The organism is Rhizobium indicum (assembly GCF_005862305.2).
Taxonomy (GTDB): Bacteria; Pseudomonadota; Alphaproteobacteria; order Rhizobiales; family Rhizobiaceae; genus Rhizobium; species Rhizobium indicum.
This window is the reverse complement of sequence record NZ_CP054026.1, coordinates 113,313-227,818: the sequence shown is the minus strand read 5'-3', so window position 1 is coordinate 227,818 and position 114,506 is coordinate 113,313. Positions and strand designations below refer to the sequence as shown.

Below are 114,506 nucleotides of genomic sequence, written 5' to 3'. Positions count from 1 at the left end.
GGTATCCAGGTCGAAGACCGATACCTTATGCCCGGTTTCGATCAATCGGGTGACGATCGCCGTTCCCATGATGCCGGCACCGATGACGGCGACATCTGCTCTGTAGTCATCCTGCATGATAATCTCCTCCCTTGACGGCCATGCCGCTCAGTCCCTTGCAAGCCAGTGCCACGATATCATCCAACGCATTGTCGATCGCCACCGTCACGACATTAGCTTCACCGGTCGGCGGCTCCAGCGTCTGCAACTGGCTGTCGAGCAAAGTCGCGGGCATGAAATGGCCCTGGCGGGCCTGCATCCGCGACAGCAACAGGTCGCGGGATCCTTCGAGGAAAACAAAGGCCAGACGCCCGTCCGCCGCCTGCCTCAGCCTGTCCCGATAGCTTCTCTTCAGCGCCGAACAGGAAATCACTAGCCCTCGCGATGCTTTTTGCGCGGTCCTTATTTCCTCCCCGATCCGGTCGAGCCAGGGCAGGCGGTCGTCGTCGGTCAGCGGTATACCCTGCGCCATCTTCTCAACATTGCCAGCGGGGTGGAGTTGGTCGCCCTCCTGAAACAACAGGCCGTTTCGAGCGGCAAGATGCTCTCCAACCGAAGATTTTCCGCAGCCGCTGACGCCCATGACGACGACGGCCAGAGGTGGCGCCTTTTTCTCGAAATCCATGGTCTCGTCTCTATCAGAGGCAGGTCGTGATGCCGCCGTCGACATAGAGCGTGTGCCCGTTGATGAAGGACGAGCCCCGGCCCGACAGGAAAACGGCGGCGCCGACCAGTTCCTCGACATTGCCCCAGCGTCCGGCCGGCGTTCGCTTCTCGAGCCAGGACGAGAACTCGGGATTGTCGACAAGCGCCTGATTGAGCGGCGTCTTGAAATAGCCCGGCGCAATCGCGTTGATCTGCAGGCCGTACTTGGCCCAGTCGGCGCACATGCCGCGGGTCAGATTGCGCACCGCGCCCTTGGTCGCGGTGTAGGGAGCAATGCCAGGGCGCGCCAGTTCGCTTTGAACGGAGGCGATGTTGATGATCTTGCCCTGTCCGCGGGCGATCATGGGTTTGGCCGCGGCCTGGCCGACATAAAATACGCTCGAAATATTGGTGGTCAGCAGCAGTTCCCATTTGTCCGCCGGGAAATCTTCCAGCGGCGTGCGAAACTGCATGCCGGCATTGTTGATCAGGATGTCGAGCGGCCCGATATCGGCTTCGATTGCGTCGATACCCGCTTTGGCAGCGTCCTTGCTGGTCACGTCGAAGATCGCCGCATGGGCAGACAGGCCTTGATCCTTGAGGCTCTCGACCGCGCGGTTGACGCTTTCGGGCGTGCGGCCGTTGATGATGACTTCGGCGCCATACTGCGCCAGGCCTTCGGCCAGCGCATAGCCGATCCCCTGGCTCGAGCCGGTGATCAGGGCACGCCGTCCGGTAAGATCGAACAAGTTCTTCATGCAAATCACTCCTCCGGTTTCGCCGCGGGTGACGGCTTCAACTGCCGCTGACGGTGAAACTCACTTGACATCCCTCTTCCGAATTATATGTTATCGATAACATAATCAACTGTCAAAATGCGGGATGGAAACGGAATGCCTAAAGAAGAAATCTTGATGACCGGAGCTTATCCGGAATGGGACATGGTGGATCTGGAGGCGAACTACCGCGTCCATCGCTTGTGGGAAGCGGCAGACCGACAGGAGCTGATATCAAGGGTCGGCAAGGATATCCGCGCCATAGCGACCCGTGGCGAACTCGGAGCCTCCGCAGAGTTGATGGCGCAATTGCCGAAACTGGAAATCGTCTCCTGTTATGGCGTCGGCACCGACGCCATCGACTTGTCCTATGCCCGCGCGAACGGCATTCGCGTCACCAACACGCCTGATGTGCTCACCGAAGATGTCGCCGATATCGCCATCGGACTGCTGCTTGCGACGGCAAGGCAGGTCCCGCAGGCAGATGTTCTCGTCCGCTCCGGCCAGTGGGGCAGTGTCGCCATGCCGCTGGTGACACGCGTCTCGGGCAAGAAGGTGGGGATCGCCGGCATGGGGCGGATCGGCAAGGCGATCGCCAAGAGGGCTGCCGCTTTCGGCTGCGACATCTCCTATTTCGCCCGCCATGATCACCAGGATGTTGCCTACACCTACGAGCCAGACCTGATCGCGCTTGCCGGTTGGGCCGATTTTCTGATCGTCATCGTCCCCGGTGGGGAGGCGACCATGAAGATCATCAACGCTGAAGTGCTTGAAGCACTCGGGCCAAACGGCATCTTGATCAATGTCTCGCGCGGAACGACCGTAGACGAAGAGGCGCTGATCGCAGCCCTTCAAAACCGCACGATTCAGGCTGCGGGCCTTGATGTCTTCCTGAACGAACCCCGGATCGATGCGCGTTTCCTGACCCTCCAAAATGTCGTGTTGCAGCCCCATCACGGCTCTGGCACTGTCGAGACCCGCAAGGCCATGGGCCAACTGGTCAGAGACAATCTCGCTGCGCATTTTGCAGGTAGCTTGCTTCCAACTCCCGTCGTGTGAGGGTCCCGATATGAAAGCCATCGTCATTCATGCCGCCAAGGATCTCAGGATCGAAGAGCGCGAGCCGGAGGTTGCCGGTGCCGGGCAGGTGGAGATTGCCATCGAAGCCGGCGGCATCTGCGGTTCCGACCTGCATTATTACAATGATGGCGGTTTCGGCACCGTTCGCCTGCGCGAACCAATGATCCTCGGCCATGAGATCGCCGGCACGGTCAAGGCGCTCGGTTCCGGCGTCGCCGACCTTACTGTGGGAGACCGTGTTGCGGTTTCTCCGAGCCGGCCGTGCAACCATTGCCAATATTGCCTGAAGGGGCAGCAAAACCACTGCCTCAACATGCGGTTTTACGGCAGCGCCATGCCGATGCCGCACATTCAGGGTGGCTTTCGCCAGCGGCTGGTGGCGGAGCGTTGGCAATGCCACAAGGTCGCGGACGGCATTTCCATTCACGAGGCCGCCTTTGCCGAACCCTTTGCGGTGACGCTGCATGCGGCAAACCGCGCCGGATCGCTGCTCGGCAAACGGGTGCTGGTCACCGGTTGTGGCCCCATTGGGATGTTGGCGATCGTCGCGGCGCGCGTCCTCGGCGCCCGTGAGATCGTCGCGACCGACGTGACCGACAGCGTTCTGGCGATTGCCCGCACCAGCGGCGCCGACCGAACGATCAATGTTGCCACGCATGCTTCCGACCTCGCGGCCTACAGTGCCGAAAAGGGATATTTCGATGTCATGTTCGAAGCGTCGGGAAATGAGCGGGCGGTGCGCGCCGGCTTGGAGACGCTTAAGCCCCGCGCTGTTCTCGTGCAGCTCGGCCTTGGCGGCGATGTTTCCATTCCGCAGAACATGATCGTTGCGAAGGAAATCGAGATGCGCGGCACATTCCGTTTTCACGAGGAATTTGCGCTCGCCGTTGAACTGATCAACGCGCGTCGCGTCGATCTGAAGCCACTGCTGACAGGTGTCTTTGGGATCGAAGAGGCCGTCGCCGCCTTCGAGCTGGCGGGCGATCGCAGCAAGTCCATGAAAGTCCAGATCGCCTTTTGACCGACTGTATAATTCCTTAAATCGGAATCGATTTGAGGATAAAATTATCCAGACATTCAAAACGTTACAGCGCCGCGCATCCGAAAAGACGCGCGGCGCTTTAGTCTCAAGCGGTCGGCGCGCCGTTTCGGTCCGTGCTTTCGCGCAAGACAACCTTGTAGCCGGTCAATGTGATCTCATCGCCGGTCGCCTCGCCGGTATGGAGGGTATCCAGCAGGCGGGCGGCCGCCTGGCGACCGATGCCATAACAGTCGACATTGATGGTGGTGATGCGCGGATGACAGATGGACGAGATCTCATAGTCGCCGAAACCGGCAACAGCGATGTCCCGCGGAACCTTCATTCCCCTGCGCGTGCATTCCATGATGGCGCCGAAGGCGGAAAGGTCGGAAACGCAGAGAACCACTTCCGTGTCCGGCCAGCGCTCCAGCAGGCTGACGATTGCCTGGCCACCCTGTTCCATGGTGATGGGCGGGACGCCGAAGGAAATCATCCGTCCCGGTCCCAGGCCGAGTTCTTCAACCGTCTTCTGGAAACCGCTACGCCGCTGGCTGCCGCGCGTATCGCGCGCCGTCGTTCCCCCGATATAGCCGAACTTCCGATATCCCTGACTGGCAAGCGTCCGCACCAGCAGGGCCATCGCCTCGCTGTTGGAAAAGCCGACGACCTGATTGATCGGATTTTCCGGAAGCTCCCAGGTCTCGACAACGGGAATGCCGGCTTTTGCCAGCATGCGCCGCGCGCGCGCCGTGTGCGAACCACCGGTCAAGATGATGCCTTCCGGGCGGCGGCGCAGCATCGCCTCGATCAGCTCTTCTTCCTTCTCCGCCGAATAGTCGGTATAGCCGAGAAGGAGCTGAAGGCCGGTATTCTGCAGCGCATCGGTCATGCCCCGTGCGGTGTCGGAAAAATTCGAATTGTTGATCGAGGGCACCAGCGCAGCGATGAAGCCGCTCCGCCTCGACGAGAGACTGCCGGCAGACAGGTCGAGCACATAGCCGAGTGCGTCGACGGCCTCCATGATGCGCTTCCGGGTCTCCTCGGAAACGCTCGCATCCTGGCGAAAGGCACGCGACACGGTCATGGCAGATACGCCGACATATTTGGCGACCTCCGCCATCGTCAGCTTTTGAGCCTCTCCCGGCTTGAGACGCTTGTCTTTCGGCTCATCCTCGTTTTTCACTGATCTCCGCTTTCACAAAGCTTCCGAATTGGGTAGTCCAAGACACAATAAAGTTATCGCTATCATCGTACAATCGATATTATTGCAGGAATGCACCATTCCAACGTCCAAAAATCAAGATTCCCTGGGCATTTTCGCAAAGGTGGGCAGATCGGTATCTGTACCGAGCCCCCAAAACACGACAGTATGATATCGATAACAATTGATGATACGGAGGAGCACCATGTTCGGGCAAATTGACGGTACAGGGTTTGAGGTTCTCGACCCTCGCTTTGAAAGCTGCTTCGTCGGTCACGCTCGCGTTGAGCGACTTTGGACGGGTGGCCGCTGGCTGGAGGGACCGGCCTGGTTTGCCGCCGGGCGGTATCTGGTTTTCTCGGATATCCCCAACAACCGGATGATGCGCTACGACGACACCAGCGGGCATACATCAGTCTTCCGCTCGCCCAGCAACAATTCGAATGGCAACACCGTCGACAATCAGGGTCGGCTGATCACCTGCGAGCATCTGACGCGCCGTGTCACGCGCACGGATTTCGACGGCAGGATCACCGTTCTGGCCGATCGAATTGCAGGCAAACGCCTCAATTCTCCAAATGACGTCACCGTCAAATCCGATGGGACCGTCTGGTTTACCGACCCGAGCTACGGCATCCTTCACGACTACGAGGGCGACTATGGCGAAGCGGAAGTCGGCGGATGCCACGTCTATCGGCATGATCCGGCAAAAGGCACGACCGATCAGGTGACCTCCGATTTCGTCAAGCCGAACGGGCTGGCTTTCTCCCCGGATGAGACGGTGCTCTACATTGCCGACACCGGCGCAACGCACCTGCCCGGCGGTCCGCGTCATATCAGAAAGCTCGCGGTCTCGAATGAGGGAAGGCTGACCGATCTCGGCGTTTTCGCAGAATGTACTGCAGGTCTGTTCGATGGTTTTCGCGTCGATCGCAAGGGCAGGATATGGACGAGCGCCGGCGACGGTGTGCACGCCTACGATCCGGATGGTACCTTGATCGGCAAGATCCATATTCCTGAGGGCGTCTCCAACGTCACTTTCGGCGGCGAGAAACTGAACCGTCTCTTCATCACCGCGAGCACGTCTCTCTATGCTGTTTATCTCACGGCCAACGGATCGAGACTCGGATAATCGTTGAAGAGCCGAGGCCGCCCTTTTAGGACGGCCTCTCATTTTGTGCCTCTTGCCTCACCGTTGACTGAGGCCGTCCGCCAGCCGAACGAGGCTGAGGAAATCCGACCTGTAGCCGAAGGCATCCGTTCCTCGCGATGCCGCGGCGAGAGCGGCAATCGCCTGGTAGGAATAGGAATCGACGGCCGCGACATGGCTGAGTTTCTGGCCGAAGGCTGCAACGGCCACCGAGAAGCGGACATCTTGCGGCGCGGCATCGACGGTGGCGACTGCGTTGCTATCGTCGACAGGCGTGGTGATGAGGACGCTCTTGTCCTCGCCCGGCCGCTTGTAGCGCATCTTGACGAAGGCAAGTTCGCCGTGATGGGCGCTGTCGGCCGCCGCGGCGGCCGCCTTATTGGCTGCGCCATAGCGCAGGTCATCATTCATCACCGCGGGGCTTCCCTTGGGCGTAATCTCGTAAATCGCCGTGACGCTGTGGCCGGAGCCGATATCGCCGGCATCGACACGGTCATTGTTGAAATCCTCGCGCTTCAGCGCCCGCGTCTCGTAACCGATCAAGCGGTATTCGGCGATCCGTTCCGGGTTGAACTCGACCTGAAACTTAACGTCGCTGGCGATCGGAAACAGCGTCGATCCGGCCTCTTCGACCAGCGTCTTTTGCGCCTCGGCCAAGGTGTCGATATAGGCAGCACTGCCGTTGCCGTTCTGCGCCAGCGTCTGCATCAGAGAATCGTTGAGATTGCCCCGCCCGAAGCCGAGAACGGTGAGGAAGATGCCGTCCTTGCGTCTCTCCTCGATGATGCGCTTCAGGTCCTCATCGCTCGACGGGCCGACATTGAAGTCGCCATCGGTCGCCAGCATCACCCGGTTGACGCCGTCCTTGACGAAGGCCTGCTTGGCAAGATCGTAAGCCGCCTCGATGCCTTCGGCGCCGCCGGTCGAACCTCCGGGCTCCAGCCTGTCGATCGCCGACAGGATCTTCGATTTCTCCGCCACCCGTGTCGGCGAGAGCACGGTGCCGGCATTGCCGGCATAGGTGACGATCGAGACGGTGTCGTCGGCCTTCAGCTTGTTGACCAGAAGCCGGAAGGCGCTCTTGAGAAGCGGCAGTTTGTCCGGCTCGTCCATCGAGCCGGACACGTCGATCAGGAAGACCAGATTGGCATGCGGCGTGGTCGCCGGCGCGATGTCATAGCCCTTGATCGCCACATGCATCAATTCCGTGTCGTGGTTCCACGGGGTCGGCATCACGGTCACTGTCGCCTTGAAAGGCTGATCGGCATTGTCAGGGCCCGGCCAGTCATAGGGGAAATAATTGATCATCTCTTCGACGCGGACCGATTGCGGGTCGGGCAGTGCCCCGCCGGTCAACGACCGGCGGACGAAGGCATAGGACGCGCTGTCGACATCCGCGGAGAAGGTCGAGACCGGATCCGTCGCCACGCTCTTGATCGGATTTGCCGCAGCATTGGCAAACCGCTCGCGATTGGAATCGAGCTGAATCTGGGCATCCCCCTCCGCAGGCGGAGTAGGCGAAGGGGCGATGGCAGCCATCGGTTCGGCAAGCTGCCGCTGGGGGACGATGCCGGGAGCGGCCGGCACAGCGCGTTTGGCCGCCCCGAGTGCCGCGGCAGAACCCTCCGGCTTGTTCGTGAGAGCGGCGAAGTCGTTGGCATCGAATTCGGATGTCCGCGACGAATCGGGTTTCGCGAGTGCCGGCGCCTCCTTGTCCTGCGGGGCTTGCGCGACAGCGACAGATTGCTCATCCAGGCTGTTGTTCCCGGCCGGTGTTTGCGGCGCGACCGTGACCGGCTGACCGGCAGTTGCGGCCCGTTGTTTCGACGCCTCACTTTTCGAAAGGTTGCCGGCGATCTCTGTCTGATCGACGATCGGCGATCCGTTGCGGGTCAGCTCGATCGCCAGGTAACCGGCGGCCGGAATGACGAGCAGCGTCGCTAGGGCTGAACCGGCGAGGAATTTCTTGTTCATGGCAGGGCTCCATATCCAGTTGATGATGGAGCTTTGACGCCAGCCTTTCGCATTTCCTTGGGCGGCCGGCGCATTATTTTCTGCGGTATCGAAGGCCTGCATCGCGGCAGTAAGCGCACGCGCACGCGCCTCCGGCGTCGCTGCCGGCGGTGTCAGGCGGGAGAGCTTTTCGAGTTCCTTGTCCACGGTCATACCTCTTCCTTGCCGAGCACGGTCTTCAGCCTCTTGCGCGCCTCATGGACCTGCCAGGATACGGTCGCCTCCGAGCAGCCCATGACATCGGCGGCAGCCGAATGGCTGAGACCCTCGCCGTAAACGAGCAGCACCGCGTCGCATTGCCTTTCCGGCAAGGCGCGCACGGCTGCCCATAATTCGCTCGATAGCTCATCGTCATTTCCGGCCGGCGCATCCTGCTGCGGTTCGGCGGCGTAGGCGCGGAATGTCTGCTCCTCTCGTGCAAGCTTGCGTCTATGGTCGCGGGCGGCGTTGAGCGTCAGCGTATAGAGCCATGTCCTGAAGCGGCTGGCGCCGCGAAAGCTGCGGATCGCCGCGCCGAGCTTGACGCAGACCTCCTGGGCGATGTCGTCGGCATCGGTGGAACTGCCCGACCAACGCCACGCCGTCGCATGGACGAAATCATAATGGCGCGAGACCAGTTGCCCGAAGGCCTCCCGGTCACCGCCCTGCGCTCGTTCTATGAGCTCCGCATCCAATTCCGCACCTACCCCAAACCGACCAGCAAGATGCTATTTCGAGATTGAGACGTTTCTCGGATGGCTTTCCTTGGGTCCGCGACGAAAAAATTATTGGGAATTTTAAAAGCCGCGACATTCATGGGTCGCGGCCAGACAGATCGGCTCCGTCACAAAGGCGCATGATGAAGATAGAGTCGGCCAGGGACATGACCTGTCATGTCCCAAATCGCGAAAGGACCTCCATGTCCGCTCAACCGCCTGTCCCCACTGAAAGGGGCATCCTGCAGTTTCTGGCGACTTGCGATTCCTTCTATCCGCCAGACGCCGTTCAAGCATCGATCGAACAGCAGCGACATTGGTACGACGCTCTTTGCGCGCGCTTTGACCGTCCGCTGCCCCCGGAGATGATCTTTGCGGACGGCATGCTCCAGCGCATACCGATCCGGCGTTACCGTCCGCGGAAGATCAGCACGCGCACCATTCTGCTCTATCTTCATGGCGGCGGCTTCGTTGTCGGTTCGCTCGAGAGCCATCATGCCATCTGCGCCGAGATCGCCGATTTTGCCGGCGCGGAACTTGTTTCGGTCGATTACCGGCTGGCCCCAGAATATCGCTGGCCGGCGCAGACGGATGACGGCTTTACCGTGTTGAAGCATCTGCTCTCCGCCAACAGCAAGGTCGTGCTGATCGGCGATAGCGCCGGGGCCAATCTGGCGGCGGGCCTTGCATTGCGGGCGCGCGACGAGGACCTGTCCGGCGTCGTCGGCCAAGTCCTGATCTATCCGGCGCTCGGCGGTGACCTTGCTGCAGGCTCCTATGTCGAAATGGCCGCGGCGCCGGGCCTGACGACGGCGGATGTCGCCTATTACCGCGAGATCCTGCAGGCACCGACAGGCAACGAGATCGCCGAGCCGCTGCATGCGGCTACGCTTGCCGGGCTGCCGCCGGCCTTCATCACGGTCGCGCACTTCGATCCGCTCCGGGACGACGGCCGGCACTATGCCGCCCGGCTCACCGCGGAGGGCGTCGACGTCTGGTTCCGGGAGGAGCCGCAGATGGTGCACGCGTGGCTGCGCGCCCGCCACATGAGCGACGGCGCACGCGACGGCTTTCGTGCCGTCTGCGAGGCCACAAGGCGTTTTGCGGCGACCTGATGGTCACATCAGGTCGCGCGCGATCCGCTTTTCCACAAAGACCTTTTCGAAGATCTGCACGTCGCCCTCGAAGGCGGTGACGACAGCACTGATGATCCACTCGGTTCCGGTGCAGGCAATGCGCGCGGTTGCGACCGTGCGGGCGAACCAGCCGGGGCGGCGCATGTCGCAAGTCCAGGTCGATGTCCCGGTCATCGACAGCGGATCATCGGGTGAAATCGACCAGATTTCCTCCCGCAATTGCCGGGTCGAGAGACCTGTCTCAGGATGTTCGGTGAGCCCGGTATCCTCGTGGATATGATACTCCGTTCGATTGGCCGAGAGATCGCGGACGACCTGCCGCTTGGTCGTGGCGGCCGCGTGCTCGATGTATTTCGGCAGCGGATCGGGATTGGCCGGTTCCTTGATGTCGATCCGCTGGTGCTCGCCGAGCATCGGCAGCCCCAGGCCGAGTGCCGCGATATCGATGTCGATGCCGTCGTCATCAGGCGGCGGCAGGATCATCGGCCAATAGGACGTGGAAAGCGAAAGGCAGATGCGATGCCCCTTGCGGAAGCGATAACCGCAAGCATCGAGCACGAGCCGGATCGGCACCCTTTCGCCTGGTATCAGCGGCTTGGGATCTGCATTGCCGTCCCGGTGGGTGAGATTGACGACGCCGAAGGCGACACGCGTCGCCGTGCCATCCGGATGGACATCGACGAGCCGGGCGCAGAGATTTCCACCCACCGCCCGGGAGCGCAGCGCAAGCGTGAGCACGGGCCGGCCGAGATAGTCGTGATCCCTCGCAAGCGGCATCGTATCGAAGACCAGCGAGCCGGCATCGTCCGAGCGTTGATCGATCGCCATTTCCGCGTCGGGTTTCAGGGTGAAATATTCACCCGATGCCGTCCCGGTGTCGAGCGGAGAGCTGAGATAGACGGGATGTTCGGGCGCGTGCGGAATCGGCATGCCTTCCGTCAGCTTGCCGAACTGCTCGACATAGAAGCACTGCATCTGCGGCGGCGACCAGACGTCCTTGGCGACCCAGAAACCTGGATCGCTGTCGCGTCGCGGGGCAGGGCGGATGGCGTCGAGAATATAGGCGCGGGCCTGCGGCAGCCTATCGATCCCATTGTCCTCACCTCGCAGCCATCTGTTCCACCAGGCAATCGCCTCGCCATGAAAATCGGTGCGCGGCTTCGGCCAGGCGAAATGCGGATATTTGTGGACCCAGGGGCCGATCAGCGCTTTCGCCTTGCCGCCCAGGCCTTCGACCGCCATCAGAGGGGTATTGCGGTAGCCGTCGGCCCAGCCGGCGATCACCAGCGTCGGGATTTCCACGCCCGAAAAATCCTCTGAGATCGAGCCATGACGCCAGAAATCGTCGCGCCGCTGGTGGGCCAGCCACTCCTCCATAAAGAAGGGTTCGCCTGCCAGGCGTTCCAGCCACATCTGCTTCCAGCGTTCGCCGACAAGTGCCGGGTCGGGCGGCCGCGACTGGTAACCGAGCATCGTTGCCGCCCATGAGAGCTGGGCGGAGAGATGGCAGCCGTTCTTGTAGTGGATATCGTCATTGTAGCGGTCGACGGTCGAGGCGATCGAGATGACGGCCTTCAGCGCCGGCGGCCGCAATGCCGCGACCTGCAGGCTGTTGAAACCGCCCCAGGAGATGCCCATCATGCCGACCGCGCCGTTCGACCATGGCTGCGCGGCAATCCAGGCAATCAACTCGCAGGCATTGGCAAGCTCGCATTCGGTATATTCGCCGTCGATGACACCGTCGGATTCTCCGGATCCACGGATATCGACGCGCACGCCGGCAATGCCTGCCGCCGCGAATATCGGATAGGTCGACTCGTCCCGCAGGCTGGTTCCGTCACGCTTGCGATAGGGCAGGAATTCAAAGACGGCGGGAACGGGATCTTCTTCCACGCCATCCGGCATCCAGATGCGCGCGGCAAGCCGCGTCCCATCCTTCAGCGTAATCCATTCATTCTCGATGGTGGTGAAGCCGCGCGAGGTCATGCTCATTCCTTGATGCACATTGCATGAGACGAGGGTTCTGCCCCCCTCGTCAAGTCACCTAGTCAAGTCAGTTGCCGGCGCTTTCCATGCGACGCGTGGCAAGCACCCGTTCCAGCCAGCCGATTTCCATTTCCGGTACGGATTTCAACAGCAGATCGGTGTAATCGTCAAAGGGCGGTGACAGCGCCGTCGATTTTGGGCCGAACCGCACCAGCTTGCCGCGATGCATCACCGCCACGCTGTCGGCAATCGCCCGCACGATCGCGATGTCGTGGGTAATGAAGACATAGGACAGCTGTTCCTCTTGCTGCAGGCGTAGGAGCAGCTTGAGGATACCCTCCGCCACCAACGGATCGAGCGCCGAGGTCGGCTCGTCGCAGAGGATGAGTTCGGGCTTGGCGGCAAGCGCTCTCGCGATCGCCACACGCTGCTTCTGGCCGCCGGAGAGTTCGGCCGGGTAGCGGTCGACGAAACCCTTGCCCATTTCGATCTGGTCGAGCAGTTCCTTCACCCGGGCGGTCTTCTCGGCACCTCTGAGGCCATAATAGAAGGTCAGCGGGCGGCCGATGATGTCGCGGACCGTCTGCCGCGGGTTCATCGCCGTATCGGCCATCTGGTAGATCAACTGGATACGCCTCAGATCGTCATTCGGCCGGCTCTTCAGATCAGGCATCAGCGGCTTGCCGTCAAAGATGATACGCCCATTGCTCGGCGGCAACAGGCCGGTAATGACGCGCGCCAGGGTCGATTTGCCCGAGCCGGATTCGCCGACGACCGCGAGCGTCTGCCCCTTCGGCACGTGCAGCGTGACATCGTGCAGCACTTTGAAGCCGTTGGAATATTCAGCACTGACATTTTCCACCTTGAGAAGTGCTGCAGACTGGTCGGCCGCCTCCTCGCGGTAGGCCTGCCTGACATTGACGAGGGCGCGGGTATAATCCTCCCGCGGCGCCTCGATGATCTGCTGGACACTGCCATATTCTACCTGCTTGCCATAACGCAGGACCATGATGTCGTCCGAGATCTGGGCGACGACGGCAAGGTCATGGGTGATGTAGAGGGCGGCGGTGTGCGTTTCCTCGATGGCATACTTGATCGCCGCCAGCACGTCGATCTGCGTGGTGACGTCGAGCGCCGTGGTCGGTTCGTCGAAGACGATGAGCTCAGGGTTGGAGCAGAGCGCCATCGCCGTCATCGCCCGCTGCAGCTGGCCGCCGGAGACCTGGTGGGGAAAGCGCTCGCCGAACGTTTCGGGATTGGGCAGGCCGAGAACCCCGAACAGATAAAGCGCCCGTTTGCGCGCCTCGTCTTTGCTCATCAAACCATGTTTGACCGAGGCTTCGATCACCTGATCGCCGAGCCTGTGGGCCGGATTGAAGGCGGCCGCCGCCGATTGCGCGACATAGCAGACTCGTGCGCCGCGAATTTTTCGGATGCCGTTCTTGCCGAGCGCCAGGATATCGGCGCCATCGAGCCGCACCTCGCCGCCGGTGATTTCGGCGCCGCCCCGGCCATAGGCCAGTGCGGAAAGGCCGATCGTCGACTTACCGGCGCCCGATTCCCCGATCAGTCCGAGGACTTTGCCCTTCTGCAGGTCGAAGGAAACCCCGTCGACGATCGTCACTCGCTTCGGCGGTTCACCTGGCGGATAGCTGGTTGCTTCGATCTTCAGATTGCGAACGGAAAGAAGCTCAGGCATCGCCGCGCCCTCCCTTGAGGCTGGATGTGCGTTTCAGGAGCCAGTCGACGACGAGGTTGACGCAGACGGCAAGTGTCGCGATCGCCGTGCCCGGCACCAGCGCTGCCGAGATACCGAAGATGATGCCGTCCTTGTTGTCCTTGACCATGCCGCCCCAATCGGCCGCAGGCGGCTGAATGCCGAGGCCGAGGAAGGAAAGCGTCGAGAGGAACAGGATCGAGAAGGCGAAGCGCAGCCCGAATTCGGCCAGCAGCGGCGACAGCGTGTTGGGCAGGATTTCGCGGAAGATGATCCAGAGCTTGCCTTCGCCGCGCAGCGTTGCCGCCTCGACGAATTCCATCACCGCGACATCGAGCGCCACGGCACGGCCGAGACGGTAGACGCGGGTGGAATCGAGGATCGCCATGACAAGGATCAGCACGACCATGTTTTGCGGTAGCACCGCCAGGACCACGAGTGCGAAGATCAGCGTCGGGATCGACATCATCAAATCGTTGAAGCGAGAGAGGACGGTGTCGACCACGCCGCGCGAGACGGCAGCCGTGAAGCTCAGGATGATGCCGAGCGAGAACGAGATGACGGTGGCGGCGGACGCGACCAGCAGCGTCGTGCGTGCGCCGTAGATCAGCCGCGAGAAGATGTCGCGGCCGAGATTGTCGAGACCGAAGATATATTGATCATCAGGCAACTGCCAGACGTCGCCGACGACCTGCGTCTCGCCATAGGGGGCGAGCCAGGGAGCAAAGATCGCGAATATAAAGGCGATGGCGATACCGGCCATGCCGATCCAGGCGGTGATGGGGATGTCTCTCAATCTCATCGCGGATGCCTCAGCCTGGGATTGGCGATAATCGCGAGAATATCGGCGGTCATGTTGAGGAAGATATAGACAGCCGCGAAGATCAGGCCGCAGGCCTGAACGACAGGCATGTCGCGCACGGTGACCGCATCGACCATATACTGCCCCATGCCGGGATAGACGAAGACCACTTCGACAACAACGACGCCGACCACGAGATAGGCAAGCGTCAATGCGATGACGTTGATGATCGGCGCGAGCGCATTGGGGGCGGCATGCTTGACGATCGAGCGGAAGGCGCCAAGGCCTTTCAGCTCTGCGGTCTCCATATAGGCCGACGACATGACGGAGAGGATTGCCGCCCGCGTCATGCGCATCATATGCGCGAGTACGACGAGCACGAGGGTCGCCGTCGGCAGCGCGATTGCTTTCAATCGCTCGACGAAACCCATGCTGTCATAGACCGTCGCCGGAAAGGTGGCCACGCCGAATTTCACCGCGAAGAACAGGATCAGCAGGTAGCCGACGAAGAATTCCGGCAGCGAGATCGCCGCCAGCGAGATGACGTTGATGATCTTATCCGGCAGGCGATTGCGGAAATGCACCGACAGCATGCCGAGCCCAACGGCGAGCGGCACCGATATCACGGCTGCGAAACCCGCCAGGAAGAGCGAATTGCCAAGGCGCTTGCCGATCTGTTCGCTCACCGAATTCTTGCTGGCCCAGGAGGTGCCGAAGTCCCCCTGGACGGCGTTGCCGAGCCATTCGACGTAACGCGTGGTTATCGGGCGGTTCAGCCCGAGATCCTCTCGAATATTGGCAACGGCCTGCGGTGTCGCCGACTGACCGAGATAGGTTGTGGCAAAATCACCGGGCAGGGCTTCCAGACCGCCGAAGATCACGATGGAAACGGCAAAGAGCAGGACGATACTGAGCACGAAGCGCTCGAGGATAAGGGCAAGCAGCGGAAAACGCTGCCGAAACCCGAGGCCGGGCAAGATGCTTGGGGCAGGATTGGTCATGGCGAGGACCTCGCGCTAAAACGTCGGGAGGACCGCGGGGTTTCATCCCACGGTCCGGGCTTCGTTAGAGATCGGAGGGGCAAACGCCCCTTGCCATCAGGCGTCCAGCCAGACGCGGGTCGCGACGTAGCCGTTCGACATGTCATTGCCGATGTCGTGGACATAACCCTTCACCTGCTTGGTGGAGGCGTTCACGAAGTCGTTGAACATCGGCAGGATCACCCCGCCCTCGTCGCGCACCGTCATCGCCATGGTGCGATACATGTCCTTGCGCTTGGCTTCATCAAGCTCGGAGCGGGCCTGCAACAGCAGCTTATCGAAGTCAGGACGCTTGAACTTGGTGTCGTTCCAATCCGCCGTCGAGAGATAGGCGGTGGAATACATCTGGTCCTGCGTCGGACGGCCACCCCAGTAGGAGGTCGAGAAGGGCTGGACATTCCAGACGTTGGTCCAGTAGCCGTCGCCCGGCTCGCGCTTGACCTCGATCTCGATGCCGGCCTTTTTGCAGCTTTCCTGGTAAAGGACTGCCGCATCGACACCGCCGGGGAAGGCGACTTCGGAGGTGCGCAAAAGCACCGAGCCGCTATGGCCTGATTTCTTGTAGTGAAACGCAGCCTTGTCGGGATCGTAGGCGCGCTGCTCTATGCCCTCGGGGAAAAGCGCATAGGTGTTGTTGATCGGGAAGTCGTTGCCGACCTTGCCGTAGCCGCCGAGGATCTTTTTCACCATGGTCTCGCGGTCCATGGCGTATTTGAGCGCCAGGCGCAGGTCGTTGTTGTCGAACGGCGCCTTATCGCAGTGCATGATGAAGACGTAGTGGCCGCGGCCGGAGGTCGAGAGAATCTCGACGTTCGGGGCGCGCTTCAGCAGGCTGACGGTCTTCGGGTCGACGCGGTTGATGTAGTGGACCTGGCCGGACGACAGTGCTGCGATGCGGGCGGTGGCGTCGTTCATGCCGATGATTTCGATCGAATCGACATAACCCCGGTCGGTGCGCCAGTCGTCCTTGTTCTTTTCGAAGGTGGCGCGGACGCCGGGCTCGAAGCTCGTCATCTTGTAGGGGCCTGTGCCGATCGAGGCCAGCGGATCGTCAACGCCGCCATTCGGCTGGATGACCAGATGGTAGTCCGACAGCAGCAGCGGCATGTCGGCATTGCCTTCGCTGAGCGTGAGGACGAGATTGCCGCCGTCGGCCTTGATCTCCTTGATCGAGCCGAGAACACCGAGCGCGCCGGATTCCGACTTCGCGTCGGTGTGACGCTTCAGCGTCGCAACGACGTCGTCGATCGTCAGTTCCTTGCCATCGTGGAACTTGACGCCCTTGCGGATCTTAAAGGTCCAGGTCGCCGCGTCCTTCGACGGCTCCCAGGATTCGGCAAGCGACGGCACGGCGGCACCCGTCAGCGGATCGGACTCGACCAGCATGTCGCCCCAGCAGCGGCCGATGCAGAACATGACCTGCGACAGGAATTTCGCCGGATCCTTGGAATCGGTGGCTGCACCACCTTCGAGGCCGAGCTTCAGGTGGCCGCCGCGCTTCGGTTCGGCCGCTTCGGCACTTTCGGTGAAGAGCTTGTCGGCGACGGCAAGTGTGATGCCCGCCGCCATGGCGCGTCCCATGAATTCGCGGCGGCTGAGCCCGCCGGCGGTGACACGGCTTGCGAGATATTTCGTGTAGTCGTTCATTCCCCAGTTCCTTCTTTATGGTGCGTTGACAGAACTTCCGGGCAGGTCCGCAGACGGTTTCCTCTCCACCTCCGGTGCCCGCATCATGCGGGAAAATAATGCGGTTGCTGCCGCCGGGTTATTTTCCTTTCCAAATGGGGCTTCGCTTCTCGGCGAAGGCCCGTGCGCCTTCCAATTGGTCCTCGCTCGAATAGAGCTTGTCGACCGTCGCAAACTGCCGTTTGGTGATCTTGTTCATGGCAGTCTGGAACGGCGAACCCTCCGCTTCGCGGACGATTTCCTTAATGGCCGCATAGACGAGCGGCGGCCCGCTCTCGAGCAACCGGGCAAGCTCCCATGCTCTCTCCATCAGCCGCTCGGCCGGCAGGACCTCGTTGACGAAACCCCAGCGATGCGCCTCGTGAACGTCGAGCCAGCGACCGGTCAAAAGCATGTCCATGGCGATGTGATAGGGGATGCGTTTAGGCAGCTTGATGGAAGCCGCATCGGCAACCGTGCCGGAGCGGATTTCCGGCAGGGCGAAGGTCGCATGGTCGGCCGCGAGGATCAGGTCGGTCGACAGCGCAATCTCCAGTCCGCCGCCGCAACAGATGCCGTTGACCGCACAAATGATGGGCTTGTTGAGGTCGCGCAGTTCCTGCAGCCCGCCGAAACCACCCACGCCGTAATCCCCGTCGACCGCATCGCCTGATGCCGCCGCCTTGAGATCCCAACCGGCACAGAAAAACTTCTCGCCGGCGCCCGAGACGATGGCGACACGCAACGCCGGATCGTCGCGGAAATCTCGGAAGATCAACCCCAGGGCACGGCTGGTCGCAAGGTCGATGGCATTCGCCTTCGGCCGGTCGATGACGACTTCGAGTATTCCACCGTCATGTCGTGTGCGAATGTGGTCGCTCAACCTATGCTACCTCCTCCGCCGTATCAAAGCATCGACTACGGCCACGCCACGCCCTTCGGGAAGAACCATCAATGGATTAATGTCCAGTTCCTCCAGGGATGCCGCGTTCTTTACGACATAATCTGCCGTTGCTGAGACAGCACCAACAGCGGCTTCGAGATCGCCTTTTGGCCGCCCGCGATAGCCATAGATCAATTTTGCAAGTTTGAGACGTGAAATTGCCGCGTGAATATCGGTTTTCGTCGCCGGAAGCGGCAGGATGACGGAATCTTCAAGCAATTCAACGAAGATTCCGCCCGCTCCAAGCGTGAGCGACAATCCGAAGACAGGGTCGCGGATGGCGCCGACAATGAGCTCGGCAACCGGCGGATCGATCATTTTCTCGACCAGATAACCGGCATTCGGCGGCATTGCCGCCGCCGCATTCGATACTGCCTTAGTATCCTCTAGGTTGAGTGCGACGGCCCCTGCCTCGGTCTTGTGGGCAATGCCGAGCGCTTTCAGTACGACGGGAAAACCGAGCCGTTCGGCCTGCTCGGCCGCTTGACCGGGAGAAGAGGCCAACAGCCCTTGCGGAACAGGAAGGCCGAAGGCGGCAAGCTCGGCCTTCGCATCGGCCTCCGTCAGCGTCTCGATCTCGCCGTCCATAGGGGACACATCGAGCAGCGGCAGGGGAGGTGGGCCATCCCAGGCCTGGCCGATGCCGGCGGCGACTTCCGCAGCCGTGATGGTTTCGTCGATGCCGCAGAAGGCAATGATGCCGTTTGCCATCAGCCGATCGGCGATGGGCTCCGGCATGTTTTCCGGAAGTGTCGCCAGAAGGCCGGCCAGCGCACCGGTTGCGGCAGCGGCCGTCATGACCGCGTCTGCCGTCATTGCCCATTCGGACGCATCGCAGCGGTCATCGCGGGGGAAGTCGAGCACGACGAGATTGAGGGCATAGCCGCCCTCGAACATGGCGCTGAAGGCTTCGGTCTGGCGTGCGAGATCCCCCCACACGAAGGTGTGGTAATCGAGCGGATTGGAAAGCGTCACCATCTCGCCGAGGACCCGCCGCAGCCGTGGCAATTGTAGCGGCTGCAGCGCCGGGAATTCCACGTTGCGACCGACGGCGGCATCCGCCATCAGCGAGGCTTCGCCACCGGAACAGCTCATCGACGAGATGGAATGGCTTGCGAGCGGGCCGGCGACATGCAGGAGTTTCAGGGTTTCGAGCAGCGCCGGCAAGGTTTGCACACGGCCAAGGCCGAGGCGGGCGAGCACAGCGTCGGCGATGGCATCGCTGCCGGCAAGCGAGGCGGTATGCGACACCGCCGCGCGTTTTGCCTGCTCGGACCTGCCGACCTTCAACACGACCACCGGCTTCCTCGACCGCCGGGCCATGGCGGCCAGGCGTTCGAGTGCCGAGAGATCACCGAAACCTTCGACATGAAGGCCGACCGCCGTGACGCGCGGGTCGTCGATCAGCGCGCAGGCGACATCGGCAAGCGATGTCTGGGCCTGATTGCCGGCAGTGACCACATAGGCGATCGGCACGCCTCGGGTCTGCATTGTCAGGTTGATGGCGATATTCGAGGATTGCGTGAGGATTGCGACGCCACGTTCGATGCGCTGCATGCCATGCTGATCGGGCCACAGCAGCGCACCGTCGAGACCGTTGATCAGCCCGTAGCAATTCGGCCCGAGGATCGGCATGTCGCCGGCTGCGTCCAGCAGGGCCTGCTGCAGCTCGGCGCCGTCGCCGAGTTCACCCGTCGCCTCGCTGAAACCCGATGCATAACAGACTGCCCCGCCGGCACCGGCCTCAGAAAGGCTGCGGACGATTTCGACGGTCAGCGTCCTGTTGACGCCAACGAAGGCTGCGTCCGGCGCCGAAGGCAGATCGGATACAGAGCGATAGCAGGACCGCCCGAGCACCTCGTCGAGTTTGGGATGGACAGGCCAGATCTCACCGGCAAAGCCCATGCGGTCGCATTGCTCGATCACCCTGCGCGCCTCGCGACCGCCGAAGACGGCGATCGTTTGCGGTCTGAGCAGGCGGTCGAGCGGGCGAGGCGTCATCGGCTCACGCTCCCAGGGGTCGAAGCAAGTCGCGGCTGATAATATGCCGCTGGATTTCGGAGGTGCCGTCCCAGATGCGCTCAACGCGCGCATCGCGCCAGAAGCGGGCGAGCGGCAGATCGTCCATCAGTCCCATGCCGCCGAAGATCTGGATCGCCTCATCCGTGACGCGGGCGAGCATTTCCGAGGCATAGAGCTTGGCCGAAGCGATCTGCCGGTCTGCGGGGCGGCCGGCATCGACCTGCCAGGCGGCGGCCAGCGTCAGCCAGTCGGCTGCGTCGATCTCGGTGATCATGTCGGCGAGCTTGAACGACACGCCCTGATTGGCGCCGATCGGCTTGCCGAACTGCTTGCGCTCGGCGGCGTAGGGCAGGGCCAGGTCGAAGACACGCCGTGCCCGGCCGACGCAGGTGGCGGCAACCGTCAATCTCGTGCCGTAGAGCCATTGGTTGGCGATATCGAAGCCGCGATGCACCTCGCCCAGCACTTGGGCTTCGGGAATGCGGCAATCGTCGAAGCTGAGCGTTGAGTTATGGTAGCCACGATGCGAAACGGAATCGTAACCTTTGAGGATTTCGAAGCCCGGCGTGCCGCGATCCACCAGGAAGGCGGTGATCTTCTTCTTGATGCCCTTCGGCGTTTCCTCCTCGCCCGTCGCAGCAAAGACGATGACGAAATCGGCGACATCGGCATGGGAGATGAAATGTTTCGTGCCGTTGAGGACGAAGTCGCCACCGTCGCGGCGGGCGGCGCATTTCATGCCGCGCATATCAGAACCGGCGTCCGGCTCGGTGATCGCAAGCGCATCGATCTTCTCGCCGCGCACCGCAGGCAGGAGATAGCGCTCGCGCTGCTCGCCCTCGCAGGCCATGAGGATGCCGGAGGGCCGGCCGAAGAAAACGGTCAGCCCCAGGGAGCCGCGTCCGAGTTCCCGCTCGACCAGTGTGAAGGTGACATGGTCGAGGCCGGCGCCGCCGACGTCTTCCGGGAAATTGCAGGCATAGAAGCCGAGATCGATGCATTTGCGCCGAATCTCGTCTCCAAGCTCCGGTGGGACGATACCGCTGCGCTCGACCTCGTTCTCATGGGGATAGATCTCGGTTTCCACGAAGGCACGGACCGTGTTGACGATCATTTCCTGTTCTTCGCTGAGACCAAAATCCATGCCGATCCTCCTACCGTTTCTGGCCGACGTGACGGCTGGCGCCTTCAGGCGCTGCCAACTCCGCATGGGCTCTGGCGATCGCCTTCGCCTTGTCGAGGACGCCAGCTGGCGCCGGCGCGGCTTTGCCCGCCTTGCTGTCGACATGCAGCAACATGTGCTCGGCGGTGGCAAGTGCCTCGCCCGTCGCCGTATCGTGAAGCGTGTGGAAGACGTGCAGCCGCTTCTCGTCGACGGACAGGATCTGGCAGGTCGAATGGATCGCCTGTCCGAGCTTTGCCTCGCCGAGATGGCGGATATGGGTCTCCACCGTATAGTAGCTCTGCCCCGCCTCGACATAGGCGAGATCGACGCCGATGAGACGCAGCAGCGCATCTGACGTATCGCCGAAAACCTGGAGGTAGCGGTGTTCGGTCATATGGCCGTTATAATCGACCCAGGCTGGGCTGACTTTCGTCTCGACGAGCCTCAGCGGCTTCGACGGATCGAAAGACTTAATCGTCCCGCCGCCTCCTGCCCACAGCGATTGCTCGAAGTCTTTCAGCAGTTTGCCCGCGCCCCAGCCCTTGCCGCCATCGCCGCCCTTGAGGGCCTGCAGGATGCCGACGAGGTTTTCGTCGCGGATGCGTTCGAGTTCACGGATCGAGCGGCCGGCCGCCTGTTCGTCGGATTGCTGGCCGATCTTTTCGATCAGCGGATCGTCGAGATCGACGACATCGGTAAGCTTGGTCCAGGGCCAGGCCAGGCAGGGGCCGAACTGGGCGAGGAAGTGGCGCATTCCGGCCTCGCCGCCGGCGATGCGATAGGTCTGGAACAGGCCCATCTGCGCCCAGCGCAGGCCGAAAGAGTAGCGGATGACGTCATCGAGGGTCTCGACGGTGCAGATGTCGTCGTGGATCAGCCACAGGGCCTCGCGCCAGAGCGCTTCGAGCAGCCGGTCGCCGACGAAGGCCTCGATCTCCTTGGCGATGTGGACGCCCTTCATGCCGATCGGCGGCAGTCGCTCCATGGCAGCCTTGATGGTCGCCGCCGAGGTCTTCTCGCCGCCGACGATTTCGACGAGCGGCAAGAGATAGACGGGATTATAGGGATGGGCGACGAAGAAGCGCTCGGGATGCTTCATGTCGCGCTGCAAATCGGTCGGCAGCAGGCCTGATGTGGAAGAGCCGATCAGGGCGTCCGGTCGCGCCACGGCATCGATCTCATTCAGGACGCCGCGCTTGAGGTCGAGCCTTTCCGGCACGCTTTCCTGAATCCAGTCGGCGCCGGCGGCGGCTTCCGCGAGCGTCGTGCAGAAGGTCAGCCTGCCGCGCGGCGGCAGGGGTGCGCCGGTCAGCATGGCATAGGCTTTTTCGGCGTTGGCGAGCACTTCGCCGACGATGCGGCTTGCTTCCGGATGCGGATCGAACACGTTCACGTCGACGCCGGCCAGCAGAAAACGCGCGATCCATCCGCCGCCGATGACGCCGCCGCCGATACAAGCCGCCTTGTTGATCCCTGTCATGCCGTCCTCAGCGCTTCGTCAGTTTGAGTTTCTTGCGAACGTCTTCCGGACCGATGATCCGGGCACCCATGCCCTCGACCACCTGCACGGCCTTTTCGACGAGCTGAGCATTGGTGGCGAGCTGGCCCTTGCCGACGAAGAGGTTGTCCTCCAGGCCGACGCGCACGTTGCCGCCCGCCAGAACGGCGGCTGCCGGATAGGCCATGGCATTGCGACCGATCGAAAAGGCCGAGAAGGTCCAACTCTCAGGCACGTTGTTGACCATCGCCATGAAGGTATTGAGATCGTCGGGCGCGCCCCATGGAATACCCATGCAGAGCTGGATCAGCACCGGGTCTTCGATCAGGCCTTCCTCGGCAAGCTGCTTGGCAAACCAGAGATGGCCGGTGTCGAAGGCCTCGATCTCGGGGCGCACACCGAGATCGGTCATCTTCTTCGCCATCGCCCGCAGCATGGCCGGCGTGTTGGTCATGACGTAGTCGCCGAGGTTGAAATTCATCGTGCCGCAGTCGAGCGTGCAGATCTCAGGCAGGCATTCGGCGACATGGCTGACGCGCTCGGTGGCGCCCGCCATATCCGTGCCCTTAGGATTGAGGGGAAGGGGGCTTTCGACATCCCCGAAGATCAGGTCCCCGCCCATGCCGGCAGTGAGATTGAGGACGACATCGACATCGGCCGAGCGGATGCGGTCGGTGACTTCCTGTAGAGATCGTTGCGCCGGCTGGCGGCACCCGTTTCCGGATCGCGGACATGGCAGTGAACGACCGCCGCACCGGCCTTTGCCGCGTCGATGGCGGATTCGGCGATCTGCTTGGGAGTGATCGGCACGTGGCTGGATCTGGAAACCGTGTCGCCGGCGCCGGTGACGGCACAGGTGATGAAAACATCGCGGTTCATCGCAAGAGGCATGTTTTTGTTCTCCCTCGTCTTGTCCGCATTACGCGACAGGATGGATGGGCAATGCGTTGCAATTTCGGAAGCAATCGATACATTATCGGAACCCGAGGGAGATGGCCTTGCTGCAGCGATCGACGGAACGGCTCGATATCGACCTTCTCGTCCTACCGGACGCGAACCTGATCCTGATCGCCTCGGTCATCGAGCCGCTGCGCGGCGCCAATCGCATTTCCGGCAGTGAGCTCTATCGTTGGCGGCTGCTCACCCCGGACGGAGCACCGGTCCCGACCACCAGCAATATTGCCGTGCCCGCGCAAGGCGCTTTCAAGGCGACGACCGAGGATACGCCGCTGTTCGTGCTTGCCAGCTACAACTGGCGCCGAAGTGCTACGCCGGCGCTCAAGATGCAGCTCTCCCAGGCCGCCCGCTATCGCACGGTGATTGCCGGCATCGAGTCCGGCACATGGCTGCTGGCCGAAGCCAGCCTGCTCGACGGGCTGCCGGCGACCGTCCACTGGGAGGACTACGAGGATTTTGCGTTGGCCTATCCTGAGGTGCGGGCCGTCAAGGATCGTTTCGTCATCGACGGCAAGCGGCTGACGACCTCAGGTTCGCTTCCGACCGTCGACCTGATGCTGGAGGTGATCAGGCAACGGCAGGGTTATTCGCTGGCGCTCGAGGTCAGCCGGCTGTTCCGTTACGAGCAGCCTTCCTTCCATGCCGATGAGCAGCTTTCCGCAGCCTCGGCTGGTCTGCGCATGCACGATCCCCGCGTGGCGCAGGCGGTGCGGCTGATGGAGGAGCATATCGAGCAGCCTCTGATTCTCACGCGGCTGGCCCGCAGGGTAGGCATCAGCGCCCGGCATCTGCAGGATCTCTTCCAGCAGAGCATCGGCGCGCCGCCGCATGTGCACTATCTCGCGCTGCGCCTGAACGCGGCGCGCCGCAAGGTGATCGAGACGACAGCCTCTTTCGCCGACATCGCAGCGGCGACCGGCTTCAATTCGGCCTCCGCCTTTGCGAGAAGCTACAGGGCGAGTTTTTCCGAGAGCCCGTCCGAAACCCGGCGTCGCCTGCGCCGCCGCGTCACGCCATCGGAGATGCGGGCATAGGCTGGAACGCGTCCCGTATCATTTCGGCAAGTTCCCGAACGGCCTCGCTGGAACGGTAAGTGCTCCGGCGGAGCACGACTTTGGAGGAATCAACCGGCGGGAAACCGTCTTCAGCGGTGAGTTCCCGGCAGCCGGGCGGAATGCTGCTGCGGGAAAGCGTGGTGACGGCAAGGCCTGCGGTGACGGCATTCTTCAGCCCCGAGCCGGTATCGGCGATGAAGGCGATCCGATAGTTGCGGCCGATTTGCTCCAGCGACCGGAGCGCAAAATCGCGTGACCAGGTGGAGTTGCGATAGGTCGCAATCGGCAGGGGATCGATGTCGTGCAGCCGGTGGACCATCGATGTGACCCAGACTGTGGGATCAATGCAGATGACCTCGCCTTTCGTCTCATCGCTCCAGTCGAAAACGACGGCCAGATCGAGCTCATCCCGCTCGAGGGCGGCGAGGTTGCGGACTGTGTAGTCGCAGGACACGGTGACCTCGACGGCCGGGTGGCGTACAGCGAAAGCCGCAAGGGCTGCCGGCAGCACCGTCTGGCTGTATTCCTCGGGAATTCCGATGCGCACCGGTCCGTCCAGCGGCTTGCTGCGGATCGTCGCGGCGGCCTCGCTCAACAGATCGATGATCCGGCGGGCATAGGGTACGAGTTGCAGGCCCGGGCGCGTGAGCAGCACGCCGCGGGCGCCCCGATCGAACAGGGTTTCGCCGATCGTCTCTTCGAGCCTCTTGATCTGGCTGCTGACGGCCGATTGCGTCCGCCCGATGCGCTGGGCGGCTGCGGAGAAATTCGACGTCTCGGCAACGACCAGGAAAGTTCTGAGCAGGTCGCTCTCAATCGGTTCGTGCATGAGACAGCCATTTAAAAAATCGATGACAGCTATCTCTACTATTCGTTTGTCTGATGTCAATTCTTGACGCACAAATGAGCCGCGTTCGACTTCCTTCTTTGAGAATATCTGCGTGACAATTGAAAATCCGGCCAGACGCCTCGCAGTCAGCGAGCACGAGAAGGGTGTGCTTCTCATCGTTGCCGCGACACTTGCCTGGAGCGCGAGCGGCGTCTATTCGCGACTCCTGACGACCGATGTGTGGACGGCGATCGCCTGGCGATCGTTGTTCGGTGGCCTGTTCCTGCTGATCCCCTGCCTTTTCCTCGAAGGGGGCATTTCACGGCAGCAATGGCGATCCGTCTTCCATCCGTCCGGTCTTGCGATGATCGCATGCCAGACTTTCAGTCAGGTATGCTTCATCGGGGCGCTCTATATGACCACCGTCGCCAATGTGACGATGATCTATGCGACCGCGCCCTTCATCGCGGCCATGCTCGGCTGGGTCATCCTTAGGGAGAGGGTCTCCAGGCGGACGCTGATTGCCGGCGGCATCTCGCTCCTCGGCGTGGCCGTCATCGTCGCCTCGTCGATCGGCGGAGGGACCGGCGTGGGCGATCTGCTGGCGCTCGGCATGACGGCGTCCTTCGCGCTGGTCATCATCATTCCGCGCATCAATCCCGGCGTGCCGAGCCTGCCGCCGACCGTCGTCAGCGCCTTCCTGACGCTGGCCATCTTTGCCCCGTTCGGTTCGGTCGGCTCGCTCGACCTGCACAATTGGATCGTTCTTGCCGCCTTCGGCGCGACCAATTTCTCCCTGGCGCTGGTGCTCTTCCTTGCCGGGGCGAAGCGGATGCCGCCGGCTGAAGCCGCGCTGATCGGCACGATGGAAATCGTACTCACGCCGTTCTGGGTCTGGCTGTTGTTTGCCGAGCAACCGCCCGTCGCTACCTTTTTCGGCGGCGCGATCATCCTCGGCGCCGTGCTCTGGCACACGGCCATCGACGTCAGCCGCAGCCGGCGACCGCATCGCGCCTAAAGCCTTTAGGCGGCGATCAAATCTTCCGGGACGATCCGGAAAACCGCCGTATTCGCGGGATCAATTATTTCCGCTGCGCAGCGCTATTGCGACTTTGCCGACTGTCGTCTTTGAGTTGCGCCCATGTCGTTTTCTTGATCGCTGTTGTCCGTCAGGCATGGTTTGTTAGTGGTGTTCAAGGCGCTATCTCGCAAACTGGCGAAATGGACCATTGGGACGCCGGCCTGACGCCGGCGCTGCCCCGCAGCGGTAGAAGAACTGAAATCCTCAAGGAAATCGCCGGATAGACATCCGGAAAGATATCGTGATGGATCGAAAGGAGATTCTGGAGCCGGAAACCAGCTCTTGCACAGCAAATCGACGGATTGCGGACAGACGGTCACGAGCGGAACCACAGGCGAAAACCGTGGCGTTCATCCTCTTCTCCACCCAATCTGCCGTTTTGACAATCCGAATATCGCCCGATGCGGCGGTATCCTCGTGTTGTGGACACCGGGCTGCAGAGGAGGCAGGCCGGAGGGAAGGTTGCCATCGACTGCATCGGTTGCAGATCGAGGCATTCAAACAAGTGGGAGGAATCCATGAGCAAAAATAGAGGCGTCGTCTATCTCCGTCCTGGCAAGGTCGAAGTGCGCGACATCGACGATCCGAAGCTGGAAGCGCCCGACGGCCGCCGCATCGAACACGGCGTCATCCTGAAGGTGATATCGACCAATATCTGCGGCTCCGATCAACACATGGTCCGCGGCCGCACGACGGCGATGCCGGGCCTGGTCCTCGGTCATGAAATCACTGGCGAGATCATCGAGAAAGGCATCGACGTCGAGATGCTCGACATCGGCGATATCGTCTCGGTGCCTTTCAATGTCGCCTGCGGCCGTTGCCGCTGCTGCAAGTCTCAGGATACCGGTGTCTGCCTGACGGTCAACCCGGCCCGCGCCGGCGGTGCTTACGGTTATGTCGACATGGGCGGCTGGATCGGCGGACAGGCGCGCTACGTCACTATCCCCTATGCAGATTTCAACCTGTTGAAAATCCCCGATCGGGACAAGGCAATGGCGAAGATCCGCGATCTCACTATGCTCTCCGACATTCTGCCCACCGGCTTCCATGGCGCGGTGCGTGCAGGCGTTGGGGTCGGCTCGACCGTCTATGTCGCCGGCGCCGGCCCGGTCGGCCTTGCCGCTGCGGCTTCGGCTCGCATTCTCGGCGCTGCTGTCGTGATGATCGGCGATTTCAACAAGGACCGTCTGGCGCATGCGGCAAAGGTCGGTTTCGAACCGATCGACCTGTCGAAGAGCGACCGTCTTGGCGACATGATCGCGCAGGTCGTCGGCACCAACGAGGTGGACAGCGCCATTGATGCGGTCGGCTTCGAGGCACGCGGCCACTCGGGCGGGGAACAGCCGGCGATCGTGCTCAATCAGATGATGGAGATTACCCGAGCCGCGGGTTCGATCGGCATTCCCGGCCTCTATGTCACCGAGGATCCGGGCGCCGTCGACAACGCCGCCAAACACGGCAATCTTTCGCTCCGCTTCGGCCTCGGATGGGCCAAGGCACAGTCCTTCCACACCGGCCAGACTCCGGTGATCAAATACAATCGTCAACTCATGCAGGCGATCCTCCACGACCGACTGCCAATTGCCGATATCGTCAACGCCAAGGTCATCCCGCTCGACGATGCCGCCAATGGATATGAGAGCTTCGACCAGGGAGCGGCGACGAAATATGTCCTCGATCCGCACGGAGAGGTCGCGAAAGCCGCATAGCGATACGACCGAAGGACTTGGTAGGGATGGTCGGGCGGAAAACCCGACCATCCCGCATTCTCGAAAGTTGGCCGGCGAACTACTGGATGCTGAACGGGAAATATTTTGCGTTGATCATGTCATAGGTCCCGTCCGCCTTGATGCTCTTCAACGCTTCGTTCAGGCGCGTCAGACGCTCCTTGTCATCCAGGCGCAGCGCGATCCCGGCACCTTCACCGAAATATGTGACGTCGATCAGATCCGGCCCTTTGAACTCGCAGCAGCCCCCTGCCTTGGTGTTGGCAATCCAGTCGTAGATGGCGAGTTTATCCTCGAGGATAATGTCGACGCTCCCATCTGCCAGGCCCTTGTACAATTCCGGCGAAGACCGAAAAACCGTCCTTTTCATTTCTGGATAGAGATGGTTGGCATAGGATTCCTGCGCCGTCGACGATGTCACCCCAAGAATTTTGTCGCTGAGGGCGGCGGGGCTGACATCGCTGATTGACGAATCCTTCCGGGCGATGAACACCGACGGGCTGTTGTAGTATTTTTCAGTGAAGGCAACCTTTTGACGCCGCTCGAGGCTCATCGACATGGATGAGATGATCGCGTCGTATTTGTCGGCAACGAGATCGGGGATGATGTCGTCCCACTTCTCGATGATAAATTGGCATTCGAACTTGCCAACCTCGCAGAGAGCATTGGCAATATCGATGTCGAAGCCCTGAAGCTTGTTATTTGCATCGAGATAGTTGAAGGGCGGAAACGCACCTTCGACGGCAATTCTCATCGGCGTGCGATCTTGCGCAGCCACCTCGAGCGGCGAGGCCGCCAAAAAGATACCGATCCCGCCCGCCATCAGCGCTCCGCGCACTATAGTCTGAATGGATATGCGCAACATCGTCGGGAGCTCCTTAGGGCATAGTCGATCTCGCGCCATAGTGGCTCACAGCTTTTAATTCTACGTGAACGCTTCTTTGTTAGCGTCGACGAATGCGCCCGCGTCGTGGTGTTCAGGGGTCTACGCTTGCACATCGTTCTTCCTTCCAGCTCCAACACGTTTCAGCAATCCTGGATCGCTTCGGGAAGAATTCTGTTTCTTATTGCCGTTAGCGGGCTTGGAGCGATCGGACTTGTCGTGCTTTCGGCGCTCTGGGCAGGAACCGAGAGCGACGCTGCAGCCCTTGATCGACAGCGCCAGCTTGTGAATGCCCGCCTGCGCGAACAGGTCGATCAAGTCGCGCATGTTATCGGCCAGTTCGGCAATGGTTACCTCGCACGTGTCTATCCTGCCGCCCTGCCGACCGAAGGCTCCTCCAGCCTCGATGCCGTTTTGACGGCGGCAGCCGGGAGTGCGATCAGCCAGACGGCGATGTCTGCGTTCGGCTACGATCAGGCCTTTGTCGTCGACGAAAAGGCTCAACTGCTCATGCTGGCGGACGCCCAAACGGAGAAGCGGTACCGCTGGATGAAGCCTCTCTTTTTGCCTCTCCTTAAGGATGCCCGCTTTGGCGTCAGGCGAAGCACGGCTTTGAACGAACGAACGCCATCCTCAATGGAAGCCCGCCTTGCCAACGCCGCGCGTTCCAACCGTGCTCTGGCCAATCTGATGCGGTTGGAGGGCCGGCCGACCATCGTGGGCGTCGTCGCCATTAACGAGACTGGCGGGGGACAGCAGCAGCCGATGCGGCAATTCTTGATCGTCGTGCGCTTTATCGATGGTGCGGCGCTGGACGAATTGAGCCGGGAGCAGGGCCTCAACGGCGCGCGCTTCGCGCGCACGGCCGATGCAGACGAAAACGAGGTTGCGTTCCAGATCGACGCCACGGCAAACGGCGAACCGATCGGCTTCATCGTATGGCGGCCCGATCTTCCAGGTTCAAGGGTGATCGGCCGATTGATGCCGGCGCTTTCGATTGCCGCCTTGGTGATCGCGATCCTGTTCTCGGTCTTGCTGGTGCGCCTGCGAAGCAGTCTCGGCGAGCTGAAGAGAAGCGAGCTGCATGCAAGGCAGCTTGCCTTGCATGATGTGCTGACCGATCTTCCCAACCGCGCTTTGTTCGCGATGAGGTTCGACGAGTGCCTTGCCGAGACGCAGAATTCGACAGAACGCTCGGCAGTCGCGCTTCTCGACCTCGACCGCTTCAAAGCGGTGAACGACACGTTCGGCCATGCCGCCGGCGATGAACTCATCAGGATGGCTGCGGAGCGGATCCGCTCCCAGCTTCGTCCGGGCGACACGCTTGCCCGGCTCGGAGGGGACGAATTCGCCCTGCTTCTCCGGGACATCAAAGATCATGACCATGTTTTGCCGGCAATATGCGAAGCGATCGTTGCCGAACTCGGCAAACCCTTCCCGCTTTTGAGGGGCGAGGCGGTCGCGCGCGTCGGCGGCTCGATCGGCGTGACAGTCGTGCCGAATGCCGGGCGGAATGCCGATGACATCATGCGCTACGCCGACGTCGCGCTGTACGAGGCAAAGATGGGGGGCAGGGGCCAGTGGCGTCTCTATTCACCGTCCATGGATGGCGGCCGGAATGCGCGCGACATTCTCAAGAACGAATTGCGGGAAGTTCTGGCCAAAGACACGGCCTCATCCGCCGACGGTCCGCAATCCGATCCGATTGTGAACAGGCCGGACTTCGGATCGCTCGAGGTCTATTACCAAACGGTGCATCGCGCTGAGGCAGGATACGCGGCGTCGGGCGCGGAGGCCTTGGTGCGCTGGCGTCACAGCCAGCGCGGGCTCTTGACGCCTGCCAGCTTCATCCCTGTCGCCGAGGAGGGCGGCCTCATCGACGCTCTCGGTTTCTGGGTCTTGCGCGAGGCCTGCAGAGCCGCCTGCAAATGGCCGGAAGACACATTCGTTGCGGTCAATGTGTCTCCCGCCCAGTTGAGAAGACCAAATTTCGCCGAGGAAGTCTTCGCCGTGCTTGAGGAGAGCGGCCTGCAGCCGTCCCGGCTTGAGCTCGAGCTCACCGAGTCCTCGCTCATCGAAGACAACTCGGACGTTTATACGGTGCTGAAGTCGCTACGCAGCCGGGGTGTTCAGGTTTCGCTGGATGATTTCGGAACCGGCTTTTCATGCCTCAGCCATCTGGTGCGCTTCGATATCGACCGCATCAAGATCGATCGTTCGTTCGTCTCACAGCTCGGCACCAAAGCCAACGGGGCGGCAATCATCGGTGCCATCGTCGCGCTCAGCCGCAACCTCGGTATCTCGACGACGGCTGAAGGGGTCGAAACCGAATATCAACGCGACTTTCTGGCCGCCCTCGGCTGCACCGACCTCCAAGGCTACTTCTTCTCCAAACCCGTTCCTCTTGGCGACCTTGACAGTTTCCGGAAAGTTGAGAGTGCCACTGGGTTACTCACGACCGCCCGAGGCGCCGTCGCGTGAGAGGCTTCGGATCTTCCGTAGGTTAGAGGAACTTTCGCCCCGCGTCGCGGTTGACGCCCGAAGACCGGATGGAGGATCTGATGGGCGAGGTTGGGGAGTGGCGGCACCTTTGCGTCGACATGCAGCGGATGTTTGCCGAAGACACGCCGTGGCACGTTCCCTGGATGGCACGGATCTCTCCCCAGATCGAAGAGCTGGCCGGGCGGCATCCGTCCCGAACGATCTTTACCCGCTTCCTGCCACCCGAGCGTGCGGATGACATGCCGGGGAAATGGCGGGATTATTACCGGAAATGGTGGATGATGACGGGCGAACATCTGCCGCGCGGCCTCATCGATCTCTCTTCATCGCTGGCATCGCTGGTTCCGCCGGCAAGGCATTTCGACAAACGCACCTATTCCCCTTGGATCGACGGCCGCCTTTATCCGATCCTTCAGTCGGAGCGGGTCGATACGCTTGTGATAACGGGCGGTGAAACGGATGTCTGCGTGCTTGCCACGACGCTCGGCGCGATCGATCTCGCCTATCGTGTCATCGTCCTAAGAGACGCCGTGTGCAGCGGCGCCGACGATACGCATGACGCGTCACTGGAACTTCTGCACGATCGGTTCTCCGTGCAGCTCGAACTCATGGAGACCGAGGAATTTTTGAGGGGCGTTGGCTAGAGCCTGGTGTGGCGATACAGCCTTCGCAGCAATACTGCTCATCGCCACGAATGACATGGAGATGACCGAGAGGTCGGCCTTAGCGTTTGCCGATCGAGGGACTAAACACCATGAGGCTCAGAATCTCAAAGAGCACTTGTGCCGCGGCGTGCGCCGTGTTGGTCGTTGCGTCATATTGCGGAGCCACTTCGACGACATCACCCCCCACCAGGTTTATCCCTTTCAGCCCGCGTATCAGTTCAAGGACTTCACGCGTGGTCAATCCACCGACCTCGGGCGTGCCCGTGCCGGGCGCAAAGCTCGGATCGAGGCTGTCGACGTCGAAGGAAAGGTAGGTCGGGCCGTCGCCGACGATGGATTTTGCCTTGGCAATGACGGCAGGAATCCCCATTCCGCTGATGTCCTCTGCGTGGATCACGGTCATTCCCGAGGCATAGGAGAATTCCCACAAATATTCCGCCGAACCACGGATGCCAATCTGGATCGTCCGTGTCGGATCGAGCACGCCATCCAGCACCGCATTACGGAACGGCCCGCCGTGATGAAACTTCGTCTGATCGAAAGCGCCGCTCGTATCGCAATGGGCATCAATATGAATGAGGCCGACCGGTTGCTGCCGACCGATTGCCTTCAAAATCGGGTGGCTGATGGAATGATCGCCCCCGACGGAAAGCGGGGCAACCCCGGCGTCGACGATCTGGCCGATGCGCTTTTCGATGTCATCATGGCTGAGTTCCAGCCGGTAACGGCTTTGGAACGATATGTCGCCGATATCGGCGACCCGAAGATCGAAGACCGGCGCCGTGGCGAGAACGTGATTATAGGGGCCGATCCTTTCAATGGCGCGAAGTGCCCTCGGTCCGAAACGCGAGCCTGGGCGATTGGTGACGCCGAGATCCATGGGGATTCCGGTGATCGCAACCTGGAGATTGCCGAAATCCGGATCATCGGCTGCGACCTGCATGTAGGGTGCGCTGAGGAAGGTCGGCACTCCGGCATAGGGCGCCAGTCTCGTGCCGCTCTTGGAGATGATCTTCTCCGCCACTTTGCGAAACTTCTCATCGAATATCTCGCCGCCATTGGCGTCTGCAAATTCTGCGCGCAGCTGTTCCAGCCGCGTTTTGTCCCACACCATGCGCATGTGTCTCCGCTTCAGGTCCGTCTCGTCAGACAAAGAGGTTGAGAAAACAATTGGTATCGTTGTAGCAATCGGTATCAAAGAGAAATCGATATGATCGCTGCAAAACCCAATTCCCTCGTTGCCCGCCTCTCTGCCCCGCCCATTCCCTCCGTCGTCGCCTGGAGCCGCGAATACAAAAGAGAAAAAGGGCCGCTCATCGATCTGTCGCAAGCCGTGCCCGGCTATCCCGCGCATCCGGAGATGCTTCGGCTTCTTGCCGAGGCGGCCGGACAACAGGCGATGACGGGATACGGGCCGATCGAGGGCGAACCTCTGTTGCGCAAGACCTACGCGGCTCATCTTGCCGCGCTTTACGGTGCCGCCCTTTCCGCCGGGAATATTCATATTACCGCCGGCTGCAATCAGGCGTTCATGTGTACGGCGATCGCGCTTGCGGGAGCGGGCGATACGGTGGCGCTGACCAATCCCTTCTATTTCAACTACGACACGACGCTGTCGATGCTTGGGATCGGACGCCGATTGGTCGATTGTGACCCCGCCAGCGGGTTTCTTCCCGATCTAAGTTCGGCCGAGGCGGCCCTTGCGGCCGGCGCGAAGACGCTTGCCGTCGTGACACCCAACAATCCCACCGGGGCAGTGTATCCGCCGAGCCTGCTGCATGAGCTTTTTGTACTCTGCCGGAAATATGGCGCCTGGCTGATCCTCGATGAAACCTATCGCGATTTCCTCGGCGAGGATTACGGACGGCCGCACTCACTCCTCTCCGAGCCGGGCTGGGAAGACACGCTCGTTCTTCTCTACAGCTTCTCGAAATCCTTCTGCATCCCCGGTCATCGGCTGGGTGCAATCACGGCAGGCCCCAAACTTGTCGCCGAGATCGCCAAGGTGATGGACAATATGCAGATCTGCGCACCGCGCTCGCCTCAGATCGCCGTTGCATCGGCGATCCCGGCGCTCGCCGACTGGCGGGCCGGCAACCGGCTGGAGATTGCCCGCCGGGCGGATGCTTTGAGGTTGGTCTTTTCCGGGCTGCCGGATTGGGAGATCGGCGCGATCGGCGCCTATTTCGCCTTTGTCCGCCATCCCCACGCCGATAAATCGTCTTCCGAGGTTGCCGAAAAACTCGCCAAGGAATCCGGCATCGTTTGTCTACCCGGCGCTTATTTCGGCGAGGGCCAAGAGCGATACCTCAGACTTGCCTTTGCCAATGCGGATGTCGCCTCGATTGGGCTATTGTCCGAGCGCCTTCGCTAGACCGTTTTGATCAACCTCCGCCGGAAGTTCATGATAGCCGCCGCGCCAGTAGAGCAGCGGCCCTATGCCCTGCCGGATTTCCATTGCGCAGACATGTCCGACCAAAACGGCATGGGAATTGTAGTGGAATGCGGTTTCGAGCTTGCAGTCCAGGACCGTCAGGGCATTTTCAAGGACCGCCGCGCCGGTCTTGAGACGATACCATCCTGCATTGCTGTAGCGTTCGGCGCCCTTTCGTCCGTCAAGACCGGCAAAGGATTGCGCCACCTGTTGCTGGTCGGCGGCGAGCACGTTGACGCAGAAGCAGCCGTACCGCTGCAGCGCCGGCCATGAGGAAGACGCTCGGTTGACGCTGACGATGACGGACGGCAACTCTGCCGAAAGCGAGGAGACCGACGTTGCCGTGAAGCCGGTGCGGTGTTGCCCGTCGCCGACCGTAATCACGCTGACCGCGCCCGCCAGATGCCGCATCGAAAGCTTGAAGTCCGCTTCGCTGATCAAAGCCTCGGTGCTCATCGGGCCGGCTCTTGCGTTTTGGCAAAGCGATTGACAGGCATGGAAAGACCGAGGTTTTCGCGCAGGGTCTTGCCCTCGTATTCCTGACGGAACAGGCCGCGGCGGCGAAGCTCGGGCAGGACAAGCCGCACGAAATCGTCGAGACTGGACGGCAAGGTCGGAAACATCAGGATGAAGCCGTCGGCCGCACGCGTCTCGAACCATTCCTCCATGAAGTCGGCAATCTGGGCCGGCGTGCCCGTCATGCCATTTCCGGTATGCTTCTCGGCATAGTGCCGGATGAGCTCGCCGACGGTGCGGCCGCTTCTGACGAAATCGACCAGCTCGTCGAACAGGGCGCGCGATCCCTTGGGCGCCGCCGGCAGCCGATCCATGGGGAAAGGCTTGTCGAGTGCGACGTCGCGCAGGTCCGCTTCCAGAAATTCGGAGAGCATCAGCCGGCCGACATCCGGATGCATCTTGTCGATCAGATAGTCGACCTTCGCCTTTGCCTCGGCTTCAGTTTTACCGACGTTGATCACGATGCCCGGCATGATTTTCAAATCGTCCGGATCGCGCCCATGGGCCGGCATCCGGCGCTTGACGTTTTCATAGAAGGCCCGGTTGCGGTCGATATTCGATGCGAGGCTGAAGACGATCTCCGCCGTGCGTGCCGCCATGTCCATTCCGGGCTCCGAGCCGCCCGCCTGGGCGATGACGGGGCGGCCTTGGGGCGTTCGCGCGATGTTAAGGGGGCCGCGAACCTGGAAGTGTTTGCCTTTGTGATTGAGTGTGTGGTGTTTGTCCTCGTCGTAATAGATGCCGTTTTCACGGTCGAGCAGCAGTGCGCCGTCCTCGAAGCTGTCCCAGAGGCCGAACACGACATCGACGAACTCGTTGCCGCGCTCGTAACGCAGCGCATGCGGGTCGAGCCCCTCGCGATTGAAGTTGTAGCCGGTTTCGTCGTGATCGGAGGTGACGACATTCCAGCAGACACGCCCCTTGCTCAGATGGTCGATCGAGGCGAACAGGCGCGCCACATTGTATGGTTCGTAATAACTCGTCGACACCGTCGCCACGAGACCGAGATCATTGGTGGTGACCGCCAGAGCCGAAAGCAGCGACAGCGGTTCGAAACGGTTCATCTTGGTCGGAATGCGGGCAAGCGCTTTCGGATCGCCGACGGCGGCGGCAGGAGAATCCGCCATGAACATGAAATCGAATTTGGCCGCCTCGGATCGTTTGGCGACATTGAGCAGATGGGCGAAGTCGTTGGCGCCATTGACGTCGCTTGCCGGATGCAGCCAGGAGGCAGGGTGAAAGCCGAAAGTATAGACGAAAGTCCCGAGTTTCATCTTGTCGGTTCGCGCCATCGAGCTCTCCTGCTATGTCGGCCACGCCGCCAACGGTGGAGGGCGACTGCGCAAATTATCGCCAGGCGCAAATTTTCATCAATATCGCTCAGCTAGGTTCCGTTTTAGTTTTTCTAAAGTATCGGCTTAGGCGCGGACGCCAGGGCCTGCTGACGGGAAATAGCAATGAGCCAGTCGCGGAATTCGCGCCCGTGGGGCTTCTGCAAGGCAGCACGGTCCCAGGCGAGAAAGTAGCTTTCACGCAGTGCAATGCGCAGGTCGACCGGAATGACGAGCGTTTGCGCCTCGAGCTCATCGGATATCATCGACATTTGTGCGAGCACGACGCCGCGCTTGTTAACGGCCGCGTCAATAGCACTGCTCGACAGGGTGAAGGAAAGGCCTGGCGTTGACGCGTCGAAGGAGACACCGGCCTTGGCGGCAAACTCCGCCCAGCTGGGGTAGGGGGTGAAGTGCCGTTCCCACTCGACATGGAGGAGGGGCTGTTCGAAGAGATCGCGAACCGCATGCGCGCGATCCTGCATCAGCGCCGGCGAACAGGCAGGCACCACCCAATCGCGAAACAGTTCGGTATAATGTTCGTGCTGCAGCACGTCCGACCCGTAGCTCACGCGGAAATCGATATCGTCGAAGCCGATGCGGGGCTCTCTGTCGCGTCCGATGATCCTCACCTGCACGTCGGGATGAAGCGCCTGCCAGTCGAAGATGCGCCTGCCGATCCATTTGTTGACGACGGAGGAAAGCGCACTGAGAACCAATGCTGTCTCATTGCGCGCCTTTTCCAGCAATTGCCCGGCGAGCGCGAATTGCTCAAATCCCTTCGATATCTCCTGGTGGTAGAGCCGGCCCCAGGCAGTCAGCTCGACGGTTCGTCCGCTGCGCTCGAGAAGCGAAACGCCAAGGAAGCTTTCGATTTTGTGAACCTGCTGGCTGATTGCTCCCGGCGAAACGTTGAGTTCCAGTGCCGCGGCCGTCACGCCGCCGCAGCGCCCCACCGCCTCGAAGGCCTGCAAGCCCTTCAGCGGGATCGTCTTGAAGCGCTCATCGGTCACTTGCGGAGCCTCTCGTGATTGGCGTCGAACTCAATTTGCTGCCGGATGAAACGTCCCCGCAAACTGGAACCGGTCGCCTGGATGGGTAAACTCGACATATGTCACCGTGCGGCCGTTCTGCCAGGTCTGGCGGATGAGGCTAAGGCAGGCCTCGCCCCTCTCCGTCTGCAGGATTCGGGCCGTCACGGTATCGGCCGAGACGGCACGAATGACATGTTTGGCTTTGGACCAGGGCACCTGCTCAAGCAGCCATTTGCCGGGCGGAATTGAAGCAAAGCTCTCCTCTCTCGCCCGTGGCACAGCATCGAGCATGATGATCCGTCGCTCGATTGCATTCGGTCTGCCGTCGACGATATGCAGGCATTGAAGCCTGAGGACCTCTGCGTCGGCAGGCTCCGACAGCTGCTGCGCCTCCGCCTCTCCAAGGCGCTCGATCTTGCGGGCGAGGATTTCGAAGCGGTGCTCGTGCCCGGCCAGTTCCGCTTCGGTGCTGATATCCTGGATATCCATCACCGTGCGGTCGATCTGGGGCGATGCGACGAACGAACCGGTCTTGCGCCGTCTGACGATCATGCCACGCTCGGCCAGCGCCGACAGCGCCTTGCTGACCGTCATGCGCGAGCATCGATATTCCGCTACCAGTTCGTGCTCGACGGGAATACGGTCACCCGGCCGCCAATCACCGCTGATGATCTTCGTTTCGATATCCGTGAAAATGCGCTGATAAATCGACACCAAGCCCGTACCTCATCCGGCGTCAGCGACCATGAATCCGCAACGGTCATGCCAGCGAGATCGACGCCATCCGGCACAAATTTTGCGTTCCTCGTCTTTTACATTGACACTCTAGGCCAGCCTATATCTATTTGTATAGTCAAAAGCGGAGCATAGAAATCCGCGCAGAGGAAATCGAAGTCGGGAACCAAAACTCCCCCGCCCGGGGAATAAAAACTGGAGAGATGATCATGAAGGCACATTCACTGCTGAAGGGTCTGGTCGGCGCTGCGTTCCTCATCGGAGCAGCCGTTTCCGCCCATGCCGCCGACACGCTGGCAACCGTCAAGGCAGCCGGCACCCTCAAGGTTGGCACCGAAACGGCTTTCGCACCGTTCGACTATATCGATGCCGGTGAACATACCGGCTTGAACGTCGACCTCTTTGCCGAGATCGGCAAGGAACTCGGCGTCAAGATCGAGTGGGTAGCTCTTCCCTGGGATGGTGTCTTTCCGGCGCTCGAGGCCGGCAAGTTCGATGTCGTCGCGGGTCCTGCAACGATCACCAAGAAGCGCTTGGAGCGCTATCGCTTCACGCCGCCGATCGCCGAAGCGACGATTGCGATCCTGAAGAAGGCTGGCGATGCGACGATCAGCAAGCCGGAAGATATTGCCGGCAAGAAGATCGGCGTCGGCAAGGCAACTGCCCAGCTCGACCAGCTGAAGGAATTCTCCGAGACGCTGCCGACCAAGGTCGACGTGCGCGAATATCCGGCCTTTACCGAATCCTACGCCGATCTCGCAGCCGGGCGCATTGCCGGCGTTGCCAACTCGCTGCCGAATATCGCCTTCGTCGCCAGCCAGCGAAAGGGCACGTTCGAAGTCGTCCTGCCGCCATTCGGCAAGAAGTCCTACTTCGGCTTCATCGGTCTCAAGGATGCCGATCACGCCCCGCTGATGGATGCGATCGATGCCGCGATGCTCAAGATCAAGGCAGATGGACGCATGGCTGAGCTGCAGAAGAAGTGGTTCGGTGCATCTTTTGATACGCCCGATGCTGTCAAGGACCCGGCATTCTGATTAGCTGCCGGTGAAACGAACGCGCCCCGCCAGTGGTCGGGGCGCAATCTGCCGTGGCATCAGAGTTCACGGCCGCAGCGCCCAGGCTAACACCGCCCATGTCCATCAAGCTTTTCGAACTGCTTCTGCAAGCCGCGATCTACACGGTGACGATCAGCGTGGTTTCTATCCTGATCGGCTTTGCGATCGCCGTCATTGTTTCCGCCATGCTGCTGTCGCGGCAACGGCTCCTCGCGCTGCAGGCGCGGATTTTCATCAGTTTCTTTCGCGGCGTGCCGCTGCTGGTGCAACTGCTGCTGATCTATAACCTGCTGCCGGCGATCGGCCTCAACGTGCCCAGCATCGTTGCGGCCATCATTGGTCTTTCGCTATGTACTGCAGCCTATCAGGCTGAAAATCTGCGCGGCGGTTTTTCCAGCGTTCCCGCAGGCCTTGTCGAGTCTGCCGAAATGGTCGGCATGACACCCGTTCAGATCTTCCGCCGTATCAAGGCGCCGATCGCCCTGCGCCTGACCTTTCCGGCGCTCGTCAACGAAGCGATCCTTATCCTGAAGGCGTCTTCGCTGGTCTCGGTCGTCGGGGTCATCGAGTTGACGCGCATGGCCCAGGACCTTGCCGGCAGCACCTTCCTGCCGCTCGAGATTTTCGCTTCCGCCGGCCTGATCTATCTCGTCATCAATTGGATCGTTGCCCTTGCGGGCGGCCTGATCGAACGCTCCCTGCCAGGAGTGCCGCGATGACCTTCGACATCAATGTGATCTTCAGCAACTTGCCGGAAATCCTCAGCGGTGCATGGGTCACCATCGTCATCTGGATCATCACCACCCCGGCCGCTGCCGTGCTCGGCTTCCTTATCGCCGTCGCCAGACGTTTTGGCGGCGTCATGCTGGACAAGGCGTTCGGCATTGTCATCGCGGTGCTCCGCGGCACGCCGTTCCTGATTCAGATATTCCTCGTCTACTACGGCGGGCCATTCGTCGGATTATCGCTCGATCCGATCCCGGCAGGCGTCATCGGCCTTTCCATCTACGGCGCGGCTTATTTCAGTGAGATATTCCGCTCGGGCTTTGCCGCCGTCCCAAAGGGACATATCGAGGCCGGGATATGCGTTGGCCTGACACAAGGGCAGATCATCCGACGCATATTGCTGCCGGAGATGACCATGCTGGTCTTGCCGCCTTCGGTCAACATGACGATCATCCTGATGAAGGAGACGGCCGTGCTGTCCATCATTACCGTGCCGGAGTTGACGGCGACACTGAGCGCCATCGGCTCGCAGCAATATGCTTTCGTCGAGGCGCTCTTCGTGCTCGCCCTATTCTACTGGGCCTTGGTCGAAATCACCGGTTGGCTCGGCCATCTCGCCGAAACGAAACTCACCAGATTCAGGTTTTTCAACATATGAGCGTTCCTGCGATCGCAGTCAAAAATCTCGTCAAGACCTTCGGCGGCTCCACCGTGCTGCACGGCATCGACCTCGATATCGTTCAGGGGCAGGTTTCCTGCGTCATCGGCCCGTCGGGTTCCGGCAAAAGTACGCTGCTGCGCTGCATGGCCTTTCTCGAGGAATCGACCAAGGGGACGATCACCGTCAACGGCGAGGTGCTTGGCTTTGCGGAAAACGCCAAGGGCATCCGTGAGCGAGTGCCGGCCGCAGTGAACCGGCAAATTCGATCGCAGATCGGCATGGTTTTTCAGCAGTTCAATCTCTGGCCGCATATGACGGCGCTCGGCAATGTCAGCGAAGCGCTGAAGACCGTTCACAAGATGAGCCGTAGGGATGCCGAGGAGCGGGCAATGGCCCAGCTCGTCAAGGTCGGCCTCGAGGGCAGGGCAGGGCACTATCCGTCGCAGCTCTCGGGAGGGCAGCAGCAGCGCGTTGCCATCGCCCGGGCGCTTGCTCTCAACCCGAAGATCATGCTCTTTGACGAGCCGACTTCGTCACTCGATCCTGAGCTAACCGGCGAAGTGCTGAACGTCATGCGCGATCTCGCCGCCGAGGGCATGACGATGGTCGTCGTCTCCCACGAGATCGGATTTGCCGCAACGGTCGGCCAGCAGATCGTCTTTCTCGATCACGGCAAGGTGCTGTTCACCGGCCCGCCGCAGGACGTCTTCAAACGACCGAGAAACCCCCGGCTCGAGCAATTTCTGGATACCTATATCGATCGTGGAGCCTCGATGCTGCTGTGAAGCTCATGTCCTTCCGGATCGTCGGGCCGATCTCCAAGGCGGGTGCCGGGTTCAGGCAGTTTCCTCTTCGAGTATTTTCACGGGCCGGTCCCACTGGATGAGCACGATACAGCCGGTCTCGCTCCAGACCGAGTGTTCGCTGCCCGGCGCGTTGACGATATAACTGCCGCTGATGTAATCGCCCGTCTCGTCGGATTGAACGCCATCGAGCACCAGGATGGTTTCGAGCCCCTCGTGGCGATGGCGGGGAACAGAGGCGCCGGGCTCATATTTCAACAGCGCCACGCCCGGCTGATCGCCCTCGAAAGGGCGGATCCAGTGAATGGTGACAGCATCGCGGAAAGGGCCGAATTCCAGCTCCTTCCAGCCGCCTGATGTCAGGCGTTCGCGGGTCGTTTCAGGCATGAGCGATGCTTTCCAGAATGTCGTCGACATGGGCGGTCCAGCCGACGATCGCGCCCTGGGCGCGGATCATGGCGATGGCGGCGGCTTTGAATTCGGGGAAATAACTTTCCGTCGCCTCCTCGGCGAGCAGGCATTCATAGCCGCGGTCGTTTGCTTCGCGCATCGTCGTCTGCACGCAGACTTCGGTGGTGACACCGGCAAAGACGAGCTGCTTGATGCCCTTCTGCTGCAACACGGTGCCGAGGTCGGTCGCGTAGAAGGCGCCCTTGCCGGGCTTTTCGATGACGACTTCGCCCTTCACAGGAGCAAGTTCCGGAAGAATTGCCGTGCCGGGCTCGCCCGAGATCAGGATGCGGCCCATCGGGCCTTGGTCGCCGATCCTGAGCGACGGATTGCCCCGGTCGCGTTTGGCCGGCGGCAGGTCGGAGAGATCAGGCCGGTGGCACTCCATCGTATGGATGACAGGCAGGCCGGCATTGCGGAAGCCCTGGATCAGGCGTTTGACGTCGGGCACGATCCTGGTGATGCGGCTGACGTCATTGCCGAGGCTGGCGCCGAAGCCGCCGGGCTCGGCGAAATCACGCTGCATGTCGATGACGATGAGGGCGAGCTCATCGTGCTTCACCGGAAAGGCGAAAGGCTCTGCCTTGATCTCCATCATCAGTGATGTCCCGCCATGTGGGCGCCGATCACGCCGATATCGGCCGAACGCGCCGGTGTCTCATAAACCAGCCTGCCTTCCGAAATGACCATGATGCGGTCGGACATCTCGAGCAGTTCGTCGAGGTCTTCGGAGAGCAGCAGCACGGCAGCGCCCGAATTGCGGGCCTTCATGATCCGGGCGCGGATTTCCGCCACCGCGGAGAAGTCCAGCCCAAAACAGGGATTGGAGACGATCAGCAGATCTACCTCGCCCGTCAGTTCGCGGGCGAGCACCGCCCGCTGTACGTTGCCGCCCGAAAGTGCTGCGATCGGCGAGGAGGAAGAGGCCGTCTTGACCTTGAAGTCGGAGATCAATGCCGACGCACGCTTCTTCATGCTGCCCTTGTTCAGCCAGATCGCGTCCTTGCCGTCTAGCTTCACGTCGAAGGTGCGGAACGCAAGGTTCTCGCTCACGGTCATCTTGGGCGCGCAGGCATTCTGCAACGGCTCTTCGGGGATGAAACGCACCCTGTTCTTGCGGGTCTCGTCACGGGTGGCGCCGTAAGTCTCGCCATTGACCATGACCTCGCCGCTATCGGTCGGGCGCTGGCCGGCCAGGATTTCCGTCAGCTCCTTCTGGCCGTTGCCGGATATGCCGGCGATGCCGACGATCTCGCCGGAGCGAACCGTCAGCGCGTCGATCTCGATCATCTTCAGGCCGGAGCGATCCGGAGCTTTCACCTGGGTTACAGTGAGCACGGATTTGGCCGCTTCCGCCACCGGCAGACGGCTGTCGAGCTCGGCGAGCTTGACGTCGCCGATCATCATCCCCGCCATCTCGGCGGTGGAGAGCTCGCCGACCTTACCGGTGCCGACCAGCTTGCCGCGCCGCAGGATCGAGACGGCGTCGGCGAACTTCGTCACCTCGTGGAACTTGTGGGAGATCATCAGCACCGTGAGCTCGCCGCGCTCGGTCATCCCGCGGACAATACCGAGCATCTCATCGGCTTCGGCCGGCGTCAGCACCGAGGTCGGCTCGTCGAGCACCAGGAAGGAGCGGCCGAGATAGAGCTGCTTGACGATTTCGAGCTTCTGTTTTTCGCCGGCAGCAAGCTCGCTCACCGGCCTGTCGAGCGGGATCTTGAACGGCATGCGCTCCATGAAACCCGCCAGATCCCTGCGCTCCCTGGCCCAGTTGATCACCGCGGGCACTTCGGTGCGGCTGATGACCAGGTTTTCCGCGCCGGTGAGCGAGGGAACCAGTGTGAAATGCTGGTAGACCATGCCGAGCCCATAGGCCGCGGCATCCTTGGGTGAGGCAACCGCCACCTCGCGGCCATCGACCGACAGCGAGCCTGACGTGGCGTGATAGAAGCCCATGATGCATTTGACGAGCGTCGACTTGCCGGCGCCGTTTTCGCCGAGAAGCGCGTGAAAAGACCCGGCCGGAACGGCGATCGAGACGTTGTCGAGCGCGGTGAAGCTGCCGAAACGCATGGTCATATCGAGCGTCTCGATGCCGACGGCCTTGCCGGCTTGCGGAAGGGGCGTGTCGCGGACTGTGCTCACTTCATTGCTCCTTTTCGACGATGATGGCGACGGGACCACCGCCGGGCGGACCCTGGTGTTCGGCGCCGCCGGACACATAGAGATCGGTAATGCCGAAGATGCCGGCGAGAACGCCGCCGACGAAGGCACGGGCATGGCGGGTGCCTGCAATATCCGAGTCATCGAGCATCGTGTGGCGCCTGCCGCCGATCCTGCCGGACGGGTCCGGCTCGGCCTTGGCGAGAACCGCCGCCAGCCGGCTGTTTTCCGGCAGGCGTTCGCGGGCTTTCCTAACGGAATGCGCGTCGATCGCATCCCGCATGACCGCGTGGTCGATCGACAGCGGACCGGACCATTTTGCGCTCATGCCGAGGACGATGATTTCGTGATCGGTGAGTTCGACCCCGGACGAGGTTGAGGCGCAGCGGGAAAAGAGATCGAAACGTGTGCAGATGTCGGCATCGTTGATCGATGTCGCATCTATCTCGCCGAGTGCCACGGCGACGCCGAGAGCCGAAGCGCCGCGCGAGAGGCCCATGGATTTCAGCGTGTCGTGGGTTGCGACCGTCCTGCCTGCTGCCTCGGCCTCGGCAATCCGGCGCGAGGTGAGCAGCGGACACTTGATCTGCACGAAATGGACATCGGCGGGATCATCGATGCCAGCATCCCTCATCGCGGACTTCACGCCTTCGGCAACGAGCAGGATCTGTTCCCGGCGCCCGAGATGTTCGGGGGGCAGCGCGGGGGTACGCGACACACCAATGGCCAGCGCCCGTTCGCCCGGGGTTTCTACTGTTTCACGCGCAAAAACCGTCCAATGCGGCGAGAGCGCCCCCTCGGTGCCGCCGGACATGATGATCGAGACGCCGTCGACGCCATATCTACTGAACAATGTCTCGAAGCTGCGGGTGGCATAACCGCGGGTAAAATCATTGACGCAGCCGTTGCCTTCCGTCTTGCCGAGAACGGCGACGACGTCGTTCGCCTGAAGGCCGCTGGCAAAGAGCGCCTCGACGCCGGCAACGTCATCGGGGCCGTCGGCTGGCACGCGAAAGACATGGGCACGCAATGACGGCATCAGGGTAGCGCCTCGACTAGAGCCGCGGAATTGGAGACCGAGCCGAAGACGCCGCCCTGCATCTTCACCATCTTGATGGCGGCGAGGTGATTTCCGTAGTCGGTCGCACCACAGCAGTCCTCCAGAAGCAGGCATTCGTAGCCGCGGTCGTTCGCCTCGCGCATCGTCGTCGAGACGCAGACATCGGTGGTGATCCCCGTGAGGATAATGTTCTCGATGCGCTTCTGGTTGAGGATGAGTTCGAGGTCGGTGGCGCAGAACGAACCCTTGCCGGGCTTGTCGATGATCGTCTCGCCTTCGATCGGGTAGAGTTCCGGGATGATGTCCCAGCCGGGTTCGCCACGCGTCAGGATGCGGCCGCAGGGGCCAGGATCGCCGATGCCGGCGCCGATCCGCTGCGAGCGCCAGCGTTTGTTGGCCGGCAGATCGGCGAGGTCGGGGCGATGGCCCTCGCGGGTGTGGATGATGTGGTAGCCCTTGGCCCGCATGGCGGCCAGCACACGTTTGATCGGTTCGATCGGCGCCTGCACCAGCGACAGGTCGTAGCCCATGTGGTCGACATAGCCGCCCTTGCCGCAGAAGTCGGTCTGCATGTCGATGATGATGAGGGCGGTGTTATCAGGCCGCAGAGCGCCGTTATAGGGCCACGGATACGGATCGGCGTCGATAAAATGCCCCTTGGTGTCGACCATCGCGTCCATCATTCTCTCTCCTATTCCGCGGCAGGTTTGAGGGGTTCGCCGTAACGGCGCATCGGCTTGTCAAATCCGCAGGACGTGCCGTCTTTGACCTTTACCTCGTCTTCCCATGGCAGGCGGTATTTGCCGGCGACAAGGTCGTGCATGTAGGTGTAGGGCGCATCCTGGGCGCCGCCGGCGACGGCGACATAGCCGCGATGGCCGAACTGGTAGATATTGTTCTCCACCCCCCAGCCGAGCCGGGCCTCGCGCACCAGATCGGGACGCACCTCGGCGGTGATGATCTCGTTGACGCGGCCGGAGGTGCCGTGGGCGATGATCGTGCCGTCGAAATTGCAGATCATGCCTTCACCCATGGAATCGAAGGTGCCGTCCGAGCCGCACATGCAGACATTCGCGGTAACCATCAGGTTGCAGAAGGCGTTGGCCTGATTGGTGAAGCGCCAGGCATCGCGGATCGGCGCCGTGTAGCCGGCGGTGCGGATCATGATTTCGGCGCCCTTATAGGCGCATTCGCGCGCCATCTCCGGGAACATGCCGTCATGGCAGATGATCAGCGCAAGCTTGGCGCCCCGCGGGCCCTCGATGACAGGGATGCCAAGATCGCCGGGCTCCCAGGGCTCGACGGGGATCCAGGGATGCATCTTACGATAATAGAGCTTCAGCTCGCCCTGGTCGTCGATGACGATGCCGGAATTATGGGGCATGCCGCCGGGATTGAGCTCCATGATCGAGAAGCAGCCCCAGATCCGGTTGTCGCTGCAGGCCTGCTTGAACGCAGCGACCTCCGGCCCGTCGAGCGTGCACATGATCTCCGGATTGATGTCCATGGAGAGGCCATGCAGCGCGTATTCGGGAAAGATGACGAGGTCCATGCCCGGCTGGTTGCGCCGTGCCTTGGCCACCAGATCGACGATCACCTGCGTCTGCTTTGCCAAGTCCGCTTTGGTGACGGTCACCGGCAGCTGGAGCTGAACGAGGCCGATGCCGACGCCGTGTTCGGATTTGTTGAGACCACCAAGTCCGTTCATCGGAAAGCTCCGTTATTTCGTGAGCGACAGCGCACCCGGCGCACCGGCGAGCGAGCGGGTGGGCGAAGAGGTGGCGATCAGGATGACGAGGGTGAGCACGTAAGGCGCGGCGTAAAAAAGGTAATAGCCTTGTGTGACGCCGACCGATTGCAGCGCCGGACCGAGCGCGCCGGCGCCGCCGAAAAGCAGGGCAGCGAGGAAGCAGCCGATCGGGTTCCAGCGGGCGAAGATGACGAGGGCCACGGCCATCAGGCCCTGGCCCGACGAAATGCCTTCGTTCCATGAGCCCGGATAATAGAGCGAGAGATAGGCGCCGCCGATTGCCGCCAGCGAGCCGCCGGCGGCCGTCGCCAGCAGGCGAACCCGGTCCGGGTGGATGCCCATGGCCCGGGCCGCGTCGGTGCTATCGCCGACAACGCGCAGGATCAGGCCGATCCTGGTATTCTTGAAGGCCCAGAACAGAAAGAGGGCAAGTGCCGCGCCGATGAAGAACAGCACGTTGATATTGAGCGCCGCCTGGATCTGTGGAGTGCTCGACCAGCCGCCGAGCGCGATCGAGGGCAGTTTCGGCGCCACCGGCTGAATGAAGGATTTGCCGAGGAAGAACGCCATGCCGAGACCGAACTGCATCATGGCGATGCCGATGGCGATGTCGTTGACCTTCGGGAACTTGCAGATCCAGCCGTGGATGAGGCCGAAGATCGCGCCCGCCACCATTGCGGCCAGCACGCCGAGGGTGGGCGAGCCAGTGATGACGGCCACCGCATAGGCCGTCATGGCGCCGAAGACGAGCGTGCCTTCCAAGCCGAGATTGATGCGGCCGGAGCGTTCGGTGATCGCCTCGCCAAGGCTGACGAAGATGAAGGGGGTGGAAACGCGGATGGCGCCTGCGAAGATCGCCAGCGGCACGCCCCAGATGCCGATGCCTGTCTCTTCCATCAGAGGCTCCTTTTCCAGAGGTCGGGATTGAAGATCTTGAAGCGGCCGTAGAAGGTCTCGCAGAACAGAATGACGATGAAGAGCGTGCCCTGCAGCACCAGAACCGTCGCATCCGGCAGGCCCATGCGCCGCTGGATGAGGCCGCCCGAGGCGTCGATGCCGCCGAGCAGGATCGCCACTGGAATGATCGCCAGCGGATTGTGCCTGGCGAGGAAGGCGACGAGGATGCCGGTATAACCATAGCCGGCGGCAAGCGAGGCATTGGCGCTTCCCTGCACCGCCGCCACTTCGATCATGCCCGCAAGGCCGGCAAAACTGCCGGCGAGGGCGGTAAATCCGACGATCAGCTTTCCGACCGGCAGTCCCTGGATCTGGGCGGCGCGCACGTTGCCGCCGGCGATGCGGGCGGCAAAACCGTAGCTCGTGGCCTCGATCACGATCCAGGAGACCACACAGGCGAGGATGCCGATGACCAGGCCCCAATGCACGTCCATGCCGGGAATATTGCCGAGCATGTATTCCGCCGGCAGCGGCCTGGTCGACGGCTTGTTGAGGCTTGCCGGATCGCGCAGCAGCCCTTCGACGAACTGGTTCATCAGGGCAATGGCGATATAGGAGAGCAGCAGCGACGAGATGGTTTCGTTGACGCCGCGATAGTGGCGCAGGAAACCGGCAAGGCCGATCCAGATGCCACCGACCACCATGGCGGCGATCGCCATCAGAATGAGGGTGAGGAAGACGGGCGCGGTGCCGGCGAGCGGCAGAGCCATGGCTGCGGCGGCAACGCCGCCCAGCACGACCGCTCCTTCCCCGCCGATGATGACGAGGCCGAGACGGGCGGGTAGGGCGACGCAGAGTGCCGTCAGGAGAAGGGGTGCGGCACGACTTAAGCTGTTCTGCACCGAAAACCAGCTGCCGAAGCCGCCGGTGTACATCAGTTGGAAGAGGGTGGCCGGCGACTTGCCGACCGCCAGGATGAAGAGGGAGAAGAGCGCAAGACCGATCAGGATGGCCGCGAGGCCGATGACAACAGGCTCGGCCCGCCGCGCGATCCATTCGAGGACCGCGCGCAGGGAAGCCGGTTTTTCCACGATGGCTATTGCGGGATTATCGGCCTCGATGGTCATGGCGCTTCTCCCTTCGCGGTTTAGGCCGTGGACCCGACGACGCCCTCGACCAGATAATTCATGCTTTCGAGCTCGATCGCGTCTTCGGCGTAGCTCTTGTCGGCAGCCACGACGGTGTCGCCCTTGTTGTCCTTCAACGGTCCCTTGAAGACCGAGAAGCCGCCCTTCATCATGTCGGCCTGCGTGGCTTCGAAGGCCTTTCGGCCCTCGGCGGACACACCGGGGCCGAGCGCGCTCATCTTCACGAAGCCGTCCTTCAGGCCGCCACGCACGAAGTTGCCGAGCTTTTCGCCGGCCTGCGCCTTCTTGACGAAATCGCTATAGACGTTGCCCCAGGCCCATTCGGCACCCGTGAGGTACTTTTCAGGAGCAAGCGGGCTCTGGTTGGCGTGATAGCCGCAGACGAAGGCGCCGCGGCCGGCAGCCGTCTCGACGACCACTTTGGGGCTGTCGACGTGGCAGGTGATGACGTCGGCGCCCTGGTCGACCAGCGCATTGGTGGCTTCGGCCTCCTTGACGGCGAGCGACCATTCGCCGGTGAAAATCACCTGGCAGGTGATACCAGGATCGACTGTGCGCGCGCCAAGCAGGAAGGCGTTGATATTCTGCAGAACCTGCGGGATCGGCTTGGCGGCAACGAAGCCGATCTTCTTGCTCTTCGTCGCATGGCCGGCGGCAATGCCGTTCAGATACTGGCCCTGGAAGATATAGCCGAAGTAGGAGCCCGTATTGGCCGGGTTCTTGCCTTCCTGCCAGAGGCCGCCACAGTGGCGGAACTGGATGTCGGGATGTTTGGCGGCCACGGCCAGCATGTGTGGGTCGAAGTAGCCGAAGGAGGTCGGAAAGAGCAGGGTCGCGCCATCCAGGTTGATCATGGATTCCATCGTCTTCTGGACGTCGACGGTCTCCGGCACGTTCTCTTCTTCGACCAGCGTCACACCAGGCATCGCCTTGATGACGGCCGCACCTTCGGCATGCGCCTGGTTGTAGCCGTAGTCGTCCTTGGGGCCGACATAGATGAAGCCGACGGTCAGCGCGGTTTGGGCTGCGGCGGAGGAGGCGATCAGGCCCGGCATGGCGCCGGCAAGCGCACCGGCAGCGGAAGCCTGGAGAAATTTGCGGCGGTTCATGGAAAGGAGTTTGGTCATCGGAAATGCTCCTTGCGGCGCTGGGCCGGTTGTGAACGGGTACAGAAAAGTGCATGCAATGCATGTGCCAGAAATTAATCTGTTGTTTTTTATAGTTTATCCGTTCCAGTAAGATTTGCGCATTGCAAAGTGCATACAGATTGATCGAATTCTTGCGCAAAAAGTAATCAATAGATATTTCTTGTTCATTATGACTGCGCGGTTGGCACAAAGTCGAGTTACCCGAGGTATCTCGTGCATCAGAAAGCGAAAATTTAACAATATCTTCGCCCCCCGATTTGACTTATCGAGTCTCGAACGTCATCTGTATGCAGAGTATTGAGGTCAGATTCGTATCGTGAAGCAGACTAGGCGCAGAGAAGTGATCCGTACCGGAACCACCGTCGAACAGATGGTGCGGGCGATTGCCGACATGATCGTCACGGGTGAAATCCTGCCGGGCGCGAAGTTGGACGAGGTGTCGCTCGCGGTTCGTTTCGACGTTTCGCGCACGCCGGTGCGCGAGGCTCTGCGTGAGCTGGGCGCCATGGGATTGATTGCGCGCGAGCCGAACCGCAGTGCCATCGTGACCAATGTCACCGAAGCCTATCTGCATTCGATGTTCGAGGCGATGGCGGAACTCGAAGCGATCTGCGCCAGGCTCTCGGCCGAGCGTATGACGGTCGATGAACGGCGCGCGCTGGAGTTGGAACATCGGGGATCGGTGAGGCTCGTGCATGCCGGCGCGGAAGAAGAATATTCGGCTCACAATACTGAATTTCACACCCGGCTTTATCACGGCGCGCATAATGATCATGTCTTCGAGATGGTGACCCAGACACGGGCGCGGCTCGCGCCTTTTCGGCGGGCGCAGTTCCGCCTGCCCGGGCGTCTGGCAAAATCCTATGAGGAGCACGGCCGGATCGTCACTGCGATCATGCGCGCGGACGCCGCCGCCGCGGGGCAGGCGGCATATTCCCATGTGGAAATTGTCAGCGATGCCAGCGCGGTCTTTGCAACGCCCGGGGAGTAAAAGGGGCGCGACGCCCGAAATCAGGCGCCGCTACGAAGGCGAGAAAACCACGACCGACAAACGCCGAGGTTATTTCCGGTCTCTACTCCGCCGCTTCGATGAAGCGGTGGCGTTCGTAGAGGAACTTCAGCACGGCTTCACGGCATTTGAGATATGTCCGGTCGGAGGCGAGTTCGATGCGATGGCGGGGACGGGGCATGGTCACATCGAGCACTTCGCCGATGCGGGCCGCCGGGCCGTTGGTCATCATCACGATGCGATCGGACAGCAGCACCGCCTCATCGACATCATGGGTGATCATCACCATCGTGTTGCCGAGGCGAGCGTGGATCTCCATCACCGCGTCCTGCAGATGAGCGCGGGTCAGTGCATCGAGCGCGCCGAAGGGTTCGTCGAGCAGCAGGATCTTCGGCTCCATTGCAAGCGCGCGGGCGATGCCGACGCGCTGTTTCATGCCGCCTGAAATTTCCGAAGGCCGCTTATCCCTTGCATGCGCCATCTGCACGAGGTCGAGGTTGGCCATCACCCACTCATGCCGCTCGGCCTTGGTCTTCGTTCGGCTGAAGAGTTTGGAGACGGCGAGATTGACGTTCTCGTAGACCGTCAGCCAGGGCAGCAGCGAGTGGTTCTGGAAGACGACGGCACGCTCCGGACCGGGTCCGTTGACCTCACGGTTTTCAAGGAGCACGGCGCCTGCCGAAACCGGGGTCAGGCCGGCGATGAGGTTGAGCAGGGTGGACTTGCCGCAGCCCGAATGGCCGATGATCGAGACGAATTCGCCTGCGGAAATCGTCAGGTTGATGTCCTTCAGGACCTCGGCGCGCACGCCGCCCCGATCGAAATGTTTGTCGATATGGTCGAGCTTCAGATAGGCGTTCATAGGTGCGTTCCTCAGTTGGCCATGGCGCCGCGGGTGATGAGTTTGCCGAGTGCTGCCACCAGCTTGTCGAGGGCGAAGCCGACGATGCCGATATAGGCGAGCGCGACGATGATGTCCGGAAGGCGCGACGAGTTCCATGCGTCCCAGATGAAGAAGCCGATGCCGACGCCGCCCGTCAGCATTTCGGCCGCGACGATGGCGAGCCAGGAGAGGCCGACGCCGATCCTGAGGCCTGTGAAGATGTAAGGCGCTGCCGAAGGCAGCATGATCTTCCAGAAAAACTCGAACTGGTTGAGGCGCAGCACCTCGGCGACATTGCGGTAGTCCTGCGGGATATTACGCACGCCGACGGCGGTGTTGATGATCACCGGCCAGATCGACGTGATGAAGATCACGAAGATCGCCGAGGGGTTGGAATCCTGGAAGGCTGCGAGCGAAAGCGGCAGCCAGGCGAGCGGCGGAACCGTGCGCAGCACCTGGAAGATCGGATCGAGGCCACGCATCGCCCAGACCGACTGGCCGATGATCGCACCGATGATGACGCCTGTGACCGCGGCAAGCCCAAAGCCATAGAGAACGCGCTGCAGCGAAATGAGCACGCGCCAGCCGAGCCCGATATCCTGGGAGCCGTAGTTGAAAAACGGATAGGCGATCAGGTCATAGCTATCCTGCCAGACCCGATGCGGCGAGGGCAAAGACGCATCCGCCGACGAACAGAGCACCTGCCAGACGAGCAGGATGAGTGCCAGCACGACGACTGGCGGAACGACATTGCGAAGGGCGGTCAGTGCCGCTCGACGAAAATCGATCCGCGATCCGTGCTTGCCGGAAAATGGCAGAACCTTTGCCGCCAGCGTGGCAGAGGCGGCCGTGGAGGGATTTTCTTTATTTGCCAGGGCGGACATCAACGTGCTCCTCACGTGAATGAAAGGCCGGCGCGCCGTCGCGCGCCGGAGCGGGTCAGGAGACAGCCTTGATCGAAAGGCTGTCGAGATAGGCCGAGGGATTTTCAGGGTCGAAAACCTTGCCGTCGAAGAAAGTCTCCTTGCCGCGAGAAGACGATGCGGGAATATCGGCCGCCGCGACGCCGAGATCCTTGGCGGCCTCGCGCCAGATGTCTTCGCGGTTCACCTGGTTGACCAGCGCCTTGACGTCGGTGCTCGCCGGCAGATTTCCCCAGCGGATGTTTTCCGTCATGAACCAGGTATCGTGGCTCTTGAACGGATAGGAGGCGCCGTCTTTCCAGAACTTCATATAGAGGTCGGTGGCTTTGACATCGCGGCCGTTGCCATAATTGATGTCGCCCTTGAGGCGGCCGAGCACGTCCTTCGTCGGAACGTTGAACCATTGGCGCTTGCCGAGAATGTCAGCCATCTCCGCCTTGTTGTCCATGCTTTCGCACCACTGCTGCGCCTCCATGACGGCCATCAGCAGGGCCTTGGCAGCATTGGGATTCTGTTCGATCCAGTCGGCGCGCAGTCCGAGCGCCTTTTCAGGGTGACCCTTCCAGAGTTCGCCGGTGGTGGCTGCGGTAAAGCCGATGCCCTGGTTGACGAGCTGCTCGTTCCACGGTTCGCCCACACAGAAGACGTCCATGTTGCCGACCTTCATGTTGGCAACCATCTGCGGCGGCGGCACGACGATGGTCGAAACGTCCTTGTTCGGATCGATGCCGCCGGCGGCGAGCCAGTAGCGAATCCAAAGGTCATGGGTGCCGCCCGGGAAGGTCATGGCGGCCTTGATCTCCTTGCCCTCCGCCTTCTTTTTCTCGAATGCCGCCTTCAGCTTGGAGGAATCCAGTTGCACGCCGGTGTCGGCATATTCCTTGGCGACGGAAATACCCTGGCTGTCGAGGTTGAGCCGGGCGAGGATAGCCATCGGCACCGGCTTATTGTTCTGCGTCACCTTGCCGGTATGCATGAGATAGGGGAGCGGCGACAGGATATGCGCACCGTCGATGCCGTTTGCTGCGCCGCCCAGCACGAGATTGTCGCGGGTCGCACCCCAGGATGCCTGTTTGGCCACATCCGTTTCCGGAAGGCCATGCTTGTCGAAAAAGCCCTTTTCCTTGGCGATGATCAACGGTGCGGAATCGGTTAGAGCGATAAAGCCGAGCTTGACACCTTTCACCTCAGGGCCTGCTCCGGCTGCGAAGGCGCCGGACGGAAAGGCAGCCTTGACGGCGCCGATGAGGGCAGCCGCTGCGGTCGTCTTAAGCATGCTGCGGCGGGTAATGCCGCTTGTCGAAATCCCAGTCTGCAAATTCTTTGTCATGCGCAGGTTCCCTCTGCTGGCTGAATCTGGACACAAAAAAACGCCGCCGGAAATTGCGTCCAGGGGATGGGAGTATCCCGGAGCAAAGACCTTGCGACGTCGGTGTCTAATGTAGGCGCTTATGCCGCGCCTATCCGCGCCGGTCGCCGTTGACCGATGCGCATCTGAACCTGCAATCAGCGTGCCAATTTCGAAAGGAGATGGTAACGGCATGAAGCAAAAGGAGAAATGCGAAGAATTGACGAATGCCTATTTCTTAGGCTTTGTTATTTTCTGCTTCTGCTTTGTGCGATTGCTAACGTAATCGCAGCCATGGAGCGCTCTATTTGTGCAGTGCACGCAATATGGAAGTCGCGATGACGCAGACCGCAGAGCGGATTCTGCCCACATTATTCGTCGGTATTTGGCGGCGGCAAAGCTCAGGCGGGAAGGGCAAGTGGCGATTGCCTCGCCATCTTCATTGCAGCAAAGATACGAGGCCGTAGAACGCCGCGGATATTGCTGCAGCCGCCGGCATCGTGATGATCCAGGCGATCACGATGTTGCCGGCCAATCCCCAGCGCACGGCTGAGACACGACGAGCCGCGCCCACTCCGATGATAGCTCCGGTGATGGTATGCGTCGTCGAAACGGGAATACCGAGCCAGGTCGCTCCGAAGAGTGTCAACGCTCCGCCGGTCTCCGCGCAGAAACCTTGCATGGGGTTGAGCCGGGTGATCTTCGACCCCATGGTATGAACGATCCGCCATCCGCCAAAGAGCGTACCGAGAGCCATTGCCGACTGGCAGGTAATGACCACCCAGAAAGGCACGTAGAATGTCGGGCCAAGATATCCCTGGCTGAACAGGAGCACCGCGATGATGCCCATCGTCTTCTGCGCATCGTTTCCGCCGTGGCCCAGCGAGTAGAGCGAAGCGGATACGAACTGCATGATGCGAAATGTGCGATCCACCGCAAACGGTGTTTGCCGGACGAATAGCCAGGAGACTGCGAGCACCAGCACCAGGGCAAGCAGAAAGCCGATGGCTGGCGATACGAAAATAGCACCGACGGTTTTTAGAAGGCCGTTCCAGACGATCGAGTTGAAGCCCACCTTTGCCAGACCAGCCCCCACCAGCCCACCGACAAGCGCATGCGACGAGCTCGACGGAATCCCGAAAATCCAGGTGATGATATTCCAGATGATCGCGCCCATGAGTGCTGCGAAGATCACTTGTGGCGAAACGATCGCAGGATCGATGATGCCGGTCCCCAGTGTCTCGGCGACATGCAGGCCGAAGAACAGGAATGCGATGAAATTGAAGAACGCCGCCCAGGCGACGGCATATTGTGGCCGCAGGACGCGGGTCGAGACGATCGTGGCGATCGAATTGGCCGCGTCATGCAGACCATTGAGAAAGTCGAAGAACAGGGCGATAGCGACCAGGCCGACCAGCAGCGGCAGAGCGAGGGAGGCATCCATCAGACGTTCTCGATGAGAATGCCGCTGATTTCATTGGCGACATCCTCGAAGCGGTCGACGACTTTCTCCAGTTCTCCGTAGATTTCGCTTCCGATCATGTAGGCCATCGCATTGCCGCTGGCGCCATGACGCAAGAACAGATCCTTCAAACCCTGGTCGTAGAGCTCATCGGAACGTCCCTCCACTCGGGTGACTTCCTCCGCGATGGCCGTGAGACGCTGCGCATTGGCTCCCAATCTGTCGAGGAGAGGTAGCGCTTCCGCGACAAGGTTTGCCGCCTTGACGATTTCGCTGCCCATCTGCTGCATGAGCGGATCGAAGCTCGATTGTTCGAACAAACGGATCGTCTTGACTGCCTTGTGCATCATGTCGATCGCATCATCCATCGACTGAATAAGGTCCTTGATGTCACCCCGGTCGAAGGGCGTGATGAAGCTTCGTCGAACGGCCAGAAGAACCTCACGCGTGACATCGTCGGCCTCGTTTTCCAATGTGACGATGCGTTCGCAGTTTTTCTCAACGTCATTGCCCTTCAGGAGTTGGTCGAGGGCGTGCGCGGCGGCAACGACGGTCTTCGAGTGCTTGGAAAACATCTCAAAGAATCTGTCTTCCCGTGGCATCAGCTTGCGAAAAATGCTCATCATGCCTGGGAACCTTCCTCGTGCGGCCGATTGTCATAAATCTGTCATAAACACGCCCAGGCAATTGAAGCAACAAGCAAATTCGGTAATTCATTCGTTATGACGCCGAGCAAAAAAAGCAGGAAGCCTCGACCGGACAAATCCCAGCCACTGCTGCGGCAGCTCGCTGCCGTTCCTGAAACGCTGTTCGCCGGTGCATTCCGTCAACAATACGGCGCACTTTGCTTCCGCCACGGCAATGCCGGATCCGAGGTCGAAATCCTGGTGATCACATCGCGCGAGAGCGGGCGCTGGGTCATCCCGAAAGGGTGGCCGATGAAAGGGAAAAAGCCTTTCGAAGCAGCAGCAATCGAGGCCTGGGAGGAGGCAGGCGTGCGCGGGGTAGTGAAGAAGAAACCGGTCGGCCGCTATACCTATCTGAAAGAACTCGACAATGGCGATGTGGCGCCCTGTATCGTCGACATGTTTCAGATTGAAGTCACGGACATCAGCGGCAATTTCAAGGAGCGGGGTCAGCGTATTCTCGAATGGGTCAGCCCGGATGAAGCGGCACGCCGCGTTCGCGAGATCGAACTCAAGTCGCTGCTCGTCCAATTTGAAGCGCACGGCCGAAAAAAGCCTGATCGCGGCTGACCTTCTTCGCCGGCACGTTGCAGCGCCGCGCGTCTTTTATCGCTCGAATGGTTCGCCGAGCGAAGCAACGCCATTCAGTTTCAGCAGGCGGCGGTCGGCGGAGATGATGCCGAGCACGATGATCGTGACGAGATATGGCAGGCTCGAGAGCAGCTGCGAGGGAACGTCCAGTCCGGTTGCCTGGGCAGCAAGCCCCATCAGCGAGACCGCACCGAAAAGGCAGGCGCCGAGAAAGATGCGGCCCGTGAGCCAAGTCCCGAAGACGACGAGGGCAATCGCGATCCAGCCGCGCCCGGCGATCATCCCGTCGGCCCAGAGCGGTGTATAGACCACCGACGCATAGGCGCCGGCGAAACCAGCCATCGCACCGCCGAAGGCGATGGCGAGGACGCGGACTGATATCACCGAATAGCCGATGGCGTGAGCGGCCTTCGGGTTCTCGCCGACGGCGCGGACGATAAGACCAATCTTGCTGTAGGCAAATATCGCCCACAAAGCCAGCGTCGCGGCGAGTGAAATCCACACGACGATGTCCTGGACGAAAAGGCCACCGATAACCGGCAATTCCGAAAGCCCGGGAAGGGCGAGCTTCGGAAGTCCCCTGACCGTGAGGCTTTCATAGGTCTTGCCGAAAAGCGCGGAAAGGCCCTGGCCGAGAATGCCGATGGCAAGGCCCGCCGCCACCTGGTTTGCCCGGAATCCAAGGGTGACGAAGGCAAAGAGCAGTGAAAGGACAGCGCTGCCGAGCCCGGCGACGACGAATCCCAGGAGATGTCCGCCGCCCTGATAGACGATAATGAAGGCGAGCACGGCACCGAAGGCCATCAATCCCTCGACCCCGAGGTTGAGGACGCCGGCGCGCTCGGCCACCATTTCGCCGAGGGCTGCCAGAAGAAACGGGGTCGCAGCCGCGAGCATGCCGGCAAGAATGAACTCGATGGCGTTCATGATGGGCTCCGGTGAGCGGCGCGGCGCCGTTCAAGGCGATAGCGCACGAAGGCGACGGCGATTAGGTAGGCGAGCAGCAGGCTGCCCTGGAAGACACGGACGGCAGCGATCGGCAGGTTGGCCGAGACCATGGCATTGTCGCCACCGATATAGATGACCGCCATGACCAGCGCCGAGACCACGATGCCGATCGGATGCAGGCCGCCGAGATAGGCGACGATGATGGCCGCATAGCCATAACCGCTCGCGACCGAACGCTGCAGCTGGCCGAGCGGACCGGCGACTTCGGCGGCACCGGCAAGACCGGCCGCAAAACCGCCGATCAGCAGCGAAAGCCAGATCGCCCAACCTTCCTTGAAGCCGGCATAGCCGGCAGCCCGCGGCGCCAGACCGCCGACCTGCAGCTTGTAACCGATGAAGCTCCTCTGCATGAAGACCCAGGCTGCAACAGACAAAGCGAGCGTGATGAGGAATGAGACATTGACGCGGGTACCGGCGATCAGGGTCGGCACCATCGCATCGTACTGAAACATCACCGACTGGGGGAAGTTGAAGCCATTCGGATCTTTCCAGGGGCCGAGCAGCAAATAGTTCAGCAGCTGCGCCGCAACGAGGCTCAGCATCAAAGAAACGAGGATCTCGTTGGCATTGAGGCGTACGCGCCAGAAGGCGGTGAGAGAAGCCCAGAGAGCGCCGCCGATGGCGCCGAGCAACAGCATCGCCGGCCAGATCCATTGGCCTGTTGCCTGGGGAAACCAGACCGGAATGGCAGAGGCGAAGATCGCGCCAAGAATGAACTGGCCTTCGGCGCCGATGTTGAAGACCTTGGCGCGAAAGCCGATCGCCAGTCCTTGGGCGATGAGCAGGAGCGGACCTGCCTTCAAAAGCACTTCCGAAAATGACGCCCAGGAAAGGAAGGGCTCAAAAAGCATCGCATAGACAACCGCGACAGGGTCGCGGCCCATCAAAACGTAGAGGCCGAGATTAAGTGTGATCGCTCCCCCGAGCGCTATGACAGGTGCGCACAGGGCCGCGGCAAGCGAGGCGCGCTCCCGGCGGACCAGGGTGGGAACGAAAGCAAGGGACCAAGCGCTCATATATGGACTTTCTCGGGCGAGGCTTGTGCCCCGATCATGTATCGGCCGATCTCCTCGGGCTTCGTGTCCCGCGTTGCGAGCGGCGGGCTGAGCCGGCCGTGATGCAGCACCTGGATGGAATCGCAGAGCTCGAACAGTTCTTCCAGCTCCTCGGAAATGACGAGGATCGCCATGCCCCGATTGCGCAATGCGACCAGACGGCTGCGGATGGCGGATGCGGCGCCGATATCGACGCCCCAGGTCGGTTGCGCCAGGAAAAGCAATTTGGGAGACAGCATGATTTCGCGACCAACGATGAACTTCTGCAGATTGCCGCCCGACAGGGTGCCAGCTTCCGCATCCGGGCCGGGAGTGCGCACATCATACTGGCGGATGCAATCATCGGTGAACGACGTCGCCCGCCCCCTGTCGACGAGACCGTGCCGCAAAAGCTTGAGCGGATGGGCCGTCAGCAGGCTGTTGAGGACGAGCGACATTTCGGGCACGGCGCCGCGTCCGAGCCGGTCTTCCGGAACGAAGGCAAATCCGAGCGTCCGCCGCGCGGCGGCATCGAGCCTGCCGACATCCATCCCCATCATGTAGATCCGGTCGCGTTGGTCGCGCCCCAGCACCGTCTCGCCTGAAATTAACGCGGCAAGCTCGCCTTGGCCGTTGCCCGAAATACCGGCGATCCCGAGGATTTCGCCGGCACGAACCTCGAGGCTGATGCCGGAGAGCGGCACCGCGAAGGGATCGTCGGGCTGATAGTCCAAACCGATGATCTCCAGCCGCTTTTCGCCACCAGACAGTGGCAGCGCCGCCATCGGCGCCGGCATGTCATGGCCGATCATCATGCGGGCAAGGTCATGGGCATCATGTTCACGCGGGTCGACATCCCCGGTTACGCGTCCGCCGCGCAGGATCGTCGCCCGGTCGCAGATCGCCCGGATTTCTTCGAGCTTGTGGGAGATCAACAGGATGGAAACGCCGCCGTCGCGCAGTCGTCGCAGCGTGTCGAAGAGCTTCTCCACCAGTTGCGGCGGCAGGACGGAGGTGGGCTCGTCGAGGATCAGCAGTTTCGGGTTGGTCATCAGGCTTCGGATGATCTCCACCCGTTGCCGCTCGCCGACGGACAGCGCATGCACATGGGCAAGCGGGTCGACTTCGAGGCCGAATTCCCGTCCAAGCGTCCGAATGCGTTCCTTGAGCTCAGCCTTGCGGCCCGGCACGACCAGCCGAATATTCTCCAGGACGGTCAGGGTCTCGAACAGCGAGAAATGCTGGAAGACCATGCCGATACCGTGGCGCCTTGCCTCGGCAGGGGAGGCAAGGCGCAAGGGTTCTCCTTCCCAGACGACCTCTCCGTCGTCCGGTTGCTCGACGCCGTAGATCAGCTTCATCAGCGTCGATTTTCCCGCCCCGTTTTCCCCGAGGATCGCATGGATCGATTGCGACGCCACGTCCAGATCGATGGCCTGATTGGCATGGATCTGGCCGTAGCTCTTCGAAATGCCGCGCAGCGACAGGAGCGGGGTGGTCATGACTTATTTCGGCAGCGGCGTGGACACGCCCTTGACGTGCCAGTTCATGGCGATGATCTCGGGGTCGGCCATGGTTACGCCCGATGCGACACCTTCACTGCCGTCGGCCTTGGCGATCGGCCCGGTGAAGGGCGAGAAACTGCCGTCGGCGATCTTTACCTCGATCTCCTTGATCTTGGTCATCACGTCAGCCGGAATATCCGGGTTCCAGTCGACCACTTCGACGACCTTGTCGGCAACGCCGAGGAACGTATTGGCGCCCTTGAACGTGCCGGCGAGGTGGGCATCGACCGAAGCCTTGAAGAACGGCGACCAGTCCGTCGCGATACAGCCGAGATAGGTCTTCGGCGCATATTTCTTCATCGAGGAATTGAGATTGAAGGCGTAGACGCCGGCTTCCTCACAGGCCGAGATGACAGACGGCGTGTCCTGGGCGTTGGAGAAGATCACGTCGCACTTCTGCGCGATCAGAGCCTTGGCGGCTTCTTGCTCCTTGGCCGGATCGAACCATGAGTTCACCCAGACCACCGAGACCTCGATATCGGGTTTGACGGCCTGGGCGCCGAGCGTAAAGGCGTTGATCGAGGTAATGAGCTCAGGGATGGCAAAGGCGGAGACAGAGCCGAGCTTGCCGGTCTTGGAAAGTGCTGCCGCAGCCATGCCGAGCAGGTAGGTACCCTGGAAATATTTGGCGGCGAAGGGCGAGAAGTTCGGAGCGACCTGGAAGCCGGAGGCGTGCAGGACCGTGACGCTCGGATCGCGGCGGGCGATCTGCAGGGCGCCGTTCTGATAGCCGAAAGAGCCGGCGATCAGGAACTTGTTTCCGTCGGCGACGGTCTTGTTCATGATGCGGTCGGCGTCCGGGCCTTCCGCGATATTCTCAAGCACGGTGACCTTCACCTTGTCGCCGTAAGCGGCCTTGATCGGCTCGAGACCGGCGGCAAGCGCATGCCCCCAGCCAACGTCGCCGACGGGCGAGGGGATTACCAGCGTGATGCCGAGCGGCTCGTCGGCCGCCAAAGCAAGGCGGCTGCCGAGTACGCCGGCAAGGCCGGTGGCGGCAGCGGCCGTCATCAGGTTTCTGCGGGTCAGTTTGGTCATGTTCTCAGTTCCCTCTTTTGGTTTTTTAAAATTCCACGGCGGATAGTGCGGCCTCGGCATCGGCTGACAGCTTGGCTTCGTCGAGCCCGGGAAATTCGCCCTTCTGCCAGACGATGCGGCCATTGATCATGGTCATATCCGTCGCCATACCGATACCGACGCGGGCAATCAGGCTCAGCGGATCGTGCCGCGTGCCAACATAATCCATACGGCGGGTGTCGATCACAAACAGGTCGGCGGCCATGCCGGGCGCCAGCCGGCCGATATCGCGTCGGCCGAGCAGACTGGCACCCCCTGTCGTGCCGTAGCCGAGGAAATCGACCGGCGGCGGCACGGGATGGGCGCGGCCGGAGGCGACGAGGCATTGCAGCATGTAAGCGGAATGCAGGCAGTGCATCAGGTTGGAATTGTCGTTGGAGGCAGCACCGTCGCAGCCGAGGCCGACGCGCAGGCCGAAGGCTGCCATGGCGGGAATGTCGGTGACCTCAGCGCCGACCAGATAGACCGGTTCCGGGCAATGCGCGACACCGGTGCCGCTGGCCGCCATCTTCCTGAGCTCGTCGTGGGTCAGCTCCCAGCAATGGGCATAGAAGGTATCAGGCCCGGCAAAGCCAAGTTCTTCCAGATAGTCGACCGTGCGCATGCCGTGGCGCGCCTGAATGACCGGGCTTTCGCCTTCGCCGACATGGGTATGCATCATGACGCCGCGATCGCGCGCCAGTGCCACCGATTCCAGGAAAGTCTCGCGGTAGCAATTGACCGGCTGACAGGGGGCGACCACGACCTGGCGCATGCTGAAGGGGCTGGTATCGTGATAGGTGTCGATCAGCCGGGCGCAGTCAGCGATGAATTCGTCGGTCGTTTCCAGCATCTCGTCGGGAATGGTCGAGCCTTCCGACTTCGGCAGGGTATTGCCGCCGCGGCCGGCATGGAAACGCATGCCGAGCAGTTCGGCCGCTTCGAACTGGCGGTCGATCAACCGCTTTCCGGCGTGCCGGGGGAAATTGTACTGATGATCCAAGGCTGTGGTGCAGCCGTGCTTGACCATCTCGGCCATCGCCGTGACGGAGGAGTGGTAAAAGCATTCCTCGTTGAGCTGCGAAAAGATCGGGTAGATGCGGTCCAGCCACTCGATCACCGAGAGCTTCGTCCAGTCGAGATCGGCGCGGTTGCGCACGAAGCACTGGAAGAAGTGATGGTGGGTGTTGACGAGACCCGGATAGACAAACCAGCCCGCAGCATCCTGAACGGTCGTGCCGGCAGGCAGTGCGTCCGCCGCCAGATTTTCGCCGATCGCCAGGATCGCCGGACCGTTGGTAAGGAGATCGACATTGCGATGGACGGCCGGTCCCTTGCCCTCGTCGACAATCACGGCTGCGCAGTTCTTCAGGAGATAGCCAGCCATGTCACGCCTCGCCCGGTTCGATATGAGGTTCGGGCTTCAACTCGTGCAGCCGGTGGATACCAGGCATTTCGATAAATTTGTCGAGGGCGCGCAGCGCCCGCGACCAGAGCCGGATCGCGGGATAAGCATCCAGCGTAACGCCGCCATCGGGAGCCAGTGCCACATAGGGAAAGCAGGCGATGTCGGCAATTGTCGGCCGGTCGGCGGCGAGGAAGCGCATGCCGCGAAGGCCCTGCTCGACAAGCCCAGCTTCAAGCTCGCGAAGCGCGGCGATGCCCTGGGCCTGCAGCGCGCCGATATCGCCCGGCCGCAACAGCATTTCATGGAGTCGCGCTGCCCCGAGGCTTGCCGTCAGCCGGCCGGAGAACGACAGCCATTGCTGCACCCGCGCCGCTTCCTCGGCCTTACCACTGCCGAGCCATTCGGGTGCTGCCTTGGCGGCGAGATAGACGAGGATCGCCAACGATTCCGTCAGGATCAGATCCCCATCTTCCAGGATCGGAATGGAGCCTGCCGGGTTGAGCGCAAGCAGCTCGGGGCCGCGATGCTCGGCGCCGGGATGGAAATCCACCGGGCGCAGGTCAAGCTTCACGCCGGTCAGCGCCGCCATCAGGCGCACCTTGTAGCAACTGGGCGAGAGAATGTAGTCGTAGAGCTTCATTGCGCCACCAGCTGTGCGCCGTAGGTATAGTTGTGGCGCTTCAGCCAGCGCCGGTAAGCGATCGATGTCAGATCGGCCCGCGTCGGAATTTCCATGCCGGGGTCGAGCGGCAGCAGCCGCGGGATCTGGTTTTCGAGGATCGAACGGTCCTGCAGAAAGATCGTCTGCTGGAAATGAATGAGGTCGGTCATCGCGGTTTCGTCGTCGAAGAGCGCCATCCATGGCCAGACGTCGCAGAGGTCCTCAGCCAACGGCTGCACGAAAAGCGTGATCACGTCCCATTCGCTCGGGCGCGGCGGGCAGGTCTTGTAAAGTACGGAGCAGGTGGGCGCCGGCACGCGGTACATGTATTCCGTCGTGATGCCGCCGCTTGCCGACTTGGCGGCCTGCGGCTGGTAGAATTTCACCTGCGTTGCCCAGACCTCGTCTTCTTCCTCGCGGATCTCGACCTTGTAGTTCTGGACCTCGGTGTGCGGCTCCGCGCCGAGAATGTCGGTGTGGACGAAGGGGAAATGGGCGATGTCGAGGAAGTTCTCGACGGCACGCAGGGGCGAGCAGCGCACCCGCACCACGCCGACATCGACGAAGCGACGGCCGGGCTGATCAGCCTCGGGAATCGGAAAAAGTTCCTTCTGCGGCTCGCCGAGGGAGGACCAGACATGACCGTACCGCACACGCACCGGCAGAACGCGGCCGTCTCTGCCCGTCACCTTCGCATTGCCATCGGCATCGCGTGCCACTTCGATCGGCTCGCCCATCAACGCCGTCGCACGACCTGCGCTGTCGAGCTGGCTGAAAAGCCCGACCGGATACCATTCATCGATCATCGCCTGCATGGTCATTGCGCGATCTCCTTTTTCTGAAGACCCTCAGCCCGGCGGCGCAGGCTTTCGGCGGCCCGTGAAGCGCCGATGCCCGCAGCAAGGCCGGCGTCACCCTTCAGCAGCACATGGATCAGCGTCTGTCCGTCTTCTTGGGCGGATAATAGCAGACAGATGGTCCCGATGGATGCGTCGATCTCGACAAGACCATCAGTGCTCGCCTTGCCGCCGGCGGCCGCCTCGATCGCGGCGATGCCGGCGAACACCGTCAGGGAGCGCAGAGGAATGAGGCCCTCGAGCCCCGGCGGCTTCGATGCGGGCGTGCCCACGGCCACCCAGATCACGCTGTCCGCTTCCTCGACATCATGGGTGGCGACGCGGATGGTTTCCGGTGGCGTCAGCCCCGGATGGGCGGGGATGCGCAGACAGTTTCCGGCCTGGCCATAGCTCCACCCGTGATAGATGCAGGAGAGCGTCTCACCGCGCACGAAGCCGTGAGACAGGCGCATGCCGCGATGCGGACAGCGATCCGCCGATGCCGATATGCGCCCCGAAGCGCTGCGCCACAGGGCAATCGATCCGGCTGCCGTCCGCACCGGCATGACGGTTCCGGCCGGCAAATCCCGGGAGAGGGCGACTGGCGTCCAAAAGCCCGTCGTATCGGAAGGCATGACTAGAATTCCCAAACAAAACCAAATGCTTGCCGATCAAGTCCCGCGTCGGCGTCGTGGCAATTCCGCCTCAACGCCATCAGGTTTGCATAATTATTTCGCATTGGCAACATTGAGTAAATAATATGCACGGAGGAAGTATCCTACAGCCGGGCACTCGGTCTTTTGGCGCTGAGCGCTGTGCGTTCTATCCTCTCGACCCATACGTCGATAGGCCCGAGAGAGCATCCCATCTCCATCATGTCGATCAGCTCTTCCGGCCCAGCAACCTCAAGTTCGATCCGCATGGAACTCGCATGAGATATGGTGTGCGAGAGCCCAAGCTTGGCAGCGTGGCGCCGGATCCAGGGAACGAAGGAGGCAGCCTCGAGATCACCGACAATCGTCATCCGCTCCAGGGGGTGGCTGGTATCTTGTTCTGTCATGAGGATTGTTCGACCTCGCCTCGCCTTGCCTTGCCGCACCATAGCGCCTGATTGAACTTACGAAAGAAGTTATCGCAAGGCGAGGATATGCGCCACGGCAGATCCTGAGAATTCAAGTAGCGAGTAAGTTCCATAATTCAGCTTATGCCATATTGCGCAATCTAGAGTTGATAGACCTCGTTCGGACGAGTCGCGATGAGTATGTCAACAAACTGATAAATAACGATAATCACGAAATTTTCTCGGAAACATGCACGCCGGAGAGGATTCTTGCTTCCTCATTTCCTCAATCGCTTTTAACGCAAGGCGGCACAGGAGCCAGCCTTGTTGGCCGAAAGGTTGGCCGCTTGCAAGAGCATGACGAGGACCTAGGCGGAGGACTAACGAAAATAGTTGATTGCCGCTCTCATCTTTAGTACCGACCTATCACCCGGTTAAAGGATGTCACGTGGCTATACTCCCGATGCAAGATCCACCTCGCACGGCTGAAACTTTTGTCGCCGAAAATATAGGTCTTCTGATAGAGCGGAACGAAATTCTCTGCGACGTCAGTCTTAAATTTCCGGCAGGAGAAGTTGTCGCGCTGGTCGGCCACAACGGCTCCGGAAAATCCAGTCTTCTCAAAATGTTAGCTCGTCAGCTTGCGCCGAGCACTGGATCGATCTCTTACGGGAACCAGGATCTGAGGATGTATAGCGAACGCGCCTTTGCGCGTTCGGTCGCATATCTACCCCAGGATGTCACGACCGGATCGGAAATGACGGTCCGCGAGCTTGTGGGATGCGGTCGTTATCCGTGGCACGGAGCGCTCGGCCGGTTCACCAAGAACGATGAAGAGAAAGTCGAGGAAGCCCTTCGAGCCACGCATATCGAAACGTTCGCCGACCGTATCATGGGAACACTATCGGGCGGTGAGCGGCAACGGGCCTGGATTGCGATGCTGATCGCTCAGGATGCTCGCTGCCTGTTGCTCGACGAACCGACTGCGGCACTCGACGTTGCTCATCAGGTCGAGGTGCTCTCACTTGTGCGACGCTTGGCGCATGAGGGTGGAAGGAGTGTCGTCATCGTTCTCCACGACATCAACATGGCCGCCCGCTTCTGCGATCGGATCCATGCATTGAAACGCGGTCGCGTGGTTGCCAGCGGAACGCCGAGCGCGATCCTCGCGCCGAACACGCTGCAAGAGATCTATGGGATCGACATGGATGTGATCTCCGCGCCCAACCTGCCCTATCCGCTCGCCTATGTTTGCTGAGGCCGGCCGATCAATGGGGGTTTCGCGGCGCACCTTTTTGCATTTCGCGGCGGCCTCACTCATTCCAGCTCCGCTGTTTGCACAGTCGATAGGCCCAAGGATCGTCAGCCTCGACTACGGTCTTGCGTCCACTCTTTTATCCCTCGGATTGCCTCCGGTCGGGATTTCAGACCTCGCCGATTGGGACAGATGGGTTGTCGAGCCGCCGATGCCAAAATCCGTCGTCGATATCGGCAGTGCGTTCGAGGTCAATTTTGAAATTCTCGTCACGCTGAAGCCCGACATTATCTTGACCACACCCTACCTGGATGAGCTGTTGCCCAAGCTGCAGTCGGTGGCGAAAGTCGTTCGGCTGGAAATCTTTACGCCAGGCATTGGACCTATTCTTACCGCTGCCATCGCGGCGACGCGTAAATTGGCCGTTGAGCTTGGCCGTGAGAATGAAGCAGAGCAGTTTCTCGCGCGCGCCGACGTCTTCTTTGCGCAATGCCGCAGTCGCCTGGAGGGCAAGAACCTGCCGCCGGTCGCCCTAGTGAATTTCATGGATGCCCGCCATGCCCGCATCTACTCGAGTCCCGGACTGTTCCACAATGTGCTCGAGCGCATCGGTGTCAGGAACGCCTGGACCAGAGAGTCGAATTACTGGGGCTTTGAAACGATCGGGATTGAAGATCTCTCCAAGGTCACCGATCCAGACGCGCGTCTAATCGCCTTTGAGCCAATTCCTCCGGACGTTCTTCCAAAGCTCGCTCAGAGCCCGCTGTGGAACAGGCTTTCGTTTGCGCGTCCAGGCCATCTGTCAATTCTGCCGCCAGCCCTGATGTTCGGGATGGTGAACGAGGCCATGCGCTTCGCGGGCCTTTTGACAGATCTTCTGGAAAAGGACGCTTGATGGTATCCCGCCGCGACAATATCGGGCCAGCAATTGTCCTCCTCCTCCTGATGTGCGGTGGAGGCGTGGCATCGTGGTTTCTTGCCGCTCCTGCGATGTCAGAAATGGCTCGACCGGATTACGATGTCACGCGAATGGTGTTCACCTATTCGACGCTTCCCCGTCTTGCGACAGCGCTGATTGCCGGAGCCGCGCTTGCCTTGTCCGGTGCGCTGTTTCAGCAAGTTTTGCGAAACCCGCTCGCCGATCCTACCACCCTTGGCGTGTCGGCCGGAGCAAACCTGGCGCTGGTGGTAACATCGCTGTTTCTTCCCGACTTGCTTGGCGCCGGCCGCGATCTTGTCGCTCTGATCGGCAGTGCGACCGCTGCCGCGATCGTCGTCAGCCTGGGCGCGCGCCGCGGTTTTTCGCCTTATTCGCTTGTTTTATCGGGGCTGGTTCTCAGTCTTTGGTGCGGCGGCCTCGCTGCCATCCTGACCTATTTGAACCAGCGCTACCTCTCGAGCCTGTTCATCTGGGGCGCCGGCTCGCTGGCACAGCAAAGCTGGGTCATTCCCCTGTCGCTTCTTTGGAAGTTGGCTGTCATCGCCATCGGCTGCGCTTTCGTGATGAGACCGCTTTCGCTGCTCGATCTTGGCGAGAGCAGTTCCACGGCACTCGGCGTCAGATTGGTCCGCCTGCGTTTCGTTGTCGTCGCCCTTGCCGTAGCACTTGCTGCATTTGTCACGAGCGCCGTTGGGGTGATTGGTTTCATTGGGCTGGTCGCGCCGACGATTGCGCGATTGTCCGGAGCACGGCGTCCCGCACAGCTCATCCTCTGGTCTCCCCTGATCGGCGCCGGACTGCTGTTCTTCGCCGACTCCATCCTGCAACTCGTCGCCGGCGGACTTGGTGATTTTTTGCCGACGGGGGCGGTAACAGCCATCTTCGGTTCGCCGCTGCTTCTCGCGCTCCTGCCGCGGCTGAAGATCCGTCATAGACTACAGCAATCGCCGGCGTTCAGACGGCCACGTCGATGGGATGGAACTCGGCCGGTCATCATCGCGGCCGCCGGCCTGCTCGTCCTGTTGATGGTCAGCGCTTTTCTCGGACGCGACGTCAATGGCGGCTGGGCCTTTACATCAGGCGAATTTTCGGTCGATGTCCTCGCGATCAGGATACCTAAAATCCTCGCCGCCCTGACATCGGGCGCCATGCTTGCGGTCGCGGGCTCGATCCTTCAGCGACTGACCGGAAACGAAATGGCAAGTCCCGAAGTTCTGGGAATCAGTGCCGGTGCGACCTTCGGTGTTGCTATTGCCCTGTTTGCCGTCGCTCCAGGATTTTCCGGACAATTTGCATTTGCCGTGGCCGGTGCGATCAGCGTTCTTTTTGTCATCTTCGCCAGTTCCCGGCGATCGGCGTTCGCGCCTGAACGAGTCCTGCTGGCGGGCATTGCCTTAAGCGCGATGGTCGATGCTGTCGTCGGCGTGTTGAGCTCGACGGGAGATCCGAGAGCAGTTCTGCTGATGCGGTGGATGAGCGGGTCCACCTATCTTATCGAGGGGTCGACCGCCGCAATGGAGGTGGCGCTCGGCGCCGTGCTGATTGCCGTCTCTCTCGCCGCTCGCCGCTGGCTTGACATCCTTCCTCTTGGGCCATCGCCTTCGGCGGCGCTCGGCATACCCTTGGCAAAATCGCGATTTGCGCTCTTTGGCCTCGCAGGATTGTTGACGGCTGCCGCGACGCTCACGGTTGGCCCGTTGTCGTTCATCGGCCTCATGGGACCTCACCTTGCGCGCGAGGCGGGATTGGCGCGCGCGCTGCCGCAAATGGTTGGCGCCGCTCTGATCGGAGGGGGGCTTATGGTTGCGGCTGATTTCGTCGGCCGCACGATCGTATCGCCCTACCAGATCCCGGCCGGTCTTGTTTCCGCACTCATCGGAGCGCCGTTCTTAATGCTGATGATGCGGAAGCGCGGCGCCAGCTGAGGGTTGCGCGCAGGGCGGTGGGCGTCATCGCGGTGATGAAAGTCCGCCATGAATAGGAGCGTTTTTGCTCCGTCAGCGAAGATCCGCAGACAAGCGGTCATCCACGACGCCGACTACAGCGCCGCGCGTCTTTTCAGAGGCGCGGCGCTGAAACAGTCGGAATTACAGCATATTTCGACGCTCAGATTGCGGACGCCGCCTTGATCGGACAAAGGCAGCGTCCGGCACTTTACCAGGAATACTTCAGCGTGCCGACGACCTTACGCCGATCGCCGTAGAACTCAGTTCCGAAATAGCTGGTGGCGACATACTTATAGTCAAAGAGGTTCGTCGCATTGACGGCCAGCGTCACGTCCTCGGTCGCCTTGTAGCTGACCGCGGCATCAACCAGCGTATAGCTGGCAAGCGACACCGTATTTGCATCGTCACCGTAGGTCTGACCGATATAGCGGACACCTCCCCCGATCGTCAGGTCACCGCGCCATCCATCTCCCGGAATCTTGTAATCGAGCCAGGCCGATGCCAGATGTCGCGGCACGCGGGAAGGCCGGTTACCGACATTGCCGCCTGTCCCGTCTTCACGGATTTCAGCATCCCAATAGGAATAAGCAAGCGTCAGATTGAGCCTGTCGTTGATTGCGGCTTTCCCTTCAAGTTCGATGCCGCGCACACCGACCTTGCCAATCTGCTCCTGCACCAGAGGGCTGACATAGCTCGGCACATTCGTTTGGGTAAGATCAAACAGCGCCAAGGTGAAGAGACCGTCAAACCCATCCGGCTGATATTTGAGGCCAACCTCGTATTGTTCACCCTGCTGTGGTTTCAACGATCCTGTCACAGCGTAGCCGTTTGCGGTCTGCGCGACGAGCGGCTGGAAGCTTTCCGAATAGTTCGCATAAGCTGCGAGATTCGGCGTAAATTTATACGTCAGTCCGGCACGCTTGGTGAAAGCTGACGCCGTGTCGTCGTCGCTTGTCCCGCTATCGAGGTAATCCGCAGTCGTGTGAACCTGGTCCCATCGTCCGCCCAGGGTAACGATCCATCGGTCGTCGAACGTCAATTGCTCCTGAGCATAGATCCCGAGCGCCTGCTGCTTGACGCGCCAGTTCACGTAAGGGCCAAGGTTAATGCAGGAAAGACCGCAATAGACCGGATTATCAATATCGATCGGCCCGGCCGTGCCGAACAGGATGTTTTCGCGCGTATTGTCACTGGTGTAATCGACGCCGACCAGCGTCTTGCTGTCGATCCCGTCCCATCCAGTATCGTACTGGAGCTGATTGTCGAAGGCATAGCGGTTGGACATGCCGTCAACCGAGAACGCCGTTCGATTGGCCGTCGGATCCAGCGATGCGCCATAAACTTCAGCATAGTCGAGCTCGAGATGCGTATAGCGGGCATTCGAGCGGAAGGTCAGGTTGTCGTTGATCTCGTGCTCGAACTGATATCCGATGTCGACCTGCTCCGTATTGAAGCGATTGAAGTCTGGTTCGCCGAGGAAGGTGTCGATATCGATATTTGCGCCGGTCGGAACGCCCCGTGCGCCCGTTCCATCGCGTTTATAATAATCGGTCAGAATGGTGAGCGAGGTCCCCTCTTCCGGCTTGATCGTCAATGCCGGTGCAATGTAGGTGCGGTCGTCGTTCGAATAATCCAAGCCCTGGTCACCGTCCTTGGCAAGTCCGGTAAGCCGGTAGGTCCATACGCCATCGGCATCGATTGGGCCGCCGAAATCCGCACCCACTTCCTTGGTGCCATCCCCATAAGACGTGTAAACTTCGCCATGCTTCTCATCCAAGGGACGCTTGGTGATCGCATTGACGAGTCCTCCCGGACCGTTGAGGCCAAAGAGGGTCGACGTCGATCCCTTCAGGACCTCGACGCGCTGAAGAGCATAGGGTTCGAGGCGGCTGGCCGTGAACCAAGCGGGAATACGCGCCGCCAGTCCATCCCGATAGGTGCCGAGCGCCGTCTGATCAAAGCCGCGAATTCTGATATAGTCGTACCGGTCGTCGTTGCCGAACTCATCTGAAAAGACGCCGGCGGTATAAGCGACCGCCTGCTGAAGATTGTCCACATGACGCTCTTCCAACTCTTTTTGCGTCACCACCGACACGGACGCCGGTACATCGACGACCGGAGTATCTGTTTTGGTGCCTGTGGCGGTATCCTTGGCAACGATGGTGCGATCAGGGCCAACCACACGATCCGACTTGCCGGTTATGACGATCGGAGCCAATTGCGTTGCCTCTTCGGCCGAATTGTCTTGTGCCCAGCCGATACCTGCCGATCCGAACGACACCGTTATTAAAGCGCTGCTCGCAACCAATCGGCTTGTGAACACGCGCAATTTTCCCTGTAGTCCCACTGTCATACTATCCCCTGTCAGACCAATATCGGGCAGTGTGCCGGCCGCCCCCTCCGGCCACTGCTAAAAGTCGTTTACTCAAACAGGAGAATTGGAGTCAACTTAATAATCACGCTTTTGTGACCATCTTTGCACCCGGTCGGGACCATGAGGTTTCGGGCAACACGGAGAGACGATGTAATCCTGAACGCCCCATGTGGGCATTGACGTTACGAGTGCACGCCACGAGGATGTTCGTTTCAAATACGATCGTCTAACCGCCGGATCGTACCTGCAGAGAGCGTCACCTGTCGGTCAAATCCTGGACGGCGAACGCAATGCTCACCGCGCGATTGACGGCCGCCGCAAGAACGGACATGTGGGTCTCACCGGCATAAAGCTCGAATTCGGTACGCAATCCGTCGGCAGTGCCGTTTAATCGCTCCGCCATCTCCCGCGCCAGGAGGACGGTCCGTTCCGTCTTCCTCTTCTCCAGGCGTGCAGTGGCATCCTCGTTCCGGTACTGGAAGGGTGCCAGCTCATCGCCTTCGTATTCTCCGGCGGACAAATGCAGGAAAGGTGCATTCCCCGGTGCGTCTTGACGCTGCGCTTCATTCTTGAGGATTTCACTGTTCTCCCAATAGATGGTTGGGCTGGCCGCAATCCAATTGGCAAACAGACTTGGGCGCTCGAACAGGGCGTAGAGAGTAAAGAGGCCGCCGAAGGAATGTCCGAAAAGCGATCGGCGCATCGGATCCAGGATCACCATCTCCGCAATCCGCGGTATAAGCTCGTTCTCGATGAAATCCACCAGCTTGCCGGTCCCTCCGATGACAACCGGCGGACCGCCCTCAACGAACGGCGGATAGGATTTGACCGGCGGAGGCCCCAGGTCCCAAGACCGGCGGAGCGGATCATAGGGCTCGTCGGAAGGGTAGCCGATCGCCGCGATCACCCCCCAACCGACATTCGTTCCCGTAGGGTAAGGTGCCTGGGTGACCAAGCTGGCGACCGCGAAGGGGAAAGTGGCGTTGCCGTCGGTCATGATGAGAAGCGGCCATCCTCCCGCCGGCGGTTTCTCCGCCGGAATGGAAAGGAATATGCGATAGGGCTCGCCACCCGCAGCAGGAGCGAGATCGAAAAAACACGTTCCGGGCATCGAATAGACGCTGATAGGATTGGTCATGAGAAAATTTTCTGATGGTTGAGACGATAGGGGAAGGGAAATTGATGGCGGTGCTGTTCACCAGCAGGTTTCGAAGCTTTCCAAGGTCGGTGCAACTCTTTGCTGATATCCCGGCTTCCACGAAAGCGCATCATGGCAGTCACGGTTCGAACGTTTGCAGAGGCTGATCTAACCTCGTTCCGGCATGATTTGAAGACCCGGAGCTAGCGACCCGCATTTCGATCCCACAGATGAATTCAAAGGGGGCCTCAATTTCAATCATCTCCGAACACCGCTAAGCCGACGTCTGTTTCGCAATTTCCCCGAGTTTGCAACCTTCCGCAAGCGGGCACGATGCAGTCGCTGGCGTCGTTATCCCAGTGGACCGTCTGCGAACCACTGGCGGGTGTCACATGTTGGGTATCGGCATACATAGGCTTTGCCGTGGCTTCTCTGCCGCTTGACCTTCCCGGCTGCTGATCCGCTTAGAACAGCGCTTTGTTACGATTGCTTGCGCCGCCGTGACGGCCTCTAAACAACCCCTGCGCTGCGTGCGACCCTCCTGATGTGCGCAAGGCCACGCCGATAGCCGGGCACATCGAAATGCTCGAGCATGAGCGGAACTTGGCGCCCGAGTTTTGCAATCTCGGTGACATAAACCGTGTAGTCGAGATTCCCTTCGCCAGGCACGACTTCATCCAAATGGAAAGAGATCGTTCCAGGTCCGCCTTTCATCACCAGATCCTTCGCGTGGCACGAAACGATCCAGGGTCCAAGAAGGGCGAAACAATCTTGGATCATCTTTCCTGTATTGAAATAGAGCCGCGGCGAGATGACCATATTTGCCGCGTCGATATGGGCTGCGAACTGCGGCCGGTCGATCGCCTTTAGCAATTTGAGATAGTTTTCCGGGGTATCGGTCACCAGCCACGGCACCATCTCCAACGAGAACTTGGTGCGCTTGGGCTTCACCATATCGATGACATAGCGGGCCGTATCGACCGCGCGCTGGAATCCAGCCTCGCTTTGATTGTCTGGATGCGGGCCATAGTCGTAATTGTCGCTCAGCTGCCACGGGTCGCCGGGGTGGCCGACGGTTCCGTGGTAGGCGACGATGGCGCCTGCTCCCAGCTCGTCCGCCAGAGCCAGTTGATGCACGGCATGTTCGAGATTGGCTTTCCGCGTCACGTCATCATGGGCAATGAGGTTTTTCCAGGCCCCTCCTTCAGCAAAAACGAGATCGGCGGCAGCGAAGCTTTTCACCAGATCGGCGATTTCTTGGCGGTTCTCGAGCTTGATGTTCGGCATGTAGGCCGCGTTGTACCCGAATTCGACATGTGCGCGTGCATAAGCTTCGGGATCACCCCCGTATTCGATCCCATAGCCACCGAGTCTGAACGTCATGAATAGTCTCCCAAATTGATTCTGTTGGCGGGCGGCGGCCACCGCGTCCCCGGCCGCATCTTGTCTCTGAGGCCCTCAAGCCTGAGCAGTTTTGCCCGGATAGAGCAGCACTTTTCCGCAATTGCCGGTTTCCTGAAGAGCAAAGGCAGACGCGACCTCCGACATGGCGAAGCGATGCGTGGTCAATCTGTCGAGAAGCGGCCTGGCATCGCGCACGCGCTGCAACAACTCTTCGGCGAAGACGTCATGGTTCCAGTGCCAAGCGCCGAAGATGTCGATACCCTTGCCGGTGATGCGGTTGACCGGTAGCGAACCGCTCCAGGTGACGAAGGCCAACCTTCCCCGCGCCCGCAGCAACTCCAGGACAACCGCTGGAGCGCCCTCATTGTTACTGGTGTCAAGGGCGGCGTCCACACCATAACCGCCGCTTGCGGCCCGCACCTGCTCGATAAGGTCCGGCGCACGGGGGTCGATGACCAGCTCTGCTCCCAACTCCTGTGCCAGCGCAGCGCGATATGGGTTCAATTCGAGCGCGATGACGCGCGCGCCAATTGTTCGCGCATTGATGATCGCCCCAAGACCGACGGCGCCGCAGCCGGAAATCAGCATGGTATCCTGTGGGCTTACCTGCATGCGGTGCATCGCCGTGAAGCTCGGACCGAGGGCACAAATCGCCATTGCGGCGTGATGCGTCTCAATGTCGTCAGGGACAGGTTGCAGCAGGTAATCCGGCTTCAACAAAAATTCGGCGTAACAGCCGATGCCGGACGATGAACCCGTCTCGTCCAAAAGATCGCGCTGCGAGGTGCAGTGGATGTGTTCCCCCGAGCGGCAAGCCGGGCAGACGCCACAACCGGCATGCGGCATGACGATGACGCGGTCGCCGACCTTCAGGCGCTTTGATTGTGCGGCATCGACAACAACGCCGACCGCCTCATGACCGAGCTCACACGAAAGCTTGCCAGAACGCCAGGATTGCCATTCCGTGCACATGGGCGCGACCAGGACCTGGATCTTGACGATGTCGCCGGACGCTTGCGGATCCGGCCGTTGGGAGACCTGCGCCTGACGCGGTCCAAGGATTTCTACACAAAGAATGTTCGTTACTCCCGCTTTTGAAAATTAGTGACGACACGGGCTGGGCCTAGCCCTTGACCGCGCCCATGGAGAACCCGGCCTGAAGGTGTTTTCTGAACAGAAGGTAGAGGACGAGCAGCGGCAGGCTGGAGATCACGACCGCCGCAAAAAGAAAGCCGAAATTGAATGAGAGCTGCCCCTTGAGGAGACTCAACCCGATCTGCACGGTGCGGATCGTTGCGTCCGAAGACAGCATGTAGACGAGTACATATTCCACCCAGCAGGCATGGAACGTAAAAATGGCGATCGTCGTGATGATCGGTCGCGCCATCGGCAGCACGATCGCCGTGTAAATTCTGAGATAGCCGGCGCCATCCATCTTGGCAGCCTCGATCAACTCATTCGGAATCGAACGGACGAACGCCGCCGCTAGATAGACGGCAAACGAGATGTTGAAGGCGACGTAGGGAATGATGATCCCGAGATGTGTGTTGGTAAGTCCAAGGAAATTTTCGGCGATAAATAGCGGTACGATCGACGACGAGATCGTCACCAGAAGCCCCATGACGATAAACGAGAACATGATCGGGGTCAGCTTGGAAGGAATCTTGGTAAAGGCGAATGCTGCCGAAACAGAGAACAAGACGACGATGACGGTCGTCATCACGCAGAAGATCAGACTATTGACGAACAGATGAGAGAACTCGCCCAATTTCCAGGCCTGAATATAGTTATTCAGCGTCCAGTTGACCGGCAGGGCCACCATGTTGGAAACGATCTCCGTCTCCGGCTTGAACGACGTATAGGTAAGCCAGATAAGCGGAAACGTCGTGAATATGGTGAAGAAGCCGAGCGCCGCGTAGGCCGCAACTCGAAACGGCATAGGAACCATCGCCTGGCTAGATGTGAACCTCGACATCCTAGTGGGTCCCTTCTTCGTAGACGCGCGTGAACCGCGCGGCGATGGCCGACAGTATCAAGATGAGAAATACGCTGAGCAGGATGAGGACCACCGAAATGGCGCTGCCGAAGCCGTATTTGTAGAATGAGAAGGTATTCTGGATCATATAGAGGCCGAGTACGCTGCTGTAGTAACTCGGACCGCCATTTGTCATGATCCAGAGGATCTCGAAGCTTTTGAGGCTTCCGGCGACTGCATAGATCGCTGAGGTCAGGAATACAGGGACCTGCTGCGGCAGGATAAGGGACTTCAGGATGTGCCACTCGTTTGCGCCGTCAAGCACGGCTGCCTCCAGCATCTCTGGGCTCGTCTTCTGGAGGTTGGCAAGAAAGATAATGAAATAGATGCCCGTATACATCCAAAGCAGCACGATCAGATAAGGCAGAATTGCCGTGTTCTTCGAGTTGAATATGGTCAGCGAGAACATTGGGTCATTGATCGCGCGGCCGATGATCTGCGAGACTAGGCCCGTCGGGGCGAAGACGACCCCGAACAGCAAAGCCACCACCACGGGGCTAAGCAGCGCCGGAAAAAATATGACCGCTTCGAAGAAACCCGCACCTCTGACCAGACGCCGATAAATGACATAGGCGAGAAAGAAGCCCAGCGGGATCTGGCCGATCAGCGACACGAGTATGACAAGGCCGTTGTTGCGCAGGCCCCACCAGAAGATGGGATCGGAAAACATTACGACGTAATTGGTAAAGCCGATGAAGTTCGGAATGCCCGCGCCCGCCCAGTCAGTGAAGCTGAGCACGAGACTGTAGACGACCGGGATGACGATCACGAGCCCGTAGATGAGCAGGGCCGGTGCGGTCAGTATCGCATAGCTGATGCGATCAGATTTTGCTGCGGAAGCCACGTCAGGCTCTTTCTCATCGATGCGGATAGGTTTTCTGGGATGCTCCCGCCAATTGTCCTGGCGGGAGCATTCCCACGGCTGCTTGGGAGTTCACTCGGGTGACTACTTGGTCTTTCGGTTGCTGTCGTTCGCAGCGACCCAAGCTTCGTATTTCGCAGCGAGTTCCTCCGGCGTGACCGAACCTAGAACAAGCTCCTGCAATCCGGCATTGACGACCTGCATCACCCCTTCGGCGTCTAGGCGATCATCAAGAACCGGCAGCACATGGACGATGGACGACGAAAAGGCGTAGCTCTTCTTCGCCAACGGATCGCTCAGCATGTCGCCGACACCCACGTCTTGCGCGTAGATCGGCAGCATCCCGTATTTGACATCGATGTCCTTATTCGATGGATCGAGATTGAACTTGATCCACTTCCATGCCGCTTCACTCTTCTCGTCGTCGAGTTTGGCGGACATGCCGAACCCTGTGGAGGGCTGACCGGAGGAAGAGTCGGAATTGGCGAGGGCCGCGCCTTCGATCTCTGGAAGCGAACGGATTTCGACGTCCGCCTTCATTTCGGGCGGCAACGCCGAAGTGAGGTTCACGACCTCCCAAATACCGCCGATAAAGTAGACGCTGCGTCCGCTCACGAACGCGGAGAGCGCCTGTTCGCGTGTCGTGGACGGCTCACTGGGATCGATGAAGCCGGCGTCGACCATTTCGCGAATTTTCTTGAGCGCGCCAACGAAAGGCGCATCCGTGAAGGCTGCACCATCGGCGCCTTTAAGGACATTGGCAAACCATTCAGGTGTGCCCATGCGACCGACCATGACCGACAGCAGGCAGGACTGCAGCACCCAACTCGATTGATCGCCGAAGACGGCCGGACGATATCCCGCAGCGCGGATGGCCTTCGATTGCCCGATCATTTCGCCGAGCGTCTTCGGATAGTCGAGCTTGACCTCGTTCAACAGCCTGCGGTTCACGTAGACCACATTGGTAAAGTTTACGAAGGGTACGCCGATCTCGTAAACTTCGCCCGTGGCCGCCTGTGCCTGGGTAGACACAGGGCGCAAGAGCTTGTCAACGCCATCGCGCTTGATCAGGTCGCGAAGATCCTTGGCGTAGCCGCGGCCCGTGAGGTAGCCGGTGCGCTTTCCGGGCCAAAGCGTGAGAATGTCAGGCAAGTTACCCGAGATCGCAAGGGCCTGCATCTTGTTATGATATGCATCGTGATCGAGATAGTCGAAATTGATCGTGATGTCAGGATTTGCAGCGTGAAACCGTTCATAGGTTTCCTGAAGTCGAGCGTAATCCGGGTCCACCTTGGTGAAAGGGAACATCGCCGTCAAGGTAACATCCGCGTGGGCGATCGCAGTAGTAGCAAGGCTTATTGCTGTGGCAAGCAGCAGCGACGATGCGCTGCGGGCCAAACTGTTCATTGTGCAGTTCATTAGGTTCCTCCTCTCAAGCCGACGGGTGATCCCGCGCGGCAGTCGATTTCTCCTTCCCGAAACGAGGCCGTATCGGCTCGCTGCGGGATCCCAATTCATAAATTTTGTTCGATGCTCCGCTGCGTCCAGCAACACTGCGGCACCAATTCCCACGGCTCAGACACCGGTAGCAGGCGGCACGTTCTCCTCAAGACAATTGCCGCCGACCTTTTGGCCATTTTCGGCTAGCGTCGAAGTGGCTCGACGTTATCCGTAACGTTACGAATAGCGATCATCAGTTGTTTGTCAACCGAAAAGGCTTTGTTTGGAGCCATTTCATGTTCGACCATGAAAGCTCCATCCATAACGTTACGGAAGATCAGGGATTGAGGATATGGCTGCCGTGATCAACAAATTCGCCAGGGACCACGCGGCGTAGTTGCGCGTAATCTTCGCCATCGATCGCGCGGGCCAGCATTTCGGAAAGCAGGTCTGCAATGCCAGCATGCGGGTAATAGAATGCACTCGTCGGCGGGCTCAGAAAGTCATGTAACCTCGCGCCGCCGTACGTGATAAGGCCGAAATCCTTACCGATCTGCCGGCCCGCCTGCTGCATGGCGGTGATGAATCCAAGCCCTGCCTCGTCAGACGCGACAAAGGCGCCTGTCGACTCTGGATGACGGAGCAATACCTCCCGCGCCATATCGACGCCGCTCTGCGGCGTCGTCGCCGAAAAATGGATCAATTCATCGGGCACGGTCAGGTTGCGGGCGTTGAAGGTCTTCGTCCAGCCTTTCACGAATTGCAGGCTGTAGCTGAATTGGCTCGACGGCGCGAAAAGCAAGGGGTTCGGATGTCCGTTGTCTAGCAGTAATCTTGCCGCGTCGGCGCCGATCTGCTCGTGGTCGAGGTCGACATACGGGTGGGCGCTCAGGAGTTCAGTCCGGCCAAACGTGACAAAGGGCATCCCGATCTCGAGCAAATATTTTACCCGCTCATCCTGGGGACGCGTATGCGTGATGATCACTCCATCAACCGAACCCTCGCGGGCCAGATTGCGGACGATGTCAAGCGGATCGTCGTGTTGCAGATGAGGAACGATACCGGTGCGATAGCCTCTCGCTTTCATGGCCGTGGAGATGCCAACGAGCAGTGACGCCGTCACGATATTAAGCTGCTCCTGTCGTTCGAATGAAAGCACCATTGCGATCGATTGGGAGCGCCCTGTGCGAAGATTGACCCCACCTGTGTTGGGTCTATACCCGAGCTTGTCAGCCGCGCGCTTGACGCGATCGATCGTCTCCTGATTCACTTCAGGCCCGTCTTTGAGCGCTCGGCTCACGGTGGTAACGGAAATGCCGAGGTGCTGGGCAACGGTTCGTAGCGTTGCTCTAGGCTTTTGCTGGTTCATTCGGTGACATCGCTACCTTTTTATTGCAAGTCGTCATCGGACTCGTAATCGGAGCTGGCTGTCCAATCAAGAATTAGCTCCGCTACCGTTGCCGTGCTGAGACACTTGTGGAGCTTGGCTTAACCGACGACTGGCAGCACATGATCGATAGCACGCTCATACCGGGCCATTCTCAGGCTGCTGGCGCAAAAGGGGACTGATAAGGAGGCTGTTGGTTGATCACTCGGCGGCTTTACGACAAAAATCCATGCCCGCGCAGACGGTCAAGGTCGCCCTCTTGGCTTCATCCGAACAGGTGGCGAGGTTTCTGATTACAAGGCAGTCCCTCAACTTCTTGCTATTCCCGTCACCCGTCCGCGAAAGATGCTTGCGGACAAAGGATATGATGCAGACGCCGTTCACGGCGGCAAGCTCGATCAAACGGCACGCGCACGTCACCGCGCTAGGCAAATCGCGCCGGTTCCCAAGATCACTTTCTCCGACACATTCCCTCAGAAACAAGTTTCGATCTTGGGCCCTGTGAGATAGACATCACAGGTCCATACGCGCGTGCTCTGCTTCGACGCGTCAATCCCCGGAGTTGCATCATGAAAATCGCGCCGCAGCAGCGGATCTATGCCTGCTTCTTTCTCTTCGCTGTGTCGCTGGGGGCGCTGCTGTCGAGGATGCCGGATTTGCAGGTTGCGCTTGGCGTCAATAAGTCCGAGCTTGGGTTAACGCTGATAGGGGCTGCGATCGGCGCCTTGATTTCGTTGACTTTATCTTCGCCCTTGATCGCCCGGCTCGGCGCGCGTACGACGGCATTCATTACTGTTCTCGGCACGTCTGCGCTGCTGTCGCTGGTGCCGTGGATCGGTGCGGCGCCGGTCGTGTTCTGTGTGCTCTTCGTTGAGGGGCTGCTCGCCGGGGCGCTGGAGATCAATCTCAATGTTGAGATCGACCGCATCGAAGCGCAGCTAGGACGCGGCGTGATGAACAGGGCGCATGGTTTCTGGAGCCTCGGCTTCTTCGTCACGGCGCTTGTCTCATCGGTCGTCCGCCAAGCGGGCATTTCGATGGAACTCCATCTCGCCGCCACCTTTGTCACGGTTCTTGTCATCGGCATCTGGGCGATTTCCGGCATGCGGAATGCGCCGGCGCGGATCGCGTTGCATGAAGGCAAGGCACCGCTGGTAGCGCTTCCCACCTGGGGCCTAATGCCGCTCTGCGTGATCGGCATCGCGGCCTTTCTCGTCGAAGGTGCCGGGATCGACTGGTCGGCGATCTATATGCGCGATGTGTTTTCGGTCGAGCCCTTCATTGGCGGATTGGGATTGACGCTCTTTACCTTCTGCATGGCGCTGGCGCGCCTGTTCGTCGATCCGCTGGTCGATCGGTTTGGCGCGCGGGCCGTCGCCACGATGTTGCTTGTTCTTTCGGCGATCGGCATCTGCGCCGTGTCGGGGGCGCCGCATCCCTATGTCGCGCTGGCGGGCTTTGCCTTGATGGGCGCCGGCTGCAGCGCGGTCTATCCTCTCGCCGTTTCGGCGGCGGCCCAACGCACAGATCGCGCGGCGTATCTCAACGTCGCCGCCCTCGGCCAGATGAGCTTTGTCGTCTTCTTCCTGGCGCCGCCGCTGCTCGGTTTCATTGCCGAACATGCTGGCATCCGGACATCCTATCTCGTCTGTCTTCCGCTGATCATTTACGCGCTCTTCTCGGCCAAGGCGCTTGCTACGCTCCGGGCTGCCGGCGGCGGTAGCGCTGCGACTGCTCGGAGCGTCAACGGGTAACGGATTGTGCTGCCGGTTTTTGGCCGCGCGATTGGTTCGGCGAAACCCCGAACGAGCACGTATTAACGGCCTGCTCGGTGCTCTCCCTAAGCAATACGGCTGGCACTGCAGGTCGAAATAGATCGCCTTGCGAGATTGAAGGTCAGTCGCGCGTCTGGTCGAGGGAAATGCGGGCGCAGGCGCGAGGCCACTTGCTTGCCGCCGAGTTTGTTGACGGCAAAGCTATGAGCCGGCGGGCTCGACCACGTCGGTCAGGCAATCGCCCTCACCATTGTGCCCCATTGATCACCTATAAACCAGCCTGGCGGTGACTCTTCGCCGAATTTGCAGACGAACGGGGGTCTTGAACGGGATCGAACCGGCGTTGGCTAATCGTGAAGCACCTGATAGGTCATAGACCGCTGTGTATGAGGTCTTGGCACCATGTTCAGAGACAACCCTCGAACCGCACTGGAGAGCTTTTGATGGGCTGGAAAACACCGAAGATCGAATACGTGAATGGTTATAAGATCGTTGAAGTTGAGGGGCCTAGCTTCAAAGTCTACGATGGCGACCGTCAGCTCGGGGACGATTTCCCCTACCCCGGAGAAGCTGCTGCTTACGCAACCTCGTTGCCAAAACGGGATCATCCACGCAGCTAGGCGAAACGCCGCGGAAGATCATTCAAAAACCCCTTATGGCAGCCTTACTGAAAGTGGAACAAGATTTGACCAGCTCCCAACTTTCTTCACCGCTGGAACTGCTTGGGTGGTCTGAATTCTTCGCGGACCAGGTCCAGCCCAGCGAAGCGGGCTTGATCCCCAGACGCATCGCTTCAGTTCACCGGGCACGCATCGAGGCAATCGATGTCACCGGGCCGGTCGGACTGGAATTTCCAGCCAATACCAGTACTGGTGACTACGCGGTGGGCGACTGGGTTCTTGCCGATCCACTGACTGACATGCTTATCAGACGTCTCGACCGAAAAAGCGTCTTTCAACGACGCCCGGAAGGCGGACGTGGCCAGCAACTTGTTGCCGCCAACGTCGACACCCTGTTGATCGTGACCTCGTGCAATGCCGATTTTAATCTTGCTCGGCTGGAACGTTACCTGATCATGGCCAACCAGGCCGGGAGCAATCCGGTGATTGTGCTGACGAAGGCCGACACCGCGGAAGATGCCGGCATGTTCCAGGCGCAAGCCGAGGCTTTGCAGCGTGACCTGCCTGTCGTTGCCTTGAATGGGCGCTCCGCGGACGCCGTTTCCCTGTTGAGGCCCTGGTGCGGCGTTGGCCAAACGGTTGCGTTGGTGGGGTCTTCTGGTGTCGGAAAATCAACACTGGTGAACACCATGACTGGGCCAGAATCTGACATAAAGCAAAAGACCGGCACCATCCGCGAATATGACGCGCAGGGCCGACACACAACCACGGCGCGATCCCTGCATGCAATTTCAGGCGGTGGCTGGGTCATCGATACGCCGGGAATAAGAACGCTTTACGTGAGTGATGTTGCCGACGGTATAGACACCCTCTTTGCTGAAATAACTGAACTGGCGCCGCTTTGCCGCTTTCGCGATTGCACCCATGCCCATGAACCGGGATGCGCGGTTCAGGCAGCCGTCGCAAGCGGCGCCCTGCTCGCCGGTCGCCTGGAACGCTGGCGGAACCTGCTTGCAGAAAACCGCGACCGAACACCGGTCGTGAGCGGACCCCGCGGCAACAAGATCGTTCGCAAGAAGAAATATTGAAAGTGTTGAACGTTTGCGACGGTGCTGATCGGCGTCAGCCACAACCCGCCACCTGAATTGGCTGGCCTGTGGTGACAGCGTCAGCGCTCAATGAGTGGGATTGCGGTCAAGAAGAAGACCCTGCAAGCGGTCGCTCCCGCTTGTGAGGGATATGTCTTTGAACAACCGCGATATGAGGCGCGGTCGCAATCCTTGCCTCTCATCGATGAGGAGGAATGACATCCTCTTTATCTCGATCGTGATCACGCCTGCATTGTCATGGCGACGATAATTCCCGGAATCCATCGCATGGAATCCATTTTCCACCGCCCAGGCGGCTATCATATCCGCGTTCATCAAGGTCCTGCTTTAGGAGATGCGGACGTGCTGTCTCTAGCTGTCCCGCTCGCGCAAATCGCTTCGCAGTCCTACGGATACCGCAACTGAATCGCTCTAATCCAGCCAAATCCGTCCAAGATCACAGTTCCCGCTTAGGTGTTGCGAGAAAGACTCGAAGCGATCGTTGTCAATCGCTCGACTCAGCCGAGGCCGGGCCGCCCGTTTAGCGCTCTTGATGGGATAAGAACTCTTGGCCCACCCAGTAAATTGAGAGGTGAAACGAGCCAATTTCTCATGATGGTTATCAAGACGCAGATTCCCAGAAGCCTGCTTCCTGAAACCGCTATGATCTGTCACGAAGCTCGCTCCCGTGCATTCCCCACATCTGCTATTTCAGCGGCCATGCCGACATCCCGAGGTCGATGACGCGCCGCAGCACGAGGCCGCTCGCGCCTGCCTGTGGCAGGTTCATTGCAGCCTGCAAAACGCCGAGAAAATGCCAAGCCAAGCCATCGATATCCGCCGCTGATGGCAACTCGCCATTGCCACACAGACTTCCTTGCTGCGCCGGCAAGGAAGCCGGAAAGAGACGCGCTGCAATCATCCCGGAGCGCCTCACCTTTCGGATGGCCACGGTCTCAGGCTTCGGCTCAGATATGCAGGGCGCTTCCCAGAGCTTTCAGCGCCGCCTCCATCACCGCTTCGCTGCGGGTCGGATGCGCATGGATGGTGCCGGCGATGTCTTCCAGGCGCGCACCCATCTCGATGGCCAAAGCAAAAGCCGCCGAGAGCTCGGAGACCCCGGCTCCCACCGCCTGCAGGCCGAGCACGAGATTGGTATCGGCGCGGGCCACGACGCGCACGAAGCCTTCTTCGGACAGCATCGTCATTGCCCGTCCGTTGGCGCTGAACGGAAACTGGCCGGTGCGGATTTCATAGCCTTGCGCCTTCGCCTCGGCCGGCGACAGGCCGGCGCTAACGATCTCCGGATCGGTGAAGCAGATGGCGGGAATGCATCGTTTGTCCCAGGCCCGCTTCTTTCCGGCGATGATTTCCGCCACCATCTCCCCTTGCGCCATGGCCCGATGGGCAAGCATCGGCTCGCCGGTCACATCGCCGATCGCATAGATGCCGCGCATCGACGTGCGGCAACGGTCGTCGATCCTCAGATAAGGGCCGGCACGATCGAGATCGAGCTCTTCGAGACCGGATCCTGCGGTTCTTGGGCGGCGGCCGACGGTGACGAGGATGCGGTCCGCCGGCAGGGTCTCTCGCCGGCCATCAGCCGTTTCGACGATCAATGCCTCCCCATTATCGTCAAGGCCGATCGCCTTCGCACCCGTCAACACCCGGATACCGCCTTCAGTCAGCTTGCGCATGACGGGGCGTACCAGCTCGGCATCATATTGCGGCAGCACCTGCGGCGTCGCCTCGACGATCGTCACATCAGACCCCATCTTGGCAAAGGCGGTCCCGAGCTCCAGCCCGATATAACCGCCACCGACCACGACGAGGTTTTTCGGCAGCTCCGTCAGCGACAGTACCTCTGTCGAGGACATGACGCGGCGGCCGAAAGGCAGGTTCGTAAGCTCCACCGGATCCGAACCGGTGGCGATGACCACGGTCTCGGCGCGGATGATCTGCTGGCCGGTTTCCGTCTCCACCTCCACCGTCTTGCCGTCGCGGAAATGGCCTCGGCCGTGGACGATCTTGACGCTCGCCTTCTGCAGCAGCCCCGAAACACCACTGGTCAAGCGGCCGACGATCCCGTCCTTCCAGGCAATTGTTCTGATGAGATCGATCGAGGCGCCTTCGACGCGGATGCCCATCGGGTTCTTGCCGGCAAGCATCTTTTGCGTCGCGTCGAATTCCTCAGCCGCATGGATCAACGCCTTGGAGGGAATGCAGCCGACCGTCAGGCAGGTGCCGCCCGGCTTGCCGGCCTCGACGATAACAGTATCGATGCCGAGCTGTCCGGCGCGAATGGCACAGACATAACCGCCCGGACCGGCGCCGATGACGAGGAGCTTGCAGACGATCTCTTTCATGGATCTCAGCCTTCGATAAAAATGAGCGCCGGCGTTTCGAGCAGCGCGCGGATGCGCTGCACGAAGTTTGCCACATCCCAGCCGTCGATGATGCGATGGTCGAAGCTGGAGGAGAGGTTCATCATCTTGCGCGGCACGAACTGCGCGCCGTCCCAGACCGGTCGCGTGGCGATCTTGTTGACGCCGATGATCGCCACTTCGGGATGATTGATGATGGGTGTCGAGACGATGCCGCCGAGCGCGCCGAGCGAGCTGATGGTGATAGTGGAGCCGGACAGCTCATCGCGTGTCGCAGTACCCGAGCGCGCCGCTTCCGCCAGCCGGTTCATCTCGGCGGCGCAATCCCAGATACCGCGGGCTTCGGCATGTCGCACCACCGGCACGGTCAGACCGGCCGGCGTCTGCGTGGCGATGCCGATATGCACAGCACTGTAGCGCGTGATGATGCCGGCATCGTCGTCGAAAGTGGCGTTGACGTCAGGCTGCTCGGAAATGGCCCTGACCAGCGCCCGCATCAGGAAGGGCAGAACCGTCAGCTTCGGATGATCAGGCCTGCGATCGCCATTCATCGTGGCGCGCAACTCCTCGAGCGCGGACATATCAACTTCCTCCACATAGGTGATGTGGGGAATACGCGAGGCGGAAAGCACCATCTTCTCGGCAATGCGGCGCCGCAGGCCGGTCAGCTTGATCTCCTCGGTCGCCGTCTTCCTGGCAAAGCCGTTCTTTGCCGTTGCAGGCGCGGCCCCATGGCCTAGGAATTGCTCGATATCCTCGCGCAGGATGCGCCCGGCCGGTCCGGTCGCCTGCACCTGCCTGAGATCGACACCGCTTTCCCTGGCGAAGAGCCGCACCGAGGGAGCGGCAAGCGGCTTTTCCGCCGGCACTGGCGCCATAGGCGCTGGCGGAGCAGGTTTTGCAATTTCGGCCTTGGGCGTTTCGGCAATCGGCGTCTGCGAAATCCCAACGGACTGAGGCTCGCCGACATCTCCCGCCGTCTCGATCCGTACCAGCGGGGCCTTGACCGCGATGCGGTCTCCGACCTCGCCGGCAAGCCAGGTGACGGTGCCACTGACGGGAGACGGAATTTCCACGGTGGCCTTGTCGGTCATGACGGCGGCGATCACCATGTCCTCGCGGACGGGATCTCCCGTCTTCACGTGCCATTCTACGATCTCGGCCTCGGCGACCCCTTCCCCGACATCGGGCATCTTGATGATGAATTCGCCCATGGCTCAGGCCTCCATGACTTCGGCAAGCGCCCGCCCGACACGGCCGGGACCGGGGAAATAGTCCCACTCCTGCGCATGCGGATAGGGCGTGTCCCAGCCCGCGACACGCACGACCGGCGCTTCGAGATGATAGAAGCAATGCTCCTGCACCAGCGCCGCGACTTCGGCGCCGAAGCCGGATGTCAGGGTTGCCTCATGCACGACGACGCAGCGTCCCGTCTTCGAGACCGATTTGACGATCGTATCGAGATCGAGCGGCAGCAGGCTTCTGAGATCAATCACCTCGGCATCGATGCCGGCATCCTCGGCCGCGGCAAGCGCCACATGCACCATGGTGCCGTAGGCAACGACCGTCACCGCCGATCCTGCGCGCCGCACTTCGGCCTTGCCGATCGGGATGGTGTAGTGGCCATCGGGCACCTCGCCGAGATCATGCTTGGACCAGGGCGTCACCGGCCGCTCGTGGTGGCCGTCGAAGGGACCGTTATAGAGCCGCTTCGGCTCCAGGAACATGACGGGATCAGGATCCTCGATCGCCGCGATCAGCAGGCCCTTGGCGTCATAGGGATTGGAAGGAACGATCACTTTCAGGCCGCAGACATGGGTAAAAAGCGCCTCTGGACTCTGGCTGTGCGTCTGGCCGCCGAAGATGCCGCCACCTGTGGGCATGCGCACGACGATCGGGCAGGTGAAATCGCCGTTGGAACGGTAGCGGATGCGCGCCGCCTCCTGCGTCAGCTGATCATAGGCCGGGTACATGTAGTCGGCGAACTGGATTTCGACACAGGGCTTCAGCCCATAGGCGGCCATGCCGATCGCCGTGCCGACGATGCCGGATTCGCTGATCGGCGTATCGAAGCAGCGCGTTCTGCCGTATTTTGCCTGCAGACCCTGCGTCGAGCGGAAGACGCCGCCGAAATAACCGACGTCCTCGCCGAAAACCACGACATTGTCGTCGCGTGCCATCGACACGTCCATGGCGCTGCGCACGGCCTCGATCATCGTCATCCTGGCCATGTCAGTACCCCGCCTTCTGCCGCTGGCGGCGGATATGCGGCGGCATCTCGGCATAGACGCCCTCGAAAATGTCGCGCACCGAAGGCCTGCCGCCGGCATGCAGCGTGCCATGCGCCTCTGCCTGGCGCTGCGCCTCGATCACCTCGTCCATGATTTCGGCTTCGGCCTGCACATGCCGCTCCTCCGACCAAGCGCCCTTGACGATCAGATGTTTCTTCAGCCGTAGCACGGGGTCGCCGAGCGGCCACGCCTCCGATTCCGTCTTGGGCCGATAGGCGCTCGGATCGTCGGAGGTCGAATGGGCGCCGACGCGATAGGTCACATATTCGATCAGCGTCGGGCCGAGATTGCGCCGCGCGCGCTCGGCCGCCCAGCGGGCGACGGCATGGACGGCGAGATAGTCGTTTCCGTCGACACGCAGCGCCGGAATGCCGAAGCCAAGGCCCCGCGCCGCGAAAGTGCCGGAGCCGCCGCGGGCGATGCCCTGAAAAGTGGAGATCGCCCACTGATTGTTGACGATGTTGAGAATAACCGGCGCCTTGTAGGTCGAGGCGAAAACGAGCGCCGAGTGGAAATCCGATTCCGCCGTCGATCCGTCGCCGATCCAGGCCGCGGCAATGCGGCTGTCGTTCTTGATCGCCGAAGCCATCGCCCAGCCGACGGCCTGCACATATTGGGTGGCGAGATTACCCGAGATGGTGAAGAAGCCGTGTTCCTTGGAGGAATACATGATCGGCAATTGCCGGCCGCGCAGGGGATCGCTCTCGTTCGAGTAGATCTGGTTCATCATCTCGACCATCGGATAGTCGTCGGCAATCAGCAGCCCTGCCTGGCGATAGGTCGGGAAATTCATGTCTCCCTTCTCGAGCGCCTTGCGAAAGGCGCAGCTGACGGCTTCTTCACCGAGATGCTGCATGTAGAAGGAGGTCTTGCCCTGCCGCTGCGCCATCAGCATGCGGGCGTCGAAGGCGCGCAGCTTCATCATGTCGCGAAGCCCGGTCAGCAACGCCTCATCGGAGAGCGACCCTGCCCAGGGGCCGACCGCCTCGCCGTCGCGGTTCAAAACACGGATGATCGAATAGGCGAGATCGCGGATGTCTTCCGACGCGACATCCACCTCCGGCCGCGGCACCGAGCCGGCCTTGGCAATCTTGACATTGGAAAAATCAGGCTGGCCGCCCGGGCGGACGGCGGGTTCGGGGACGTGCAGGCTCAAACGAGCGGAATCCACCATGTTTTTTCTTTCCTCCCTGTGCCAGCCGTGCTCCCCTCCCGGAAGCAGGGCCGGATGTGGCGATTAGAGATTGCGGGCGATCACCATGCGCTGCACGTCGCTCGTTCCCTCATAGATCTGGCAGATGCGCACATCGCGGTAGATGCGCTCGACCGGATAATCGGCCATGTAGCCATAACCCCCATGGATCTGGATCGCGTCTGAGCAGACACGCTCGGCCATCTCGGAGGCAAAGAGCTTCGCCATCGAGGCTTCCGACAGGCAGGGAAGCTCCGCCTCCCTGAGGGAAGCCGCGTGAAAGACGAGCTGCCGCGCCGCCTCGATCCGCACCGCCATATCGGCAAGGCGGAAGGCAACGGCCTGATGTTCGAAAATCGGCTTGCCGAAGGCCGTGCGCTCCCTGGCGTAGTCACGCGCCGCCTCGAAGGCCGCCCGCGCCATGCCGACCGCCTGCGCTGCAATGCCGATCCGTCCGCCCTCAAGATTGGCGAGCGCGATACGGTAGCCTTCGCCTTCCGCACCCAGCCTCAAATCCGCGGGAATGCGCATGTTGTTGAAGGCGATCTGGCAGGTATCGGTGGAATGCAGTCCGAGCTTTTCCTCGACGCGGATCACCTCGTAGCCCGGCGTATTCGTCGGCACGATGAAGGCGGTGATGCCCTTCTTGCCGGCGTCGGGATCGGTGACGGCGAAGACGATGATGACATTACCGTTCTTTCCCGAGGTGATGAACTGTTTGGCGCCGTCGAGCACGTAGTGGTCACTGTTACGCCGCGCCCGGGTCTTCAGGTTCGAGGCATCGGAACCGGCCTGCGGCTCGGTCAGCGCAAAGCCGCCAATCCATTCGCCGCTGGCAAGTTTCGGCAGGAAGCGCTGCCGCTGCTCCTCGGTACCGAATTTCAGGATCGGCGCACAGCCGACGGAACTATGCACGCTCATGATCGTCGAACACGGTCCGTCGCCCGCGGCAATTTCCTCCAGTGCGGCGGCATAGGCGACCACACCGGTATCCGAGCCGCCATAGGTTTCCGGCACCAGCATGCCGAGCAGCCCAAGTTCGCCCATCTCCTTCAGTTCCTCGCGTGGGAAGAGATGCTCCCGGTCGCGTTTGGCCGCCCCCGGTGCCAGCCGGTCGCGGGCAAAGTCGCGGGCGAGATCTGAGATTTGCTGCTGGAGGTCGGAAAGGATCATCTGTTCTCTCCTCCTATTGCCGTTCGATGGCGACGGCGGTCGCTTCGCCGCCGCCGATGCAGAGCGCCGCCATGCCGCGCTTCAGGTCGTATCGTTCCAGTGCGGCAAGCAGCGTCACCAGGATGCGAGCCCCCGAAGCGCCGATCGGATGGCCGAGCGCGCAGGCGCCACCATGCACATTGACCTTTTCATGCGGCAGATTGAGATCGCGCATCGCCGCCATGGCGACGACAGCGAAAGCCTCATTGATTTCGAAAAAATCAATCTCAGAAAGCGGCAGACCGGTGCGATCGGATAGTTTCTGCAGCGCGCCGATCGGTGCGGTGGCGAAAAGATTGGGCGCCTGCGAATGCGTGGCATGGCCAAGGATGGTGGCAAGCGGCTTGAGGCCGCGATGCTCCGCCTCGGAGCGGCGCATCAGCACCAGGGCTGCCGCGCCATCGGAAATCGAGCTGGAATTGGCAGCCGTCACCGTGCCGCCGTCACGGAAGGCGGGCCTCAGCGTCGGGATTTTGTCGAGCTTCGCCTTGCCGGGCTGTTCGTCCCGGCTCGCCACCTGCTCGGCTTTGCCTGATTTTACCGTGACCGGCACGATCTCGCTTTCGAAACAGCCTTCGGCAATCGCCTTCTGCGCCCGCGTCAGCGAGGCAATGGCGTAATTATCCTGCGCCTCGCGTGTGAACTGATAGGCCTCGGCGCAATCCTCCGCGAAGCTGCCCATCAAGCGCCCCTTGTCATAAGCATCCTCCAGCCCGTCGAGGAACATGTGATCCACGACACGCCCATGGCCAAGCCTGTAGCCGCCGCGGGCCTTGTCAAGGAGATAGGGCGCATTCGTCATGCTTTCCATGCCACCTGCAATCGCCACAGAAGCGCTGCCGGCGGCGATCAGGTCATGCGCCATCATGACGGCCTTCATGCCTGAGCCGCACATCTTGTTGACGGTGCTTGCCGCGGTGGCGAAGGGCAGACCGGCATGGATCGCCGCCTGGCGCGCCGGCGCCTGCCCCTGCCCCGCCGGCAGCACGCAGCCGAAGACGACCTCTTCGATCACCTCGGCCTCGACGCCACTGCGCTGCAGTGCCGCGCGGATCGCCGTTGCTCCGAGCTCCGGCGCTGTCGCCTCCTTCAGTTCTCCCTGAAAGCTGCCGATCGGGGTGCGCGCTGCACCCACGATGACGATGGGATCCTGCAAAACCATCTTTCCTCCTTCGGGCGAAGCGCTCAGCGCGCGCCCATCCGCAATGCGCCGTCGAGGCGGATGACCTCGCCGTTCAGCATGTTGTTTTCCAAGATATGGCGTACCAGCCCGGCAAATTCCGCCGGCCGACCGAGCCGCGGTGGAAAGGGCACGCTCTTGCCGAGTGCTGCCTGAACCTCGGCCGGCATATCAGCCATCATCGGCGTCTCGAAAATACCGGGTGCGATCGCGACGACGCGAATGCCGTGGCGTGCAAGCTCGCGGGCGATCGGCAAGGTCATTGCCGCCACCCCACCCTTGGAAGCGGCATAGGCCGCCTGGCCGATCTGGCCGTCAAAGGCGGCAACCGAGGCCGTATTGACGATCACGCCGCGTTCACCTTCCGCATCCGGCTCGGTCTTCTGGATTGCCGCGGCGGCAAGCCGGATCATGTTGAATGTGCCGATGAGATTGATGCTCACCGTACGGGCAAAACTCTCCAGCCGGTGCGGCCCGTCGCGGCCGATCACCTTTTCGGCCGGCGCCACGCCCGCGCAATTCACCAATCCGCGCAAGCCGCCGAAGGCTTCGACGGCAGCGGCAACCACTGCTGTTCCCTGCTCCTCATCGGCCACGTCGGCCTTGACGAACTGCACATCGCTCCCGAACTCCCGGGCGATATGTTCGCCCGCTTCGGCATTGAGATCGGCGATCGTCACGCGCCCGCCTGCCTCGACAAGCGCGCGCACCGTTGCAGCACCGAGGCCGGAGCCGCCGCCGGTTACGATGAAGCTTGCTCCATGGACCAACATGAACCTGTTCCTCCCTGCCGGCCGCGACCTCCTCCAAGCGCAACCGACGGGTACGATTCTATTCCCTCCACCTATTGCAAGCGATGACAGAACTGCTCCATTATTTCGGACAGTTTTGCCACAAAGAGGGCGCGATGGCGGAAATCGAGCGACGCATGATTGCACCGGCCTTTGTCGAGGAGGCCCTCGACAGCCTGCGGCGGCTGGATAAGCCGACAGAGCCTATTCTTGCGCGTGTGGGACTGCCGCCGCTGGTCGATCAACCGGTGTCGGCCGAGACCTATGGCGCGCTCTGGCTGGTAATCGCCGCCGAACTCGACGACGAATTCTTCGGCATGGGCGGCCGACCGATGCGCGGCGGCAGCTTCACGCTGCTCTGCCACTCTGTGCTGCATGCGCCGACGCTGGGTCACGCCCTGCGCCGGGCGCTGCGCTTCCTTGATGTCGTGCTCGACGATCCCAGAGGACGGCTCGTCATCCGCGACGGTCTGGCAGAGGTCGAGCTCACGGATGCCAACGGCCCGCGTTCAGCCTTCGCCTATCGCACCTATTGGATCATCCTGCACGGCATCACCTGCTGGCTGGTCGGCCGGCGCATTCCGATCCGGCTCGTCGATTTCCGCTGCGCGGAGCCCAAACAAGGCGCCGACTATCGGCTCTTCTTCGGCGCGCCAGTGCGTTTCTCGCAAACCATCAGCCGGCTCGGCTTCGACAGCGCCCTGCTCGACCTGCCGGTGGCACGTAGCGAACAGGCGCTCAAACAGTTCCTGCGCGGCGCGCCCGCCAATATTCTGTTGCGCTATCGCTATGATGCCGGTATCGCCGCCGCCGTCCGCCGGCGCCTGAATCTGGCCACGCCGGCTGCCTGGTCGCGCTTTACCGAGCTTGCAGCCGATATGCGAATGCCGCCCTCCACGCTCCGCCACCGCCTGCACGACGAGGGACAAAGCTATGCCGCCATCAAGGACGATATTCGCCGCGACCTCGCCGTCGATCTGCTGCTGAACACATCGATGACCATCGGTGAGATTGCCGTGCAGCTCGGCTATTCCGAGCCGAGCGCCTTCTTCCGGGCCTTCCGGAAATGGATGGATAAGAGTCCCGAAGCCTTTCGCCGGGAGGAAGCTCTCTCGCAATTGAATGAGCCATCACAATCAAGGGCACTTTGACCCCGCCGCAACCCGCGCTACATATTTCAGCGGGAGGAGTGCCATGTTTGATTTTTCGCTCGGCGAAACCGCGGACGCGATCCGTGAAACGACGGCGCGGTTTGCCGCCGATCATATTGCTCCGCTGGCTGCGGAGATCGACGAAAGCAACACGTTTCCACGCCAGCTCTGGCCTGAGATGGGCGCGCTCGGCCTGCATGGGATCACCGTCGAGGAAGAATTCGGCGGCGCCGGTCTCGGTTATCTCGATCATGTCGTCGCCATGGAGGAAGTTTCGCGCGCCTCGGCCTCCGTGGGGCTCAGTTACGGCGCCCATTCCAATCTCTGCGTCAACCAGATCCGCCGCTGGGCCTCGCCGGAACAAAAGCGCCGCTATCTGCCGAAGCTGATCTCAGGCGAACATGTCGGCTCGCTCGCCATGTCGGAGGTCGGCGCCGGTTCCGATGTCGTCTCCATGCGGTTGCGTGCCGAGAAAAAGGGCGACCGCTATATTCTGAACGGCACCAAGTTCTGGATCACCAACGCGCCGCATGCCGATGTGCTTGTTGTCTATGCCAAGACCGATCCCGCAGCCGGCCCGAAAGGCATTTCCGCCTTGATCATCGAAAAGGGCCTGCCCGGTTTCAGCGTCTCCAAGAAGCTCTCCAAGCTCGGCATGCGCGGCAGCGACACGGCCGAACTGGTCTTCGAGGATTGCGCGGTGCCGGCCGAGGCGCTGATGGGCCGGGAGGGAGAAGGCGTGAAGATCCTGATGTCCGGCCTCGACTACGAGCGCGCCGTGCTTGCCGCCGGACCGCTCGGCATCATGCAGGCCTGCCTCGACGTCGTGCTGCCCTATGTGCGCGATCGCAAACAGTTCGGCAAAGCGATCGGCGATTTCCAGCTGATGCAGGGCAAGATCGCCGACATGTATGTCGCGCTGAATTCGGCGCGCGCCTATGTCTATTCCGTCGCCCGCGCCTGCGATGCCGGCCGCGCGACGCGCACGGATGCAGCTGCTGCGATCCTCTTTGCCAGCGAAAATGCCGTGAAGGTCTCGCTGGAGGCGATCCAAGCGCTCGGCGGCGCCGGCTATACCAAGGAATGGCCGGTCGAACGCTTTTTGCGCGACGCCAAGCTTTACGATATCGGCGCCGGCACCAATGAGATCCGCCGTTACCTCATCGGCCGGGAGCTCATCGCATCATGACGGTGATTTCGACTGCGATCGACCGCGACAGCGACAGCTTCAAGGCCAATGCCAGCAAGAACAAGGCGCTTATCGACGAGCTCCACGACCGTTCGGCGAAAGCGCGCGAGGGTGGATCGCAAACAGCGCGCGAGCGCCATACCGGCAAGGGCAAGCTCTTGCCGCGCGATCGCATCCAGTTGCTCATCGATGCCGGCAGCCCGTTCCTGGAGATCGGCACGCTTGCGGCCAACGGCATGTATGATGACGAGGCGCCCGGCGCCGGTATCATCGCCGGCGTCGGCCGCGTTTCCGGCCGCGAGGTGATGATCGTCGCCAATGACGCGACGGTGAAGGGCGGCGCCTATTTCCCGATGACGGTGAAGAAACATCTGCGGGCGCAGGAGATCGCCATGCAGAACCGGCTGCCCTGCCTCTACCTGGTCGATAGCGGCGGCGCCAATCTTCCGCATCAGGCCGAAGTTTTTCCCGACCGCGACCATTTCGGCGCAATCTTCTACAACCAGGCCCAGATGTCGGCCGAAGGCATTCCGCAGATCGCCTGCGTCATGGGAAGCTGCACTGCAGGCGGCGCCTATGTGCCCGCCATGTCCGACGAAACGGTCATCGTGCGCAATCAGGGCACGATCTTCCTGGCCGGCCCGCCGCTGGTCAAAGCCGCGACCGGCGAGATCATCTCGGCCGAAGAGCTCGGCGGCGCCGAGACCCATGGCCGCCGCTCCGGCGTCGTCGATCATGTCGCCGAGAATGATGAACATGCACTGCTGCTCATTCGCGATATCGCAGCCACCCTCAACAGCGTGAAATCGGTCGATATCGACCTCCAGCCGCCGCGACCGCCGAAACTCGATGCCGAGGATCTCTGCGGCCTCATCCCGGCGGATGTGCGCTCGCCCTATGATGTGCGGGAGGTCATCGGCCGGATCGTCGATGGCTCGGAACTGCATGAGTTCAAGCCGCTCTACGGCACCACGCTGGTCTGCGGCTTCGCCCGCATCTGGGGCATGCCCGTCGCCGTCATCGCCAATAACGGCGTGCTGTTTTCCGAAAGCGCGCTGAAGGGCGCGCATTTCATCGAGCTTGCCTGCCAGCGCCGCGTGCCTTTGCTTTTCCTGCAAAACATCTCCGGCTTCATGGTCGGCGGCCGTTATGAGGCCGGCGGCATCGCAAAGGATGGGGCAAAGCTGGTGACGGCGGTTGCGACCGCCACCGTGCCGAAGGTCACGGTCATCATCGGCGGCAGCTTCGGCGCCGGCAATTACGGCATGTGCGGCCGCGCCTATCGCCCGCGCTTCCTCTTCACCTGGCCGAACAGCCGCATCAGTGTGATGGGCGGCGAACAGGCGGCCTCGGTGCTTGCCACCATCCGCCGAGACTCCATGGAGGCGCGCGGTGAGAATTGGCCTATTGAACAGGAGGAAGCCTTCAAGGCGCCGATCCGCGCCGGCTACGAGGCCGAGGGCAATCCCTATTATGCCACCGCCCGCCTCTGGGACGACGGCATCATCGATCCGCGCCAGACCCGGGATGTGCTGGGCCTTGCCTTCTCCGCCTGCCTGAATGCGCCGATCCCCAAAGGGCCGCACTTCGGCCTGTTCCGGATGTGAGGCGGCGATGATGGAAAGCCTTCTCATTGCCAACAGGGGTGAAATCGCCCGCCGCATCATCCGCACCGCCAAGTCGCTCGGCATCCGGACCATCGCCGTCTATTCCGAGGCCGATGCCGGCCTGCCCTTCGTAACGGAGGCGGACGAGGCGATCGCCATCGGCCCCTCGCCGGCCCGCGAAAGCTATCTCTCGCAGGAACGCATCCTCGATGCCGCCCGGAAAACCGGCGCTGCCGCGATCCATCCCGGCTACGGTTTCCTTTCGGAAAATGCCGAATTTGCCGAAGCGGTAGAAAAGGCCGGCATCCTCTGGGTCGGCGCTCCCCCGGCGGCCATCCGGGCGATGGGGCTCAAGGACGCGGCGAAGGAATTGATGCAGGCCGCCGGCGTGCCGGTGACCCCCGGCTATATAGGCGCGGACCAGAGCGAAGAGAGGCTGGCGGCCGAGGCGGATACCATCGGTTATCCCGTGCTCATCAAGGCGGTCGCCGGCGGCGGCGGCAAGGGCATGCGCCGCGTCGAGCGCGCGCAAGATTTCGCCGAACTTCTCGCCTCCTGTCGCCGGGAGGCGGCTGCCTCCTTCGGCGACGACCGTGTTCTGATCGAACGCTATATCGCCAATCCGCGCCATATCGAGGTGCAGGTTTTCGCCGATCAGCTCGGAAATTGCGTGCATCTGTTCGAACGCGATTGCTCACTGCAGCGCCGGCACCAGAAGGTCATCGAGGAGGCTCCCGCCCCTGGTCTCGATGCCGCCACCCGCGCTGCGATCTGCGATGCGGCAGTGAAGGCAGCAAGAGCGGTCAATTATGTCGGCGCCGGCACCATCGAATTCATCGCCGATGCCTCGGAGGGCCTGCATCCCGACCGGATCTGGTTCATGGAGATGAATACCCGGCTGCAGGTGGAACACCCTGTCACCGAAGCGATATCAGGCGAAGATCTGGTGCTGTGGCAGCTGAAGGTCGCAAGCGGCGAGCCACTGCCGAAAACGCAGGACGAGATCGTCATGAACGGCTGGGCGTTCGAAGCCCGGCTCTATGCCGAAAACCCCGCCGCCGGCTATCTGCCCTCGACCGGCCGGCTCGACCATCTCAGACTGCCGCAAACGGTCCGCGTCGATAGCGGCGTCGAACAAGGCGATGAAATCACCGCCTTCTACGATCCGATGATTGCCAAGATCATCGCCCATGGGCCGAACCGCGAGGCCGCACTCTCGAAGCTCGCAGCCGCCTGCGCCGGCATCGAGGTCTGGCCGGTCAGATCCAATGCCGGCCTGCTTGCCCGCATCGCCGTCGATCCGGATTTTCGCGCAGCTCGGATCGATACCGGCTTTCTCGACCGCCATGGCGATAGCCTGGTGGCGACGGAGCCGAGCGAAATCGCGATCGACACCGCGGCCACGTTGCTTTCAAGAAAAAAGGATGGTGATCCCTGGTCCGCGCTTGCCGGGTTCCGCATCGCCGGCGCGGATGACAGGAGGGTGCGCATCCGGATCGGCGAGCACCTCCATTGGGGGCAATCACGTCCGGAGCTTGAGGCCAATACCGTCACGATCGGTGAAACCACGGTGCTTTTCGAGGCCGGCAATGCCTGGCCGATCAGCCTGCCCGTCGCGAGCGAAGTCGAAGCAAGTCAGGGTGCCGGCGATGGCGCGATCCTTTCGCCCATGCCCGGCCTCGTCATTTCGGTGGAGGTCGCCGACGGCGATCGTGTCGCCAAGGGGGACCGCCTACTGACGGTTGAAGCGATGAAGATGGAGCATTCTCTGCGTGCGCCCTTCGACGGCATCGTCGAAAAACTGCAGGTTTCCTCGGGGATCAGGGTCTCGGAGAACCAGCTGGTCGTCAGCATTGTGAAGGAGGAGATTTGATGGCCGGCCGTTATTTCGACGAATGGACAGTCGGCGACCGCATCGCCCACGACATCCGCCGCACGGTCACCGAGACCGACAACCTGCTGTTCACGACGCTCTCCCACAATCCGCAGCCGCTGCATCTCGATGCCGACTATGCCGCCGGCACCGAATTCGGCCGGATCGTCGTCAACGGCAACTTCACCTTTGCGCTCACCGTCGGCCTTTCGGTCGGCGACACCACGCTCGGCACGCTCGTCGCCAATCTCGGCTATGACAAGGTGACGATGCCAAAACCGGTCTTCATCGGCGATACGCTGCGAGTGGAAACGGAAGTGATAGAACTGCGCCGCTCGAACTCCCGCCCCGACGCCGGCATCGTCACCTTCCGGCATATCACGCTGAACCAGCGCGGCGAGATCGTCTGCCAGTGCCTGCGCACGGCAATGCTGAAGGTGAAGCCGTCATGAGGCTGCGCTCGCTGCTCTTTGCGCCCGGTGACCGGCCGGAACGTTTCGAAAAAGCGCTCGCCTCGGGCGCCGATGCCGTCATTCTCGACCTGGAAGATTCGGTTGCGCCCTTAAACAAGGCGAAAGCGCGCGAGAGCGTGCACGAGTTCGTCCTGCATCATGCCGGCGAGACCCCTCTTCTGATCCGCATCAATCCCCTCGCCTCGCCAGAATTCGAAGACGACCTTGCCGCTTTGAGCGGCCTTCATCCTTTCGCGATCGTGCTGCCGAAGGCCGAGGGTGCCGCCTCCGTGCTGAAACTCGCAGGCTCTCTTGCATCTGAAATCCCCATTTTGCCGATCGCAACCGAAACACCATCCGCGATCTTCGAAATCGGCAGCTACCGAGAGGTCTCGGCGAGCCTTTGCGGCCTGACCTGGGGTGCCGAGGATCTGCCCGCCGCGATGGGGGCTGCGACCGCGCGCAGGACGGATGGCCGTTATACGCCGCCTTTCGAGCTTGCCCGCTCGCTGACGCTATTTGCGGCGCACGCCGCCGCCATTCCGGCCATCGACACCGTCTATCCCGATTTCCGCGATCTCAACGGTCTCAGGGCCTATGTCGGCCGCGCCCGGCGCGACGGCTTTTCCGGCATGATGGCCATCCATCCAAGCCAGATCGAAACGATCAACCACGCCTTCACGCCTGAGGCTTCCGAGATCGCCTGGGCAGAGAAAGTCGCCGCCGCCTTTGCCGCCAGGCCGGACGCCGGCGTCATCCAGCTTGACGGACGCATGCTGGATTTGCCGCATCACAAGCTCGCCCTCCGCATCCTGAAGGCCGCCGGACGTTAGACAGCCGCTCCGACGGGCTCGAAAGGACGCCGGCTCAATCGTAGGGGGAATAACATTGCCTGCGCGGTCGCCGGGAGGGCTGAAAACTATTGTCATAGGCTGAATAAGACCGGTACCGGCGCGCGCACCAAGCATAATGTCTCCCGTCATATTCATTCGAATATTCCTCCGATGGCGCAGGAGCCTCGGGCGGTGGCGGCGTGATAAGGGGTGGCGGCCCCGGAGGGCCGGGCAGCAAGGGGATGGGCGGTGGAACTTGCGCCATGGCAGCCGATTGCGCTGCCAGAAGCAACGAGACGGTGGCGAACGTCAGCAAATATTTCATCGAAAAGTCCTCATGTTGCGGCGTATCTCTGAAAGGTGCTCCCTGCGTCAACGGCTGAACTTCAGATCCGGCTTGTCGCCGTCCCAACCCTGAAGCCCTCCGGGAACCGAGCGGAATCGAAGGCAGTGCGTGCCCATCTTGCCGGATATGCACATCGCATCGTCCTTGACCGTCCAGGTGATGGAGAGCGCAAACGGCATCGGACCGCGAATGCTTCCGGTGCCGTCCTTCGCCAGGGTGACTTTGAGGGCCTTGCCATCCGGCGCCAGTGCCGACCAGGGCGCCCCATCGGCGAGGATCGCGGCTGCCTTCTCGGACGGCAGGAACGGTTCCTGCGCTGAGAATGCCGGGCTCGCCGCAAGCGCTGCGATCAATGCCCCCGCAAGCCGTAGATATGTCTTCATGTCGATGTCCTTTCTGCTGGTTTTTGAAATGTCGCAGCCGCCGCTGCGGGCGATTGAGGACTGCCGCCTGGCTGCTATTGGGAGGTCGTCGCACCCTTGTCGCTCCAGCTTGGCGGTAGACCGAGCTGACCGGCGACCGCCCCTTTGATGCCGGGCACAGGCCCAAATGCCTTGCAGGCCTGGTATTTCGGGTCGCTGCCGAATGAAGCCTTGATCTTTTGCATCAATCGGATGGACGACGTTTCCTTGAACGGGTCCTGACCTTTGACCAGCATGCGGCTGAAATCGACGCCGAATGCAGATGACAGGGAATAGGCATCCCCGACCGAGGATATCCGTGCCTTCGTCGTCAGCATGTTCGCGCCGCGCGACCAGATCATCGCCGCCTGCTGCGTACCGTCCTGGCCGACCGCTTCGGCTTCCACCGACAAGCCGCCGAGACCGATCGGAATCCTGGGAATGGGAACCATTGCCACCGAAGCGCCGAGCGTGGCGACGGTGGAGGTCGCGGCAACCGCACGGTTCGTCGCGACGATGTCGGTGACGGTCGCATGGACGACGAGATCTGCCGGCTCGTTTGGAGCCACGGCCTTGAAGCGGTCGATGAGGCCCATGCACAGCGCCCGATCGACGGCATTGCTCAGGAGCGCCAGGTCCTTGGCGTCGAAAGAACCGCCGCCGGCATTCTCCACCACCGTCGGAACGATGCGTACCGTTTGCGCGGCAAGAACCGCTGGCGAATTCACGCGCAATTTTGCCTTGGTCAGAGAGCCGCCCGACGCGGCCATTCCCGCATAGGAGCCGAGGGAAGTGCCCTGCTGCAGGGGTACGTTCGTGCAGGAGGAGAGCAAAGCGAGGAGGACGGCGCAGATTGCCGCCCGCATGGGCACTTCTGCTGGTCGGATATTGGGGGTCATCGGCGAATCTTCTGAACCGGGATCATGGATTCAGCTTTTAGAGAGGCCAGCGTTAATGGCGGTAAAGCCGGTGTAAAGTTGGGTAAAATATTGAAATCCGAGACCCGCGGGCGCCGTTTGACTGCGCCGCCGCGGGGTGGCGGGTGGCCGATCAGCCCGATTTCGCCGTTCGCTCGGAGACGACCTGCTGTTGCGGAGGCAGGTAACCGGCGCCGATGGCGACGTAGAGATCCACATAGTCCTTGGCAACCTGTTGCATGGTGGCCGCAAGGCTTTCCTGGGCATCGGAGACCGACCGCTGCGCGTCCAGGACATCGAGTAGCGACGAGGCGCCTTGCTTGTAGCTCGTGGTCGAAAGCGCGAGCGATTCCTGCGCCGTTTTCACCTGTCTGCGCAGCGGTTCCAACGTCTGCGTGTCATGGCGAACCGCCGACAGCGCGTTTTCCACCTCTTCGACCCCATTCAGCACCGCCTCTTTCCAGGCGAGATACTGGGTCCTGGCATCGGATTTTTCGATATCGACATTCGCACGCAATTTGCCGCCATCGAAGATCGGCAGGTTGAGCGTCGGTCCGAAGGACCAGTTGGTCAGGGTTCCGCCGCTGGCACCGGATGATTTGACCCAGCTCGGTGAGATCGAACCGGATAGCGAGATCGACGGGTAGAGCTGGGCTTCGGCAGCACCGATATCGGCAACGGCTGCCGCCAGCTGGCGTTCGGCCTTGCGGATATCGGGACGGTTGCGGATGAGATCGGCCGGAATGCCGGCGCGGATGTCGCCACGGAAAACCGGCTGGCCGGCGCTTTTCTGCAGCTCGTCCATCAGCGAGGCCGCCGGCATCCCGAGCAGAGTGGCAATGTGATGCGCCGATTCGGTGAAGCTCTGTTCGAGGCCGGGGATATCTGACTTCGTCGACTGAACAAGGCCTTCGGCCTGAACGACGTCAAGGCGAGAGGCCGCACCTGCCTTAAGCTGCAGCTGCGTGAGTTCGTAGGTCTCCTGACGGGACTTCAAATTCGCCTGCGAAAGCGCGATGCGCTGCTGATAATAGCGGGCGTCGACATAGCTGGAGACGAGGTCCTTCAGAAAGGAGAGCTTCGCATCGTCGGCCGTTGCGTAGGCGGCCCCAAGCGAGGCGATGGCGTTTTCCCTCGAGCGACGGTACTGGCCAAAGATGTCGAGTAGCCAGGAAAGGCTGGCCTCGCCGCCTGTCGTGTTCGTGGTGCCGATCGTCGTACGCTGCGAACCCTTCTCGCCGGATACCGTGTGCGATGCGTCGACATCGAGGCTCGGCAGGCCACCGGCACCGGCAACCGTGACATTGGCAGAAGCCGAATTGATACGCTCGAGCGCCTGCAGGACATCAAGGTTCTCGCTGAGGCCATGAACCACTAGGCCGTCGAGCCGCTTGTCACGATAGGCCGTCCACCAATGCGCCGTCACGACATCGCCGTTGCTCCTGGTGCCGCCCTCTTGGAATTTAGCGGGAAGCGGCATCTGTGGGGGAACGTGATCCGGGCCGCTGACGCAGCCTGCCAGCAGAAGCGTGATCGCCGATGCGGCGTAGTGCAGGGATGATATTTTCGTGCAGAGCGACGGACTCACTGGCGAGCTTTCTGAACCGGGATCGTAGGTTCAGGCTTAGCGGCGCCAACGTTAATGGCGGTAAAGACACTGTAAAGTTGGGTAAAATCGCGGGGAGCCGGATCAGGCTTGGTCGTCAGCCGAACCATAGGGCGTCGGTTTTCTAGGAAGCTCCAGGGTGATTGCCAGGCCTCCGGCATCCGGCAACGACGCATGCACACGCCCGCCATGACGCTCGATGGCCTGCCTGGTGATTGCCAGACCCAGGCCGTATCCGCCTCTCGGCACAGCTTCTTTCCCGCGTGAGAACGGCTGGAAGATACGTTCGAGCTCGTCTCGCATGACACCTGGCCCCTGATCCGTGACGCAGATTTTCAGGCGCTCGGTTGTCGCCTCGCAAGCCACTGATATATGCGAATGCTCGGCCGTGTACTTGACGGCGTTGCGGACAACGTTTTCGAGCGCCCTGTAGATGAGCTCACCTTCGACCTCGGCGCGGAAGGTGCCATCGACACTGGTTGTGATCGAGACCTCCCGTGCCTGGGCTTCGAATGCCGCGTCGCCGAGGATTTCGTTCAGGAGCTCGATGACATCAAGAGTGTGCGTTTTCAGCGGAAGGCCGGATCCCGCAGTCAGCCTGGCAAGCGTCAGAACTTCGCCAACCAGCGCATCGAGCCGTTCGACCTCCCGGTCCATGCGGTCCAGCATGGCGCCGAGTTTCGCCGGGCTCTGCCGGAGGACGCCGACGGCGGCCTGCAGGCGGGACAAGGGCGAACGCAGTTCGTGAGAGACATCATGGAACAACCTCTGCTGCGCATCCTGCAGCTCCTGAAGCCGGGCGGCGCTGGAATCGAAGTCATGCGCAAGCGCGGTGACCTCGTCCTTTCGGCCGGCCATTTTGTCCCCGATGCGGAAGTCGAAGCGGCCATGGGCGAGCGCGCTCAAGCCATCACGCAGATGCACGACGGGACGAATGAGGTAGCGGGCAAGTGCGCCTGCCGATATCGTGCTCGAAATCAGGATCGCGAGCCACGGTATGAACGGACCAAGGTTGTCGAAGGTGAAAGTGGCCTGAACCGGCAGGGAAATCTGATAGCAAATCCCGTCCTTGAGGACGGATCTTGTATCGACGGTCTTTGGAACCGCACAGGCATCGGCTTTCGCAGCTTTGGAAATCGTCAGGCCAGGCGGTAGCGTCTCTTCGCTTGTGCGCACGAAATACGTGGCGGCATCTTCGCCATCTCTTGAGAGCACGTTTGCGGTCAGGTTCAGGGTGATCGCTCGCCGCTCTTCCTCCAGTTCGCGCGCGAAAGGAACCCCCTGGAGAAAATTGACGAGCAGGAAGATCACGCCGACTGTCGCCGCCATCGTCAGCCAGATCGTCGTGAAGAATTTCCAGAAAAGCCGGGGCATGGTCAGTCCACGAGAAGTTGATAGCCCTGGCCGCGAACGGACTGGATCCAGGATTGTCCGTCCTCCCTCAGTCCGAGCTTCTGACGAACGCTGCTGATATGGACGTCGATACGGCGATCGAACGGGGTCAGCGGCTTGCCGAAGGCCCGCTTCGAAATGTCCTGCTTCGACACGAGCTGGCCGGCGCTGCGGGCGAGGACCTCGAGCAGGCTGAATTCCGTGCCCGTCAGTTCCAAGGTTTCGCCACGCCATTCGGCGATCCTGCTGCTCGGATGAATCACGAGTTTTCCCGCCCTTATTGTGTCGATCGTCGCGCCGGCCGCAGGCTGACCTGCGCGACGGAGGATGGCGCGCAACCTCGCCGCAAGTTCGCCCGGCGAGCATGGCTTCGGCACATAGTCGTCGGCGCCGAGATTGAGACCCGATATCCTGTCGACGTCATCGCCCCTTGCGGTAAGCATCAGGACCGGGACCTGGCTGAGCTTCCTGATCCTCTGCAGAACCTCGATCCCGTTCATCCGAGGCATCATGATGTCGAGCACGATGATATCAACCGTATTGCCGGCAGCAGCGGCAATCGCGGCGCGACCGTCCGTATCGGTGACGACCTCATATCCTTCTTCGACCAGATATTCCTGCAGAAGCGTCGTCAGCTCGGCATCGTCGTCGATGAGGAGAACCTTGTTCATTCACTTCGTCCGTCATTGATCCTTGTCAGCCATACAGCACAAACACAGTCGCGCGACCGAGTTTTACCTAACTTAACACTAACTTGACCGCACTTAACGTTCACCCCGTTACTTATCCTTCCATGACATCACCGCGAGCCAGGATCGGGTTGCCTCAACATGAGCCGCAATCCTTCATCGAGTTGGCACGGATCGGGAAAAGGCACCCATGCCTTTGACCACAAGGAGTGCATCGTTGAGAAAACCGCCCAGAATATTCGTTGCCGCTCTTGTTACGGCAGCGCTCCTGCTTCCCCTGCGCAATGCCATGGCGGACCAATCCGCCGCACCCGCCCTTACCGTCTCGCTGGTGAGGCCGGCTGAGCGAGACTGGCCGGAAACCGTTCCCGCAAGCGGCTGGCTGAAGCCCTGGCAGGAAGCCATCATCGCTTCCGAGACGAGCGGTCTGCGGGTAACCGAAATCCTGGCCGACGTCGGCTCCGTGGTTAAGAAGGGGCAGACCCTCGTCCTGATGTCGCAGGACAGCGTGCAGGCCGACCTTCGCAAGCAGGAGGCGGCCGTCGTGACCGCTAAGGCAAACCTGACAAAGGCGAAGGCCAATGCCGATCGGGCTCGCCAGCTTCGCTCTTCGGGCGCCCTCTCGGATGAAAAGATCGTCGAATATTTCGCCGACGAACAGACGGCGACGGCAAGTCTTGCGTCTGAAGAGGCGGCGCTCGACAGCCAGAAGATCAAGCTCGACCAGACAACCGTCACGGCCGTCGACGACGGTCTGATAACCTCGCGATCGGCCGAACTCGGCGCGGTCGTCTCGTCGGGCACCGAACTGTTTCGCCTGGTCCGCCAGCAGCGCGTCGAATGGCAGGCCGAGGTTTCGGCTCGTTACCTCTCACGCATCTCGGAAGGATTGAGCGTCGACATCGACGGGCCGGACGGACGTCCCATTCAGGGCAAGGTAAGGCTCGTCGGACCTTCGATCGACACCAATACAAGCCGGGCGATCGTCTATGTCGCGCTTCCCCAGGATGTTCAGCCGCGCACCGGCCTTTATGTCACCGGCACTATCGAACTGAGGACCACGCCGGCTCTGACGGTTCCGGAGACGGCGATCGTTTTCCGTGACGGCATAAACTACGTCTTCACCGCCGGCGAGGACAAGCGGGTAAGGCGGGTGCGGGTGGAGACCGGCCGCCGCAACGACGGCGAAGTCGAGATCGTCTCCGGCATAGATAAGTCGGCGAGAGTGGTGACGTCGGGCGGAGCGTTTCTGTCGGACAACGATCTCGTGAAGACTGCGGGAGAAGGTTGATGAACTTTTCTGCATTTTCGATCCGCAATCCCGTACCGGCAATCCTGCTCTTTGCGATGCTTGCCGTCGGCGGCTTGCTGGCGTTCAAGCATCTGCCGGTCCAGAACTTCCCCGATATGGACCTCCCGACCATCAAAATTACCGCGACGCTCGATGGCGCCGCGCCGGCGCAGCTCGAAACGGAGGTCGCCCGCACGATCGAGGACAATCTTGCCTCGCTGAGCTATCTCGACCACGTCACGACGACGATCACCGACGGCACGGTGTCGATCAGCGTGTCCTTCAAACTGGAGAAGGACAGCGAAACGGCCCTGAACGAGGTCCGCAACGCCGTCGACAGCGCAAAGGCCGATCTGCCGGCGCAGATGCAAACGCCAAGCGTCACCAAAGTCACCGTGCAGAGTTCGGCGCTGGTCACCTATGCCATCCAGTCTACCGCCCTTAATGAAACCGAGCTCTCCTGGTTCATCGACAACGATCTGACCAAGGCGCTCCTATCGGTATCGGGCGTCGGACAGGTCGACCGCATCGGCGGTGTCGACCGCGAGGTTCACGTCGACCTCGATCCGACAACAATGGCGGCATTCGGCGTCACGGCGACCACTGTGTCGGCGCAATTGAAGTCGGTTCAGGCCGATACTTCAGGTGGCCTTGGAGAGATTGGCGGCACCCGTCAGACATTACGCACGCTCGGCGCCGTGGCGTCGGTCGATGCTCTGAAGGAGCTTAGAATTCCCCTCGCCAACGGGCAGCAGGTTCGTCTCGACGATGTCGCATCCGTTACGGACAGCTTCGCAGAGCGGTCCTCGATGGCCTATCTCGACGGCAAACCGGTGGTCGCGGTCGAGATCAAGCGCTCGAACGGGTTTTCGGACAGCGGTGTCGCGGACGATGTCGACAAGGCGATGAAACAGTTCTCAGCCAAGCATTCCAACGTGCAGATCGCGGAAGCCTACAGCACGATCGGGCCGATCATCGACAACTACGATGGTTCGATGCACATGCTCTACGAAGGTGCGATCCTGGCGATCATCGTCGTCTGGCTCTTCCTTCGGGACTGGCGTGCGACGATCCTGTCGGCCGTGGCGCTGCCATTATCGGTCATACCGACCTTCCTTGTCATGTACCTGGCCGGCTTCAGCCTGAATATCGTCACCTTGCTTGCGCTGTCGCTCGTGGTCGGCATCCTCGTCGATGATGCCATCGTCGAGGTCGAGAACATCGCCCGCCACCTGCGGATGGGCAAGCGGCCGCTCGACGCCGCTCTGGAGGCGGCCGACGAGATCGGGCTCGCCGTCATCGCCACCACCTTCACCCTGGTCGCGGTCTTCCTGCCGACGGCCTTCATGAGCGGCATACCGGGACTTATATTCCGCCAGTTCGGTATCACCGCCGCGGTGGCGGTGCTCGTCTCCCTCGTCGTGGCACGCCTGCTGACGCCGATGATGGCCGCCTATTTCATGAAGGCCCATCCGACCGAGGAAAAGGACGGCCGCATCATGCGCGCCTATCTGGCAATCGTGAAAGCCGCCATGAACCGCAGGAAGACCACGGTGGCAGTGACTGCCGTCGTCGTCGCACTTTCGCTTGCCACCATCCCACTCCTGAAATCCGGCTTCCTGCCCGCTTCCGACGACGCGCGAGCTCAGATCACGCTCACCATGCAGCCGGGTGCCACTATCGAGCAGACGGACGCCACCACCACGAAGGCCGCCGATATCGTCGGCAAGCTCCAGGACGTGACACATGTCTTTTCCTCGGTCGGTTCCGCATCATCAGGCGGCGGCCCCGACTCCAGCACCACGAGCAGCGTCGGATCCGCCACGATCGTCGCTGTGCTGTCGCCCATCGGCGAGCGCGATCGCAAACAGTCGGAAATCGAAAACGACATCCGGCAGGCTCTCTCGGTCCTTCCCGGTGTGCGGGTCGCGGTCGGCGGCGGCGGCAACGGCACGAAGCTGGAGATCACCCTTGCCAGTGACGATGCCAACGCGCTCGACAGTGCAAGCACGGCGCTTGAAGAGCAGCTCCGCACGCTGCAGGGCATTGGCGCGGTGACATCGACCGCAGCCAGGCAGGCGCCGGAGATCCAGATCACGCCCGACTTCGCCCGCGCAGCAGCGCTCGGGGTGACGTCGAGCGCCATCGCCGAGGCCGTGCGCGTGGCGACGAATGGGGAATACTCCGCCGATCTGCCAAAGCTCAACCTGCCGCAGCGCCAGGTTCCGATCGTCGTCCGCTTCAGTCCCGAGACGCGCACGAAGCTCGACGACATCAAGAATATGCGGGTGTCTGGAACGAACGGCAATGTCGATCTCGGATCGATCGCCGATATCCGGATCGGCGGCAGCCCGTCGGAGATCGACCGCATCGACCGGATGCGCAACGTCACTCTTTCCGTCGAGCTCAACGGCCGCATCCTGGGCGACGTCAACCGCGAGGCGCAGGCCCTGCCGGCGCTCCGGCGCCTGCCGCCGGGGGTCACTCTCGTCGAACAGGGCGAACTTCAGCGCAGTTCGGAGCTGTTCCAGAGCTTTGGCCTTGCAATGGCGATCGGCGTGTTCTGCATCTACGCAGTCCTCGTCCTGCTCTTCCACGACTTCCTGCAGCCACTCACCCTTCTGATGGCTCTGCCGCTCTCGCTCGGCGGTGCGCTGGTGCCGCTGGTGTTGACCGGAACCAGCTTCTCGATGTCGGCCGTCATCGGGCTGCTTATGCTCATGGGCGTGGTGACGAAAAACTCCATCCTTCTCATCGAATACGCGATCATGTCGCGTCGCCAGGGCATGTCGCGGTTCGATGCTCTTGTGGATGCCTGCCACAAGCGCGCGCGACCGATCATCATGACCACCATCGCCATGGCATTCGGCATGCTTCCGGTGGCTCTCAGCCTGACAGGCGGCGATTCCAGCTTCCGGCAGCCGATGGCAATCGTGGTGATCGGCGGTGTCATGATGTCGACGCTGCTCAGCCTCATCGTCATCCCTGTCATCTTCACTTTTGTCGACGACCTCAACGAGGCGCTCAAGCGCCTCGTGCGCCGCACCGGGCCTGATACTGCCAACACGGAACCGCAGGCATCCAACGATCGCGCGGCGATCACCTTCAAGCCCGAGCTTTCGAAGCGAGGGCAAGGTCAGAGATGACTGCTTTCGATGAACTATTGGCTAGATGGTCCAGCGCCCGATACGGGCGACTCCCGGCGACCTTCATGGCAACCTCTTCGGTCGAATTCCCTCCCCCGGAACGAGACCGCGGGACGTGTTCCCCCACAGGCGGCCTCGCGCCGCCTGCGCGTCCTGCATCTTCTCTGCCGACAGCGTACCTCGCCCGCGTCGCAGAAAGACCTTTACCAAACTTTACACTTCCTTAACCGCGCTTAACATCCACACAGCTATTAGAGTTCGACCTCAGTTCAATCCGGAGTGTCGTGTGTCCAAGGCACATCGAAATATTCTGCATTGCCGCTTCGCGGAGCGGAAAGTCATATTTGCCGAGCTTTGGCGGTGGTTGCTGAAGCTTGCTGCTCTCTTAAGTCCCGGGATCCAATCAGGCCGCGCAGAAAACGTTCGAATAGAGCGTCATGCTCTACTGGAAGACATTTCAATTGGAGGAACGGGGTGATCAGGGCGCGTTTGCCGGACAGATCGAACAGTTCAACAGGGCAGCAGGCCCTATCTCATGCTGGCGTCATGACAATAGCGTCATGGCTTCGAAAACGGGCAAGGCGCCGCTCGCGTAGCCGACCGCCCCGAGCGAACCGATGGCGATCCGGCCGTCGCGGATCGACAGCAACGGTCCCTCAGCACCCTGCTCGTAGAGATCGGGATGGGCCGCGGCAAAGCGCGCCTTCTCCGCCTGCGGCGCACCCTGCATGCCGGCCACATAGTGATGACCGTTGCGCTCGACATGGGAGAGACCGAGCAGCGAGACCAGCGCCAGATCCTGCTGCACGGCAAGTCCCGCCTGGCAGGTCAGATCCTCGCCCGAGAGGAACAGTCCCGGCACCGTTGCGGTTCTGATGCGGATCGCCTTCATGAGCGAACGGTAGATGCCCTTGCAGGTTTTCGAGGAGACGCCGGTATATCCCAGCCGCCTGGCGCCGGCGAAGACGCCGTCGCCGTCGTCGCTCTCATCGATCAGGAAGGGCAATTGCGCCGCCAGGTCCCCCAGCGGCGTTTCCATGGTGATCGCGCGCGAGAACGGCTGTTCGACAAAGGCAATGGCCGCACGCAACCTCGCCAGCCGAGGCGTCGCCTCGATTTCCGCCAGCAAAGCGGCAAGCTGTTCGGCGGCGCCAAACTGTTCGTTGCCGTCGACCGTCACCCGATAGTCGGGCAGGCGGTCCAGCACGGCGGCGATCCTGGTCAGGCGGTCGACATCGGCATCAATCGCGCCTGACAGCTTGATCTTGAACCAGCGGTTGCCATAGCGTGTTATCACCGCCTCGAGGCTTTCCGGCAGGCCGTCACCGACGGGATGGACGATATCGCCCTCGCTGATCGGATCGACAAGCCCGATCGTATGCCGGGCCGAGATCGCGCCCGCAGGGCGAAGGCTGGCGAGCATCGCTGAGGCGGCGTCCGCGTCGATATCGCCGGGCAGCATGGGGCCACCAATGCCGACGAGATTTCGGCGCACCGCCTCGAAGAAGGAAATGCCCGAAAGGCGGCAATAGGCATCGAGCGCGGCGCGGGCGATGAGCGACGGACCGAAACCGGCGGCCAACGGATTTCCAGGCAAACGCCGCACGGTTTCCATCTCGTTCAGGCGGGCGGCGCCAAACAATGTCGTCGGCGCCGACGGCTCGAGCGAAGCGGCCGCAGCAGTGCGGATCGAGGTGCGCAACTGATCGACATTTTGCGCCGGCGTCAGCGCCGGGTTCTTGTCGAACCATTTCGGCACCATCATCTCGGCGGCGGCGCCAAGGGCGGTTCGCCCCTCTCCATCCTCGACGCGGACCCTGAGAAAGGCTTGCGGCGCCTTTTCGAGAGTTGCCGCGCCAAAACGGAACGGCAGGCGCAGCCTGATGTCGCGCTCGAAAGCGTCGATCTCGATGATTCTGATGCGCGGCGCCGTCACGGAACCTCCAATGCTTCTGTCCATGGTCATGCCATGCGGTCGAGCATGGCACGGGACACTTCATGATGGAGAGGTTCCCGGCGAAGCAGCCGGCCGATCTCATCCACCATGGCCTGTCCTTGGGCGAGATGCGCCTCTTCGGTGTGACCGGCAGCGTGCGGCGAAATGGTGACATTGGCCAGTGCGGGATCGCGGAACGGACTATCTGCAGGCAGCGGCTCGTCGTCAAAGACGTCCAGAGCCGCCTCGATGCGGCCGGAGCGGATCTCGGCGAGCAGCGCTGCCTCGTCGACCAGCTGCGAGCGCGCCGTATTGATGAACAGCGCACCGGGGCGCAGCAGCGCCAGTTCGGAGGCGCCGATCATGCGGCGCGTTTCGGGCAGGACAGGCGCATGCAGCGAGATCACGTCGCTCTGAGCCAGCATATCGTTCAACCCGGCATTGAAAACGCCGAGCGCAGCGGCCTCGCTATCGTGGAGAAAGGGATCGACGACCAGCACGCGGCAGCCGAATGGAACGAGCAGGCGCATGACCGCCCGCCCGACATATCCGGCGCCGACGATGCCGACCGTTCTGGCGCCCAGCAATTTTTGCGGCACGGCTGCGCGGACCTCGAGCCATTCGCCGCCGTTGCGCAATTGATGATGCAGCCGATGAATGCCGCGCATCGCCAAAAGCGCTTCGGCGACCACGAACTCCGCAACCGAGGCGGCAATTTTCGAGGCGGCATGGGTGACGCGAATGCCATCGTCGAACAGACGCGCGGGAACGAGTGTGCGGACGCTGCCTGCTGAATGAGCGACAAGGGCGAGTTGCGGATGGCGCTGGCGCGCGGCGGGATCGAAGGGCGGCGTGCCCCATCCGGTGAGACATGCCGTGGCGTCTTGCAGCAGGTGGTCGACATCGGTGGCGTCGATTGTGGCGCCGGTCGGCCAACGCACCTCGCCAAGAGCGTTCAACTGGGCAATCGCCGCGTCGTCCAGCATCATCCGGCGGGTTTTTTCGGTCAGCAATACGGCGATAACGGGAGCCTGTTCGATCATGGTTCTACTCTTTCGCTACGGCGACCAGGCGCCTGAGATGGGCAAGATCGGCGCGGACCTTGTCGAGCGCCCGCTCTCGAGAGACGCGGTATTGGGATTGCATCGAGAGCACGCCGGCAAATCCAGTGGCCACCAGATGCGGGACTATTTCGTTCCAGGGCACCATGCCTTCATCGAGCCCGTACCAGTCCGAATGCCATGTACGCTGGCCATGAGCTCCGTAAGCGCCGGGGAACCAACCACTGTTCTTGACGCCAATGCAGCAGAACCACGGTTCGAGAATATCGAGGGTCAAACGCCAGTCCTCGCTCCCCTCGCGAATGATCTGATTGGCCGGATCGGGATAAGCGCCAATCCTGACCGGATCGCGCCCGGCCAGCAATCGCACCGCCAGCGCGCCCGAGCTGTGCAGGGTCCCGCCGTGAAGCTGGATGGTGAGCTTGATGCCGAAGCGTTCAGCCAGGCGCTCGAAGCCGTCGAGATCGCGCCGCGCCTCATCAAGCTGGGCCTGCCAGCGCCGCGACGAGTCATAGCGCCAGAAGCCCAGCCGGACCTGCCCGATGCCAGCCTCGCCGCAACAACCGAGAAGCCGGGATGTGGCATCGTCGGGCCGGGTGGAATCGATGGTCGCCATCGGGGTGCGCAGACCGGCCGCGGCAAAGAGCTTTACCGCATTGATGATTTCCTCCGGACTGTCAGGGGAAACGGCGTGACCATCGCGAATGAGAAGATCAGCGCAGTCGAATCCCAAACCGGCAGTGATCCCGGCCGCCTTCTCGAGCGACAGGCCCTCCAGGGTCTTGGTGAAATAGGCGATATCCATCGATCAGATCCCAGGCAGAAAGGCATTGTTCATGAGCCGGAGACACAAAGCTCGCTGCGGCGGCCGAATGCATCGCGGGCGCACACCGCATAACGCACGCCCTCCGGCGGCGACATGTGCAGAAATGCCGTCGAGATCAGCGGGGCGGAACTGACCTTTTCGAAAGTCCCGCCATCGGTGCTGACCAGGACATCGTAGAAGATGGCCGGGCTGATATCGCCGGCAGCCCAGAAGAGCATGCGCTCTTCGCGACCGCCAAGACCAAGGTAGCGTTCGACGACAAGACCGGTCGGCGCCGCCGGGAGCGCGCCAATATCGGGAACGACAAGCACCTGCGTCAGCGACGGCAATGGCACATCGAGATCGATACTGATCCGGCCTTCGTCGCAGTCGACGACGCTGATCGGATGCAGCAGGGCGGGCTCCTGCGCGCGGCGCATTTCGGCGAACTGCGCTTCATCAGGTGCGGGCGGTGCGCCGACCGGCTCGAAGGGGCCGCGCGGGTTGCTTTCGTCGCGCTGGGCTTCCCAGACCTCCATCGGATTGGTGAATTCCTCGTCGATGCGTAGCAGGCAAAGCGCGTGGCGGCCGGGAACCAAACCGCTCACCTCGAGACGAACGGCGGTCCGGCCCGAGCGGTTGATGGCATCGACGCTGTGGATAAGGCTGATGGAGACACCGCCGCCCGGCAGCCGTGTCGGCAGGATCGCCAGGCCATCCTGGTCGGGCGCAAGCGGCGGTTCGGCCGTCACCTTGC

At 61.3% G+C, this 114,506-nt stretch carries 102 protein-coding genes, 3 pseudogenes and 1 riboswitch (2 of these 106 cut by a window edge); of the genes and pseudogenes, 31 read left to right on the top strand and 74 right to left on the bottom strand.

What is annotated here, in order from left to right; all coding sequences use genetic code 11:
• The 3 genes in view from FFM53_RS35860 to FFM53_RS35850 are tightly spaced (at most 13 nt apart) and all read right to left on the bottom strand, a layout consistent with a single transcriptional unit that may run on beyond the window.
• Nucleotides 1-117: the beginning of an NAD(P)-dependent oxidoreductase gene (locus tag FFM53_RS35860; RefSeq protein ID WP_138390123.1), read on the bottom strand. It extends 777 nt beyond the left edge of the window; 117 of the gene's 894 nt are visible here — the first part of the coding sequence; its start codon is at nt 115-117; its stop codon lies beyond the left edge, outside the window.
• Nucleotides 107-664 (bottom strand): gluconokinase, encoded by a 558-nt coding sequence (locus FFM53_RS35855; protein WP_138390122.1) that lies wholly within the window; start codon nt 662-664, stop codon nt 107-109. Before FFM53_RS35855 ends, FFM53_RS35860 begins: the two co-directional genes overlap by 11 nt.
• A 13-nt stretch (nt 665-677) precedes the next feature.
• Nucleotides 678-1,442 carry an SDR family oxidoreductase gene (locus tag FFM53_RS35850; protein ID WP_033184155.1) on the bottom strand — a complete coding sequence of 255 codons (765 nt, stop codon included), beginning with the start codon at nt 1,440-1,442 and terminating at the stop codon, nt 678-680.
• 135 nt (nt 1,443-1,577) lie between these two features.
• Here FFM53_RS35850 and FFM53_RS35845 point away from each other — a divergent pair, with 135 nt between their 5' ends.
• Together FFM53_RS35845 and FFM53_RS35840 are read left to right on the top strand one after the other, a co-directional pair.
• Complete coding sequence (locus FFM53_RS35845) at nt 1,578-2,519, top strand: 2-hydroxyacid dehydrogenase (protein ID WP_138390121.1); 942 nt, start codon at nt 1,578-1,580, stop codon at nt 2,517-2,519.
• A gap of 10 nt (nt 2,520-2,529) precedes the next feature.
• Nucleotides 2,530-3,561 (top strand): L-idonate 5-dehydrogenase, encoded by a 1,032-nt coding sequence (locus FFM53_RS35840; RefSeq protein ID WP_138390120.1) that lies wholly within the window; start codon nt 2,530-2,532, stop codon nt 3,559-3,561.
• Nucleotides 3,562-3,667: 106 nt separating this feature from the next.
• Here the strand turns inward: FFM53_RS35840 and FFM53_RS35835 are convergent, their stop codons facing one another.
• The gene (locus tag FFM53_RS35835; protein WP_138334687.1) at nt 3,668-4,744 is read right to left on the bottom strand and encodes a LacI family DNA-binding transcriptional regulator; all 1,077 of its coding nucleotides are present in this window, start codon (nt 4,742-4,744) and stop codon (nt 3,668-3,670) included.
• Nucleotides 4,745-4,967: 223 nt separating this feature from the next.
• Between FFM53_RS35835 and FFM53_RS35830 the strand changes: the two genes are divergently transcribed.
• The gene (locus FFM53_RS35830; protein ID WP_138334686.1) at nt 4,968-5,894 is read left to right on the top strand and encodes an SMP-30/gluconolactonase/LRE family protein; all 927 of its coding nucleotides are present in this window, start codon (nt 4,968-4,970) and stop codon (nt 5,892-5,894) included.
• A 57-nt stretch (nt 5,895-5,951) separates the two neighbouring features.
• Here FFM53_RS35830 and FFM53_RS35825 read toward each other — a convergent pair whose 3' ends face one another.
• Nucleotides 5,952-8,078 (bottom strand): VWA domain-containing protein, encoded by a 2,127-nt coding sequence (locus tag FFM53_RS35825; protein WP_138390119.1) that lies wholly within the window; start codon nt 8,076-8,078, stop codon nt 5,952-5,954.
• The gene (locus FFM53_RS35820; protein WP_173883722.1) at nt 8,075-8,599 is read right to left on the bottom strand and encodes an RNA polymerase sigma factor; all 525 of its coding nucleotides are present in this window, start codon (nt 8,597-8,599) and stop codon (nt 8,075-8,077) included. The genes FFM53_RS35825 and FFM53_RS35820 overlap by 4 nt, the downstream gene beginning before the upstream one ends.
• 224 nt (nt 8,600-8,823) lie before the next feature.
• Between FFM53_RS35820 and FFM53_RS35815 the strand changes: the two genes are divergently transcribed.
• Nucleotides 8,824-9,735, top strand: a complete 912-nt coding sequence (locus FFM53_RS35815; protein WP_138390117.1) for an alpha/beta hydrolase — start codon at nt 8,824-8,826, stop codon at nt 9,733-9,735.
• 3 nt (nt 9,736-9,738) lie between these two features.
• On the opposite strand, the gene FFM53_RS35810 is transcribed toward FFM53_RS35815, so the two are convergent.
• The 10 genes and pseudogenes from FFM53_RS35810 to bcoG form a co-directional block, all read right to left on the bottom strand.
• Nucleotides 9,739-11,742 carry a CocE/NonD family hydrolase gene (locus FFM53_RS35810; protein WP_138390116.1) on the bottom strand — a complete coding sequence of 668 codons (2,004 nt, stop codon included), beginning with the start codon at nt 11,740-11,742 and terminating at the stop codon, nt 9,739-9,741.
• Nucleotides 11,743-11,809: 67 nt separating this feature from the next.
• Nucleotides 11,810-13,441 (bottom strand): ABC transporter ATP-binding protein, encoded by a 1,632-nt coding sequence (locus FFM53_RS35805; RefSeq protein WP_138334681.1) that lies wholly within the window; start codon nt 13,439-13,441, stop codon nt 11,810-11,812.
• Nucleotides 13,434-14,261, bottom strand: a complete 828-nt coding sequence (locus FFM53_RS35800; RefSeq protein WP_138334680.1) for an ABC transporter permease — start codon at nt 14,259-14,261, stop codon at nt 13,434-13,436. The genes FFM53_RS35805 and FFM53_RS35800 overlap by 8 nt, the downstream gene beginning before the upstream one ends.
• Nucleotides 14,258-15,262, bottom strand: a complete 1,005-nt coding sequence (locus FFM53_RS35795) for an ABC transporter permease (protein WP_138334679.1) — start codon at nt 15,260-15,262, stop codon at nt 14,258-14,260. The genes FFM53_RS35800 and FFM53_RS35795 overlap by 4 nt, the downstream gene beginning before the upstream one ends.
• A 96-nt stretch (nt 15,263-15,358) precedes the next feature.
• Nucleotides 15,359-16,948 carry an ABC transporter substrate-binding protein gene (locus FFM53_RS35790; protein WP_138334678.1) on the bottom strand — a complete coding sequence of 530 codons (1,590 nt, stop codon included), beginning with the start codon at nt 16,946-16,948 and terminating at the stop codon, nt 15,359-15,361.
• 118 nt (nt 16,949-17,066) lie between these two features.
• Nucleotides 17,067-17,849: a carnitinyl-CoA dehydratase gene (locus tag FFM53_RS35785; RefSeq protein ID WP_138334677.1), complete on the bottom strand. Its 783-nt coding sequence runs from the start codon at nt 17,847-17,849 to the stop codon at nt 17,067-17,069.
• Nucleotides 17,850-17,855: 6 nt separating this feature from the next.
• Entirely contained in the window at nt 17,856-19,910 is a 2,055-nt protein-coding gene (locus tag FFM53_RS35780; RefSeq protein WP_138390115.1) for an acetate--CoA ligase family protein, read from the bottom strand.
• Nucleotides 19,911-19,914: 4 nt separating this feature from the next.
• On the bottom strand, nt 19,915-21,075 hold the full coding sequence (locus FFM53_RS35775; RefSeq protein ID WP_138334675.1) for an acyl-CoA dehydrogenase family protein: 1,161 nt from the start codon (nt 21,073-21,075) through the stop codon (nt 19,915-19,917).
• A 10-nt stretch (nt 21,076-21,085) separates the two neighbouring features.
• Nucleotides 21,086-22,576, bottom strand: a complete 1,491-nt coding sequence (locus tag FFM53_RS35770; RefSeq protein ID WP_138390114.1) for a carnitine 3-dehydrogenase — start codon at nt 22,574-22,576, stop codon at nt 21,086-21,088.
• A 7-nt stretch (nt 22,577-22,583) separates the two neighbouring features.
• Nucleotides 22,584-23,485: pseudogene (bcoG, locus tag FFM53_RS35765) on the bottom strand (3-dehydrocarnitine:acetyl-CoA trimethylamine transferase BcoG).
• 101 nt (nt 23,486-23,586) lie between these two features.
• Here bcoG and FFM53_RS35760 point away from each other — a divergent pair.
• Entirely contained in the window at nt 23,587-24,585 is a 999-nt protein-coding gene (locus FFM53_RS35760; protein WP_138334672.1) for a GlxA family transcriptional regulator, read from the top strand.
• On the opposite strand, the gene FFM53_RS35755 is transcribed toward FFM53_RS35760, so the two are convergent.
• Nucleotides 24,560-25,435, bottom strand: coding sequence for a LysR substrate-binding domain-containing protein (locus FFM53_RS35755; RefSeq protein ID WP_138334671.1), 876 nt, complete (start codon nt 25,433-25,435; stop codon nt 24,560-24,562). The two genes, FFM53_RS35760 and FFM53_RS35755, sit on opposite strands and share 26 nt — an antisense overlap.
• 112 nt (nt 25,436-25,547) lie before the next feature.
• Here FFM53_RS35755 and FFM53_RS35750 point away from each other — a divergent pair, with 112 nt between their 5' ends.
• Both FFM53_RS35750 and fdhA read left to right on the top strand, forming a co-directional pair.
• Complete coding sequence (locus FFM53_RS35750; protein WP_138334670.1) at nt 25,548-26,453, top strand: DMT family transporter; 906 nt, start codon at nt 25,548-25,550, stop codon at nt 26,451-26,453.
• A gap of 161 nt (nt 26,454-26,614) precedes the next feature.
• Nucleotides 26,615-26,815, top strand: a riboswitch (cobalamin riboswitch).
• 219 nt (nt 26,816-27,034) lie between these two features.
• Complete coding sequence (fdhA, locus tag FFM53_RS35745) at nt 27,035-28,225, top strand: formaldehyde dehydrogenase, glutathione-independent (RefSeq protein ID WP_020047878.1); 1,191 nt, start codon at nt 27,035-27,037, stop codon at nt 28,223-28,225.
• Nucleotides 28,226-28,304: 79 nt separating this feature from the next.
• Here the strand turns inward: fdhA and FFM53_RS35740 are convergent, their stop codons facing one another.
• A complete protein-coding gene (locus tag FFM53_RS35740) occupies nt 28,305-29,108 on the bottom strand; it encodes an ABC transporter substrate-binding protein (protein ID WP_138334669.1) in 804 nt (267 codons plus the stop codon).
• A 105-nt stretch (nt 29,109-29,213) separates the two neighbouring features.
• On the opposite strand from FFM53_RS35740, the gene FFM53_RS35735 reads away from it, so the two are divergent.
• Nucleotides 29,214-31,607: a putative bifunctional diguanylate cyclase/phosphodiesterase gene (locus FFM53_RS35735; RefSeq protein WP_138334668.1), complete on the top strand. Its 2,394-nt coding sequence runs from the start codon at nt 29,214-29,216 to the stop codon at nt 31,605-31,607.
• 80 nt (nt 31,608-31,687) lie between these two features.
• On the top strand, nt 31,688-32,272 hold the full coding sequence (locus tag FFM53_RS35730; RefSeq protein WP_138390113.1) for a cysteine hydrolase family protein: 585 nt from the start codon (nt 31,688-31,690) through the stop codon (nt 32,270-32,272).
• Nucleotides 32,273-32,351: 79 nt separating this feature from the next.
• Here FFM53_RS35730 and speB read toward each other — a convergent pair whose 3' ends face one another.
• Nucleotides 32,352-33,407 (bottom strand): agmatinase, encoded by a 1,056-nt coding sequence (gene speB / locus FFM53_RS35725; protein ID WP_138390112.1) that lies wholly within the window; start codon nt 33,405-33,407, stop codon nt 32,352-32,354.
• 96 nt (nt 33,408-33,503) lie between these two features.
• Here speB and FFM53_RS35720 point away from each other — a divergent pair, with 96 nt between their 5' ends.
• A complete protein-coding gene (locus FFM53_RS35720; protein WP_138390111.1) occupies nt 33,504-34,667 on the top strand; it encodes an aminotransferase in 1,164 nt (387 codons plus the stop codon).
• On the opposite strand, the gene FFM53_RS35715 is transcribed toward FFM53_RS35720, so the two are convergent.
• The 4 genes from FFM53_RS35715 to hutC all read right to left on the bottom strand — a co-directional run bounded on the left by FFM53_RS35715 (nt 34,644) and on the right by hutC (nt 38,325).
• Nucleotides 34,644-35,183 (bottom strand): flavin reductase family protein, encoded by a 540-nt coding sequence (locus tag FFM53_RS35715; protein WP_138334664.1) that lies wholly within the window; start codon nt 35,181-35,183, stop codon nt 34,644-34,646. The genes FFM53_RS35720 and FFM53_RS35715 overlap by 24 nt on opposite strands.
• On the bottom strand, nt 35,180-36,535 hold the full coding sequence (locus FFM53_RS35710) for an LLM class flavin-dependent oxidoreductase (protein WP_138390110.1): 1,356 nt from the start codon (nt 36,533-36,535) through the stop codon (nt 35,180-35,182). Before FFM53_RS35710 ends, FFM53_RS35715 begins: the two co-directional genes overlap by 4 nt.
• Before the next feature lie 113 nt (nt 36,536-36,648).
• Nucleotides 36,649-37,587, bottom strand: coding sequence for a LysR family transcriptional regulator (locus tag FFM53_RS35705; RefSeq protein ID WP_138390109.1), 939 nt, complete (start codon nt 37,585-37,587; stop codon nt 36,649-36,651).
• A gap of 30 nt (nt 37,588-37,617) precedes the next feature.
• The gene (hutC, locus tag FFM53_RS35700) at nt 37,618-38,325 is read right to left on the bottom strand and encodes a histidine utilization transcriptional repressor HutC (RefSeq protein WP_138390108.1); all 708 of its coding nucleotides are present in this window, start codon (nt 38,323-38,325) and stop codon (nt 37,618-37,620) included.
• Nucleotides 38,326-38,552: 227 nt separating this feature from the next.
• Here hutC and FFM53_RS35695 point away from each other — a divergent pair, with 227 nt between their 5' ends.
• The 4 genes from FFM53_RS35695 (at nt 38,553) to FFM53_RS35680 (ending at nt 41,573) form a co-directional block, all read left to right on the top strand.
• Nucleotides 38,553-39,380 carry a transporter substrate-binding domain-containing protein gene (locus FFM53_RS35695; protein ID WP_138390107.1) on the top strand — a complete coding sequence of 276 codons (828 nt, stop codon included), beginning with the start codon at nt 38,553-38,555 and terminating at the stop codon, nt 39,378-39,380.
• Between the two features lie 98 nt (nt 39,381-39,478).
• Entirely contained in the window at nt 39,479-40,120 is a 642-nt protein-coding gene (locus FFM53_RS35690; RefSeq protein ID WP_138334659.1) for an amino acid ABC transporter permease, read from the top strand.
• Nucleotides 40,117-40,785, top strand: a complete 669-nt coding sequence (locus FFM53_RS35685) for an amino acid ABC transporter permease (RefSeq protein WP_138390106.1) — start codon at nt 40,117-40,119, stop codon at nt 40,783-40,785. Before FFM53_RS35690 ends, FFM53_RS35685 begins: the two co-directional genes overlap by 4 nt.
• A complete protein-coding gene (locus tag FFM53_RS35680) occupies nt 40,782-41,573 on the top strand; it encodes an amino acid ABC transporter ATP-binding protein (protein ID WP_138334657.1) in 792 nt (263 codons plus the stop codon). Before FFM53_RS35685 ends, FFM53_RS35680 begins: the two co-directional genes overlap by 4 nt.
• 51 nt (nt 41,574-41,624) lie before the next feature.
• On the opposite strand, the gene FFM53_RS35675 is transcribed toward FFM53_RS35680, so the two are convergent.
• The 9 genes from FFM53_RS35675 to FFM53_RS35635 are packed head-to-tail and all read right to left on the bottom strand — an operon-like array spanning nt 41,625 to nt 50,189.
• Nucleotides 41,625-41,978 (bottom strand): cupin domain-containing protein, encoded by a 354-nt coding sequence (locus FFM53_RS35675; RefSeq protein WP_062944042.1) that lies wholly within the window; start codon nt 41,976-41,978, stop codon nt 41,625-41,627.
• The gene (locus FFM53_RS35670) at nt 41,971-42,639 is read right to left on the bottom strand and encodes a cysteine hydrolase family protein (RefSeq protein WP_138390105.1); all 669 of its coding nucleotides are present in this window, start codon (nt 42,637-42,639) and stop codon (nt 41,971-41,973) included. The genes FFM53_RS35675 and FFM53_RS35670 overlap by 8 nt, the downstream gene beginning before the upstream one ends.
• Nucleotides 42,639-44,189, bottom strand: coding sequence for an ABC transporter ATP-binding protein (locus tag FFM53_RS35665; protein WP_138390104.1), 1,551 nt, complete (start codon nt 44,187-44,189; stop codon nt 42,639-42,641). The genes FFM53_RS35670 and FFM53_RS35665 overlap by 1 nt, the downstream gene beginning before the upstream one ends.
• A 1-nt stretch (nt 44,190) precedes the next feature.
• Nucleotides 44,191-45,246, bottom strand: a complete 1,056-nt coding sequence (gene atzD, locus FFM53_RS35660; RefSeq protein WP_138390103.1) for a cyanuric acid amidohydrolase — start codon at nt 45,244-45,246, stop codon at nt 44,191-44,193.
• Nucleotides 45,246-45,947: a biuret amidohydrolase gene (biuH, locus tag FFM53_RS35655; RefSeq protein ID WP_138390292.1), complete on the bottom strand. Its 702-nt coding sequence runs from the start codon at nt 45,945-45,947 to the stop codon at nt 45,246-45,248. The genes atzD and biuH overlap by 1 nt, the downstream gene beginning before the upstream one ends.
• 11 nt (nt 45,948-45,958) lie before the next feature.
• Nucleotides 45,959-46,975, bottom strand: coding sequence for a formamidase (locus tag FFM53_RS35650; protein WP_138390102.1), 1,017 nt, complete (start codon nt 46,973-46,975; stop codon nt 45,959-45,961).
• Nucleotides 46,976-46,987: 12 nt separating this feature from the next.
• Nucleotides 46,988-47,914 (bottom strand): ABC transporter permease, encoded by a 927-nt coding sequence (locus tag FFM53_RS35645; RefSeq protein WP_138390101.1) that lies wholly within the window; start codon nt 47,912-47,914, stop codon nt 46,988-46,990.
• Nucleotides 47,914-49,041: an ABC transporter permease gene (locus tag FFM53_RS35640; protein WP_138390100.1), complete on the bottom strand. Its 1,128-nt coding sequence runs from the start codon at nt 49,039-49,041 to the stop codon at nt 47,914-47,916. The genes FFM53_RS35645 and FFM53_RS35640 overlap by 1 nt, the downstream gene beginning before the upstream one ends.
• Nucleotides 49,042-49,061: 20 nt before the next feature.
• The gene (locus FFM53_RS35635) at nt 49,062-50,189 is read right to left on the bottom strand and encodes a BMP family ABC transporter substrate-binding protein (protein ID WP_138390099.1); all 1,128 of its coding nucleotides are present in this window, start codon (nt 50,187-50,189) and stop codon (nt 49,062-49,064) included.
• A 337-nt stretch (nt 50,190-50,526) separates the two neighbouring features.
• Between FFM53_RS35635 and FFM53_RS35630 the strand changes: the two genes are divergently transcribed.
• Entirely contained in the window at nt 50,527-51,201 is a 675-nt protein-coding gene (locus FFM53_RS35630) for a GntR family transcriptional regulator (protein WP_138390098.1), read from the top strand.
• Between the two features lie 82 nt (nt 51,202-51,283).
• Here FFM53_RS35630 and FFM53_RS35625 read toward each other — a convergent pair whose 3' ends face one another.
• The 5 genes from FFM53_RS35625 to FFM53_RS35605 form a co-directional block, all read right to left on the bottom strand.
• Complete coding sequence (locus FFM53_RS35625; protein ID WP_011654373.1) at nt 51,284-52,081, bottom strand: ABC transporter ATP-binding protein; 798 nt, start codon at nt 52,079-52,081, stop codon at nt 51,284-51,286.
• 11 nt (nt 52,082-52,092) lie between these two features.
• A complete protein-coding gene (ntrB, locus tag FFM53_RS35620; protein ID WP_062944033.1) occupies nt 52,093-52,986 on the bottom strand; it encodes a nitrate ABC transporter permease in 894 nt (297 codons plus the stop codon).
• A 55-nt stretch (nt 52,987-53,041) separates the two neighbouring features.
• Entirely contained in the window at nt 53,042-54,355 is a 1,314-nt protein-coding gene (locus FFM53_RS35615; protein ID WP_138390097.1) for a CmpA/NrtA family ABC transporter substrate-binding protein, read from the bottom strand.
• Nucleotides 54,356-54,812: 457 nt separating this feature from the next.
• Nucleotides 54,813-55,817, bottom strand: coding sequence for an inorganic phosphate transporter (locus FFM53_RS35610; RefSeq protein ID WP_138390096.1), 1,005 nt, complete (start codon nt 55,815-55,817; stop codon nt 54,813-54,815).
• The gene (locus tag FFM53_RS35605; RefSeq protein ID WP_138390095.1) at nt 55,817-56,461 is read right to left on the bottom strand and encodes a DUF47 domain-containing protein; all 645 of its coding nucleotides are present in this window, start codon (nt 56,459-56,461) and stop codon (nt 55,817-55,819) included. Before FFM53_RS35605 ends, FFM53_RS35610 begins: the two co-directional genes overlap by 1 nt.
• Before the next feature lie 96 nt (nt 56,462-56,557).
• On the opposite strand from FFM53_RS35605, the gene FFM53_RS35600 reads away from it, so the two are divergent.
• The gene (locus FFM53_RS35600; RefSeq protein WP_138390094.1) at nt 56,558-57,091 is read left to right on the top strand and encodes an NUDIX hydrolase; all 534 of its coding nucleotides are present in this window, start codon (nt 56,558-56,560) and stop codon (nt 57,089-57,091) included.
• Nucleotides 57,092-57,127: 36 nt separating this feature from the next.
• On the opposite strand, the gene FFM53_RS35595 is transcribed toward FFM53_RS35600, so the two are convergent.
• From FFM53_RS35595 to FFM53_RS35555, 9 genes are all read right to left on the bottom strand, one after another.
• Nucleotides 57,128-58,039, bottom strand: coding sequence for an ABC transporter permease (locus FFM53_RS35595; RefSeq protein ID WP_138390093.1), 912 nt, complete (start codon nt 58,037-58,039; stop codon nt 57,128-57,130).
• Nucleotides 58,036-59,136: an ABC transporter permease gene (locus tag FFM53_RS35590; RefSeq protein ID WP_138390092.1), complete on the bottom strand. Its 1,101-nt coding sequence runs from the start codon at nt 59,134-59,136 to the stop codon at nt 58,036-58,038. The genes FFM53_RS35595 and FFM53_RS35590 overlap by 4 nt, the downstream gene beginning before the upstream one ends.
• Complete coding sequence (locus FFM53_RS35585; RefSeq protein ID WP_138390091.1) at nt 59,133-60,656, bottom strand: ABC transporter ATP-binding protein; 1,524 nt, start codon at nt 60,654-60,656, stop codon at nt 59,133-59,135. The genes FFM53_RS35590 and FFM53_RS35585 overlap by 4 nt, the downstream gene beginning before the upstream one ends.
• A gap of 3 nt (nt 60,657-60,659) precedes the next feature.
• Entirely contained in the window at nt 60,660-61,757 is a 1,098-nt protein-coding gene (locus FFM53_RS35580; RefSeq protein WP_138390090.1) for a BMP family ABC transporter substrate-binding protein, read from the bottom strand.
• A 25-nt stretch (nt 61,758-61,782) separates the two neighbouring features.
• Nucleotides 61,783-63,162 (bottom strand): amidohydrolase, encoded by a 1,380-nt coding sequence (locus tag FFM53_RS35575; protein WP_138390089.1) that lies wholly within the window; start codon nt 63,160-63,162, stop codon nt 61,783-61,785.
• A 1-nt stretch (nt 63,163) separates the two neighbouring features.
• Entirely contained in the window at nt 63,164-63,823 is a 660-nt protein-coding gene (locus FFM53_RS35570) for a glutathione S-transferase family protein (protein ID WP_138390088.1), read from the bottom strand.
• The gene (locus FFM53_RS35565; RefSeq protein ID WP_138390087.1) at nt 63,820-64,665 is read right to left on the bottom strand and encodes an aromatic ring-hydroxylating oxygenase subunit alpha; all 846 of its coding nucleotides are present in this window, start codon (nt 64,663-64,665) and stop codon (nt 63,820-63,822) included. Before FFM53_RS35565 ends, FFM53_RS35570 begins: the two co-directional genes overlap by 4 nt.
• Complete coding sequence (locus FFM53_RS35560; protein ID WP_138390086.1) at nt 64,662-65,315, bottom strand: Rieske (2Fe-2S) protein; 654 nt, start codon at nt 65,313-65,315, stop codon at nt 64,662-64,664. Before FFM53_RS35560 ends, FFM53_RS35565 begins: the two co-directional genes overlap by 4 nt.
• A gap of 143 nt (nt 65,316-65,458) precedes the next feature.
• Entirely contained in the window at nt 65,459-65,740 is a 282-nt protein-coding gene (locus FFM53_RS35555) for an acylphosphatase (protein ID WP_138390085.1), read from the bottom strand.
• Between the two features lie 463 nt (nt 65,741-66,203).
• Between FFM53_RS35555 and FFM53_RS35550 the strand changes: the two genes are divergently transcribed.
• The 3 genes from FFM53_RS35550 to fhuB are packed head-to-tail and all read left to right on the top strand — an operon-like array spanning nt 66,204 to nt 69,860.
• Nucleotides 66,204-66,998: an ABC transporter ATP-binding protein gene (locus FFM53_RS35550; RefSeq protein ID WP_138334736.1), complete on the top strand. Its 795-nt coding sequence runs from the start codon at nt 66,204-66,206 to the stop codon at nt 66,996-66,998.
• Nucleotides 66,999-67,011: 13 nt separating this feature from the next.
• Nucleotides 67,012-67,890, top strand: a complete 879-nt coding sequence (locus FFM53_RS35545) for an iron-siderophore ABC transporter substrate-binding protein (protein WP_138390084.1) — start codon at nt 67,012-67,014, stop codon at nt 67,888-67,890.
• Complete coding sequence (gene fhuB / locus FFM53_RS35540) at nt 67,890-69,860, top strand: Fe(3+)-hydroxamate ABC transporter permease FhuB (protein ID WP_138390083.1); 1,971 nt, start codon at nt 67,890-67,892, stop codon at nt 69,858-69,860. Before FFM53_RS35545 ends, fhuB begins: the two co-directional genes overlap by 1 nt.
• A gap of 229 nt (nt 69,861-70,089) precedes the next feature.
• On the opposite strand, the gene FFM53_RS35535 is transcribed toward fhuB, so the two are convergent.
• The 8 genes from FFM53_RS35535 to FFM53_RS35500 form a co-directional block, all read right to left on the bottom strand.
• Nucleotides 70,090-72,234 (bottom strand): TonB-dependent siderophore receptor, encoded by a 2,145-nt coding sequence (locus tag FFM53_RS35535; RefSeq protein ID WP_138390082.1) that lies wholly within the window; start codon nt 72,232-72,234, stop codon nt 70,090-70,092.
• Nucleotides 72,235-72,511: 277 nt separating this feature from the next.
• Nucleotides 72,512-73,393, bottom strand: coding sequence for an alpha/beta hydrolase (locus FFM53_RS35530; RefSeq protein ID WP_138334636.1), 882 nt, complete (start codon nt 73,391-73,393; stop codon nt 72,512-72,514).
• A 510-nt stretch (nt 73,394-73,903) separates the two neighbouring features.
• The gene (locus FFM53_RS35525) at nt 73,904-74,776 is read right to left on the bottom strand and encodes a sugar phosphate isomerase/epimerase family protein (protein ID WP_138390081.1); all 873 of its coding nucleotides are present in this window, start codon (nt 74,774-74,776) and stop codon (nt 73,904-73,906) included.
• Nucleotides 74,777-74,851: 75 nt separating this feature from the next.
• On the bottom strand, nt 74,852-75,859 hold the full coding sequence (locus FFM53_RS35520; protein WP_425504970.1) for a zinc-dependent alcohol dehydrogenase: 1,008 nt from the start codon (nt 75,857-75,859) through the stop codon (nt 74,852-74,854).
• A gap of 61 nt (nt 75,860-75,920) precedes the next feature.
• On the bottom strand, nt 75,921-76,736 hold the full coding sequence (locus FFM53_RS35515) for a carbohydrate ABC transporter permease (RefSeq protein ID WP_173883721.1): 816 nt from the start codon (nt 76,734-76,736) through the stop codon (nt 75,921-75,923).
• 37 nt (nt 76,737-76,773) lie between these two features.
• Entirely contained in the window at nt 76,774-77,676 is a 903-nt protein-coding gene (locus FFM53_RS35510) for a carbohydrate ABC transporter permease (RefSeq protein WP_138390078.1), read from the bottom strand.
• Between the two features lie 102 nt (nt 77,677-77,778).
• Nucleotides 77,779-79,266: an extracellular solute-binding protein gene (locus tag FFM53_RS35505; RefSeq protein WP_138390077.1), complete on the bottom strand. Its 1,488-nt coding sequence runs from the start codon at nt 79,264-79,266 to the stop codon at nt 77,779-77,781.
• Nucleotides 79,267-79,471: 205 nt separating this feature from the next.
• Nucleotides 79,472-80,503: a substrate-binding domain-containing protein gene (locus tag FFM53_RS35500; RefSeq protein ID WP_138390076.1), complete on the bottom strand. Its 1,032-nt coding sequence runs from the start codon at nt 80,501-80,503 to the stop codon at nt 79,472-79,474.
• Between the two features lie 98 nt (nt 80,504-80,601).
• On the opposite strand from FFM53_RS35500, the pseudogene FFM53_RS37150 reads away from it, so the two are divergent.
• Nucleotides 80,602-80,896, top strand: a pseudogene (locus FFM53_RS37150) (transposase); the annotation flags it as partial.
• Between the two features lie 194 nt (nt 80,897-81,090).
• Entirely contained in the window at nt 81,091-82,275 is a 1,185-nt protein-coding gene (locus FFM53_RS35490; RefSeq protein WP_173883720.1) for an MFS transporter, read from the top strand.
• A gap of 99 nt (nt 82,276-82,374) precedes the next feature.
• Here FFM53_RS35490 and FFM53_RS37145 read toward each other — a convergent pair.
• Nucleotides 82,375-82,542 (bottom strand): annotated as a pseudogene (locus FFM53_RS37145) (sugar ABC transporter ATP-binding protein); the annotation flags it as partial.
• A gap of 197 nt (nt 82,543-82,739) precedes the next feature.
• On the opposite strand from FFM53_RS37145, the gene FFM53_RS35485 reads away from it, so the two are divergent.
• Nucleotides 82,740-82,916, top strand: a complete 177-nt coding sequence (locus tag FFM53_RS35485; RefSeq protein WP_018071841.1) for a hypothetical protein — start codon at nt 82,740-82,742, stop codon at nt 82,914-82,916.
• Between the two features lie 35 nt (nt 82,917-82,951).
• Nucleotides 82,952-84,004: a ribosome small subunit-dependent GTPase A gene (rsgA, locus tag FFM53_RS35480; protein WP_173883719.1), complete on the top strand. Its 1,053-nt coding sequence runs from the start codon at nt 82,952-82,954 to the stop codon at nt 84,002-84,004.
• An 87-nt stretch (nt 84,005-84,091) separates the two neighbouring features.
• Here rsgA and FFM53_RS35475 read toward each other — a convergent pair whose 3' ends face one another.
• The 9 genes from FFM53_RS35475 to FFM53_RS35435 all read right to left on the bottom strand — a co-directional run bounded on the left by FFM53_RS35475 (nt 84,092) and on the right by FFM53_RS35435 (nt 93,036).
• Complete coding sequence (locus FFM53_RS35475) at nt 84,092-84,340, bottom strand: hypothetical protein (protein WP_173883718.1); 249 nt, start codon at nt 84,338-84,340, stop codon at nt 84,092-84,094.
• Nucleotides 84,341-84,710: 370 nt separating this feature from the next.
• Nucleotides 84,711-84,926: a hypothetical protein gene (locus tag FFM53_RS35470; RefSeq protein ID WP_138390289.1), complete on the bottom strand. Its 216-nt coding sequence runs from the start codon at nt 84,924-84,926 to the stop codon at nt 84,711-84,713.
• A 46-nt stretch (nt 84,927-84,972) separates the two neighbouring features.
• Nucleotides 84,973-86,370 (bottom strand): dihydrolipoyl dehydrogenase, encoded by a 1,398-nt coding sequence (gene lpdA / locus FFM53_RS35465; RefSeq protein WP_138390287.1) that lies wholly within the window; start codon nt 86,368-86,370, stop codon nt 84,973-84,975.
• 5 nt (nt 86,371-86,375) lie between these two features.
• Nucleotides 86,376-87,602: a dihydrolipoamide acetyltransferase family protein gene (locus FFM53_RS35460; protein ID WP_138390285.1), complete on the bottom strand. Its 1,227-nt coding sequence runs from the start codon at nt 87,600-87,602 to the stop codon at nt 86,376-86,378.
• Between the two features lie 3 nt (nt 87,603-87,605).
• Nucleotides 87,606-88,619: an alpha-ketoacid dehydrogenase subunit beta gene (locus tag FFM53_RS35455; protein ID WP_017958371.1), complete on the bottom strand. Its 1,014-nt coding sequence runs from the start codon at nt 88,617-88,619 to the stop codon at nt 87,606-87,608.
• Between the two features lies 1 nt (nt 88,620).
• On the bottom strand, nt 88,621-89,853 hold the full coding sequence (locus FFM53_RS35450) for a thiamine pyrophosphate-dependent enzyme (protein ID WP_138390283.1): 1,233 nt from the start codon (nt 89,851-89,853) through the stop codon (nt 88,621-88,623).
• Between the two features lie 63 nt (nt 89,854-89,916).
• On the bottom strand, nt 89,917-91,044 hold the full coding sequence (locus FFM53_RS35445) for an acyl-CoA dehydrogenase family protein (RefSeq protein WP_138334632.1): 1,128 nt from the start codon (nt 91,042-91,044) through the stop codon (nt 89,917-89,919).
• 13 nt (nt 91,045-91,057) lie between these two features.
• The gene (locus tag FFM53_RS35440) at nt 91,058-92,245 is read right to left on the bottom strand and encodes an acetyl-CoA C-acyltransferase (RefSeq protein ID WP_138334631.1); all 1,188 of its coding nucleotides are present in this window, start codon (nt 92,243-92,245) and stop codon (nt 91,058-91,060) included.
• A 23-nt stretch (nt 92,246-92,268) separates the two neighbouring features.
• On the bottom strand, nt 92,269-93,036 hold the full coding sequence (locus FFM53_RS35435) for a 3-hydroxyacyl-CoA dehydrogenase (RefSeq protein WP_138334630.1): 768 nt from the start codon (nt 93,034-93,036) through the stop codon (nt 92,269-92,271).
• Nucleotides 93,037-93,119: 83 nt separating this feature from the next.
• On the opposite strand from FFM53_RS35435, the gene FFM53_RS35430 reads away from it, so the two are divergent.
• From FFM53_RS35430 to FFM53_RS35405, 6 genes are read left to right on the top strand one after another with little or no spacing between them, the layout of a single operon-like run.
• A complete protein-coding gene (locus FFM53_RS35430; protein ID WP_138390281.1) occupies nt 93,120-94,205 on the top strand; it encodes an AraC family transcriptional regulator in 1,086 nt (361 codons plus the stop codon).
• Between the two features lie 43 nt (nt 94,206-94,248).
• The gene (locus tag FFM53_RS35425) at nt 94,249-95,394 is read left to right on the top strand and encodes an isovaleryl-CoA dehydrogenase (RefSeq protein WP_138334628.1); all 1,146 of its coding nucleotides are present in this window, start codon (nt 94,249-94,251) and stop codon (nt 95,392-95,394) included.
• Nucleotides 95,391-97,001 (top strand): carboxyl transferase domain-containing protein, encoded by a 1,611-nt coding sequence (locus tag FFM53_RS35420; protein WP_138334627.1) that lies wholly within the window; start codon nt 95,391-95,393, stop codon nt 96,999-97,001. The genes FFM53_RS35425 and FFM53_RS35420 overlap by 4 nt, the downstream gene beginning before the upstream one ends.
• Before the next feature lie 7 nt (nt 97,002-97,008).
• Nucleotides 97,009-98,874: an acetyl/propionyl/methylcrotonyl-CoA carboxylase subunit alpha gene (locus FFM53_RS35415; RefSeq protein ID WP_138334626.1), complete on the top strand. Its 1,866-nt coding sequence runs from the start codon at nt 97,009-97,011 to the stop codon at nt 98,872-98,874.
• Nucleotides 98,874-99,326, top strand: coding sequence for a MaoC family dehydratase (locus tag FFM53_RS35410; RefSeq protein WP_138334625.1), 453 nt, complete (start codon nt 98,874-98,876; stop codon nt 99,324-99,326). Before FFM53_RS35415 ends, FFM53_RS35410 begins: the two co-directional genes overlap by 1 nt.
• Nucleotides 99,323-100,159 (top strand): HpcH/HpaI aldolase/citrate lyase family protein, encoded by an 837-nt coding sequence (locus tag FFM53_RS35405; RefSeq protein ID WP_138334624.1) that lies wholly within the window; start codon nt 99,323-99,325, stop codon nt 100,157-100,159. Before FFM53_RS35410 ends, FFM53_RS35405 begins: the two co-directional genes overlap by 4 nt.
• Nucleotides 100,160-100,193: 34 nt before the next feature.
• Here the strand turns inward: FFM53_RS35405 and FFM53_RS36775 are convergent, their stop codons facing one another.
• The 6 genes from FFM53_RS36775 to FFM53_RS35375 form a co-directional block, all read right to left on the bottom strand.
• Nucleotides 100,194-100,424 (bottom strand): BA14K family protein, encoded by a 231-nt coding sequence (locus FFM53_RS36775; RefSeq protein WP_425504969.1) that lies wholly within the window; start codon nt 100,422-100,424, stop codon nt 100,194-100,196.
• A 107-nt stretch (nt 100,425-100,531) separates the two neighbouring features.
• Entirely contained in the window at nt 100,532-100,888 is a 357-nt protein-coding gene (locus FFM53_RS35395) for a hypothetical protein (protein ID WP_018449172.1), read from the bottom strand.
• 74 nt (nt 100,889-100,962) lie between these two features.
• The gene (locus tag FFM53_RS35390) at nt 100,963-101,805 is read right to left on the bottom strand and encodes a DUF3313 domain-containing protein (protein ID WP_171599977.1); all 843 of its coding nucleotides are present in this window, start codon (nt 101,803-101,805) and stop codon (nt 100,963-100,965) included.
• Nucleotides 101,806-101,956: 151 nt separating this feature from the next.
• Nucleotides 101,957-103,411 carry an efflux transporter outer membrane subunit gene (locus FFM53_RS35385; RefSeq protein ID WP_138334621.1) on the bottom strand — a complete coding sequence of 485 codons (1,455 nt, stop codon included), beginning with the start codon at nt 103,409-103,411 and terminating at the stop codon, nt 101,957-101,959.
• 102 nt (nt 103,412-103,513) lie between these two features.
• Nucleotides 103,514-104,803: a HAMP domain-containing sensor histidine kinase gene (locus tag FFM53_RS35380; protein WP_138334620.1), complete on the bottom strand. Its 1,290-nt coding sequence runs from the start codon at nt 104,801-104,803 to the stop codon at nt 103,514-103,516.
• Between the two features lie 2 nt (nt 104,804-104,805).
• On the bottom strand, nt 104,806-105,492 hold the full coding sequence (locus FFM53_RS35375) for a response regulator (RefSeq protein WP_138334619.1): 687 nt from the start codon (nt 105,490-105,492) through the stop codon (nt 104,806-104,808).
• Between the two features lie 208 nt (nt 105,493-105,700).
• On the opposite strand from FFM53_RS35375, the gene FFM53_RS35370 reads away from it, so the two are divergent.
• Both FFM53_RS35370 and FFM53_RS35365 read left to right on the top strand, forming a co-directional pair.
• Nucleotides 105,701-106,801 (top strand): efflux RND transporter periplasmic adaptor subunit, encoded by a 1,101-nt coding sequence (locus FFM53_RS35370; RefSeq protein WP_171599978.1) that lies wholly within the window; start codon nt 105,701-105,703, stop codon nt 106,799-106,801.
• Nucleotides 106,801-109,947 (top strand): efflux RND transporter permease subunit, encoded by a 3,147-nt coding sequence (locus FFM53_RS35365; RefSeq protein ID WP_138334617.1) that lies wholly within the window; start codon nt 106,801-106,803, stop codon nt 109,945-109,947. Before FFM53_RS35370 ends, FFM53_RS35365 begins: the two co-directional genes overlap by 1 nt.
• A gap of 544 nt (nt 109,948-110,491) precedes the next feature.
• Here FFM53_RS35365 and FFM53_RS35360 read toward each other — a convergent pair.
• The 4 genes in view from FFM53_RS35360 to FFM53_RS35345 are tightly spaced (at most 29 nt apart) and all read right to left on the bottom strand, a layout consistent with a single transcriptional unit that may run on beyond the window.
• Nucleotides 110,492-111,913: an enolase-like domain-containing protein gene (locus FFM53_RS35360; protein WP_138334616.1), complete on the bottom strand. Its 1,422-nt coding sequence runs from the start codon at nt 111,911-111,913 to the stop codon at nt 110,492-110,494.
• On the bottom strand, nt 111,910-112,926 hold the full coding sequence (locus tag FFM53_RS35355) for a hydroxyacid dehydrogenase (protein WP_138334615.1): 1,017 nt from the start codon (nt 112,924-112,926) through the stop codon (nt 111,910-111,912). Before FFM53_RS35355 ends, FFM53_RS35360 begins: the two co-directional genes overlap by 4 nt.
• A gap of 4 nt (nt 112,927-112,930) precedes the next feature.
• A complete protein-coding gene (locus FFM53_RS35350) occupies nt 112,931-113,749 on the bottom strand; it encodes a sugar phosphate isomerase/epimerase family protein (protein WP_138390277.1) in 819 nt (272 codons plus the stop codon).
• Between the two features lie 29 nt (nt 113,750-113,778).
• Nucleotides 113,779-114,506: the final stretch of a GH39 family glycosyl hydrolase gene (locus tag FFM53_RS35345; protein WP_138390275.1), read on the bottom strand. It continues 1,138 nt past the right edge of the window; the window shows 728 of its 1,866 coding nt (coding positions 1,139-1,866); its start codon lies beyond the right edge, outside the window — the gene reads right to left on this strand; the stop codon is at nt 113,779-113,781.

Excerpts from the sequence above, each read along its gene's own strand:
- FFM53_RS35855 (WP_138390122.1), bottom strand. The coding sequence starts at position 664 with ATGGATTTCGAGAAAAAGGCGCCACCTCTGGCCGTCGTCGTCATGGGC.
- FFM53_RS35850 (WP_033184155.1), bottom strand. The coding sequence starts at position 1,442 with ATGAAGAACTTGTTCGATCTTACCGGACGGCGTGCCCTGATCACCGGC.
- FFM53_RS35845 (WP_138390121.1), top strand. The coding sequence starts at position 1,578 with ATGCCTAAAGAAGAAATCTTGATGACCGGAGCTTATCCGGAATGGGAC.
- FFM53_RS35840 (WP_138390120.1), top strand. The coding sequence starts at position 2,530 with ATGAAAGCCATCGTCATTCATGCCGCCAAGGATCTCAGGATCGAAGAG.
- FFM53_RS35830 (WP_138334686.1), top strand. The coding sequence starts at position 4,968 with ATGTTCGGGCAAATTGACGGTACAGGGTTTGAGGTTCTCGACCCTCGC.
- FFM53_RS35825 (WP_138390119.1), bottom strand. The coding sequence starts at position 8,078 with ATGACCGTGGACAAGGAACTCGAAAAGCTCTCCCGCCTGACACCGCCG.
- FFM53_RS35815 (WP_138390117.1), top strand. The coding sequence starts at position 8,824 with ATGTCCGCTCAACCGCCTGTCCCCACTGAAAGGGGCATCCTGCAGTTT.
- FFM53_RS35810 (WP_138390116.1), bottom strand. The coding sequence starts at position 11,742 with ATGACCTCGCGCGGCTTCACCACCATCGAGAATGAATGGATTACGCTG.
- FFM53_RS35805 (WP_138334681.1), bottom strand. The coding sequence starts at position 13,441 with ATGCCTGAGCTTCTTTCCGTTCGCAATCTGAAGATCGAAGCAACCAGC.
- FFM53_RS35800 (WP_138334680.1), bottom strand. The coding sequence starts at position 14,261 with ATGAGATTGAGAGACATCCCCATCACCGCCTGGATCGGCATGGCCGGT.
- FFM53_RS35795 (WP_138334679.1), bottom strand. The coding sequence starts at position 15,262 with ATGACCAATCCTGCCCCAAGCATCTTGCCCGGCCTCGGGTTTCGGCAG.
- FFM53_RS35790 (WP_138334678.1), bottom strand. The coding sequence starts at position 16,948 with ATGAACGACTACACGAAATATCTCGCAAGCCGTGTCACCGCCGGCGGG.
- FFM53_RS35780 (WP_138390115.1), bottom strand. The coding sequence starts at position 19,910 with ATGACGCCTCGCCCGCTCGACCGCCTGCTCAGACCGCAAACGATCGCC.
- FFM53_RS35775 (WP_138334675.1), bottom strand. The coding sequence starts at position 21,075 with ATGGATTTTGGTCTCAGCGAAGAACAGGAAATGATCGTCAACACGGTC.
- FFM53_RS35770 (WP_138390114.1), bottom strand. The coding sequence starts at position 22,576 with ATGACAGGGATCAACAAGGCGGCTTGTATCGGCGGCGGCGTCATCGGC.
- FFM53_RS35760 (WP_138334672.1), top strand. The coding sequence starts at position 23,587 with ATGGCCTTGCTGCAGCGATCGACGGAACGGCTCGATATCGACCTTCTC.
- FFM53_RS35755 (WP_138334671.1), bottom strand. The coding sequence starts at position 25,435 with ATGCACGAACCGATTGAGAGCGACCTGCTCAGAACTTTCCTGGTCGTT.
- fdhA (WP_020047878.1), top strand. The coding sequence starts at position 27,035 with ATGAGCAAAAATAGAGGCGTCGTCTATCTCCGTCCTGGCAAGGTCGAA.
- FFM53_RS35740 (WP_138334669.1), bottom strand. The coding sequence starts at position 29,108 with ATGTTGCGCATATCCATTCAGACTATAGTGCGCGGAGCGCTGATGGCG.
- FFM53_RS35730 (WP_138390113.1), top strand. The coding sequence starts at position 31,688 with ATGGGCGAGGTTGGGGAGTGGCGGCACCTTTGCGTCGACATGCAGCGG.
- speB (WP_138390112.1), bottom strand. The coding sequence starts at position 33,407 with ATGGTGTGGGACAAAACGCGGCTGGAACAGCTGCGCGCAGAATTTGCA.
- FFM53_RS35720 (WP_138390111.1), top strand. The coding sequence starts at position 33,504 with ATGATCGCTGCAAAACCCAATTCCCTCGTTGCCCGCCTCTCTGCCCCG.
- FFM53_RS35715 (WP_138334664.1), bottom strand. The coding sequence starts at position 35,183 with ATGAGCACCGAGGCTTTGATCAGCGAAGCGGACTTCAAGCTTTCGATG.
- FFM53_RS35710 (WP_138390110.1), bottom strand. The coding sequence starts at position 36,535 with ATGGCGCGAACCGACAAGATGAAACTCGGGACTTTCGTCTATACTTTC.
- FFM53_RS35695 (WP_138390107.1), top strand. The coding sequence starts at position 38,553 with ATGAAGGCACATTCACTGCTGAAGGGTCTGGTCGGCGCTGCGTTCCTC.
- FFM53_RS35690 (WP_138334659.1), top strand. The coding sequence starts at position 39,479 with ATGTCCATCAAGCTTTTCGAACTGCTTCTGCAAGCCGCGATCTACACG.
- FFM53_RS35685 (WP_138390106.1), top strand. The coding sequence starts at position 40,117 with ATGACCTTCGACATCAATGTGATCTTCAGCAACTTGCCGGAAATCCTC.
- FFM53_RS35680 (WP_138334657.1), top strand. The coding sequence starts at position 40,782 with ATGAGCGTTCCTGCGATCGCAGTCAAAAATCTCGTCAAGACCTTCGGC.
- FFM53_RS35675 (WP_062944042.1), bottom strand. The coding sequence starts at position 41,978 with ATGCCTGAAACGACCCGCGAACGCCTGACATCAGGCGGCTGGAAGGAG.
- FFM53_RS35670 (WP_138390105.1), bottom strand. The coding sequence starts at position 42,639 with ATGATGGAGATCAAGGCAGAGCCTTTCGCCTTTCCGGTGAAGCACGAT.
- atzD (WP_138390103.1), bottom strand. The coding sequence starts at position 45,246 with ATGCCGTCATTGCGTGCCCATGTCTTTCGCGTGCCAGCCGACGGCCCC.
- biuH (WP_138390292.1), bottom strand. The coding sequence starts at position 45,947 with ATGGACGCGATGGTCGACACCAAGGGGCATTTTATCGACGCCGATCCG.
- FFM53_RS35650 (WP_138390102.1), bottom strand. The coding sequence starts at position 46,975 with ATGAACGGACTTGGTGGTCTCAACAAATCCGAACACGGCGTCGGCATC.
- FFM53_RS35645 (WP_138390101.1), bottom strand. The coding sequence starts at position 47,914 with ATGGAAGAGACAGGCATCGGCATCTGGGGCGTGCCGCTGGCGATCTTC.
- FFM53_RS35640 (WP_138390100.1), bottom strand. The coding sequence starts at position 49,041 with ATGACCATCGAGGCCGATAATCCCGCAATAGCCATCGTGGAAAAACCG.
- FFM53_RS35635 (WP_138390099.1), bottom strand. The coding sequence starts at position 50,189 with ATGACCAAACTCCTTTCCATGAACCGCCGCAAATTTCTCCAGGCTTCC.
- FFM53_RS35625 (WP_011654373.1), bottom strand. The coding sequence starts at position 52,081 with ATGAACGCCTATCTGAAGCTCGACCATATCGACAAACATTTCGATCGG.
- ntrB (WP_062944033.1), bottom strand. The coding sequence starts at position 52,986 with ATGTCCGCCCTGGCAAATAAAGAAAATCCCTCCACGGCCGCCTCTGCC.
- FFM53_RS35615 (WP_138390097.1), bottom strand. The coding sequence starts at position 54,355 with ATGACAAAGAATTTGCAGACTGGGATTTCGACAAGCGGCATTACCCGC.
- FFM53_RS35610 (WP_138390096.1), bottom strand. The coding sequence starts at position 55,817 with ATGGATGCCTCCCTCGCTCTGCCGCTGCTGGTCGGCCTGGTCGCTATC.
- FFM53_RS35605 (WP_138390095.1), bottom strand. The coding sequence starts at position 56,461 with ATGATGAGCATTTTTCGCAAGCTGATGCCACGGGAAGACAGATTCTTT.
- FFM53_RS35600 (WP_138390094.1), top strand. The coding sequence starts at position 56,558 with ATGACGCCGAGCAAAAAAAGCAGGAAGCCTCGACCGGACAAATCCCAG.
- FFM53_RS35595 (WP_138390093.1), bottom strand. The coding sequence starts at position 58,039 with ATGAACGCCATCGAGTTCATTCTTGCCGGCATGCTCGCGGCTGCGACC.
- FFM53_RS35590 (WP_138390092.1), bottom strand. The coding sequence starts at position 59,136 with ATGAGCGCTTGGTCCCTTGCTTTCGTTCCCACCCTGGTCCGCCGGGAG.
- FFM53_RS35585 (WP_138390091.1), bottom strand. The coding sequence starts at position 60,656 with ATGACCACCCCGCTCCTGTCGCTGCGCGGCATTTCGAAGAGCTACGGC.
- FFM53_RS35580 (WP_138390090.1), bottom strand. The coding sequence starts at position 61,757 with ATGACCAAACTGACCCGCAGAAACCTGATGACGGCCGCTGCCGCCACC.
- FFM53_RS35575 (WP_138390089.1), bottom strand. The coding sequence starts at position 63,162 with ATGGCTGGCTATCTCCTGAAGAACTGCGCAGCCGTGATTGTCGACGAG.
- FFM53_RS35570 (WP_138390088.1), bottom strand. The coding sequence starts at position 63,823 with ATGAAGCTCTACGACTACATTCTCTCGCCCAGTTGCTACAAGGTGCGC.
- FFM53_RS35565 (WP_138390087.1), bottom strand. The coding sequence starts at position 64,665 with ATGACCATGCAGGCGATGATCGATGAATGGTATCCGGTCGGGCTTTTC.
- FFM53_RS35560 (WP_138390086.1), bottom strand. The coding sequence starts at position 65,315 with ATGCCTTCCGATACGACGGGCTTTTGGACGCCAGTCGCCCTCTCCCGG.
- FFM53_RS35555 (WP_138390085.1), bottom strand. The coding sequence starts at position 65,740 with ATGACAGAACAAGATACCAGCCACCCCCTGGAGCGGATGACGATTGTC.
- FFM53_RS35550 (WP_138334736.1), top strand. The coding sequence starts at position 66,204 with ATGCAAGATCCACCTCGCACGGCTGAAACTTTTGTCGCCGAAAATATA.
- FFM53_RS35545 (WP_138390084.1), top strand. The coding sequence starts at position 67,012 with ATGGGGGTTTCGCGGCGCACCTTTTTGCATTTCGCGGCGGCCTCACTC.
- fhuB (WP_138390083.1), top strand. The coding sequence starts at position 67,890 with ATGGTATCCCGCCGCGACAATATCGGGCCAGCAATTGTCCTCCTCCTC.
- FFM53_RS35535 (WP_138390082.1), bottom strand. The coding sequence starts at position 72,234 with ATGACAGTGGGACTACAGGGAAAATTGCGCGTGTTCACAAGCCGATTG.
- FFM53_RS35530 (WP_138334636.1), bottom strand. The coding sequence starts at position 73,393 with ATGACCAATCCTATCAGCGTCTATTCGATGCCCGGAACGTGTTTTTTC.
- FFM53_RS35525 (WP_138390081.1), bottom strand. The coding sequence starts at position 74,776 with ATGACGTTCAGACTCGGTGGCTATGGGATCGAATACGGGGGTGATCCC.
- FFM53_RS35515 (WP_173883721.1), bottom strand. The coding sequence starts at position 76,736 with ATGCCGTTTCGAGTTGCGGCCTACGCGGCGCTCGGCTTCTTCACCATA.
- FFM53_RS35500 (WP_138390076.1), bottom strand. The coding sequence starts at position 80,503 with ATGAACCAGCAAAAGCCTAGAGCAACGCTACGAACCGTTGCCCAGCAC.
- FFM53_RS35490 (WP_173883720.1), top strand. The coding sequence starts at position 81,091 with ATGAAAATCGCGCCGCAGCAGCGGATCTATGCCTGCTTCTTTCTCTTC.
- FFM53_RS35485 (WP_018071841.1), top strand. The coding sequence starts at position 82,740 with ATGGGCTGGAAAACACCGAAGATCGAATACGTGAATGGTTATAAGATC.
- rsgA (WP_173883719.1), top strand. The coding sequence starts at position 82,952 with ATGGCAGCCTTACTGAAAGTGGAACAAGATTTGACCAGCTCCCAACTT.
- FFM53_RS35475 (WP_173883718.1), bottom strand. The coding sequence starts at position 84,340 with ATGAACGCGGATATGATAGCCGCCTGGGCGGTGGAAAATGGATTCCAT.
- FFM53_RS35470 (WP_138390289.1), bottom strand. The coding sequence starts at position 84,926 with ATGATTGCAGCGCGTCTCTTTCCGGCTTCCTTGCCGGCGCAGCAAGGA.
- lpdA (WP_138390287.1), bottom strand. The coding sequence starts at position 86,370 with ATGAAAGAGATCGTCTGCAAGCTCCTCGTCATCGGCGCCGGTCCGGGC.
- FFM53_RS35460 (WP_138390285.1), bottom strand. The coding sequence starts at position 87,602 with ATGGGCGAATTCATCATCAAGATGCCCGATGTCGGGGAAGGGGTCGCC.
- FFM53_RS35455 (WP_017958371.1), bottom strand. The coding sequence starts at position 88,619 with ATGGCCAGGATGACGATGATCGAGGCCGTGCGCAGCGCCATGGACGTG.
- FFM53_RS35450 (WP_138390283.1), bottom strand. The coding sequence starts at position 89,853 with ATGGTGGATTCCGCTCGTTTGAGCCTGCACGTCCCCGAACCCGCCGTC.
- FFM53_RS35445 (WP_138334632.1), bottom strand. The coding sequence starts at position 91,044 with ATGATCCTTTCCGACCTCCAGCAGCAAATCTCAGATCTCGCCCGCGAC.
- FFM53_RS35440 (WP_138334631.1), bottom strand. The coding sequence starts at position 92,245 with ATGGTTTTGCAGGATCCCATCGTCATCGTGGGTGCAGCGCGCACCCCG.
- FFM53_RS35435 (WP_138334630.1), bottom strand. The coding sequence starts at position 93,036 with ATGTTGGTCCATGGAGCAAGCTTCATCGTAACCGGCGGCGGCTCCGGC.
- FFM53_RS35430 (WP_138390281.1), top strand. The coding sequence starts at position 93,120 with ATGACAGAACTGCTCCATTATTTCGGACAGTTTTGCCACAAAGAGGGC.
- FFM53_RS35425 (WP_138334628.1), top strand. The coding sequence starts at position 94,249 with ATGTTTGATTTTTCGCTCGGCGAAACCGCGGACGCGATCCGTGAAACG.
- FFM53_RS35420 (WP_138334627.1), top strand. The coding sequence starts at position 95,391 with ATGACGGTGATTTCGACTGCGATCGACCGCGACAGCGACAGCTTCAAG.
- FFM53_RS35415 (WP_138334626.1), top strand. The coding sequence starts at position 97,009 with ATGATGGAAAGCCTTCTCATTGCCAACAGGGGTGAAATCGCCCGCCGC.
- FFM53_RS35410 (WP_138334625.1), top strand. The coding sequence starts at position 98,874 with ATGGCCGGCCGTTATTTCGACGAATGGACAGTCGGCGACCGCATCGCC.
- FFM53_RS35405 (WP_138334624.1), top strand. The coding sequence starts at position 99,323 with ATGAGGCTGCGCTCGCTGCTCTTTGCGCCCGGTGACCGGCCGGAACGT.
- FFM53_RS36775 (WP_425504969.1), bottom strand. The coding sequence starts at position 100,424 with ATGGCGCAAGTTCCACCGCCCATCCCCTTGCTGCCCGGCCCTCCGGGG.
- FFM53_RS35395 (WP_018449172.1), bottom strand. The coding sequence starts at position 100,888 with ATGAAGACATATCTACGGCTTGCGGGGGCATTGATCGCAGCGCTTGCG.
- FFM53_RS35390 (WP_171599977.1), bottom strand. The coding sequence starts at position 101,805 with ATGACCCCCAATATCCGACCAGCAGAAGTGCCCATGCGGGCGGCAATC.
- FFM53_RS35380 (WP_138334620.1), bottom strand. The coding sequence starts at position 104,803 with ATGCCCCGGCTTTTCTGGAAATTCTTCACGACGATCTGGCTGACGATG.
- FFM53_RS35375 (WP_138334619.1), bottom strand. The coding sequence starts at position 105,492 with ATGAACAAGGTTCTCCTCATCGACGACGATGCCGAGCTGACGACGCTT.
- FFM53_RS35370 (WP_171599978.1), top strand. The coding sequence starts at position 105,701 with ATGCCTTTGACCACAAGGAGTGCATCGTTGAGAAAACCGCCCAGAATA.
- FFM53_RS35365 (WP_138334617.1), top strand. The coding sequence starts at position 106,801 with ATGAACTTTTCTGCATTTTCGATCCGCAATCCCGTACCGGCAATCCTG.
- FFM53_RS35360 (WP_138334616.1), bottom strand. The coding sequence starts at position 111,913 with ATGACCATGGACAGAAGCATTGGAGGTTCCGTGACGGCGCCGCGCATC.
- FFM53_RS35355 (WP_138334615.1), bottom strand. The coding sequence starts at position 112,926 with ATGATCGAACAGGCTCCCGTTATCGCCGTATTGCTGACCGAAAAAACC.
- FFM53_RS35350 (WP_138390277.1), bottom strand. The coding sequence starts at position 113,749 with ATGGATATCGCCTATTTCACCAAGACCCTGGAGGGCCTGTCGCTCGAG.